Origin of the sequence: Burkholderia sp. AU45274 (assembly GCF_030482505.1) — a bacterium.
In the GTDB taxonomy this organism is placed as follows: domain Bacteria; phylum Pseudomonadota; class Gammaproteobacteria; order Burkholderiales; family Burkholderiaceae; genus Burkholderia.
The window spans coordinates 1-113,390 of record NZ_JAUJQE010000001.1; the positions used below are offsets into that span (position 1 = coordinate 1).

Genomic DNA, 113,390 nt, shown 5'->3' on the forward strand with positions numbered 1-113,390 from the left:
GAACCTGTCGAGCTCGCACCTGATGAACGACAACGCACCGGCGTGGAACGACGACGTGTTCGTGTCGTGGTCGCCGGCCAGCGGCGTCGTGCTGACGCAGTGAGGACGCCACGATGAGAACCTCCGCCTCCAATCCGTCCGCGCCGGTGCCGACCGGCGCCGCGAGCACCGGTGCTGGCCGCGCCCGCCCGGGCCGCTTTGCCGCGCTGTCGCGCTTCCTGCCGTCGGGCCGCAGCGTCGCGATCGGCGTGCCGTTCGTGTGGCTGGCCGTGTTCTTCGCGCTGCCGTTCGTGCTGGTGCTGAAGATCAGCTTCGCCGACCAGGTGATGGGCATTCCGCCGTACACGTCGCTCGTCGAGATCAAGGACGGCGTCGTGCACTTCGCGCTGCAGCTGTCGCACTACGCGTTCCTGCTGCAGGACGACCTGTACATCGCGACCTACCTCAGCTCGCTGAAGACGGCCGCCGTGTCGACGGTGCTGTGTTTGCTGATCGGCTATCCGATGGCGTACTACATCGCGCGCTCCGAACCGAACCGCCGCAACGTGCTGATGATGGCCGTGATGCTGCCGTTCTGGACGTCGTTCCTGATCCGCGTGTACGCATGGATCGGCATCCTGAAGGACGACGGCCTCTTGAACCACACGCTGATCGCGCTCGGCATCATCCATACGCCGCTGCGCCTCTATCACAGCGATGCGGGCGTCTACATCGGGATGGTCTATTCGTACCTGCCGTTCATGGTGATGCCGCTGTACGCGCACCTCGTGAAGATGGACCTCACGCTGCTCGAAGCCGCGTACGACCTCGGCGCGAAACCGTGGGTCGCGTTCACGCGGATCACGCTGCCGCTGTCGAAGAACGGGATCATCGCCGGCAGCCTGCTGGTGTTCATCCCGGCAGTCGGCGAGTACGTGATTCCGGAGCTGCTCGGCGGCGCCGACACGCTGATGATCGGCCGCGTGATGTGGGATGAATTCTTCAACAACATGGACTGGCCGATGGCGTCCGCGGTGACGGTCGCGATGGTGCTGCTGTTGCTGGTGCCGATGGCGCTGTTCCAGTACTACCAGGTCAAGGAACTGGAGGACGCGAAATGATCAAGCCGAGCAAACCGCTGTCGACGGGCGTCCTCGCCTTCGGCTTCCTGTTCCTGTACATCCCGATCATCAGCCTGGTCGTGTACTCGTTCAACGAGTCGAAGCTGGTGACGGTGTGGTCGGGCTTCTCGCTGAAGTGGTACGCGGCGCTGCTGGACGACGACGAGCTGCTGAGCGCCGCGTGGCTGTCGCTGAAGATCGGCCTGCTGACGGCCACCGCATCGGTCGTGATCGGCACGTGGGCGGGCTTCGTGCTCGCGCGCTTCGGCCGCTTCAAGGGCTTCACGCTGTACACGGGGATGATCAACGCGCCGCTGGTGATTCCGGAAGTGATCCAGGGCATCTCGCTGCTGTTGCTGTTCGTTGCGCTGGAGCAGATGTTCGGCTGGCCGAAGGGGCGCGGGATGGTGACGATCTGGATCGGCCACGTGATGCTGTGCGTGTCGTACGTGGCGATCATCGTGCAGTCGCGCGTGAAGGAGATGAACAAGTCGCTGGAAGAAGCGGCGCTCGATTTGGGCGCGACGCCGCTGAAGGTGTTCTTCGTGGTGACGCTGCCGCTGATCTCGCAGGCGCTGCTGTCGGGGTGGCTGCTGTCGTTCACGCTGTCGATCGACGACCTGGTGCTGTCGGCGTTCCTGTCCGGGCCGGGCTCGACGACGCTGCCGCTGGTGGTGTTCTCGCGCGTGCGGCTGGGGCTGAACCCGGAGATGAACGCGCTGGCGACGCTGTTCATCACGGCGGTGACGATCGGCGTGATCGTCGTGAACCGGATGATGATCGCGCGTGAGCGGCGCCGCATCGCCGACATGAAGGCGGCGTTCGCGGTGGCGTGAGGGCAGGGGTGGGGCAAGGGCATGAACGCGGCCGGCCACGTGATGCGTGACGACGGGTGACGGGTGAGCCAGCACGGCATGCCCGCCGCCGCGCTATAGTCGTACGATTCCCGCGCGGGGCGTTGCATGCCCGGCGGTGTCTCTCTTCGACCGAACCTGCCCCATGACAACGCAACCCGACGTTTCCATCCGGCTCACCGACACCGAACAGCCGGCCGCACACGACTTCATCAGCCGCAAGCTCGGCGAATTCAATCACGCGATGACGGGGCGCGCCGATGCGGCCACGCTCGACGTGTACGTCACCGATCCCGCGACCGGCGAGATCATCGGCGGCCTCACGGGGCGCACGTCGCTCGGCCTCTTCTTCATCGATCTGTTCTACCTGCCCGAATCGCTGCGCGGCGGCGGCTTCGGCAGCCGGCTGCTGCGCGAGGCCGAGGCGGAGGCGAAACGACGGGGATGCGCGCGTGCCGTGCTCTACACGATCTCGTTCCAGGCACCGGATTTCTACCGGAAGCAGGGCTACGAAGCGTTCGGCGAAGTGCCGTGCGAGCCGGAAGGGACGTCGCGCGTGTTCATGGTGAAGGTGCTTTGAGGCGGTTCAGCAGGCTCGTGTCGCGCGGCAAGTAAGGTGGCGCCGCGCGAGCGCCGGTATCCGGGCGAGGCGGCGTCACTGAATGCCGGCCCCGGGCCCGCGGGAGCCGCCCCGTGCGAACCGCCACGGGGCGCACCTTCCCCGCGTCAGCAATGCTCCAGCGCGTACGACAGGTCGGCGATCAGGTCGTCCGGATGCTCGAGCCCGACCGACACGCGAATCAACCCTTCCGACACCCCCGCCGCCGCACGTGCGCCGGCCGGCACGCCCGAATGCGTGGTCGACGCCGGATGGCAGATCAGCGACTCCGTGCCGCCGAGACTGACCGCCGATTTGAAGAGCGTCAGGTGGTTGATGAACCGGAACGCCTGCTCGCGGCCGCCGTCGAGGATGAACGCGAACGTCGAGCCCGGCCCGGTGCACTGGCGTTGATAGACGGCCTGGTAGGCCGGATCGTCGATGAGCTCGGGGTGCAGCACGCGCACCGGCCGATGCGGATTGTCGGCGAGCCAGCGGGCGACGGCGCTGCCGCTGCGGGCCGCCTGCTGCATGCGCAGCACGAGCGTTTCCATCGAGCGCGTGATCATCCACGACGAATGCGGGTCGAGCTGCGAGCCGAGCGTGCTGCGGACCGAGCGGATCTTCGTGATCAGCGCGCGAGCGCCCGTGACGCCGCCGGCGACGAGGTCGCTATGCCCGCCGATGTACTTCGTCAGCGAGTACACGCTCAGGTCGATGCCCTGCCGCGACGGCTTCTGGTACAGCGGGCCGAGCAACGTGTTGTCGCAGACCGACAGCGGGCGATAGCCGTGGCGCGCCTCGAACGCGTCGATCTCGCTGCGCAGCCCTTCGAGGTCGAACAGCGCGTTGGTCGGGTTCGCGGGCGTCTCGATGTAGCACATCCGCACGTGGCCCTTTTGCGCGGCCGCTTCGAGCGCGGCGCGGATCGCGTGGGCGGACAGCCCGTCGGCGATCACTTCCGAGCGAATGCCCCACTCGGGCAGGAACTTCGAGATCAGCGTTTCGGTGCCGCCGTAAAGCGGCACGGACTGGACGACGCAGTCGCCCGGCCGCAGGAAGGTCAGCAGGATCGCGGCGATGGCCGACATGCCGCTCGACGTCACGACGGCCGCTTCGGAATCGTCGAGCAGCGCGAGGCGATCCTCGACGATCTCCAGGTTCGGGTGATTGAAACGGCTGTAGACGAGGCCCGCGCCTTCGCCTTCCGGTGAAGGCTTGCGCCCGGCCACGACGTCGAAGAATTCGGCGCCGTCCTCGGCCGTGCGGAACGCGAACGTGGACGTGAGGAACACGGGCGGCTTCACCGATCCTTCCGACAGGAACGGATCATAGCCGTACGACATCATCTGGGTTTCGGGATGAAGTTCCCGGTCTGCAATCTTGCGCTTGTGGTAGTTGCGATAGGCCATGCGGTGCTCCGTGCAGGGGGGGTGAGGAACGGCCGTTGCAGCGGTGGCATGACGCGCGCGGCGCCGGATAGGCACCGGCCGTTGCGACCGCGTGTGGCGATACTACCCCGAAGGCGCTGCTTCGTGACGCACCCCTGACACAGTCGTCAGGGTGTCGCCTGTTCGACGATCATGTCGTACAACGCACGCGCGGCCGGCGACAATTGCGCGCGCTTGCGCGTGACGAGCACGAGCGTGCGCGATACCGCCGGCTCGACGAGCTCGATCGTGCGGATCATCGGATACGCGTTCTTCTGGATCGCGAGCTTCGGCACCACGGCCGCGCCGAGCCCTTCCGCGACGAGCCCGAGCGCCGTCGAGCTGCGCTGCACTTCGTAGAACGAATGCAGCGACACGCCGCTCGTCTTCAGCGCGCCGTCGAGCAGCCCGCGATTGCCGCTCACTTCACCGGCGAAGATCAGCGGATGCGGCTGCAGCGCGGCCCAGCGAATGCGCCGCCGCTTCGCGAGCGGATGATCGTCGCGGCACACCAGCACATAGGGGTCGCTCGTCAGCGGCACGTTGACCAGCTCCGGATGCTGGTCGCCGGCGATGCCGATGCCGAACTCGGCCTCGCGATGCAACACGGCCTGCAGCACCGACGCCGACGCATGATCGAGGATCTTCACGCGATCGTGCGGCCGGTGCGCGGAGAACGCGCGCAGGATGCGGGGCAGGTATTGCACGCCGACCGTCGGCACGCACGCGATGGTGACGTCGCCGCGCTGGCTCAGGCCGGTTTCGCGGATTTCGGTGAGCGCATCGGACAGTTCGTTCAGCAACCGGCGCGCTTGCGGCAGGAAACGCCGGCCGATTTCGGTGAGCGTGGTGTGGCGCGTGGTGCGCTCGACGAGCGCGACGCCGAGGAAGGTTTCGAGCTTGCGCAGCCGCTGCGTGATGGCTGTCTGCGTGACGTGCAGCGTGTCGGCCGCCTGCCGGAAGCTGCCGCCGTCGGCGATGGCGACGAAGGCCTGGACACCGAGCGTATCGATTTTCATTAGAGATTTGAATCAATCACGAAATTAAATTCATTTTACTGAACTCGGTGACGATCGCAGAATGCGGTGCATCGACGGCCACCGGCATCCCGTTCGCATTGAATGCAACGCCGTCCACGCCGACCACGCCGACCAGGAGAAACGACATGACGACCCCACTCGATCGATACGCGGCCCAGTACGTGCAATTCGAGGACGAACGCACGCGGCCGATCCGCGACCTGCTGGCCGCCGTGCCGAACACGCCGATCCATACCGCGATCGACATCGGCTGCGGGCCCGGCAATTCGACCGAGGCGCTGATCGCGCGTGCGCCGGACGCAACCGTCCACGGGATCGATGCATCGGCGGACATGATCGACGCCGCGCGCGCGCGCCTGCCGGACCTGCGTTTCGATGTCGTGGATATCTCCACCTGGGACGATCCGGGCGGCTACGACCTGATTCTCGCGAATGCGGTGCTGCAATGGGTGCCCGCGCACGACACGCTGTTTCCTGCACTTGTCGGCCGGCTCGCGCCCGGCGGCCATCTTGCGGTGCAGATGCCCGACAACCTCGACGAACCCGCGCACCGGCTGATGCGCGAGGTCGCCGCGGCCGGGCCGTGGGCGGACAAGCTGAAGGGTGCGGCACGTACCGAGCGGTTCGATGCGCGTGACTACCACGCGCTGCTGTCGCCGCTGTGCTCGCGGGTGGACGTATGGCGCACGACTTACTACCACCCGCTGCGCGGCGGTGCCGACGCGGTCGTGGAGTGGTTCAAGGGCAGTGCGCTGCGGCCGTTCCTCGCGGCGCTCGACGACGGCGAGCGCGCGGCGTTTCTCGCGCAGTATCGCGATGCGCTCGCCGGCCCGGGCGGCTATCCGGCGCTCGCCGACGGCACCGTGCTGCTGCCGTTCCCGCGCCTGTTCATCGTCGCGACGCGGGCGTAACGCGACACTGATTCGGCCATGACACGCGGGCGGCCGTGCGTCAGCGCACTGGCCGCACCGATTCCGGGTCGACCGTGCGGATTCGCGCGGTCTGCCCGTCGCGCAGGTCCTTGTACCAGAACAGCGCCACTTCGCCGTCGTTCTCGTCGTCCGCGTACAGCAGGCGATCGTGTCCGCCCAGCACGAAGCCCGAGCGGGCATACGTGCTGCACGCGGCGACGTTGTTCGACTGCGTTTCCAGCCGCATGAAGCCGAACCCGTGGCCGCGCGCCCACGATTCGGCGGTTGCCAGCAGCAACTGCCCGATGCCTTGCCGCCGGCACGGGCGGTCGACGGCCAGCTCCGCGATCTCCGCCATCCCGTTCCAGCTCTGGCCGATGGCCACGAACCCGGCGAGCCGGCCGCCGGCCGTCGCGCGAAAGAGCGCCGTCTTGCCGGACGCCTCGTCCGCCCAGCCAGCCGGATCGAAGCCGTAATTCTTGCGCCGCGTCGGCAGCGCGCGAAGATCCAGCAAGTCCTGATACGGCGCGTTCAATTCCCAGGCGATGTCGAACGAGAAGTCGCATCGGTCCAGCTCGTCGGCGGGCAGCCCGCTGGTCTGTTCGATGCTGATGTGCTCGGCTCGGTCCATGTGTCGGTGTCCTGTCTTCTGCGGGATGCGTGGTGGTGTCCGTGATGCGATTGTCGGCGCCATGATATGCGCCGCATGGAGTGTGTTCTGGCTTCGCTTTCATGCACCTGCACAATTCGCCGCGCGCGAGACCGGCACAGACCGGCTGCGTTCGAGGCGACGGAATGAGGTCGAGCGCCGAACCTGACGGACGCGCAAACGTGTGCGAGGTTCGCGCGCTCGCCGAGGCGCTCGTTCACTCGCCCGATTATGCTGGATTTCGGCGGTGGCCCTGTACTCGCATCGCGGCGATGACGGCCGTCGCGTGTCGTGTCTTCGATCCGCATGGCCGTCGATCGCATGTGGATGAAAGACGACAGGAACCCGAATAACTGTTTACGGTTGCGTGACAACTCGATATATTTCGCGAAATATATCGAAGGTCGTGGCGTCGTCAGGCGCCACGTCGACCACCCGCTCCACGAAAGCCGGAAGAGATTCTGACCTGCATCGCCGGAGCAACGCGTCGTCGCGGCATGCGCAACCGGTGCGCGCGCTTGTCGACGCTGCAACACGAGCGGCCGCCCCACGGCATGCCGCTTCCGCAAGCCCACACTGGCATCGAAACGAAACATCGTGCACGCGCATGAGGTAGTGCTGCGTGCGGCGATCCGGTGGCTTGCGCTCGTTCATCAGCCGGTTCTTCGTCAACACGCCGCGCGCCACGCTGCGACGCAGGCGCGCGCGTCAACAACAAAAAGGAAGTGAGCATGAAAAAGACCATCGTGGCCGCGGCCGCACTCGGGATGTTCGGCACCGCCGCGCACGCGCAAAGCAGCGTCACGCTCTACGGGTTGATCGATGCGGGTATCACGTATTCGAACAAGGTCGCGACGACGGGCGGGCACGACAAGCTCGTCAAGTACGGGGACGGCGTCGCGTCGGGCAGCCGCTGGGGCATCCGCGGCACCGAGGATCTCGGCGGCGGGTTGAAGGCGCTGTTCGTGCTGGAGAACGGCTTCAGCAGCGGCGACGGCTCGATCGGCCAGGGCGGTGCGATCTTCGGCCGGCAGGCATTCGTCGGCCTGTCGAAGAACGGCATCGGCTCGCTGACGTTCGGCCGCCAGTACTCGTTCTCGACCGACTACATCGGCGCGAACTATTCGATGGGCAGCCAGACGCCCGCCGGCAACTACGCATATCACATCAACGATCTCGACCAGCTGACGTCGAGCCGCATCAACAACGCGGTGAAGTTCCAGAGCGCGAACTTCGCGGGCCTCACGTTCGGTGCGATGTACGGCTTCTCGAACTCGACGCAGTTCGCGGGCACGCCGACCACGACCGGCGCGAACGGTTCGCAGGGTTCGTCGAGCGCGTACAGCTTCGGCGCGAACTACGCGCAAGGGCCGTTCGGCATCGGCGCCGCGTACACGAACATCCGTTTCCCGAACGGCGCGCAGCCCGCGTTCGGCGTGAGCATCGCGAACCTCAACACGCAAGGGTTGCGCGACCTCGAGACGGTCGGCGTCGGCGCGCGCTATGCGATCGCGGCGGCCCTCGTGTGGGCGAACTGGACGCACACGAAGTTCGTGCCGCTGTCGGGCGAGACGTCGAAGCTGAACAACTACGAAATCGGCGGCCGCTATGCGTTCACGCCGGCCCTGAGCGGCGGTCTCGGCTATACGTTCTCGAAGCTCGACGGCCGCTTCGACGGCAAGTGGCACCAGGTCAACGCCGCGCTCGACTATGCGCTGTCGAAGCGCACGGACGTGTACGTGAGCGCGGCCTACCAGAAGGCGTCGGGCAGCAACACGATCAACGGCCGCGTGGTGCCGGTGCAGGCCGAGATCGGCTCGTCGGGATCGTTCATCGGCAACGCGGGCGCGAACACGCAGTTCGTCACGCGGATCGGCCTGCGTCACAAGTTCTGATATCCGGCACGGCCGTTCGGCGCGTTCCACGACGCTCGGCTCGTCTAGCGCGTGCCGCGTGGCCGGAAAAGCATTCGGGCGCGACGGGGTACGTCGCGCCCGAATGCGTGTCGGCCCCGTGCGGGCGGCCGACACCGGCTGACCGTACCGTCAGATGTTGATCGTGACGGGGCCCGCGAGCGGCGTGTAGCCGTCGTCGAACAGGAACCACGCATCGTACTGCCCCGACGCCAGCGAACTGTTGGCCGTGGACGAGAACAGCAGCGAGCCGCAGTTCTTCGGCAGGTACGCCCACGACTTGTAGCTGCCCTTGGTCGGCTGCGCACCATGCGCGAAGATGCCCACCCAGTTCTTCGGGCTGTGGCTCCACGGCGGCGCGACGTAGTCGAACCGCAGCGTGCCGTACGTCGAGCCCTGCGCCGCGAGCGCCGCGACGAACTTCTTGCTGGTATTGCCGATCGCCGAATCCGTGAGCAGCGTGCCGGATTGCGTCTGCACGCAGCCGGCCACCCGGCGCAGGAAGTTCGGATCGTTCGCGTCGCGGATGCTGGCGTCATACCAGCCGCCGTCGCCGTACCACGTGACGGCCTGCGTCGCGCCGGCGGCGACGGTGTACGACTGCCGCGTGTTCATCCCGTAGGCGTTGTCGGTGAGCTGGAACGTCGTCGCGCTGGTCCCCGCCGAATTGTCGAGCGTGATCTGCACGTTGCCGTTCGCCACGTCGTAGCACAGGCTGATTTCGGCGGTCGATCCCGTGTTGCCGGACGAGCCGATGCTGCCGCGGAACGTCTGCAGGAAGCCGTTCGGGCCGTAGACCGAATAGTCGTAGCCGCCGCCGCTGTTCAGCGCGAGCGAATCCGACAGGTTCGTGCACGGGCTCGCGCCGGCCGCGATCGTGTAGTGGCGGGGGATCGTGCTCGTGCCGTCGACCCATGCCTGCAGGTGCACGCCCGCGGTGCCGGTGTTGGTCATCGTCAGCGCGAGCGCGCGGCCGGCGCGGTTGACCTTGCCTTGCACGAAGAACTCGTAGGGCAGGCGGCAGGCCGTGCTGCGGCCGGTGGCCTGCGCCGGCACCGCGGTGGTGGTCGGGTAGGGGATCGGGACGGCCGGGCCGTTCGGGTTCATGTTGCTCGCGGGCGGCTGGATCGCGGGAACCGCCTGGTCGGCGTTCGAGAAATCGAAGGCCGACGTCAGGTCGCCGCACACCGTGCGTCGCCACGGCGTGATGTTGGTTTCCTGCAGCCCGAAGCGCGCTTCCAGAAAGCGGATCACCGACGTGTGATCGAACACCTGCGAGTTGACTTTGCCGCCCTTCGACCACGGCGAGATCACGAACATCGGCACGCGCGGGCCGAGCCCGATCGGCACGTCGCCGCTGGCCGACCCGTCCGATGCGGCGCCGCTGCTCGCGACGAATTCGGCGGCCGTCGAGACCGTCGACTGCCCGGTGCCGGCAGCGGCGCTGGCCGGGACGGCCGGCGGCATGTGATCGAACAGTCCGTCGTTCTCGTCGTACATGACGAGCAGCACCGTGCTGGCCCATACCGCCGGATTCGACGTCAGCGCATTGAGGACGTTGCTCACGTACCATTCGCCGCCGCTCGCGGCCCACGACGGATGTTCGCAGTACGCGTAGGGGGCGGCGATCCACGACACCTGCGGCAGCGTGCCGTTGGCGACGTCGGCCCGCAGCTGGCTGAAGAGGTTCGTGTCGTATTCCTTGCCGCCGCCTGACGGGTCGATCTGCGTGCCGTTGAGCGCCGGCGCGAGCGGATCGCCGGCGCCGAGGTTCTGGTACTGCTTGAAGTTCAGGATGACGTTGTCGCCGTAATTGCCGTTCCACCAGAGATCGCTTTTCGAGCCGTTGTATTCGCCGTAGCCATGGCCGGCATCCAGGCCGTTGCCCTTGTCCTGGTAGAACTTCCACGTCACGCCCGCCGTGTTCAGGCGCTCCGGCATCGTGGTCCAGCCGGTGCCCGTCATCGTGTTGGTCGTGTACGGCGAATAGCCGGTGACGTTGCCGCAGCACCCGGTCCACAGATACAGGCGGTTCGGGTCCGTCGGGCCGAGCATCGAGCAGTGGTAAGCGTCGCACACCGTGAACGCGCTCGCCAGCGCGTAGTAGAACGGAATGTCGTTCTGCGTGAAGTAGTACATCGTGCCGCTGGTCTTTGCACCGGCCCAGTTGTCGTAGCGGCCGTTGTTCCAGGCGCTGTGCGTGCCGCTCCAGCTGTGGTCGAGGTCGCCGTAGTAGGTGTCGCCGTTCGCCGTGCCGAAGGGCGGGGACGGGTTGAACGGGAACACGTAAGACAGCATCCAGGGCTGTCGCCACACCGGATACCCGCTCGAAATCACGACCGGCCGCGGATCGCCGAAGCCGCGTGCACCGCCCAGCGTGCCGAGGTAGTGGTCGAACGAGCGGTTTTCCTGCATCAGGATCACGACGTGCTTCACGTCCTGGATCGTGCCGGTGACGGTGGCCGCGGGAATGGCCTGCGCGCGCGCGATGCTTTCGGGCAGCATGCCCGTGATCGCGGTGGCGCCGGCGAGCTTCAGCGCATCGGCAATGAATTGACGTCGGGTTGTGGGTTTGTTTTGCATGATCGCTCTCTGTCTTGGATGGCTGGCCCGGGGGCCGGCGTCGGTCAGTGGCACGCGCTCGCGCAGTGCAGGACGGGCGTGGACGCCGAGCCCGGTGCGGCCGCGCGCGCGGCCGCCATGCTGGCTGGCGTGCCCGAGTCGCCGTCACCGCAAGCGGCCAGCGTGCACAGGAGTGCGATCATGAAAACGCCGCGCCAGTGCGGAAAGCGGCTTTCCGACCGATGCGACTTGACGACAGGCTTTCGATCCGATTCGAGTCGGATTCCTGAATGATCGAGACTGTTGCTGCGTGCTCCGTATTTCATTACCCCTCCAGACATGAAAAATGGACAGCAGAGGATATCGCCCGAATCAGAACAACTTCATGACAGGCCACCCGCGCGTGCCTGCCACGTGCAACAGCTTCGAGTCGGGATTGGTGGCGACCGGATGCGTGACGTAGTCCAGCAGCGGCACGTCGTTGATCGAATCGCTGTAGAAGTAGGTGCGCTCGAAATCGGACGGCGCGTAGCCAAGTGATGCCAGCCATGCGGTGGTGCGCACGATCTTGCCTTCGCGGAAGCTGGGCACGCCCGTGCTGCGCCCGGTGAACGCGCCGCCCGGCGTGCCGTCGTCGGTATCGAGCTCGATGCCGAGCAGGTGCTCTATGCCGAATTCCGCCGCGATCGGCCGCGTGACGAAGACGTTGGTCGCCGTCACGATGCAGCAGAGATCGCCGTTCTCGCGATGGCGGTCGACCAGCTCGCGCGCCTGCGGCGTGATCGCCGGGCGGATCACTTCGTCCATGAACCGCGCATGCCAGCGTTCGAGCACCTTGCGAGGATAGCGGGTGAGCGGTGCGAGCGTCACGGCGAGATACGCGTCCATGTCGAGCGTGCCCGCCGCATAGTGACCGTAATGCTCGTCGATCAGCGCCACGTGCGCGTCGTCTTCCCGCCAGCCGACCCGCGTGATGAAGCGGCTCCAGGCCTGGTCGCTGTCGAGCGGCAGCAGCGTGTGGTCGAGGTCGAACAGCGCGAGATGCTTGTACATGGGTGGTTCCTTGGGTTGCGTGCTTACGCGCCGATGCGCTTCTCGATCGCGTCCTTCGCGTTCCTGCCGTCGATGGTCGTGACACCGTCGAGCCACTTCGACAGCACGCCGGGGTTCCTCTTCACCCATTCCTTCGCCACGGCGACCGGATCGGCGTGTTTCATGATCGGCACCATCAGCTGGTTCTCTTCGTCGGTCGTGAATGTCAGGTTGGTCAGCAGCCGGCCGACGTTCGGGCAGCGTTCGAGATAGCCGGGCGTGACGAGCGTATAGACCTTCGCGGAGCCGTAGTTCGGGCCGAATACGCTGTCGCCGCCGTCGAGATAGGCGATCTTGTAGTTGATGTTCATCGGATGCGGCTCCCACGCGAGGAACACGATCATCCGGTGCTCCTGCACCGCGCGCGTCACTTGCACGAGCATTCCGGCCTCGCTGGATTCGACCAGCTTGAAGCCACCGAGCCCGAACTCGTTCTTGTCGATCATCCGCTGCACCAGCGCGTTGCCGTTGTTGCCGGCGCCGATCCCGTAGATCTTGCCGTCGAGCTGGTCGCGGAACTTCGCGATATCGGCAAAACTCTTGAGGCCCTTGTCCGATGCGTATTGCGGCACGGCCAGCGTGTAGCGCGCGCCGATCAGGTTCGGCTGCGGCAGCTGGTGGACGGCGCCGGCATCGACGAACGGCTTCACCGTGGGCGTCATGCTCGGATCCCAGTAGCCGAGGAACGCGTCGATCTGCGCCTTCTTCACGCCGGCCAGCACGATCGGCGGCGACGCGATCGTCTTGGTCGCGTCGTAGCCGAGCCCGTCGAGCAGCATCATCGCGACACCGGTAGTGGCCGCGATGTCGCTCCAGCCGACATCGCCGAGCGTCACCTTCCTGCAGACGTCGCCTTCCGACGCGTGACCGGGGGCCGTCGCCAGCGCCGCCAGCAGTGTGGCGGCCAGCATCCATGCCTTCTTCATCATGTGGGTCTCCTAAGCAAGTGTTCCGAATCGTGCAGCCTGAATGGTCTGACGATTGATCGTGCCGATCGGATGAAACAAGCGAACCTGGGTCTGGCTTTGTAGTTTTGCGTACCGTATATTAGAAACCACAAAATCGCAAGAACGCACAAAAATACAACTCGCCGGTTGCCGAGGTTGGCCACGGGCGGGCGAGGGCAGGAAGAGTCGGGCGGCGGCCCAGGCGGGCCGTGCTTCATCAGGTAGGCCAGGCAAAGCAAGGAGACTTCACATGATCAGTCAGCTGGAAATCGTGTCCCGCCTGTTGCTGGCGGCATTGCTCGGCAGCATCGTCGGCATCGAGCGCGAGCGCCTGTCGTGGGCCGCCGGATTGCGCACGCACATGCTGGTGGCGGTGGGCGCCGCGCTCGTGATGGTCGTGTCGGCGTTCGGTTTCGCGGATATCCAGGACGCGAAGAACGTGTCGCTGGACCCGTCGCGCGTCGCCGCGCAGGTGGTGTCGGGCATCGGCTTCCTCGGTGCCGGGTCGATCATGCTGCGCGGCGAGATCATCCGCGGCCTGACGACCGCGGCGAGCCTGTGGGTCGTGGCGGCGGTCGGGCTCGCGGTGGGCGGCGGCATGTATGTCGCCGCGATCGCCGCGACGGCGATCGTGCTCGCGATCCTGGCCGGCCTGAAGCCGATCGAGAAGCGCTTCTTCGCCGCGCGGCAGCGCTGGGGCGTGCGCATCCTCGCGAGCCGCGGCGCGGTGAAGCTGACGTCGCTGCAGGCGATGCCCGGCCTCGACCCGGCGCGCATCGTCCAGTTCATCATCGAGCAGGACGACGCCGAGCCGGACGACGACCGCATCCACGTGGTGTTTTCAAAGATGACGAGCCGCGAGTTCCAGGCAGTCCGTCAATCCCTGCAGACCCTCGTCGGCATCAAAAAGATGGAGGAGAGCGCAGCGTAGTCCGCCGTTCGAATAACATTGGCGTTCATTCCGAGGACATTCCATGTGGCAAGAAGAGCGATACCAGAGGATCCGGCTTCTGTTATCGAAGATGCAGCGCGTGTCGACCGACCGGATCATGGCCGACCTGAACGTGTCGCGGGAAACCGTGCGGCGCGATCTCGTCGATCTCGAGGCGCTCGGTGAACTGAAGCGCGTACATGGCGGCGCGGTGCAGGTGGGTGACGAAGCGCCGATCGCCGAGCGCGCGCAGACGCACGTGAAGGCGAAGCTGGCGATCGCCCGCGCGGCGGCCAGGCTGGTCGCGGGCTCGCAGACGCTGTTCATCGATGCGGGCACGACCACGACGCTGCTGGCCGAGGAACTGGCGAAGCTGTCGGGCCTCACGATCGTCACGAACTCGATCGACGTCGCGCTGAAGATGCGGTCGAGCGACCCGGGGCAAGCGAGGAACGAAACGATCCTGCTCGGCGGGATGATCGGCAGCCGTGCGGCCGCGACCGTCGGCGACGGCACGGTTGCCGAGATCTTCCGCTACCGCGCCGATCTCGCGCTGCTGTCACCGGTGGGCGTCGATGCCGTGCGCGGTGCGACCAACTACGACCGGATGGAAACCGAAGTGGCGCGCGCGATGGTCAGCAACGCGGCGGAGGTCGCGATCCTGGCCGATTTCAGCAAGCTCGGCACGAACAGCCGGATCAGCTTCTGCGAGCCGGCGCGGATCGGCACACTGGTGACGGACCCGAAGGCGGAATCGGTCGACAGCTACAAGGGCCTCAAGAAGGTCATCAAGCACGTCGTGCTGGCGTAGCGCCACGCAGTGCGGGGCATGATCGGCCGCCGTTATGCCGCCCATGCGGCGCACCTTCTGTCGGCCGGCTTTTTAGCGGCGTAATATATCCGCCGATACAACGCAGGCCTGTCCACCGACGGGCCGTCATGGAGGCGGGCGATGGAGATGGCAGGGACGGCGGCGCCCTCGGCGCATCAGGCGGAGGCAGGCTCGATCGCGCTGACGGGCGCATTCGAGCGGCCGATGACGGTGACGCTCGACGACCTGCGCCGGCACGCGGGCGCGACGGCCGAGCCGTTCGACTTGCGCTGCTTCACGACGAACCGCTTCATCCGCTCGGTCGCGCCGTATCGCGGCGCGCGGCTGAAGGATCTGCTCGACGCGGCCGGGCTGCGCAACGACGCGCCGGGCGACTTCAAGCGCATGGTGTTCATCGCGCATGCGCACGACGGCTACGCGGTCACGTTCTCTTGGCACGAACTGTTCAACACGCCCGTCGGCGAACACGTGATCGTCGCGTTCGAATGCGGCGACGCGCCGCTGTCGATCGACGACGGCGCGCCGCTGCTGTTCTCGGGCGCCGACCGCCTGCCCGCCCCGCGCCACGTGAAGCGGCTGGCCGGCATCGTCGCGCGCGTGCTCGAGGTCTGAGCCGGCGCCTGCCGCACCGGCCATCGTGTATGCTTGCCCGCATCGTTCAAAGGGCAGGACAACATGAAGACACCGGCACACCCCAAGCCTGAGGTGCGGTTCAGGATGCGTATCCAGCAAGCCGACACGATCGCGCTCGGGCCGGGCAAGGTCGCGCTGCTCGAAGCCGTGCGCGAGCACGGTTCGATTTCGGCGGCAGCGCGCAGCCTGAAGATGTCGTACCGGCGTGCGTGGTTGCTGATGGACGAACTGAACCGCTCGCTGAAATCGCCGGCGACGGTGTCCGAACATGGCGGGCAAAGCGGCGGCGGCAGCGTGCTCACGCCGGTCGGCGAGGAAATCATCCGCCTCTATCGCGGGATCGAGGCGCGCGCTTACGCGGCTTGCGCCGACGACATCGCCGCGCTCACGAAAATGGTTCGGCGCTGAAGGTGCGCGGACGCTGACAACGGGCTTTCACGGGCTCCCTGAAGGGCCACCCATGCGGCGAAGCGAATCAGATCCTAGCCGTGCCGCAGGCAAAAGCGCGACGCGTCGCCCGTGGCGGCATCCGATGCCATCCCGTCGCGCGACTGCGCATCGAGCCGCCCGATCAGCTCGACGAAACTGGCGACGCTCGCCGTGCGCAGCGGGTAGTACGCGATGTGGTGGCGTTCGCAGATGCGCTTGAGCAGGTTCATCGAATCGTGGTCGATGCAGTCGACCGGGAACACGACCATCCGCGCGCCCGGTAGCGTCGCCGCCAGCAGGCCCTTGCGATCCTCGATGCCGCCGTCGTGCAGCGTCACCTCGCCGCCCGCCGTTTCGACGATCCGCTTGATTGCGCGATTCGAGCCGGGACGCCCGCCGACGTACACCAGACGCGTACCCTGAAGCATCGACAGCGGATCGGCCGCGCGTTCGGCCGGATCGTCCGCCGACGCCTGCACCGCCTGTTCGATCGCGCTCGCTTCGGCGCGCAGCGTCTTCACCATCGCCATCAATTCGTCGAGCCGCGCGCGCATCGCGCGGGCGCTCGCCTGTTCCGCGGCGATCCGCTGCTCGGCTGCCTCGCGGCGGCTCGTGTGCAGTGCGAGCCGTTCGTCGCGCGCGGCCAGTGCTTCGCGCAGTTCGTGGACTTCGTCGCGCAGGACGCTTTCCGCCGCCAGCGGCTGCGCGCTCTGGCGGGCGGCGAGGGCATCGCGTTCCTGCAGCGCCGCGTCGCGCTGCGCGCTCATTTCGTGCAGACGCACCTGCTGCCGTTCGATCTTCGCGTGCAGCGCCGCATTCTCTTCCTCCAGCGCGACCAGCCGCCGGATATCGGCACGATTGGCCGCGCCGACCAGGTGCGACAGCATGTGCAGGTCGCCGAACGCGGCCTGGCGCACGCCCATCGTCGTGCGCGGATGCGTCATCAGCGCCCAGTATGCAGGTGGAATATCGCCGCTCTTCAGCGCTTCCTTCCAGCGCGCGAGGAGTTCATCCGCATCCTTTGCGCTGTCGAACGCGCGGATCGCGCCGGCGTAGCGCTCGTCGAGCGCCTTGTGCAGCGCCTTCGCGCCGGCCGTGCCGTCGATGGCGAGTTCGACGGCCGCGTGATGGATTTCGAGGTCGGTCGCGCGCTGGCGATCGAGGTCGGTGAACTTCGGCACGAGCCTGCGCAGTTCGTGCGTGGTCAGGCAGGTGCCGATGATCGAGCAGTGCAGGTTCGCATCGAGTTCGGACAGGCGCGCGCGGCGCTTCAGCTCGGTCAGTTGCGCGCGCGACGGCGCGCAGCATGCGTCGATCCGCGTGCCGGTTGCCGCGGGCAGGGTACCGCCGGGCGTCGAAAGATCCGCCGTGCGGGCAAGGCGAAAAGGCGGAGCGTGCATGTTGACCTCTGTCCGGCCTGGTCGGGCCGGGGACGGATGCGCGAAAGATTTGCGAAATATACCACGGAATATAACGCTGGAAATTCCGGGGAAATCACGGAGCAAGGCCGAGCGGCGCGGTCAGCAGAGCGCGGTTGAATCGTCGGTGAGCGGCAGTGCGGCGGGGGCTGGGGCCGGTGCCGGTGCTTCGGGCGAAACGGGGAGCGATGGCGGCGCGTGACGTGCCATCACGTACTCGACGCACAACCCGACGAACAGCACGTCGACACGCTCCAGCGCGGCGACCGCGTCGCGCATCGCGGCCGGGTCGTTGCTGAACGAGTCGGAAAATACGTCGTCGCGCGTGCGTTCGAGGCGGCGCGCATGGCCGATCACCCGTTCGAGTTCGGGCAGGCGCGTGAAGCGGGCGGCGCGGGCGGCGTGTTCGAGCGTCGACAGCAGTTCCCGAAAGCCCGTCGCGGACAGCGCATCGTCCGGCCAACCTTCAGCATGCGCCGCCGAGAACATCCGGATGAAGCGCACGACGCTGCCGCGCAGGCGCCGGAACGCGTCGACGACATCCGTGACCTGCTGTGCGCGCGCGTCGCTCGACAGCGGCCTGAGCGCGTGGATCTTGCGCGCGAGCGGCTGTTCCCGTGCGGCGCGCTGCGGGGCGCGATCCGTCGGCGTGCGGGGCATGGCGAGTCTCCGGAAGTGCGGGTATCGATATATTCTACGGAATATATCGAGTGCGCAGAAAAAGACGGCACCGTGGAGGAGACACGGTGCCGTCAACGGCCGGAGCGGCCGACTGGTCAGTCGATATCGCTTACGGCCGTTCCGGACGCGGCCGTGACGCGGAGGGACCTGCCGCCGGGCAGGAGGATCGGCGAGTGGCAGGACCCCCCATCCGGCCCAAAGCAGCGAACGTGCCTAATGCTGCCGTGCCACCGCCACCGCCGCCGGCAACACGACAGCCCGCGCACCCGCCGTCTGATCCACGGTCGCCCGGCCACCGTCGTGAAAGAACGCCTGCTCGGCGGCATTGTTCATCACGAGGATGCTGATGCGGCGGTTGATCGGCTCGTCCGCCACATTCTTGTCGAGCGGCAGGGCATCCGCGAGCCCGCGCACCTGGAGCAGCTTGTCTTCCCGCAACCCGCCCGCGACCAGCGCACGCCGCGCCGCGTTCGCGCGATCGCTGGACAGCTCCCAGTTCGAATAGCCCGTGGAGCCGTCGGGATACGGCGTCGAATCGGTATGCCCCGCGATCGACACGCGGTTGTCGACATCGTCGAGCGCCGCCCCGATCTGGGTGAGGATCGCGGTGGCATAGTTTTCGGGTTGCGCACTACCCGACGCGAACATCGGGCGCTTCAGCGAATCGACGATCTCGATGCGCAAGCCCTCGTTGGTGATCGCGATCCGGATCTGGTCCTGGTACGCGCGCAACGACGGGCTTTGTGCAATCGCCGCGGTCAGCTTCGCCTTCAGGCGTTCGAGCTTTTGCGTATCGACGATGCCGGCGAGTGCCGCGGGCGAGCTGGCCGGCACCGGTTGCGCTTTCGCGTTGATCGCCGGCGTCGGGTCGGACATGTCGCGGCCGCCCCCTTGGACCACGCTCGGGCGCGGCGCCTGCGCGTCCTGCCCGCCGGACAGCAACGTCGACAGCGGCGTGTTGAAGTAGTCCTCGATGCCCTGCTTGTCGTACTTGGAGACCGAGCCGAGCAGCCACATCAGCAGGAAGAACGCCATCATCGCCGTGACGAAATCGGCGTACGCGATTTTCCAGGCGCCGCCGTGATGGGCGTCGTGGTCCTCGCCTTTCTTGCGGCGCACGACGACGAGCGATGCCGCGACGGACGGTTTCGACGGGTTGGAGCGACTGTCGGCCATGGCGCCTCCGTTACGCGGCCTTGGGCGATTTCGTCGCGCGGACGGCCTCGTCGAGCTCCTTGAAGCTCGGGCGATCGGCGGTGAACAGCACCTTGCGGCCGAATTCCACCGCCACCGGCGGCGCGTAGCCGCTCATCGACGCGAGCAGCACGGCCTTCACGCACTGGAACGGCTTGGCCGCGGCGCGGCCCTTCGCGTTGAGCAGATCCGCGAGCGGACCGACGAAGCCATACGCGAGCAGGATGCCGAGGAAGGTGCCGACGAGCGCGCCGGCGATCATCTTGCCGAGCACGGCGGGCGGCGCGCCGACCGAGCCCATCGTGTGCACGACCCCCATCACCGCGGCGACGATGCCGAACGCCGGCAGGCCGTCCGCCATCTTCTGGATCGCATTGGCCGCGACCGACGCCTCCGCATGGTGCGTATGCAGTTCCTCGTCCATCAGGTCCTGCATCTCCAGCACGTTCACGTTGCCGCCCGACATCATCCGCAGGTAGTCGACGATGAAGTCGAGCAGGTGATGGTCTTCGAGCACGTGCGAATACTTCTGGAACAGCGGGCTTTGCTCGGGCGCATCGACGTCGGCCTCGAGCGCCATCATGCCGTCCCGGCGCGCCTTCTGCAGCAGCTCGTACAGCAGCGCGATCAGTTCGACGTATTGCTGCTTCGTATAGCCGCCGCCCTTGAAACAGGTCGGCAGGGTCTTGAGTGTCTTCTTCAGCGTCGTGACCGGATTGCTGACGACGAACGCACCCAGCGCGGCGCCGAAAATGCATAGCAGCTCGAACGGTTGGAGAAGGGCCGGCACATGGCCACCCACACCGACAAAACTGCCGATCACCGACCCGATCACGACGATCCACCCGATGGCTACAAACATGATTACCTCGTCCGCGACTTGTGCTGCTGCATCCGTTGTTCAATAGCGAGCGGGGCGCCCGGCTGTCCCGCTCCATGCCCGCGATGGCGCCGGTTCGCTGCAAGACGACGTCGATCGGCGGGTGTTGATGCAATAACGGCGATCGTCTGGACAACTGAACCCGTGATTGCACGGATCCCGCGTGGCGCATGAGCTGCACACGTTTGCGCGTGCCGATGTGCGCAACTTTATTGATCGAAGTCAAAAAATGCGCGGCCGTCGCGTGAACGGCGGGACGGATGTGAGCGGGAAACGGGGCGGGAGTGATGCAGCCCTCTCCGAAAAAGGATGGCGCGGGATGCCGGGCAACGTGGCGTGCATCGCCGGTTGAACGGCAGGGTTTTCATCAGGACAACCGAGGCGCCGCACGATCCATCATGGCGAAAGCGCTATCGCAGCCAACCGCAGGAGGGCGCACCGTGACGTCCGATTCCATTCCCTCGACCGCCTTCGTGTTCGCCGGCGGCGGCAGCCTGGGTGCGATCGAGGTCGGCATGCTTCGCGAACTGGTCGCGAGCGGCGAACGGCCCGATTGCGTGATCGGCGCGTCGGCGGGCGCGATCAATGCCGCCTATTTCGCCGGCCGGCCGGACGCGGACGGCATCGCGATGCTTGAAGCGCTGTGGTGCAGGATCCGCCGCCAGGACGTGATGCCGTTCTCGATGCGCAGCCTCATCGCGATGCTGCTGCGCAACCGGCCGCATCTGGTCGAGGCCGACGCGCTGCGCCTGTTGCTGGAAAAGAACCTGCCGTATCGCCAGATCGAGCAGGCCGCGTTGCCGCTCCACATCGTCGCGACCGACGTGCTGAGCGGCCGCGAAGTCGTGCTGTCGGCCGGCCCGGTCGTGGATGCGGTGCTGGCCAGCGCGGCGATTCCCGGCGTGTTTCCGTCGGTCAGCATCGACGGCATGGAACTCGTCGACGGCGGCGTCGCGAACAATACGCCGATCTCGGTCGCGATCGCGCTCGGCGCCAAGCGGATCGTCGTGTTGCCGGCCGGGTTCGCCTGCGCGTTGCGCGTCCCGCCACGCAGCCCGATCGCGCATGCGACGCACGCGCTGACGCTCGTGATCGCGCGGCAACTGGTGCGCGATCTGGAGCTATACGGGGCGCGCGCGCACATTCATGTCGTGCCGCCGCTCTGTCCGCTCGAGGTGTCGTCCTATGACTACTCGCAGTGTGCGCAACTGATCGACAAGGCCGCGGCACGCACCCGCGCGTGGATCGAAGAGGGCGGCCTCGCGGCGTGTGTGATTCCAGGCCAGTTGCGCGAACACGATCATGCTGCGGTGCTTTCGCATTGATCGTTGCTCATGCACCGTGCAGCCGCAGGGCCGACGAACGCCGGTTGCCGGGCCGCCTGGGCCTCGGTCCATAAATCGGTAAAAAAGACGGCACCGTGCCGCGAGACACGGTGCCGCCAACGGCCTCGAAGGCTCCACTGGTCAGTCGATCGCGCGCATCGCGTGGCGCAGCTCCTGATAGCTGCGCAGCCCCGCGACACCGAGTTCGCGCCCGATTCCGCTGAGCCCGAACCCGCCCCAGCACACGTGCGGGTAGATGAGCTGCGGCGCGTTGATCCACACGAGCCCCGCGCGCACGCGCTGCTGGAATTGCTTCGCGATGGCCGCATCGCGCGTCACGACGGTCGCGACGAGCCCGTAGCGCGTGTCGTTCGCGAGCGCGATCGCTTCGTCGTCGGTGCGGAACGATTTCACGCACGCGACGGGGCCGAACACTTCGTCGGTCCACAGCGGGTTGTCGGCGGCCGGCTCGGCGATCACGACGGGCGCCATGAAGAAGCCGTTGCCGCCTGCATCCGTCACGCGGCCGCTGAAGGCGACGCGTGCGCCCGCGTCGATGCCGTGCTGGAGCATCGCTTCGACGCGCGTGCGCTGCGCGGCGGAGATCAGCGGCCCCATCGCGACCTGTTCCGCGGCCGGCGGCGCGACGACGAGCGCGCGCACGGCGGTTTCGAACGCGGCCATGAAGCTGCGGTACACGCTGTCGTGCACGAGGATGCGCGCGGTGGCCGAGCACATCTGGCCCGCGTTCGTGAAGGCGCCCGCGACCGCGAGCGACACGGCGACGTCGAGGTCGGCGTCGTCGCGCACGATCAGCGACGACTTACCGCCGAGTTCGAGCGTCACGCGCTTCATGTCGACGGCGGCGGCCTGCATGACCTTGCGGCCGGCCGCGGTGCTGCCGGTAAACGAGATCTTGTCGATCAGCGGATGCGCGGTCAGCGCCGCGCCGACGTCGGCGCCGCCGTTCACGACGTTGACCACGCCGGCCGGCACACCGGCTTCGGCGACGAGGTCGAGCAGCGCGTGTTCGGTCGGCGACGTGAGTTCGGACGGCTTCAGCACGACCGTGCAGCCGGCCGCGAGCGCGGGCGCGAGCTTCCACGCGGTCGTGACCATCGGGAAGTTCCACGGCATGACGAGCGCCGCGACGCCGACGGAATCGTAGAAGCGCTCGGCGGTGACGGCGTCGCTCGGCAGTGCGACCGGTTCGGCCGTGAACAGCGCCGGGTCCTCGCACAGCTTCGCGTAGTACGCGAACGTCGCGGCGACGTCGCCGACATCGGCGTCGGCCTCGAACGGCGGCTTGCCGCTCACCTGCATCTGCAGCGCGGCCAGGCGATCGCGGGACGCCTCGACGCGCTCGGCGATCTTGGCGAGAATCCGGCCGCGTTCGGCCGGCGGCGTGTCGCGCCAGCCGGCGAACGCGTCGCGCGCGGCACGCACCGCGGCGTCGACGTGCGCGGCTGTCGCGAATGCCTGCCAGCCGATCGCGGCACCCGTCGATGCGTCGAAGATCGGCGCGCCGGGCGCGTCGGCAGGCGTGTGCACGGGCTGGCCGGCGATATGCGCGGCAGGCAGCACGGACGTGGCGGTGGAACGGGAAAGCTCGGCGGTGGACATGAAGGTCATCCTGTCGGTCGGGTTAGCGGTAGGCGACGCCCGGCATCACGCAGAGCATCTCGAACGCGAGGTTCGCGCCGGTGAGCGCGGTGGTGCCGGTCGGATCGTACGGCGGCGCGACTTCGACGAGGTCCGCGCCGACGATGTTCAGGCCCTTCATCCCGCGCACGATTTCGAGGCCCTGCTGCACGGTGAGGCCGCCGATTTCCGGCGTGCCGGTGCCGGGCGCGAACGACGGATCGAGGCCGTCGATGTCGAAGCTCAGGTAGACCGGCGTGTCGCCGACGCGTTCGCGCACCTGCGCCATCAGCGGCGCGAGCGACTGGTTCCAGCACTCTTCAGCCTGCACGACGGTGAAGCCCTGCTGGCGGCACCAGTCGAAATCGTCCGCGTGGTAGCCGGTGCCGCGCAGGCCGATCTGCGTGACCTTGTCGCATTGCAGCAGCCCGTCTTCCACCGCGCGGCGGAACGGCGTGCCGTGCGCGATCTTCTCGCCGAACATCGTGTCGTTCACGTCCGCGTGTGCGTCGACGTGCACGACGGCGACCTTGCCGTACTTTTTATGCAGCGCGCGCAGGATCGGCCACGCGATCGTGTGGTCGCCGCCGAGCGTGATCGGCCGGCAGCCGTTCGCGACGATCTCGTCGTACGCCTCCTCGATGCGGCGCACCGAGTCCTTCAGGTCGTACGGGTTGGTCGCGACGTCGCCGATGTCGGCCACCTGCAGCGAATCGAACGGCGCCGCGCGCGTGGCCATGTTGTACGGGCGCAGCAGCACGGATTCGGTGCGGATCTGGCGCGGGCCGAAGCGCGAGCCCGAGCGGTTCGACGTGCCGAGATCGAGCGGCACGCCGACGAAGCACACGTCGAGGCCGTCGGTCGTCGCGGCTTGCGGCAGCCGCATCATCGTGGCGATGCCGCCAAAGCGCGGCATCTCGTTGCCGCCCATCGGTTGATTCAGTTCGCGGGGCATGGGCCGTCTCCTTTATTTGAGGTCAAGCGATCGGCCGATGGTAGAGGAGAACACGCGCGCGAAGATTTTGAAGTCGCAACGTTTACATCGACGGGCTTCGATGCAAGTGGCGCTACCGCATCGACGCAGCGCAACCGAACGCGGCCGCGCAGTGCGGCCGGGTGTGTCAGCGTGAGATGCCCGGCGATGCGGTGCCGTCGTGCGCGCCGGCGGAAGGGAGCGTGGTGGTGGCCGAACCCCACGCAGCGAGTTCGCGCTTCGTGCGCACGCCGAGCTTCGCGAATGCGCGCTTCACGTACGACTCGGCCGACGCGACCCGCACGCCGAGGATCTCGGCCGTCTCCGGCACGGTCTTGCCGGAGAGCAGGTGCTTGCAGGTTTCGTATTCGCGCTTCGACAGCTTCACGCCGTCGGCCGCGATCCGCGCATCGAACTGCGCGAGCGGATGGACGTCGGGTATCGGGTGCGCGACGCGCCGCACGGCCGTGGTCGACGCATGCAGTTCGAGCAGCGGGAACAGCACGTCGCTGATGCTGCGAAAGCGGTTCATCTCGGCGAGCGTGAATGGCGGCCGGTCGCGGCCGCGCTCCAGCGCGATCGAATGCTGCGAATAGCGCGTGCCGCGCGCGAGCACGCATTCGTGCCCGATACGCACGTCGTCGAACAGCCGCTGGCGGAATTCGCCGGGCGGGATCGCCGCGATGTCGCGCACCACCAGCATCGTGCCCGTCTTGCCGCGCAGCCCCGCGAACAGCGGGTCGCTGTCGAGAAAGCGCTCGTAGTAGAGCGTCATCACGTCGGAGATTTCGGTGGATTCGGTATCGATGCCGCTGCTGCCGATCCATTCGCATCGATAGCCTGTGGGCATCGAGCCGTCGACGCGTGAGCGCTCGACGTGTGCGACGTCGAGCGGCACGACTTCATTGAGCAGTTGCGTGAGGCGCGGCACGAAGTGCGGCGTGCCGACCGTCTCGATCAGCTCGCCCAGCGCCTTGAACGACACGTTGAAGCGGTCGTTGTCGCGGTGGAAGGGGTTCACGTTGAGCAGCATGCGGTTCCCCGGGTGAAAAGCGGCGCGATTGTAGCGTTCGCAACCGAAAACGTCATTAAGGGGAAACACCGTCGGTTGTCCTGCCGACCCGTTTGCCCCGGAAAACACCGCTTGTCCCCCCCGGAGGGGGGCATACCGGGGCAGTGTAAATGAGTAACTTTGTCTCTGCTTTTTTCAATCAAGAGACGAAAGATTCACATGACCAAACTGATCAAGGACATCCTGCCGCTCGGCGCAGGCATCGGCGAATTCACGAAGCTCGACTTCGGCATGGACGAAAGCGACTGGCGCGCGGCGGAAGGCAAGAGCGGCAACTACATCATCGGCTGGTGGGAAGGCAAAGCCGGCTCGGTGGAGTTTCCGGAAACCGCGGCCGACGAAGCCGTGTGGCTCGTCGAGGGCCGGATCGCGCTGACCGACGTCGAAGGCAACCGCAAGGAATTCACGCCGGGCCAGGGCTACCTGCTGCCGGCCGGCTTCGCGGGCCGCTGGGAGACGATCGAGGACGCGAAGAAGTTCTACGTGCTGCTCGAGAAGTCGTGATGTCCGAAGCCGCCGCCGAGCGCGTCGTCCGTGTGACGCGCGCCCGGCGGCGGTTTCGCTGTTCGCGTGTGATGGCTGGGATCATGGAAATGGAAGTCAAGACAAGAGAGACTGCACCGGAGGAGGCGCACGCGATGCGTGGCGCGCCGGTCGCACTGGGCGTCGAGGCGGCGCTCGCGAATACGAAGCTGTTCCCGTACTGGCTCGACAACCCGGCGGCGCCGGCCACCGAGCCGGAACTCGTCGGCGACGTGACGGCCGACCTGCTGATCGTCGGCGGCGGCTTCACGGGGCTGTGGGCGGCCGTGCAGGCGAAGGAGCAGATGCCGCACCTGAACGTGGTGCTGATCGAGGCCGGCAAGGTGGCGCACGGCGCGTCGGGCCGCGCAGGCGGGATCATCTCGACGTCGGTGATGCACGGGCTGCCGAACGCGGTGCGCGTGTTCCCGAACGACATCGCGCAGCTCGAGGCATTCGGCCATCACAACCTCGACGGTTTCGAGGACACGCTGAAGCGCTACGACATCGACGCCGATATCGAGTGGAACGGCGAGATGACGGTGGCGGTCGATCCCGAGCACATCGCGCACCTGAAGGGCGACTACGACCTGCATCGCGAGTACGGGCACAACGTCGTGCTGCTGAACCGCGAGGAAACGCTCGAACAACTGAATTCGCCGCTGTTCGCGGGTGCGCTGTGGTCGCGCAACCGCAGCGGCATCGTGCATCCGGCGAAACTCGCGTGGGGGCTGAAGCGCGCGGCGCTGACGCTCGGCGTGAAGCTGTACGAGCACACGCCGCTCGTGACCGTGACCGACGAAGGCAGCACGGTGTTCGTGACGACGCCGAAGGGCAGCGTACGCGCGCCGCGCGTGGTGTTCGGCAGCGGCACCGCGAAGGTCGGGATTCCCGACATCAACCGCCGCGTGATGCAGGTGCGCGACCACGTGCTCGCGACCGAGCCGCTCACCGACGAGCAGCTCGCGCGGATCGGCTGGAAGAATCGACAGGGCGTGTACGACACGCGCACGCAGCTCAACTATTTCCGGCTGACGAAGGACAACAACATCATCTTCGGCGGGCTGGTGAGCTATCACTTCGACGGCGACCCGGAACCGCACCAGGACGGCCAGCGCGAAACCTACTACCGGCTCGCGGAAGCGTTCTACCGCACGTTCCCGCAACTGTGCGACGTGCGCTTCTCGCACGCGTGGGGCGGCCCGATCGACTACTGCTCGCGCGGCTCGGTATTCGCGAAGCGCTACCTCGGCGACAAGGCCGTGTTCGTCGCCGGCTATACGGGCTTCGGCGTCGCGGCGAGCCGGTTCGGCGCGTTCATGGGGCTGAACATCCTGTTCGACCGCGACAGCCCCGAGCGCAAGCTCGACATCGCGAACCAGAGCCCGAGCTACATCCCGCCCGAGCCGATGCGCTGGGTCGCCGCGAAGATCACGTTCCATGCGTTCGACGGCGCGGATGCGGAGGGCGGCTGGAAGCGCGCATGGATCAGCGGCATCAAGGCGATGGGCTTCCCGATGTAAGCGATGACGCGGCGGCGCGGCACCACGCCGGGCCGCCGCCGTCGCGACACAAAAAAGACGATCCCCAGAGGACACGGTTCGCGCCGCGGACACGGAGAGAGACACCAGATGAATGTAGTCAACCTGCAGGATGAAGCGCGGCAGGAAAGCGCGCTGTTCGTCGTCGTGATGCTGCTGCTCGGCATGCTCGGGCCGACGGTCTTCCTCGGCCTGCCCGCGATCGTCGGGCAGGTCGAGCGTCATTGGGGCTTCGGCGAAGCGGCGCTAGGACTGTCGAGCTTCATCGAAGTGCTCGGCGAATCGACAGGCACGCTGCTCGTCGCGTTCGTGCTCGGCCGCCAGCCAGTGCGGTGGGTGCTCGCGGGCGCGGTGACGCTCGCGGCCGGCGCGAACCTCGGCACGCTCGCGACGCACGGGCTGGTGGCGTATTCGGCGTTGCAGTTCATCGCGGGCGTCGGCTCGGGCGGGCTGAACGGCATCGCGCTGCGCTACCTGTCGTATTCGCGCGCGCCGGAACGCAATCTCGGGATCATGCTGATGGGGCAGGTGACGTGGAGCATGGTGCTGCTCGCTTACATCTTCCCGATGCTGAGCGACACCTGGGGCGCGCACGGCGTGTTCGGGTTCGTCGCGTGCGTGCTCGGCGTGTTCGTGCTCGCGACGCCGCTGTTTCGCCGCGGCGAGACGCTGGCCGCACCGGCGCCGGAAGGCGTGGCCGGCCGCATCGACCGCAACGGCGCGATGCTGGTGCTGTGCGCGCAGCTTGCGCTGTACGGCGGCGTCGGCGTCGTGTGGACCTTCCTCGAGAAGATCGGCACCGCGGCGGGCCTGAGCGGCCAGTCGGTGTCGCTGGTGCTCGGCGCCGCGAACATCGCGAGCCTCGTGATCTGCGCGGCGATGCCGAAGCTCGGCGCGGGCGCGGGCCTGCGCCGCTGGGCACTCGTGAATCTCGGCGGCTGCGCGGTCGCGGCCGTGCTGCTCGCGCTGCCGGCCTCGGCTGCGACGTTCACGCTCGGCGCGATCGTCTTCATCGGCTGCTGGACCGGCGGCGCGCTGCTGATCTACGCGACGATTCCGCAGTACGACCTGGTCGGCAAGTCGGCCGCGTTGTCGCCGGGTTGCGTCGCGCTCGGCTATGGCGTCGGCTCGGTCGCGGGCGGCTCGCTGATCGAGCGCGCGGGCACGCAGTCGGCGCTGATCGCAGCGATCGTGCTGTGCGCGATGGCGTTCCTCTGCTACCGGCGGCTGCGGCCGGCCGTGTTCGGCATGGAACGCGCGCTCGCGGTGGCATCTGAATGACGGTGGCGACGCGCACCGCTGCCGATGGCGGCGCGCGTCCGGTTCGGTTCATCGGCGCAGGCGGCGAGCGTGACGTGCGAGGCGCGTCGTGCCAGCCGGCCGGGTAACGCGCACACGCGCAGCGGCTTGAAGCATGTTCTCGAATACTTCCGATCTCGATCTCCGGCTCATCCGGGTCTTTCTGGCCGTCGTCGACGCACGCGGCATCACGGCCGCCGAGGCGTCGCTCGGCGTGCGGCAGTCGACCATCAGCACGCAGCTGTCGGCGCTCGAAGCGCGCGTCGGCTTCAAGCTGTGCGATCGCGGGCGCGGCGGCTTTCGCCTGACGTCGAAGGGCGAGCGCTTCGCGGCCACCGCGCGCACGCTCGTCGCGGCCACCTCCGAATTCGTCGCACGGGTGCGCGACATCGACCGCAAGCTGGTCGGCACGCTGTCGATCGGCCTGATCGGCCAGGCGCCGCTCGTCGAGAACGCCCGCGTGGCCGATGCGATCGGCGCATTCCGCAAGCGCGACCAGGCCGTCACGTTCGCGATGAAGGTCGCGTCGCCGCAGGAGCTCGAGGAGAGCCTCGTCAACAACCAGCTCGATCTCGCGATCGGCTATTTCTGGCATCGCGTGCCGGGGCTGCTCTACACGCCGCTGTTCACCGAGCAGCAGGTGATCTACTGCGGGCGCGGGCATCCGCTGTTCCATGCATCGCGGCCCGTGACCGCCGACGACCTGCAGCTTCACGACTGGGTCTGGCGTACCTATCCGGTGCCGGAGGAACAGTATCCGCTGCCCGAGCGGCGCGTGACCGCGAGCGCGGACAGCATCGAGGCCGCGACGATCCTGATCCTGTCGGGCGGCCATCTCGGCTACCTGCCCGCGCATTATGCGGAGCCGTTCGAGCAGCGCGGGCTCGTGAAGGCGGTGGGCCGCACGACGTTCAGCTTCGACGTGCCGCTGCATCTCGCGATGAAGCGCAGCGCGAGCGACAAGCCGATCGTCGACGCGTTCTGCGAGGACCTGCTGCGCGCGTTCAACATCAAGGCGGCCGCGCTGGCCGCTTAGGGCCTGTTCGGGAAAATTCATTCGTGGGGCTGGCCACCAGAAGGGCCGATCGCCGCGTCACGCTCCTCGCGAATACGTCGAGTATTCGCTTCGTCGCAATCCTTGCGCTCGGCCCTTCTGGTGGCCAGCGCAAGCCCGTTATTAGCGTGAACAGGCCCTAAGCGTGCGGCGCGCGTTCAGCAGTCGACCAGCACCCAGTCGAACAGCTCGCGGCGCGTGCGCACGCCGAGCTTCGCGAACGCGCGCTTCACGTACGACTCGGCCGTCGACAGCTTCACGTCGAGCTGCTGCGCGGCCTCGGGCACCGAGCGCCCGCACAGCATCAGCCGGCAGATCTCGTGCTCGCGGCGCGACAGCTGCACGTCCTGCCGTTCCAGGCGCGCGTCGAAGCCCGCCTGCGACGCGGTGTTCACCGTCCCCGACGCCACGCGCCGCGCCGCGCAGGTGCGCGCATGCAGCTCGAACATCGGGAACAGCAGGTCGACCATCTGCCGGAAGTGGAACAGCTCATCCATCGTGAACGCGGGCCGGCCGACGGTGCGCGCCAGCCCGAGTGCGTATTGCAGGTGTGCGTTGCCGTGCACGAGCATGCATTCCTGCTCGATGCCGGGCTCATCGAAGATCCGGCGGCGGAATTCGCCGTGCGCAATCCCTTCCACGTGGCGCTGCACCAGCAGCGTGCCGGCCTTGCCGCGCAGCGGCGCGACCAGCGGATCGACCTGGCAGTAGTCCTGGTAATAGACATCCATCACGCGCAGCGTGTCGGCCGCGAAGCGCAGGCTGCCGCTGCCGATCCATTCGACGACGAAGCCCGACGTGCTGCCCGTATCCGCGCGCCAGCGTTCGAGGTGGACGGCGTCGGCGTCGATGCTGTCGTTGACGAACTCCGTGACCGCGCCGACGAAATCCGGCGTGCCGACCGCGCGCAACGTTGCGCCGAGCGTGTCGGGGCGCACACCGATCAGGTAGTGGCCGCGGGCGGCCGGGTCGGGCTGGAGAAGTCGCATGGTCGGGCGTGGGCGGTCAGGGGACAGCACGACGTTACGCGAACGCCGTGCACGCGTCAGCCGGGAATTCACCGAATCAACCCCACCAATTTCGTGCGTTGTCCCCAAAACGATGACAAGACCGTGCCCGCGGCGGCCGGAATTCGTCCAAGCCCCGGCAGCGGGGGGGCATACCGCCGTGAATCGTCTGCCTATAGTGAAAGCACTTCGAAAACCTGATCATCAGAAAGGACAGGCCATGCAGATGCAACCGACGCCCGCCGCCGTCAACGATTCAACGCCGGCGGATTTCGTTCTGACCAACGCGAAGGTCTACACCGTCGATCCGCACAAGCCGTGGGCACAGGCGGTCGCCGTGCGCGACGGCCGGATCGTCCACGTCGGCGACACGGCGGCCGTGCAGGCGTACGTCGGCGCGGACACGAAGGTTGTCGACGCGGCCGGCCGGCTCGTGCTGCCGGGCTTCGTCGAATCGCACTGGCACTTCGAGACGACCGCGTTCGCGTTCCAGGCGTTCGTGAACTACGAGGATCCGCAGAAGGTGCTCGCCGTGCTGCGTGAGTACGTCGAGTCGCATCCGGACGAGCCGGCGATCACCGGGATGGGCTGGGTGCAGGCGACGATTCCGCCGGCGCTGCTGCGCAAGGAGACGCTCGACGCGATCTGCGCGGATCGCCCCGTGTGCCTGCTGTCGACCGATTTCCATTCGATGTGGGTGAACTCGAAGGCGCTGGAGATCGCCGGCATCGACGCGTCGACGCCGCCCGTGCAGGAAGGCGCGAGCTGGTTCGAGAAGGACGCGGTGACGGGCGAGCCGACCGGCCTGATCGTCGACGGCGCCGCGTATTCGTTGCTGATGCAGCGGATCAGCGCGGCCGGCCTGCTGCCGACCGGCATCGACCTGTACCTGAAGTCGATCCCGCCGTGGCAGAAGAAGCTGTGCGCGGCCGGCGTGACGACCGTGTTCGACGCGGGCTTCTTCGACGCGAGCGGCGACCAGTCGCTGCTGTACGAGACGCTGCAGACGATGGAGCGCGCGGGCGACCTGAAGCTGCGCGTGGTGGGCAGCGTCGCGGTGATCGGCGAGATCGACGATCCGGTCGGCACGCTCGTCAAATACCGCGAGCAGTACGACTCACCGCTCGTGAAGGCGCGCGCGCTGAAGCTGTTTCTCGACGGCACGGAAGCGAACCACACCGCGTACCTGCTCGAACCGTACGCGGACCGCCCCGACACCTGCGGCGCGCCGACGATGCCGGCCGACACCTTCAACCATTACCTGGTCGAAGCCGATCGCGTGAGCGCGAACGTGATGGTCCACTGCGTCGGCGATGCGGCGGTGCGGATGGCGCTCGACGGCTTCGACGCGGTCAACCGCACGAACCCGCCGCGCGACCGCCGCCACGTGATCACGCATGCATTTCTCACGCATCCGGACGACATCCCGCGCTTCCGCCGCGCGGGCGTGATGGCGAACACGCAGCTGCAGTGGGGCGTGGTCGACGCGTACACCGAGCAACTGCGCGACCACTACGGCCATGAGCGCTGGAGCAACATGTACAAGTTCCGCACGTTCCTCGACGAAGGCGTGACGGTGTCGATCGGCATGGACGGCCTCGCGTGCCAGTGCCGCTGCCAGCACAAGCCGCTCGAGCACATCGAGTCGGGCCATACGCGTCAGCTCGCGGGCGAGCCCGATGCGCCGGTGTTCCCGGACATCGCCGAGCGCCTGAGCATTCCGCAACTGATCGCCGCGTACACGATCCACGGCGCGTACCAGCTCGGGATGGAGCACGAGGTCGGCTCGCTCACGCCCGGCAAGCGCGCGGATCTCGTCGTGCTGGAGAACGACCTGTTCGAGGTCGGCCAGTACGACATTGGCCGCATCGACGTCGCGCTGACGATGATGGACGGCCGCGTCACGCACGTGGGCGAGGACTTCGGCGCGCGCACGGGCGTGCAGGCATCCTGAGCGGTTTTCGGTTTTTGATTGGCGTGACGACGCGGCGAAGAAAGCTTTCAATTCGCTTCCTGGTCGGGTCGATCGGGGCATCCGTCCGGAACCGGGTGCCCCGATTGTGCGGCGTGTCCCCCTAACGGCAGGGCAGACCGGCCAATTTCCTCTGGCTACATTTTTCCGGACCGAAGCACACACCGTTCATCGCGAGCGGATCATGACATCGACGGAGGAAACCATGGCAGGGGAATGGAGCAAGCATCTGAAAACGGCATGCGCGGCGCTCGCGCTGGGCGGTGCGCTGTGGGCCGGCGTGCCGGCGGCGCACGCGGCGAACGTCGTCAACGTGTACAACTGGGGCAACTCGATCGGCAAGGCGACGATCGCGAACTTCGAGAAGGCGACCGGCATCAAGGTGGTCTACCAGGAGTTCGATTCGAACGAGACGCTGCAGGCGAAGCTGCTGTCGGGCACGTCGGGCTATGACGTCGTCGTGCCGTCCGACATCTTCTGGGCGCGGCAGCTGCAGGCCGGCATCTACCGCAAGATCGACAAGAGCCAGGTGCCGAACTACGGGCTGCTCGATCCGGAAATCATGAAGGTGCTCGCGAAGGACGATCCGGGCAACCAGTTCGGCATTCCGTGGACGTGGGGCACCGACGGGCTCGGGATGAACGTCGAGAAGGTGAAGGCCGCGCTCGGCAACGATGCGCCGCTCGACAGCTGGGCGCTGCTGTTCGACCCGAAGTACGCGCAGAAGCTGAAGCACTGCGGCATTTCGGTGCTCGATTCGCCGGTCGATGCGTTCGGGATGGCGTTCGTCTACCTGAAGAAGGATCCGAACACGACGAACCCGGCCGACTACCAGGCCGCATACGAGCTGCTGAAGACGGTGCGGCCGTACATCACGCAGTTCAATTCGAGCAGCTACATCAACGACCTCGCGGGCGGCGACATCTGCCTCGCGCTCGGCTGGTCGGGCGACGTGAATTCCGCGCGGATCGCGGCCGCGTCCGCGAAGAAGCCGTATCACATCAAGTACGTGATCCCGACCGAGGGCAGCGCGATGTGGTTCGACATGATGGCGGTGCCGAAGGATGCGCCGCATCCGGACGCCGCGCTGAAGTTCGTCAATTTCGTGCTGTCGGAGAAGGAGAGCGCGAACCTGACCAACGACACGTCGTACCCGTCGGCCGTGCCGTCGTCGAAGCATCTGGTGCGCGCCGACGTGACGAGCGATCCGGCCGTGTTCCCGCCCGCCGACGTGATCCGCAAGCTGAGCCTCAGCAAGCCGGTTCCGCCTGAGCTGATGCGTCTGCAGAACCGTCTCTGGACGAAGCTGAAGACCGAGTAAGCCGGCCGCCGCTTCTCCCCATTCCCGACCACCTTTCGCGCGCCCCGCCGCTCATCGCGGCGGGCGGGGGCGCGCGCGTCCCGACGATCACCCACACCATGAAAATCACACACATGACGGCGCTGTGCCTGCTGGCGTTCGACGCCGCCGCGGCATTCGCGCACACGCCGCAGGCGACCGACGCGAGCCGGATGAAGGCGCTGCAGGCGCAGGTCACCGCGCTGCAGCAGCAGGTGAACGAGCTGCGCGCGAGCATGCTGGCAGCGAAGCCGGCCGGCGCGGCAACGACCGCCACCGCCGCCTCGGGCGGCGCGAAGATCGGCTCGATCAACACGGCGGCTGCACCGGCCGCGGATGCGGCGCCGGCCTTCACGGACGACGACCTGCAGCAAATGCGCGAGCAGATCGCGAACGCGTCGCTGAAGGTCGACTCGCTGCAGGAAGCGGCGACCACCGGCCCGCTCGCGGGCCTGAGCATCACCGGCTACGTCGATCCCGTGTACCTGTTCAACCGCGCGCAGCGCACGTCCGGCTTCCAGTTCCTGAACCATGACCCGGGCGCGTACGACTACTTCAACAGCACGATCGGCGACGTCTACCTCGACATCAAGAAGACCTTCGGCGTCGGCCCGATGGCGCCGGCGGCGGAGGTCGTGATCCAGCCGAACCGCGGCTTCGGCAACGTGTTCAGCAACGCGCACGGCGGCATCGGCAACAACATCGTCACGCAGGCGGTGGTCACCGTGCCGCTCAGCACGACCCACACCTTCGAGATCGGGATGATGCCGAGCCTCGCCGGCTACGAGGTGCAGCCGTCGACGCAGATGCTGACGCTCACGCACGGGCTGCTGTACGACTTCAGCGAGCCGGGCAACCTGATCGGCGTCGGGCTGAAGGGCTCCAACGCGGCGATGACGCGCTTCTGGCAGGTCGTGATCGGCAACGAGGTGCTGCGCACCGCCGGCGCGATCGCGAATGCGGCGAACAACACGACGAAGACCAACTGGACGCCGACGATCACCGCGCGCTTCGACAACGCGACGTCGACCGCCTTCGACTTCGGCCTCTCCGGGATGCTCGGCCGGCAGTCGCTGTTCTCGCCGTGCGCGCAGCCGGGCGGCTACGGCTACCAGTGCAACGGCGCGTCGCCGACCGGCCTCTACAAGTACGTGGAAGCCGACGTGACCTATACGCACGACAAGACGCAGGTCAACGCGCAGGTGGACTACGGCGAGCTGCAGAAGGGCGCATGGAACGGCGGCACCGCGCGCTGGTACGGGATGTCGCTGCTCGGCCATACGAAGTGGACGACGTCGTGGGTCGGCCGCATGGGCGCGACGCTGCGCTTCGACTACCTGAACAACACGTCGAACGGCGGCGGCGGCACCAACATCCAGTACGGGCTCGCGGGCGGCAACCCGTCGGTGAACGGGTCGAGCGGCTTCGGCATCGATCCGGCGTGCTTCCAGGGTTCGTCGACGAACGGCACCGAGTGCAAGGGCGCGCAGCGTTATGCGATCACGGCCGACCTGTTGTTCTATCCGACACAGCAGATCACCGTGAAGCTCGAATACCGCCACGACGCGGCGAACCATCCGGTGTTCCTGAAGAGCAACGGCACGTACGCGCGCAGCAACGACCTGGCCGGGATGCAGTTCATCTACTCGTTCTGACCGGCCGCACGATGCCTCACGCGCCGGGCCGCGCGGGCCCGGCGCATTCAACCCAGGAGATTTGACCTTGAAGCTGCACACCTTAGTGACCGACATCACCGATCCGCGCGAGCGCGGCCGCCTGATCGGCGAGCGCTTCGCGCCGGAGATCCGCGAGACGGTCGCGCTGTATCTCGCGTTCTTCCCGAAGCTCGGCATCGCGCCGCAGCGCGCACGGGAGATCGGCGAAGCGAGTCTCGCCACGCTCGGCGCGTGGTGCCCGCGCCTTGCCGCCGAAGTCGAGGCGATCGCCGACGGCGTCGACCTGCCGCGCTGGCAGCTCGCGTGCCTGAATGCACGCACCGAGATTCTCGCCACCGCACCCGCATCGGCCGAAGGCGAGTGCTCGACGACCGTCCATGCGCCGGCCGGCCCGCACGCACCGCGCACGCTGCAGACGTGGGACTGGCACGACAGCCTCGCACCGCAGGGGCTGCTGATGCAGATCGCGACGCCGCACGGCCGCACCGTCAAGCTGTTCTCCGAATTCGGGATGCTGGCGAAGCTCGGCGTGAACAGCGCGGGGCTCGGGCTGCACTTCAACATCCTGCATCACGCGAGCGACAACGACAGCGCCGGCGTGCCGGTGCACGCGATCGCGCGGCGCCTGCTCGAAGACGCGACGACGGTGCAGGAGGCGATCGACATCGCGCGCACCGCACGCGTGAGCGCGTCGACGGTGTTGACCGTGTTTACGCGGCACGACGCGAACCCGCGTGCGGCGAGCATCGAGCTGAGCCCGTCAGGCGTGGGTGTGGTGGTGCCGCGTCCGGACGGCTGGCTGCTGCATACGAACCACTTCCTCGATTGCGCGCTGAGCGGCGGCGAATGCATGCCCGACAGCTCGACCACGCGCGAGCGTTTCGCGCACCTGAATGACGTCGTGAACGGGATGACGAGTGCCGATGTGCGCGAGCGCGCGGCGGCGATGTGCGGGGCGGCCGGCGACCAGGCCGTCGTGTGTTTCCATCCGGACCTGTCGATGCCCGACACCGAGCGCTGGGAAACGCTGCTGACCGTCGGCATCGACACCGATGCGTGCGCGCTCGACTACGTGGCGGGCAATCCGTACGACCTCGCGCGGGATGGGGCTCTGCGGTTCTGACGTGACGCACGACGCACGATGCACGACGCGCGGTCAGCGGTAGCGGTAAGACCGGGCGGCACGTGCGTGCCGCCCTCGTGACGTTTACGCGTCGATGCGCTCGACCTTGCCAACGAGCAGCCCGTACGACAGGCTGCCGGCGAGCGCCATCGCGGCGATGTAGGTGATCGCCCGCGAGAAGTCGGCGCCGTCCACGAGCAGCCCGATCACGATCGGTGTCGCGATCGCGGACAGGTTGCCGATCAGGTTGAACACGCCGCCCGTGAGGCCGAGCAGCCGCGCGGGCGCGAGCCCCGACACGAGCGACCACGTGATCGACGCGAAGCCGTTGCCGAAGAACGCGATCGTCATGAACGCGATGACCCAGCCGGTCGACGTCACGTAGTTCGCGCCGATGATGCAGGTCGAGATCAGCAGCCCCGAGATGATCGGCAGCTTGCGCGCGAAGCCCTGCGATGCGCCGCGGCGCATCAGCCAGTCCGACAGCACGCCCGAGCACAGCACGCCGACGAACGCGGCGAGGAACGGCAGCGACGCGAGGAAGCCCGATTTAATGAAGTCCATTCCGCGATACTTGACGAGGTAGGTCGGGAACCACGTGAGGAAGAACCACAGCGTCGAGTTCAGCGCGAACTGGCCGAGATAGATGCCCCACAGCTTGCGCCGGCCGAGCACGACGCCGAGGTCGCGCCACGTCGACGGCGCGCGTTCGGTGCGTGCCGCGACGCGGTCCTCGAGATCAACGAGCCCGCCGCCGTCGCGGATCAGCGCGATCTCGGCCGCGTTGACGCCACGAAACGCGTGCGGCTCGCGATACACCGCATACCAGATCGCGGCCCACACGATGCCCGCGAGGCCGGTTGCGACGAACACCATGTGCCAGCCGAGATGCACCTGCAGCCACGCGAGCACCGGCGTGAGGAACGCGAGGCCGACGAACTGGCCCGACGTGTAGCCGCCGATCGCGCTTGCGCGTTCGCGGGTCGGGAACCAGGTCGTCACCACGCGGTTGTTGATGGGATAGGCAGGCGCTTCGAGCGCACCGACCGCGAGGCGCAGCACGATCAACCCGACGAACGAGCCCGCGAAACCGAGCAGCAGCGTCGCGGCCGACCATAGCGCGAGCGCACCGGCATACAGCACGCGCGGCGATACCTTGTCGACGAGCCAGCCGCCCGGAACCTGCATCAGCGCGTAGGTCCAGCCGAACGCGGAGAACACGAGGCCCGCGCGCACCGGATCGATGTTCAGCTCCTTGAACAGCGCGGGCGCGGCGATCGACAGGTTGCTGCGGTCGAGATAGTTGATCACGACGGTGACGAACAGCAACGCGAGGATCAGCAGCCGCTTGCGGCTCGGTGGCGTGGTGGGTGCCGCGGCCGAACGAGCGGCGGGATCGGATGCGATGCCGGCGCGCGCGGGCGGTTGTTCCGGCGGGTGGGCGTGGGTGCGCGACGCGGAATGGGCCACGGTTGTCTCCTGTGTTCGGTGCCCGGCCGTCGCCCGCGAACGGGGCGGCCGAATCGAATGGCGTTGGGGCGAACGTTAGAGCCGTGGCGGGAAGCACGTCAACATTTGGACAGGCATCCCTATTAATGGGACGTGACGCGCTCAATATGTGGGAATGAGCGGTGATCACGCCGCCGCGTACATCAGTTGGCCGTCGCTTCCTTCGCGCTGACCCAGCCCTGCACCGCGCCCGCTTGCGGGTTGCGATACCGCACCTTCAGCCACTGGAAATCGGCGCTCGCGTCGATCAGCTCGACCGTGTCGCCCGCGACGACGTAGCGGCGCGTGGGCGCATTGTTCATCGTATCGTGCAGCGGCAGGCGCGCCGGGCGCACCTTGAACGTGACGGTGCCGCCGCCGTACGCGTCCGGGCGGCGCGATACGCGCTTGCCTTGCGCGTCGTAGGTCAGCAGCATCGACGACGGGCCGGAATCCGCATCGATCAGGTCGCGCAGGTCGTCGGGAATCGCTTCGCTGGACTGGTACAGATACAGCTTGCCGCGCGCATCGTAGCGGTACGCATCGGTGTACCAGATCGGGCCGCCGCGGCAGGAGCTGTACAGCGTGCGTTCCTTCGGCTTCGCGACCACGTTGACCAGGTCGTCGCAGTTGCCATGCCGCATATTGCTCGCCGGCATGCGCAGCGGCTCGAACTGCTGGCGCGCGGCGTCGTACAGGTAGATGCCGTAGTTGTCGTTGACCATGCCGAGCGTCGCGTGCATGGCGAGATCGCGGTGGCCGTCGAAGTTGTAGTCGTCCGACGAGAGGTGATAGTGACCTTCCTCGTCGGCGGCGATCACGTCGAGCGTTTGCGTCTTGCCGCTCGGCAGGAAGCGCACGATGATGTGCGCGCTGTCCGCGCGCTCGACGCGAGCCGTGACGGTGTCGTCGACCCTGAACGTGAGCAGCGGCTTGGCTGTTTGCGCGGCAGGCGCAAGCGATACGCACGCGGCGAGCAGCAGCGCGGTCGCGGCAAGACGGGGAAGCAGGGAGCGCGTCATGAGCAGGCGTAAGAGCGAAAGTCGAGGAAGAACCGGCTGGCGACTGCCTAGCCGCGCGTGCTGTCGTCCTGAAAGCCGTTCTTGCCGACGAAGATCTCCTTCAGCGCGGCGCGCAGCGTGACCGGGTCGTATTGGCCGGGCGCGAGATGGATCACGTAGCGCGTCTGGCCGTCGAGCCGCGCGGCGAGCGCGGGTTCGATCTCGACGTCGATCGTGTCGTCCGTCAGGCGCACCGACAGATCCTTGACGCGCGCGTTGACCTGGTCGCGCACCATCACTTCGATCAGCGCGTCGTCCGGAAAGCGCGACAGCGCGAAGCAATAGTCCTGCTCGGCGTCGTGACAGTAGATGTTGGCGAAGCTTTCGTCGTCGTCGAGATCGGACGTCGCCGCGCCGATGGTGGCGTGAAGTTCCATGAGTGTGGGTTCCTGCGTATGGGAGTCGGGGTTATCGGGTGGAGTGGTGTGCTGTTTCGATCGCGGCGGCCGCATCGGGCGCGACGCCGATATCGCACGACGCATCGGCATCGCGCGCCTTCAGCCACAGGCCGAATTCGCGCATGACTTCGACGACGGGCCGCAGCCGGTCGCCGTCGGCGGTCAGATCGTACTCGACCCGCACCGGCACTTCCGGATAGACGGTCCGCCGCACGAGCCCGGCGTCTTCGAGCGCGCGCAGGTCGAGCGTCAGCATGCGCTGGGAGATGCCCGGCATGTCGCGCCGCAGGTCGCTGAAGCGTCGCGGCCCGTCGAGCAGATACGACACCAGCAGCAGCCGCCAGCGGCCGCCGAGCAGGCGCATCGCTTCTTCAACGGAACATCCGGTCGCACTCGTTTTCATCGTGGCGAATCCTGGTCGGTAAATTTTTTGTGACTACGGCACAAACGACTGCCGTCTTCTCAGCCCTGCGCCGATGCGAGATATTAGCGCCCGCGTCGCGGCGAATCGATACATGGACAACCCACGAAGGACACGCATGAAGCTCTATCACGCTCCCGGAAGCTGTTCGCAGGCGATCTGCATCGTGCTGCGCGAAGGCGGCATCGACGCGGAAGTCATCAAGGTCGACGCGCGCAAGCATGTCATTGAAGACGGGCGCAATTACTACGATGTGGCCGAACTCGGCTACGTGCCGCTGCTCGAGCTCGACGACGGCACGCGGTTGCGCGAAGGGCCGGTGATCGCGCAGTATCTCGCGGATCTGTGTCCGCAGGCGGCGCTTGCGCCCGCCTACGGCACGCTCGCGCGCTATCGGCTGATGGAGTGGCTGAACTTTCTCACGGCGGAAATCCACAAGGGCTTCATCCCGCTGCTGTATGCGGTGCAGGCGGGGAAATACGTCGATCCGGCGAAAACGAAGCTCGACAGCCGCTTTGCCTGGATCGATCGCCAGCTCGACGGCAATACGTTCTTGATGGGCGACTCGTTCACGCTCGCCGATGCATACCTGTTCGCGCTGACCGGCTGGGGCAAGGCGGAATGGCTGCGGTCGGTGTACCACGCGGATATCGACCTGACCCGCTATGCGCATCTGCGTGCGTGGCACGAGCGGGTGCGGGCGCGGCCGGCGGTGCAGGCGGTGCTGGAGGCCGACGGGCTCGCGCGGTAGCAGGCGACGGCGGTCGCGGAGTCGGCACGTCGTTACGCTTCATCGACGCGCCGCCACACAGCAAAACCCCGCGCTATAATCCCCGCCATGAAATTCCTCCGGACGCTCATCCTGCTGCTGCTTTGCGCGGTGCTGCCCATCAGCGGGCTGGCAGCCAGCGGCCTGGCCGGGGAATGTCCGATGATGCAGCAGGGCATGTCGATGTCGATGGACATGGACGCCGGCATGTCCGCCGACATGCCGGGCTGCGATTCGATGCAGTCGTCGTCCGCCGGCAAGGCCCACGCGAAAGCGAAGGGCACGGCCTGCAAGCTGACGGCGCAATGCCAGTTCGGCAGTCTCTATCATCCGGCCGCGCGCGCCGAAGTCAGTCGTCCCGCGGCATTCGCCAGCACCGTCGCGTTCCACTACGCGCAAATCCTCCCGGTCCGCGATCCGAACGGATTGTGGCGCCCTCCACGCATCAGCTGATCCCGATCCGATAGGTTCGCCGCATTCGCGGTGAGGTTCGTCCTGTATCAGGACGTGGAATCCCTATGGGGTTCCGCCGTTGGGGTTCAACCATGTCATTCCATCCCGGCATGCCGCTTGCGCGGTGTGCACGTCGGCGCGCGCCCATGCTTTGGGCGGCGCTGCTGGTGGCGGGCGCCGTTCACGCGCAGCCATCGCCCGTCACGCTGGACGCCGCGCTGCAGTCCGCCACCGATCATTCCGCTTCGATGCAAGCCGCGCAAGCGTCGGTGCGCGCGAGCGCGGAGGCGGCCGTGAAGGCCGGCCAGCTGCCCGACCCGATGCTCAAGGCCGGCATCGACAACCTGCCGGTCAACGGCGGCCAGCGCTTCACCGTCGGCCAGGACTTCATGACGATGCGCCGCATCGGCATCGAGCAGGAGTGGGTGTCCGGCGACAAGCGGCGCCTGCGCTCGGCGCTCGCCAACGAGCAGGTCGGGCGCGAGCGCGCCGGCTATCTCGCGCAGCTCGCGAGCGTGCGCCAGCAAACCGCGACGGCCTGGCTGAACGCCGTCTACGTGAAGCAGGCGCTCGCGCTGCAGCAGGCGCTGCTCGATCACATGAACCATGAGCTTGAAGCGACGAAGGCGTCGTATCGCGGCGCGAAGGCGAGTGCGGCCGATGTCGTCCAGGCGCGGGCCATGCTCGCGCAGACGCAGGATCAACTGCTGAAAGCGCGGCAGGTCTACCAGACCGCGCTCATCGCGCTGTCGCGCTGGACCGCCGTGCCGGTCGACGACGTTGCGGGCGCGCCGCCCGCGCCGGAATCGTTCGTGTCGTCGCTGCCGCCGGACGAGTTGCGGCTGTCGCAGCCGGCGCTGATCACCGCCGCCGACGATATCGCGGTGGCCGAGGCCGATACGGCCGTCGCGAACAGCGAACGCAGCCCGAACTGGACGTGGGAAGTCGCGTACCAGCAGCGTGGCGGCGCGTATTCGAACATGGTGTCCGTCGGCGTGACGATTCCGCTGCCGCTCAATCGCAAGAACCGCCAGAACCGCGACGTCGCCGAAAAGGCCGCGCTCGCGACGAAGGCGCGCCTGATGTACGAGGACACGCTGCGCCAGGTGCAGGCCGATATCCGCACGCAGTCCGCGACGCTCGCGAGCGGTCGTGCGCGCATCGCGAATCTCGGCGACGCATTGCTGCCCGCCGCCGACCAGCGCGTGCAACTGGCGAACGCGGCCTACCGTGCCGGCACTGGCTCGCTCGCCGATACGTTCGCCGCGCGCCGCGCGCAACTGGATGCGCAATTGCAGGTGCTCGATCTCCGGCGCGAGGTGTCGCAGACCTGGGCGCAGCTCGAATACCAGGTCGTGCCGTCGACGCTGGCCGCCGCGCAATAAAGGAGAACGACATGACGAAGCAAACATGGGCCCGCGCGGCCGTGCTGGCGTTCGCCGGTGCCGCGCTGCTCGGCACGGGTTATTTCGTGGGCGCACGCCATGCGTCAAGCGCCGCGACTGATGCCGCCGCGTCGGCCTCGACCGGCAAGCCCGGTTCGACGAGCGGCCGAAAGGTGCTCTACTGGCACGACCCGATGGTGCCGAACCAGCATTTCGACAAACCGGGCAAGTCGCCCTTCATGGACATGCAACTGCAACCCGTCTACGCGGACGAAGGCGGCGGCGCGTCCGGCATCCGGATCGATCCGGGCCTGCAGCAGAACCTCGGCATCCGCTATGCGACCGTGCGCCGGCAACAGACGGCGGCCGGATTCGATGCGGTGGGCACCACGCAGTTCGACGAATCGCGCGCGGACGTCGTCCAGTCGCGCGTGACCGGCTACATCGACCGTCTCCATGCGCGCGCACCGATGCAGCGCATCGCGAAAGGCGCACCGGTCGCATCGCTGTTCGTGCCCGACTGGCTCGCGCCGCAGGAGGAATACCTCGCGCTCAAGCGCGGCGGGATGGACGCCAGCCTGCTCGATGCATCGCGTGCACGGATGCGGGCGCTGTCGATTCCCGACGGCATGATCGCGCGCCTCGATCGCACCGGCCGCGTGCAGACGCATGTCGTGCTGACCGCGCCGGAAACCGGCGTCGTCAGCGAGCTGAACGTGCGGGACGGCGCGATGGTCGCGCCCGGCCAGACGCTCGCGAAGATCGCCGGGCTGTCGACGCTGTGGCTCATCGTCGAGGTGCCGGAAGCGCTTGCGCTGACCGTGCAGCCGGGGATGGCGGTCGATGCGACCTTCGCGGGCGACCCAACACAGCATTTCACCGGACGCATCCGCGAAGTGCTGCCCGGCATCAGCACGAGCAGCCGCACGCTGCAGGCGCGCGTGGAGATCGACAACGCGGCGCTGAAGCTCACGCCCGGCATGCTGATGCGCGTGCGGGTCGCCGCGCGGCAGACCGTGTCGCGCCTGCTCGTGCCGTCCGAAGCGGTGATCGCGACCGGCAAGCGCTCGATCGTCATCGTGAAGAATCGCGACGGCCGGCTGCAGCCCGTGACGGTGACGGTGGGTAACGACGTCGGCAGCGACACCGAAGTGCTCGGCGGGCTGAACGAAGGCGACACGGTCGTCGCATCGGGGCAGTTCCTGATCGATTCCGAGGCGAGCCTGAAAAGCGTGTTGCCGCGGCTGGAAAGCGGCACCGGCGCGAGCGGGGCAGCGGCGATGCCCGCGTCGACGCCGAAAGCGGCGACACCGGTCTACGAAACCACCGGCAAGGTCGAACAGGTCACGGCCGACGACATCACGTTCTCGCATCAGCCCGTTCCGGCGCTCGGCTGGGGCGCGATGACGATGGCGTTCGGCAAGCCGTCGGCCACCGCGTTCCCGGACGTGAAGCCGGGTCAGACGGTGCGCTTCGCGTTCACGCAGGGCGACGACGGTTACCGGCTGACGAAGGTCGAACCGCAGGGAGGCGAATGATGATCGCGCACGTCATTCGCTGGTCCGTCCACAACCGCTTCCTCGTGCTGCTCGCCACCGTGTTGATTGCCGCATGGGGTGTTCATTCGCTGCGGCAGACGCCGCTCGATGCATTGCCCGACCTGTCGGACACGCAGGTGATCGTGAAGGCGTCATATCCGGGCAAGGCGCCGCAGATCGTCGAGGATCAGGTGACCTATCCATTGACGACCACGCTGCTCGGCGTGCCCGGCGCGAAAACCGTCCGCGCGTATTCGTCGTTCGGCGACGCGTTCGTCTACGTGCTGTTCGACGACCGCACCGATCCGTACTGGGCGCGTTCGCGTGTGCTCGAATACCTGAGCCAGGTGCAGAGCCGTCTGCCTGCCGGCGCGACGGTGTCGCTCGGGCCGGATGCGACCGGTGTCGGCTGGGTGGTCGAGTACGCGCTCGTCGATCGCACCGGCCGTCACGATCTCGGGCAACTGCGCGCGCTCAACGACTGGTTCCTGAAGTTCGAGCTGAAGGCGGTGCCCGATGTGTCGGAAGTCGCGAGCATCGGCGGCATGGTGCAGCAGTACCAGGCCGTGCTCGATCCCGACAAGCTGCGCGCATACGGCATCACGCAGGCGGAAGTCGCGAGCGCACTCGGCAGCGCGAACCAGGCGTCCGGCGGTTCGGTCGTCGAGCTGGCCGAGTCGGAGTACATGGTGCGCTCGACCGGCTACCTGCGCACGCTCGACGATTTCCGGCACGTGGTGCTGCGCACGAACGACGCCGGCACGCCGGTGCTGCTCGGCGACGTCGCGCGCATCCAGGTCGGCCCGGCGATGCGGCGCGGGATCGCGGAGCTGAACGGGCAGGGTGAGGTGACGGGCGGCGTCGTCGTGATGCGCTCGGGCAAGAACGCGCTGACCACGATCGATGCGGTCAAGGCGAAGCTCGCCGACCTGAAGCGTTCGCTGCCGCCCGGCGTCGAGATCGTCACGACCTACGATCGCTCGCAGCTGATCGCGCGCGCGGTGGGCAACCTGAAGCACAAGCTGATCGAGGAGTTCGTGATCGTCGGCATCGTCTGCGCGGTGTTCCTGTTCCACCTGCGCAGCGCGTTCGTCGCGATCCTGTCGCTGCCGCTCGGCGTGCTGGCCGCGTTCATCGTGATGCGCTACCAGGGCGTGAACGCGAACCTGATGTCGCTCGGCGGGATCGCGATCGCGATCGGCGCGATGATCGACGCGGCGATCGTGATGATCGAGAACGCGCACAAGCATCTCGAAGCGTACGACCACGCGCATCCCGGCGAGCCGATCACGGCCGCGCGACGCTGGGAACTCGTCGCGACGTCGGCCGCGGAGGTCGGGCCCGCGCTGTTCTTCTCGCTGCTGATCATCACGCTGTCGTTCATCCCGGTGTTTTCGCTGGAAGGGCAGGAGGGCAAGCTGTTCGCGCCGCTCGCGTTCACGAAGACCTACACGATCGCCGCCGCCGCCGGCCTGTCGGTGACGCTGGTGCCGGTGCTGATGGGCTATCTCGTGCGCGGCCGCATTCCGCACGAGCACGCGAACCCGATCAACCGCGTGCTGATTCGCGCGTACCGGCCGCTGCTCGAAGCGACGCTCAGGCGCCCGTGGGTCGGGATCGGCATCGCGGTCGTCGCGCTCGTGCTGACGGCCGTGCCGCTGTCGCGGCTCGGCGGCGAATTCATGCCGCCGCTCGACGAAGGCGACCTGCTGTACATGCCGACCGCGCTGCCCGGCATCTCCGCCGACAAGGCGAGCGAGCTGTTGCAGCAGACCGACCGGCTGATCAAGACCGTGCCCGAGGTCGACACGGTGTTCGGCAAATCGGGCCGCGCCGATACCGCGACCGATCCCGCGCCGCTCGAGATGTTCGAGACGACGATCCGCTTCAAGCCGCGCAGCGCCTGGCGGCCCGGCATGACGCCGGAGAAGCTCGTCGACGAACTCGATCGCACGGTGAAGGTGCCGGGGCTGTCGAACGTGTGGGTGCCGCCGATCCGCAACCGGCTCGACATGCTGTCCACCGGGATCAAGACGCCGGTCGGCGTGAAGATTGCCGGGCCCGACCTGGCCGGGATCGACGCGATCGCGAAGCAGGTCGAGGCCGCCGTGAAGCCCGTGCCGGGCGTGACGTCCGCGCTCGCGGAACGGCTGAACGGCGGCCGCTATATCGACGTCGACATCGACCGGCTCGCGGCCGCGCGCTACGGGCTGTCGGTGGCCGACATCCAGTCGGTCGTGTCGACGGCGGTCGGCGGCGACGATGTCGGCGAAGTGATCGCGGGGCGCGAGCGCTTTCCGATCAACCTCCGCTACCCGCGCGAGGTGCGCGATTCGGTCGAGAACCTGCGGCAGCTTCCGGTCGTCACCGCGCGCGGCGCGCAGATCCGCCTGGGCGACGTCGCACGCATCGCGATCGCCGATGGCCCGCCGATGATCCGCAGCGAGAACGCGCGACTGTCCGGCTACGTGTACGTCGATCTCCGCGGCGTCGACCTGAGCACCGCCGTCCGCACGATGCAGCAGGCCGTCGCGCGGCAGGTCGCGTTGCCGCCCGGCTATTCGATCGCGTGGTCGGGGCAGTTCGAGTATCTCGAACGCGCGGCGGCCAAGCTGCGCACCGTCGTGCCGGTGACGCTCGTGGTGATCTTCGTGCTGCTGTTCCTCACGTTCGGCTCGGCGGCCGATGCGCTGCTGCTGATGTCGACGGTGCCGTTCGCGCTGGTCGGCGGCTTCTGGCTCGTGTGGGCGCTCGGCCACGCGGTGTCGGTCGCGACGTCGGTGGGCTTCATCGCGCTCGCGGGCGTGGCCGCCGAATTCGGCGTCGTGATGCTGCTGTACCTGAAGGGCGCGCTGCAGCGCCGGCTCGACGCCGGCGAACCACTCAACGATGCGCTGCTGCTCGACGCGATCCGCGAAGGCGCGGTGCTGCGCGTGCGGCCCAAGGCGATGACGGTGGCCGTCGTGCTCGCCGGCCTCGTGCCGATCATGGTCGGGCACGGTGCCGGTTCCGAAGTCATGCAGCGCATCGCCGCGCCGATGGTCGGCGGCATGGTCACCGCGCCGCTGCTGTCGATGTTCGTCATTCCCGCCGCCTGGCTCCTGCTGCAGCGCCGTCGTGCGCGAAGCGCGGGCCATGCGTGGCATTCCGAAGCAGTTCTGCACGGCACGAACGTGCCATCCATCCCAACCGGAGAATCCCGATGAAGAAGTTGATTACCGTCACCGTTGCTGCTGCCGCCGTACTTGCTGTCGGCACGCTCGTCACCCCCGCCTTTGCAGCCGGCGACATGGCCGGCATGGACATGTCCGGCATGAAGATGTCGTCGGGCGGCATGGCCGAGTCGAATGCCGCGCTGACCGACGCCGAAGTGAAGAAGGTCGATGCCGCGACCGGCAAGATCACGCTGAAGCACGGCGCACTCGAGAACGTCGGGATGCCACCGATGACGATGGCGTTCAAGGCGAAGGACACGGCGATGCTCGAGCACGCCCATGCGGGCGACAAGGTCAAGGTGCGGATCGAGAAGGTCGACGGCACGCTGACGATCGTCAAGCTGGTGAAGGCGTCCTGACCTGAGCGCATGCCGGTGCGTCGCCCGTCCGTGAGGCGGGCGGCTGCACCGGTGCCGTGCGTGTCGGGCCGGAAGCCGCGAGTGCGGCCGGGTTTGACAGTGCGCGAAGGGCGGGGGAGCGGCCAAGCACGGGATCCGCACCATCATTTCAACAATTCTTGAAATATCGAAATGATGGCGCTATCCTTCGCGCCATGGACTCCAATCTCGTCGTGCGCGCCCTGGGCGCGCTTGCTCATGAAGCGCGCCTGGCCATCTTTCGCGCGCTGGTCGTGGCCGGGCCCGAAGGGCTGTCGGCTGGTGCGATCGCCCAGCAGATCGGGCTGTCGCCATCGAGCCTGTCGTTTCATCTGAAGGATCTGTCGCATGCCGACCTGGTCACCGCGCGCCAGGACGGCCGGTTCATCTATTACGCGGCGAATTTCGAATCGATGAGCGGGCTCATCGGGTTCCTGACCGAGAACTGCTGCGCCGGCGCGGCCTGCGGCGTGCCGACGGCGCCCGATTGCTGCGGAGGCGATGCATGACCGGCTCGGACGTTGCACAACCGCAAGCCGTGGCGGCCCCGCCCGCCATCGGCTTCTTCGAGCGCTACCTGAGCGTGTGGGTGGCGCTGTGCATCGTGCTCGGCATCGCGCTGGGCCAGGCGCTGCCCGGGCTCTTTCAGCACATCGGCCGCATGGAATACGCGCAGGTCAACCTGCCCGTCGGGCTGCTGATCTGGGTGATGATCGTGCCGATGCTGGTCAAGGTCGATTTCGGCGCGTTGCATGAGGTTCGGCAGCATGCGCGGGGGATCGGCGTCACGCTCGTCGTGAACTGGCTCGTCAAGCCGTTTTCGATGGCGCTGCTCGGCTGGCTGTTCGTCCGGCAGCTGTTCGCGCCGATGCTGCCCGCCGACCAGATCGACAGCTATATCGCCGGCCTGATCCTGCTGGCCGCCGCGCCGTGCACGGCGATGGTGTTCGTGTGGAGCCGGCTGACGGGCGGCGATCCGCTGTTCACGCTGTCGCAGGTCGCGCTGAACGACAGCATCATGGTGATCGCGTTCGCGCCGCTGGTGGGCCTGTTGCTGGGGATGTCCGCGATCACGGTGCCGTGGGCGACGCTGCTCACGTCGGTCGTGCTCTACATCGTCATCCCGGTGATGCTCGCGCAAGTGTGGCGCAGGCTGCTGCTCGCGAAGGGGCCGGCGGCGTTCGACCGCGCGATGGCGAAGATCGGCCCGTGGTCCATCGCCGCGCTGCTGGCCACGCTGGTGCTGCTGTTCGCGTTCCAGGGCGAGGCGATCCTGAAGCAGCCGCTGGTGATCGCGCTGCTCGCGGTGCCGATCCTGATCCAGGTGTTCTTCAACGCAGCGCTCGCCTATGGGCTCAATCGTCTCGTCGGCGAGAAACACAGCATCGCGTGTCCGTCGGCGTTGATCGGTGCGTCCAATTTCTTCGAGCTGGCCGTGGCCGCCGCGATCAGCCTGTTCGGCTTCCACTCGGGCGCCGCGCTCGCGACCGTCGTCGGCGTGCTCATCGAAGTGCCGGTGATGCTGCTCGTCGTGCGCGTCGTCAACCGTTCGAAGCGCTGGTACGAGTGCGCGTGAAACCATTCAGGAATCCGGAAATGACCGACATCACGATCTATCACAACCCCGATTGCGGCACGTCGCGCAACACGCTGGCGATGATTCGCAACGCCGGCGTCGAGCCGCGCGTCGTGCTTTACCTCGAAGCGCCGCCGAGCCAGGCGGAGCTGCGTGCGCTGATCGCGGCGATGGGCGTGCCCGTGCGCGACGTGCTGCGGCGCAAGGGGACACCGTATGAAGCGCTCGACCTCGACAATCCGAAGTGGAGCGACGATGACCTGATCGGCTTCATGGTCGCTCACCCGATCCTGATCAATCGCCCGATCGTCGTCACGCCGCTCGGCACGCGGCTGTGCCGTCCGTCCGAGCAGGTGCTCGACATCCTGCCCGATCCGCAGAAGGGGCCGTTTGCGAAGGAAGACGGCGAAATCGTGATCGATGCGGAGGGCAAGCGTGTCTGACCGACTGAACGATTTGCCGCAACTCGATGCCACGCTCTTTCGCGTGCCGGACGCGAGCCGGCTGCAGCCCGTGCGGCCGTCGACGCATCCGCCTCGAATCGTGTTGCTCTACGGGTCATTGCGCACGCGCTCGTTCAGCCGGTTGCTGGTCGAGGAGGCGGCGCGGTTGCTGCCGGCGATGGGCGCCGAAGCCAGGATCTTCAATCCGGCCGGCTTGCCGCTGCCTGACGATGCGCCCGACGACCACCCGAAGGTGGCCGAGTTGCGCGAGCTCGTGCAATGGTCGGAGGGCATGGTGTGGTGCTCCCCCGAGCGGCACGGCGCGATGACCGGCGTGATGAAAGCGCAGATCGACTGGATTCCGCTGTCGGTCGGCGCGGTGCGGCCGACGCAAGGCAAGACGCTGGCGGTCATGCAGGTCAGCGGCGGATCGCAGTCGTTCAACGCGGTCAACCAGATGCGCGTGCTCGGACGCTGGATGCGCATGCTGACCATCCCGAACCAGTCGTCCGTCGCGAAGGCGTTCATGGAATTCGGCGACGACGACCGGATGAAGCCGTCCGCGTATTTCGACCGGGTCGTCGACGTCATGGAGGAACTGGTCAAATTCACGCTGCTGACGCGCGACGTCGGTGCGTACCTGACGGACCGCTACAGCGAGCGCAAGGAAAGCGCCGAGCAACTGGCGCAGCGTGTGAACCAGACGCGCATCTGAATCGCTTGCGGGCCGGCGGCGCGACGATGCTTCGTTCGCGCCGGGCAGCGGGATCGTGCCCGGCGCGTCCGTTGAGTCCGTTGAGCAGGATCAGCGCGCCAGCGTCAGGAACAGATACCCCGCATACCCCGCGCCGTTCGCGAGCAACGCCCAGATCGCGAGCCCGCGCGTGCGCGCATTGACGCGCAGCCACGCCGCCGCCGCGAGCGTGATGATCACGCCGGTCAGCACTTCGGGGCGCGGCTCCCACGGCGTCAGCATGATGCCGATCGCCGGCAGCAGCGTGCCCTGGAACACCATCGCGCCGGTGATGTTGCCGAACGCGAGCGTGTCCTTCCTGCGGCGGATCCACAGCACGCTGTTGACCTTCTCCGGCAGTTCCGTCGCGATCGGCACGATGATCAGCGACAGCAGCAGCGCCGATACGCCCAGCACGTGCGACACGCCTTCCACGCCGTGAATGAAGCCCTTCGCCCCGCCGACCAGCAGCGCGACGCCGAGGAGCAGTTGCAGCGCGATCGTCGCGAGGTTGGTCGGCACACCGAGGCGCGACAGGAACATCGTGTGCGGCGCCTCGGTGCCGTGCCCGGCATCGACGAGCTGGCTCGACGCGCGGAACGTCATCACGACATACATCACGTAGATGCCGACCAGCATCGCCGCGAGCAGCGCGCGCACGGCCCCGTTGTGATGCGGGACGAACATCGCGGCGGTGGCCAGCGAGAACGCGGCGAGGAAGTAGTTCATGTCGCGCACGAAGCCGGTGCGTTCGGGCGCGATCGTGCCGCGCAGCCCGCGCGAGCGGATCACGGCGAGCGTCATCAGGAAGGTGGTGAGCGTCGCGAGCATCAGCGGCGCGCCGAGAATCGCGCCGACGCCGATCTCCTCGTTCACGGCCTGATTCGCCGTGCCGCCCGCGAGCGCGAGCAGCGGCACCATCGTTTCGGGCAGCGCGGTGCCGACGGCCGCGAACAGCGAACCGGTGACGCCTTCGGAAATCTTCAGGCGTTCGCCGAGATGTTCGAGCGCATTGGTGAAGACCTCGGCGGCGATGAGGATGACGACCAGCATGAACGCCAGTTCGACAAACATGAAAGTCATGCGGCACCTCCGCAGGCATGCGCGCGGACGGCGGCGAAACGCGGGGAGAGGGCGGTGGGGAACATGGGGACTCCGTGGTCGGACGCTGACAAACCATGGCGCATCCGCCGACGTCCGACCAGGAACGACGCGATGCGCCCATGGTCTCGCCAGGCCAATCAGGCTGAACGCGCCACGGCCGCAGGCCGAGTGTGTTGACGCGTTCGCTTTCCGGGGATGGAAAGCAGGCTACTCCCCAAAGACGAAGGGCAGTCTAGTCGAGCGGATTGCTTTCGACAAGCCTTCATCTCAAAAAATATACCCCTCTCCCCTATAGGGGCAGCCTTCCGGAGATATACTCCCCCTCCCTATGCAGGAGTCCGTCATCGATGAGTCATACCGTTCGTGAAAAACAGAAGCTGCTGAACCGCGTGCGCCGCATCAAGGGCCAGGTCGAGGCGATCGAGCGCGCGCTCGGTGACGAGCGCGGCTGCAACGAGGTGCTGCAATTGATCACGAGCTGTCGCGGCGCGATGAACGGGCTGCTGGCCGTCGTGCTGGAAGACCACATTCGCGAGCACATGGTCGATGCACATGGGCCGGACGAGCACGAAGGCAGCGCGACCGAGCAGCTGATCGACGTGGTGCACAGCTATTTCAAGTGATCGGGGTGGAGCATGAGCAATTTCACGAATGACGCGTTCGGCGCGGGGCACGACCATATCTTCCTTGGCGCCGCGCACAAGCAGAACGAGCGGCGGACATGGATGGTGATCGGCCTGTGCGCGGCGATGATGATGGTCGAGATCGTCGGCGGCACGCTGTTCGGGTCGCTGGCGCTCGTCGCCGACGGGCTGCACATGTCGACGCACGCAGGCGCGATGCTGATCGCCGCGCTGGCCTATACCTATGCGCGCAGGCATGCCGACGATCCGCGCTTCGTGTTCGGCACCGGCAAGCTGGGCGACCTGGCCGGGTTCACGAGCGCGATCGTGCTCGCGATGATCGCGATCCTGATCGGCTACGAGGCGGTTGCGCGGTTGCTGGCGCCGGTCCCGATCCATTTCGGCGAGGCGATTCCGATCGCGGTGCTCGGTCTTGCGGTCAACCTGGCGAGCGTGTGGCTGCTGAGCGGCGGGCATCACGGGCACGATCACGGCCACCATCACGGGCATGGACACGGCCACGGCCATGGGCACGCGCACGACGATCACGCGGACGAAGCCATGCGGGTGTTCTCGACAACCGGCGTGTTCGACGTATCGGTGTTCGAGGACGGTGTGCCGCCGGTGTTCCGGATCGCGCCTGCCACCGGCGGATCGAGCGTCGACGGGGTGTCTGCATCGATCACGACCGTCCGTCCCGACCAGTCGCGACAGCATTTCACGATGGTGGCGCGGAACGGCTTCCTGGAGTCGCGGGAGACGATTCCCGAGCCCCATGCGTTCGAGGCGATCGTGACGCTCAACGGCCACGAGCACGCGCTGACGTTCGTCGAACACGATCATCATGAAGGCGCGCACGCTGCCGCGGCCCGCGATCACAACATCCGGTCGGCCTACATTCACGTGATCGCCGATGCCGCGGTGTCGGTGCTGGCCATTATCGGGTTGCTGCTCGCGCGCGCCTTCGGCTGGGTCTGGATGGACCCCGTCGCGGGCATCGTCGGCGCGCTCGTCATCGCGAACTGGTCGTACGGGCTGATGCGCGATACGGGCGGCATCCTGCTCGACGTCAATGTCGATCGCAAGCTGGCGGAGCGCGTGCGTCACGCGATCGAGGCGTTCGGCGACAAGGTCAACGATCTTCACGTGTGGCGGGTCGGCCCCGGCCACATGAGCGCGATCGTGTCGGTCGAGACCGTCGATGCGGCGCGCGACGCGCGCTTCTACCATGCACTGGTCGAAGGCTTCGACGGCGTGTCGCACGTGACCGTCGAAGTGATGACGTCGGCAAAGGCAGCCTGACCGTGGCCGTGAAATCGCCGTGTATCGAGCTGTGCGCGTTCGATGGCCGCACCGGATTCTGCACGGGCTGCTTGAGGACGCGCGACGAGGCACGTGACTGGAAGAAACTGACCGATCATCGTCGGCACCAGATACTGAACGACCGCCATCGCCGCGATGCGAAGATCCGGCGCGAGACGGGGGAATAGCGCGGGCCGGCATGTGTGTCGTGTCACCGGACTGCAGTAGTATCACCGGCATCCCGTGTCGGGATTCCTGAACCGCGAGCGACCCATGCAGACCGAACCGTCGACCGGCGTTCTTCGCCAGATTCCTCGCAGTGTCTGGTTGCTGGGCTGCGTCAGCCTGCTGATGGACGTGTCGTCGGAAATCATCCACAGCCTGTTGCCGATGTTCCTGATGGCGGGGCTCGGCGCGAGCGCGACCGCGATCGGCGTCATCGAGGGGATCGCCGAGGCGACGTCGCCGGTCGTCAAGGTGTTCTCCGGCACGCTGAGCGACTACCTGCGCAATCGCAAATGGCTGGCGGTGGCCGGATACGGGCTCGGCGCGCTCAGCAAGCCGCTGTTCGCGATCGCGCCGACGATCGGCGTCGTCGTGACGGCACGGATCGTCGACCGGATCGGCAAGGGGATTCGTGGGGCGCCGCGCGATGCGCTGGTGGCCGACGTCACCCCCGTCCACCTGCGCGGCGCCGCCTACGGGCTGCGACAGTCGCTCGACACGGTGGGCGCGTTCCTCGGGCCGCTTCTTGCCGTCCTCATCATGCTGGGGTGGCACGACGATTTCCGCCTTGCATTCTGGCTGGCCGTGATTCCCGGCGTGCTGGCCGTGGCGCTGCTCGCGTTCGGCATCGACGAGCCGGCGCGTGCGCCGGGCGAGCCGCGCGTCAACCCGATCCGACGCGATGTCGTCGCGCAGCTCGGCGCGCGCTACTGGTGGGTCGTCGCCGTCGGCGCCGTGTTCGCGCTGGCCCGCTTCAGCGAAGCGTTCCTGGTGCTGCGCGCGATGGGCAGCGGCGTACCCGTCGCATTCGTGCCGCTCGTGATGGTGGCGATGAACGTCGTGTACGCATTGTCGGCCTACCCGTTCGGCAAGCTCGCCGACACGACGAGCCACAAGACGCTGATGGTGGCCGGGCTCGTCCTGCTGATCGCCGCCGATATCGTGCTCGCACACGGCGCGCATTGGGGAACCGTACTCGTCGGCGTCGCGTTGTGGGGGCTCCATATGGGGATGACGCAGGGGTTGCTCGCGACGATGATCGCGCATGCCGCGCCGTCCGCATTGAGAGGCACGGCGTTCGGTGTGTTCAACCTGCTCAGCGGCGTGGTGACGCTCGTGTCGAGCGTCGTCGCGGGCATCCTGTGGGACCGGGTGGGTGCAGCAGCCACGTTCTACGCCGGGGCCGTGTTCAGCGCGGTGACCATCGTGTTGCTCGTCTGCATTCGCGCGTCATTTGCGGCCGTTCAGGATCGCTAGCCGGAAGGCGGCGAACGGTCTAGCTATCCGTGCCCCGCGGAAAATAAAGCGCGAACGTCGTGCGTCCGTCGCGGCTCGCGACCTCGACCTTGCCGCGATGCAGCTCCATGATCGATTTCACGATCGCGAGCCCGAGCCCCGCGTTGCGCGCCGCGCCGTGCCGCGACGAATCGATCCGGTAGAAGCGCTCGAAGATCTTGTCGACCTGTTCGGGCGGAATCGCGGCGCCGCGATTCGTGACTTCGACGACCGCGTAGCGGCCTTGTGCCGACACAGCGAGCTCGATCGTCGATGCGGCTTCCGCATGTTCGAGTGCGTTCGATGCGAGATTGCTGACGGCGCGCCGAAATAGCGTCGCATCGGCGACGACCGGCGCTTCGCCGTGCACGTCGATCCGCACGCCGGCTTCGTCGGCCAGCGCCTGGAAATACGACGCGAGCCGGCGCAGTTCTCTGCCTGCATCGAGCTCGGTGGTCTTCAGGTGCTGCCGGGCGTTATCGGTGCGCGCGAGAAACAGCATGTTCTCGATCATCCGCTGCAACCGTTCGCATTCCTCGATGTTCGAATCGATCAACGCTTCGTATTCCTCGGTCGTGCGCGCGCGCGACAGCGTGACCTGCGACGCGCTGATCACGTTGGCGAGCGGCGTGCGCATGTCGTGCGCGAGATCGGACGAGAACTGCGACAGCCGCACGAACGCGCGTTCGAGGCGGTCGAGCATCCGGTTGACCGACGTCGCGAGTTCACGCAGCTCGACCGGGCCGCCGCGCGCGTCGAGCCGTGCGTTCAGGTTGTGGGCCTCGATGCGCGACGTCTGCCGGCCCAAGCTCTCGACCGGGCGCAGGCCGCGCGACGCAACCGCATAGCCGAGCGCGCCGACCAGCAGCGCGCCCACGGCCGCCGCGAGCCAGATGTCGACGCGATAGCTTTCGAGCAGCGACTGGCGATCGGTCGCCGTGCGCGCGAGCGCGACCTGGATCGCGTCGCCGGACGGCAGCGTTTCGCGTGCGTACACGCAACGCGACGTGCCGATGCCGGACGGCGAACAGGTGAACGGCCCGCCGGCTCGACTGGCCGGATGCGGGGCCGCGATCACCGACGCGAGCGTATTGCCGGCTTCGTCGGAATGCTCGACGAGCGCGCGGTTCTGCGCATCGTAGATGCCGAGATACACGCCCGGGTGCGACAGCAGCACCTCGTGAAACACGGCCGGATCGGCGCGCAGCGCGGCGATCGATCCGCTCGCGTGCGCCAGTTGCAGGAACTGGTTGAGCTTGCCGGAAATCTCGATGTCGTCGCGCCGCGTCAGCTCGGCGGACAGCGAGCGATACAGGTACGCGCCGGTCAGCGCGAACACGAGCGCGGCGACGACGGCGAACGCGAGCGTCAGGCGCCGCAGCAGCGAATACGAGCCAGGGCGGCGCGTCACGCGCGATCCTCGAGCACGTAGCCCATCCCGCGGATCGTGTGGATCAGCTTCTTCTCGTAGGCGTTGTCGATCTTCGCGCGCAGGCGCTTGATCGCCGCATCGACGACGTTCGTGTCGCTGTCGAAATTCATGTCCCAGATCTGCGACGTGATGAAGGTGCGCGTCAGCACTTCCCCCTCGCGTTCGGCGAGCAACTGCAGCAGCGCGAATTCCTGCGCGGTCAGGTCGATGCGGGTGTCGGCGCGCCGCACGCGGCGGCGGATCAGGTCGACTTCGAGATCGGCGACCTGCAGGATGTCGCGCACGTTGCGCGGCGCGCGCCGCAGCAGCGAGCGGATGCGCGCGAGGAACTCGGCATACGCGAACGGCTTGAGCAGATAGTCGTCGGCGCCCAGCTCGAGCCCGGCGACCTTGTCCTCGATCGCCTCGCGCGCCGTGAGCAGCAGCACGGGCGTCTGCTTCTGCGCGCGCAACCGCTTGAGCACCTCGAAGCCATCCATTTCCGGCAGCATCACGTCGAGCACGACGAGATCGAAATCCTCGTGCAGCGCGAGGAACAGCCCGTCCTTGCCGTTTTCCGCGACGTCGACCGTGTAGCTCGCCTCCATCAGCCCCTTGCGGAGGTACGACGCCATCTTGGGTTCGTCTTCGACTATCAGTATTCGCATGGTGAGGCAGGCTGTCCGTGGTTCATCCGTGGTTCATCCGTGATTCCAGCCGGTCAGTGTAACGCGTGAGCTTACGGCGCCGTGCGTGCGCGAAGGGTGACCGCCGGATGACGGAATTGTCATGAAATGCCGGTCATGTTTCGGCCATGTCGTCGTCACCGCGGCGGCGATAAGCTGCGGCCGTCGTGTCCCCGGAGCGCGCCGTCGCGGCGCTGCGCCGGCCCATCCGGTCGTTGCCTGCGTGATTTCGCATCCATGTCGTACTGGCGCAAATTCCTCGTCGTCGTGCTGCTGGCGCTGAGCCTGCCGATCCAGTCGTTCGCGGCTGTGTCGATGGCGTGCGCGGGGGCGGTCGCGGCAATGACGCACGCGGAGGACGGGGCAAGCGCCGATGACGCGGTCGCGCCGCGTGCGATGCCGAGCGCGCTTGCTGGCCAGCATAAAGACGAGCACGCGCACGGCGATCATGCGCGACATGCACAGCCATGTTCCGCATGCGGGTCCTGCTGCCTCGGCGCTGGCATCGCGGATCTTCCCGCGATGTCCGATGCGTCGGGTATCGGTATCGCGCTCGCTTCCTTCGCTCCGACGCCGGTCGTCGTGTCGTTCCTGACCGGCGGCATCGACAGGCCGCCACGCGGGCATCTCGTCTAGACCCCGCCTGCGGCTTCGACCTGCCGCGCTCTGCAATCCGTTCCGGCATCCGCATCACGACCGCCGGACGACTCATGACGAGACCCATTCATGCGATTCATTACTGCGGCGCTGTTGAGCGTGGCGGCCCTCGTGCCGTCGCTCGCGCCAGCGCAAACCCCACTGCCTGATCCAGCGGATGCCACCGTGGCCGTGCCGGATATCACCGTGACATCCGTATTCGACGGCTACCGGCCGTATCGGGACTATGAGGGCCCCGGCTGGAAGCAACTGAACCGCGACGTGATGGAACGGCCCGCGAAGGGCCGTGCGACGGGCGACGCGGCCGGAAGCGGCGCCGCGCATTCGAAGCACGGAGGCAGTGCGCAATGACGATGCTTGCGATATCGCCGAGGATCGCCGCGGCGGCGGCCGTGCTGGCCTTCCTTGCCGGCTGCACGACGTTTTCGAAGGACGGTGGCTTCGACGCGGTGTCGTCCGCCGCGTCGGAACGCATCGGGAAAGACGCGGTCGTGGTCAGGACCGACGCCGACCGCGAAGCCGTCGACAAGCGCACGAAGGAGCTGCTTGCGAAGCCGCTGTCGATGGACGACGCGGTGCAGGTCGCGCTGCTGAACAACCGTGGCCTGCAGGCGTCATATGCGGAACTGGGATTGTCGGAAGCCGATCTCGTCCAGGCCGGCCGGTTGCCGAATCCGCGATTCGCGTTCAGCCGCACCCGTGCCGGCGACGGCGAGCTGACGCTCGGCCGCACGTTCTCGGCGAACGTGTTCGCGCTGCTGACGATGCCGCTCGCGACGAACATCGAACGCCGCCGCTTCGAGCAGACCAAGCTCGAAACGGCCGACGCGATGCTGAAGGTCGCAGCCGACGCACGCCGTGCGTACGTCGAGGCCGTCGCGGCCGAGCAGGCCGCGAACTATGCGCAACAGGTGCGCGATGCCGCGAGCGCGGCCGCCGAACTCGCGCAGCGCATGCGGCAGGCCGGCAACTTCAGCCGCCTCGATTACGCGCGCGAGCAGGCGTTCCATGCCGATGCGGTTGCGCAGCACGCGAAGGCGCGCCAGCAGGCCGTCGCCGCGCGCGAGAAGCTTACGCGCGCGATGGGCCTGTGGGGCGAACGCACACGGTACGCATTGCCCGAGCGCTTGCCCGACCTGCCGAAAGCGCGGCCGAACCTGCCCGATCTCGAGCGGTTCGCGATGAGCAACCGCCTCGACATCCAGGCCGCGAAGCTGCAGACGCAGGGCGTCGCGTCGTCGCTCGGCCTGAGCAAGGCGACGCGCTTCGTCAATGCGGTCGACCTCGGCTACGTGAACAACTACGAGACCGGCAAGGGGCACGAGCACGGCTACGAGATCAGCGTCGAGATTCCGCTGTTCGACTGGGGCGGCGCGAAGGTCGCGCGCGCCGAGGCCGTGTACATGCAATCGGCGAACCGGCTCGCTAAAGCGGCCATCGACGCGCGCTCCGACGTGCGCGAATCGTATGCGGCGTACGTGACGAGCTACGACGTCGCGACCCACTATCGCGACGAAGTCGTGCCGTTGCGCAAGACGATCTCCGACGAACTCCTGCTGCGCTACAACGGGATGCTCGCGAGTGTGTTCGAGTTGCTGACCGATGCGCGCGAGCAGGTCGGCGCGGTCAACGGCTACATCGATGCGCTGAAGGATTACTGGCTCGCCGAAACCGATCTGCAGATGGCCGTCGGAGGCCGGCTGCCGACCGACGGTGCCACGCCGCGCGCGACGCAATCCGTCGAACCCGCATCCCCTTCACACGCCGACGCTGCGCCGCAGCCGGCTTCTTCATCCGCGGCGCAACCGGCGCCCGCGACACAACCGCATCCGGAAGGTCATTGACATGGTGTCCCGTCGACAATTTCTCAGCGGCTCGGGCGCCGCGCTGCTGGGCGCCGCGATGGTCAGCAAGGCCGGCGCCGCGTCGCTGCCCGAAGCGCCCACGATGGCGAAAACGGCCACACAGCCGCCGCTCGTGCCGCCGAACGGCCGCCCGTACACGCCCGTCGCGACGCTGAACGGCTGGACGCTGCCGTGGCGGATGAAGAACGGCTGGAAGGAATTCCACCTGACGGCCGAGCCCGTCGTGCGCGAGATGGCGCCCGGCATGAACGCGAACCTGTGGGGCTACAACGGCCAGTCGCCGGGCCCGACGATCGAGGCCGTCGAAGGCGACAAGGTACGCATCTTCGTGACCAACCGGTTGCCCGAGCACACGACGATCCACTGGCACGGGCTGAGGCTGCCGAACGGGATGGACGGCGTCGGCGGCCTCACGCAGCCGCATATCCCGCCCGGCAAGACCTTCGTCTACGAGTTCCAGCTCGAAGCGCACGGCACGTTCATGTACCACCCGCACGCCGACGAGATGGTGCAGATGGCGATGGGGATGATGGGCATGTTCATCGTGCACCCGAAGGATCGCGGCACGATGCCGGTCGATCGCGATTTCGTGTTCCTGCTCGCCGCGTACGACATCGATCCGGGCAGCTACACGCCGCGCGTGAACGAGATGACCGACTTCAACATGTGGACCTTCAACTCGCGCGTGTTCCCGGGCATCGATCCGCTGCCGGTGCGCGCGGGCGACCGCGTGCGGATTCGCTTCGGCAACCTGACGATGACGAACCATCCGATCCACCTGCACGGCTACAGCTTCGAAGTCGCGGGCACCGATGGCGGCTGGATTCCGCCGGCCGCGCGCTGGCCGGAAGTGACGGCCGATGTCGCGGTGGGCCAGATGCGCGCGATCGAGTTCACCGCCGATCGCCCGGGCGACTGGGCATTCCATTGCCACAAGTCGCATCACACGATGAATGCGATGGGCCACCAGGTGCCGAACCTGATCGGTGTGCCGCAGAAGGATCTCGCGCAGCGCATCGGCAAGCTCGTGCCCGACTACATGGCGATGGGCAGCACCGGCGGCGCGATGGGCGGCATGGAGATGCCGCTGCCCGACAACACGCTGCCGATGATGACGGGCACGGGCCCGTTCGGGCCGCTGGAGATGGGCGGCATGTTCACGGTCTGCAAGGTGCGGCAGGGGCTCGGCCGCCACGACTATCGCGATCCGGGCTGGTTCAAACATCCGAAGGGCACCGTCGCATACGAGTACACCGGCGAACTGCCGGACGGTTGAGCAGCAGCATGCGGCGGCTGCGTGCATGCGGCCGCCGGTTTCGTTTCATTCACTGGGAGTCGACACGATGAAGAAGGGACTGGTTTCGATGGCAATGGGGTGTGCACTGGTGTTTTCCGGCGCATCGTACGCGGCCGGCGACATGGCCGGCATGGACATGAGCGGCGGTGCGAAGCAGGAGGCCGCGGCGGCGCAGCGCATGTCGCACGGCGAAATCCGCAAGGTCGACACGGCCGCCGGCAAGCTGACGATCAAGCACGGCCCGCTCGAAAACCTCGGGATGGACGCGATGACGATGGTGTTCAAGGTGAAGGACCCGGCGATGCTGTCGCAGGTGAAAGCGGGCGACAAGATCGACTTCGTCGCGGAAGACGTGGACGGCGCGCTGACCGTCGTCGAACTGAAGAAGCCGTGACGCGGAGCGTGCACATGAAGATCACGACCCTCACGCGGCTGGCCGCGATCGTCGCGACCGGTGCGATGCTCGCCGCCGCACCGATCGCGGCATCCGCGCACGGCAAGCTGGAAAGCGCGGCACCGGCGACAGGCAGCACGGTCGACACCGCGCCCGACACGGTGCGGCTCACCTTCAATGAAGACCTCGAACCGGCGTTCAGCTCGGTGAAGGTATCGGATGCGAACGGCAACGCCGTCACGCAGGACAAGGCGAAGGTCGATGCGGCGAACCCGCGCGTGATGACCGTCGCGATGCCGAAGCTCGCGCCCGGCGCGTACACGGTGCAGTGGGTGGCGATGACGGCCGACGCGCATCGCACGAAAGGCACCTATACGTTCAGGGTGAAGGGGTGAACGACGGTTTCATCGGTCTCCTGCGGCTGGTATCGGTGGCGATCCAGAACGCCGGGTTCGCCGTCGTCGTCGGCGCGCTGCTCGGCCGCCACTGGCTCGCGCGCGGCGCGTCGGCGTGGCAGCACGGCATCGTGCGGCGGCTCGTCGCGACGCTGCGCATCGCGTCCGTCATCTCGCTGCTCGCAAGCGTCACCGCGTTCTGGGCGCACTGCGCGCTGATGAGCGAGGTGTCGTTGCTCGAAACGGGGCCGGCCGTCTGCGCGATGCTCGCGGGCACCGGGTTCGGTCATGCGTGGCTGGCCGGCGCGGTGTTCATGCTCGTTGTCGTGGTGCTGTCGTTCGTCCGGCACGCGAACGCGTCGCGCTGGCCGTTTGCGATGTGGGCCGCGCTGGCCTGCGTCGCGCTCGCACGCAGCAACGGCGGACATCCGGTGGATGCCGGATTGTTCAGCGTGCCGGTGTGGATCGACTGGCTGCATCTGCTGGCGATCAGCGCATGGGTCGGGCTCGTGCTCGTGACGGCATTCAGCGTGATGCCGAGGCTTGCCACGATGCCCGCAAGCGAACGCACGACCGGCGCATCGTTCGTGCAGTCGCTGTCCGATGCATCGACTTACGCGTTGATCGTGCTGTTCGCGACCGGTGCGTACAACGGCTGGCGCGGCGTCGATACGCCCGCCAATCTGCTCGCATCGACGTACGGGCAGATCCTGCTGCTGAAGCTCGCGCTCGTGCTGATCGCGGCGGCGCTCGGCGGACACAACCGCTTCTTCGGGATGCCAACGTTGCTGGCTGCGTTGAAGGATCCGGCCGCCTCGATGCCGGCTGGTTCGCTGAAACGATTCGGCACAGTGCTGCGGATCGAGGCGGTCGTACTCGGCGGCGTGCTGATGGTCGCGGCCGTGCTCGTGTCGAGCGCGTTGCCGGGCACGGTGTAGCGAGACAGCGCGGAGCCGCGCAGCAAGACCACGCGGGGCAATCGTCACGGGCATGGTGGATTTTCATCAGACGATTGCCCCGCTTTTTCAGGCGTAAACGCACGCTCGACGGCGATCGCGGCGTGATAACGACAATTACATCCGCCTGTCTTCTTATTACCAAAAACTGTCATTGAGCGCCGCTAAGCTTTCGCCACCCTCACAACCGGGATTCCCCGTCATGCGCTCGACAATCCGCCTCTTCACCCCGCTATTGCTGCTCCCGACGCTCGCTGCGCCGGTTTTCGCCGCCACGGCCGCGCCCGTCAGCCCGAACTGCGGCGGCAGCACGACGCCGATCGCCGATATCCAGGGGCCGGGCGCGCCGTCGCCGCTCGCCGGCCAGAACGTGTCGATCGAAGCGGTCGTCACCGCCGATTTCGGCGGCACGGACGGCTTCGGCGGCTTCTTCGTCCAGCAGGCCGACGCGCAGCGCCGCAACCAGCCGGGCGTGTCGGAAGGGCTGTTCGTCTACGCGCCGAAGGTGCGGGCGAAAGCGGGCGACCTCGTGCATGTGACGGGCAAGGTCGAGGAGAAATACGGCCAGACGCAGCTCACGCAGTCGGGTGCGATCGCGGTGTGCGCGAACAACCAGACCGTTACGCCCGTGACGCTCACGCTGCCGGTCGACAGCCCGAACGCGTTCGCCGCGTATGAAGGGATGCGGGTGCGCCTGCCGCAGACGCTGAACGTCACTGACAACTACGAGCTCGGCCGCTACGGCAGCGTGATGCTCAGCAACGGCCGCCTGCGCACGCCGACGAGCGTCGTGCCGCCCGCGCAGGCGCAGACGCAGATCGAGGCGAACGCACGCAACCGCCTGATCCTCGACGACGGCTCGAACAAGCAGAACCCCGCGACCGTGCCGTACCCGGCGCCGGGCCTGTCGGCCGCGAACACGCTGCGCGCGGGCTACACGGTGCGCGACGTCGAAGGCGTGCTCGAAGTGCGTTACGGCGCATGGCGCGTGCAGCCGCTGCCGGGCGCCGCCGTGCCGGCATTCGAAGCCCGCACGAACCCGCGCACCAACGCACCGGCGCGCGATCCGAAATCGAACCTGCGCGTGGCGTCGTTCAACGTCCTGAACTACTTCAACGGCAACGGTCTCGGCGGCGGCTTCGACGATCCGAACAATCGCGGCGCGAAGAACTTCCAGGAATTCCAGCGCCAGGAAGCGAAGATCGTCAGCGCGCTGAAGGCGATCGACGCCGACGTGATCGGCCTGATGGAAATCCAGAACAACGGCTACGGCGAACTGAGCGCGGTGCGCCAGCTCGCGGCGAAGCTCGGCAACCAGTGGCGCGTCGTCGATCCGGGCGTGTCGCGCCTCGGCGGCGATGCGATCACGGTCGCGATGATCTACGACAGCCGCAAGGTCGAACCGGTCGGCCGCGCGGCCACGCTCGCGATCGACGACAAGAACCGCCAGCCGCTTGCGCAGTCGTTCCGGCTGATCAACGGCAACAAGCAGTCGCTGACGGTGGCCGTGAACCACCTGAAGTCGAAGAACTGCCCGGACGCCGCGAACGACGATCTCGACCAGGGCGACGGCCAGGGCTGCTGGAACCCGACGCGCACGCGCGCGGCGGCGAAGGTGGCCGACTGGCTCGCCGGCAACCCGACGGGCGTCGCCGGCCAGGGCGTGCTGCTGATCGGCGACTTCAACAGCTACACGTACGAAGACCCGATCCGCACGCTCGAATCGCGCGGCTACCGCAACCTCGTCGCACGCTGGATCGGCGCGAATGCGTACAGCTACGTGTACAACGGCGAAGCCGGCTACCTCGATCACGCGCTCGCGACGCTGCCGCTCGCATCGCACGTGAAGGCCGTGCACGAATGGCACATCAACGCGGACGAGCCGCTTGCGCTGCAGTACACGCTCGCGTACAAGTCGGCCGAGCAGCAGAAGACGTTCTACGCGCCGGATGCATATCGCTCGTCGGATCACGATCCGGTGCTGATCGATATCGCGCTGCCGGGCGGCGGGAAGTAATGGCGGATTGAATGCGGATGAAGCGCGGCGTGCGGCGAGGCTGCATGTCGCGCTTCATCCCTGCTGGAAGGCCAGCAATAGAAAGGGTAAATAATTCCGCTGAATTTTATAGAATTGGAGAAATCGGTATTTTATGGATGACGCGGTGCGGATAAGCGCATCGATTGAAGAATGGCTGAAGTGACTTGAATCATCGAATGGCGGCGCATGCATGCCGTCACGCCGAATTAATCGATCCCGGATAATTAAAATGAAAGAATGATTCCGGCGATCTGAAGGCTTTCGAAGCGCAACACCAACGCCGGTAAAGGATTGCCGGTTGTGCGATAAAAGCGGCAGATTCGGCGGATTATTGTCGATAGAGCGCGCAATGCGCGAATAATCCCATTTTCTTTCAATTGCCAGACACTGTCCGCCGTTAGCATCATTGCGGGTTTTTTAATATCCGAATGATCTTTGACAACGCGGCGCAGCACCGCCTATTTTTGTGTTGTCGTAAATTTGGGTCATATAAAAGTTGTCCAAACTGCAGGGGGCGTCCGAGCACCATTCTCGCCAGCAGTTTGCTGTGTCTGTATCAAGTTCAGTCTCTTGGAAGTCCAATCCCCAACCGCCGACTGCCGACCGTGCAACGCGAGTGGCGGGTTCGCCTGCGCGTTCCGCAGGCGTTGGCGGCCTGTGTGAAACGGTATCCGAATCAAAGGACAGAGATGAAACCAGACAGGAGCTGTACCGGCAGCCGCCGTGGCCGTCACGGCCGGTTGGCCGGGCTAGGTGCATTGACCGTCATGACACTGGCGCTCGCGGCATGCGGCGGCGACGATTCGTCGTCCGTCGGTGCGTCGAGCCTCGCGCAGGCCACCGCCAGCCAGCAGGCGAGCGCGCAACAGGCGGCCGGGCAGACGCCAGCCAACCAGCCGTACGTCGACCCGGTCGCGTATTCGATGAACGCGACCGACGGCCTGGCCCCCGGGCAGGTGTCCGAGAAAGCCGCCGTCATGCATTACCAGTGGAAAAACGGCGGCACGACCGTCAACTACACGACGACCACCGGTCACCTGACCGCGCAGGACGCGAGCGGCAACCCGGAAGCGTCGATGTCGTATGTCGCGTACACCGCGCCGAGCACGAACGGCAAGCCGCGCCCCGTCACGTTCGTCTATAACGGCGGCCCAGGCTCGTCGTCGATCTGGCTGCGGCTCGGCTCGTTCGCACCGACCCGCGTGGCCACGCCCGATCCGCTGTTCGGCAGCAACTGGCCGAACTATCCGCTCGTCGACAACGCCGAAAGCCTGATCGACACCACCGACCTCGTGTTCATCGACCCGCCCGGCACCGGGCTGTCGGAAGCCGTGTTGCCGAACACCAACCAGAAGTACTGGGGTTCGGATGCGGACGTGAACATCATGCGCGACTTCATCCAGCGCTACCTGAACGTCAACAGCCGCGGCACGTCGCCGATCTACCTGTACGGCGAATCGTACGGCACGCCGCGTACCGACATGCTCGCGCTGGCGCTCGAATCGGCCGGCGTGCACCTGACGGGCATCGTGCTGCAGTCGGCGATCCTGAACTACTTCGCGGATGCGGTGGAAGCCGTCGCGATCACGCAGTCGACGGAGGGGCTGCTGCTCGAAACCGATACCGTGGCCGGCTACCTGCCGGGTTATGCGGCGGTCGCGGCGTACTTCAACCAGGTGTCGCCGGCACCGGTGAACCCCGGTCTGTACGCACTGCAGACGGAACTGTTCACGACGCTGATCTACAACCAGCTGCAGAAGTACTCGCAGTCGTGGGTGTTGAGCCAGCTCGGCATTCCGGATGCGCTCGGCACGCCGGTGTTCCCGAGCGATGCGACGCTAAAGCTGTGGTCGATCCCGTCGAGCCTCACGCAACAGGCGCTGCGCGGCTACTTCAACGCGAATCCGTTCGGCACGAGCCTGCTGCCCGGGACGACGATCGGCCGGTATGACGGACGCGTGTCGTTGCCGAATTCCGATCCGCGCCTGCAGAACGACGGCGACCCGTCCGACATCCTGATCTCGCAGCCGTTCACGAACGCGCTCGCGACGCAGATGCCGGATTACCTCGGCTACACCGCACCGAACGCAACGTACCTGCCGCTGAACGACAACATCATCGGCGTCTGGGACTTCACGCACGACGGCCAGCCGATGCCCGACACGATCCCCGATCTGCTCGGTGCGCTGCAGCTCAACCCGAAGCTTCGCGTGCTCGCGGAGAATGGCTTCCACGATCTCGCGACGCCGTTCTTCAACACCGAGAAGCAACTCGCGCGGCTGCAGACGGTGAAGGGCCTGAATCCGAAGCTGCAGGTGAACTTCTTCCAGGGCGGCCACATGACCTACCTGGACGACGTCGCCCGTCCGCAGATGAAGCGGGACCTGAAGACGTTCTACAAGGGGGCGCGGATTCCGACGGCGCTGACGCTGCACATGCTGCCGCCGCCGTGGCCGGATGAAAACCCGCCGAGCGTGCCGACCGGCAGCGTCCCGGGCGCGACCGCCGGGACGACGCTGGCAGCGGCCCCGTGAGCGAGCCTGAGCGACGGACTCCTTGTCAAAGGAACCCTCTATTCATCCATTGAATGCGAGCGATCATGTCTCTAATCAAATTGATGCGGCGTATGTCTCCGTTGATCGTCCTCGGTGCCGTGATGAGCAGTGCCTACGCGTTGCCGCCCCAGGCGGTGGCGCCGGTGAAGCTGCCGCACGGCGGGCGCGGTGTCGACGGTCCGTTCTTTCCCGCCACGAAAGCGGCGCCGGTGTTGCCGTCGACCGGCGCGACGCTGCAGCAGCAGGCGCAGCAGCGTGTCGATGCGCGGCTCGGCGCCAATACGGTGCTGAGCAACGGCGCGGCCGTGACGAAGGCGCAGGCGCAGAGCAGCGGTCTCGGCTTCGTGTCGAAGCACTTCGACGAGATCGATGCGAAGCACACCGGCCGCGTGACGATGAGCGATGTGCGGCAGTTCATCCAGCAGCGGCAGGTGCAGGCGCAGCAGGAACAGCAGGACGAGTGACGTAGCAGGCAGGGTGGTGGCCGGTGCGGACGCCTGCGCACCGGCCGCCGGACGATGAACGATAGCGTGAACGACAGGCGCTAGAGCGCCTGGCGCGCGTAGCGCTTCGCGGTGGCCGACGGCAGTTCGCCGAACATCGCGCGATAGTCCTGCGCAAAACTGCTCAGGTGCCAGAAGCCCCACTTGGTGGCCGCGGTCGTCACCGAGTCGCCGAGCCGAAGCTCGCGGCGCACGTGGTTCAGCCGCACGGCCCGCAAGTAAGCGATCGGGTTCAGGTTCAACGTATCCTGGAACGCGTATTGCGCGGTGCGCCGGCTCACACCGAGTTCCACGCACAGCTCGGCGATCGACAGCGGGCAGGTCGATGCGTCCTGCAGCCGCTCCCGCACCGCACTGACCAGCGACCAGTACTTCGTCGGGCGCACGATCTGTGCGCCGGCCTCCGGCGTCGCGGCCGTCATCACTTCCGAGATCGCGTACAGCACGGTGCGTTCGAGCAGTTCGATCCTGTCCTGCGTCGTCACGTCGTCGATGCGGGTGGTTTTTACGGCGGCGGCCAGTGTCTGGCGCAGCAGGTCGCGCAGATGATCGGCCACACCGGTTGCCATCGGGATCACCGGCGCATGGGTTTGGGCACGCAGCGACGCGGCCACCGTGCGCAGCGCCTGCGTCGACAGTTTCTCCGGCTCGATTTCGACGTTCACGAGCAGATGGCGGTCGGGCGAGTAGAACTCGAAGGCCGGCTGGCTCGAGAACACGTGCAGGCTGTCGCGCCCGCTCTTCTCGCCGCACAGGCGCGCATGCCCTTCCAGCTCCAGCGGCACGGCCACGGCGATCCGCTCCGTCGGCACCGCGCCTTGCTGCAGGATGACCTTGTCGAGATCCTCGACCAGCAGCTTGATGCCGCCCAGCGACACGATCGACGACGAGCCGTGAAACCGCCCACCGGAGATCTGCGTGTAGTTCATGTTCCAGCCGTCGAACGCGCGCGCCTGTTCCTCCACGTCGGTGAACGCGCAGAACGCGACCGTTCGCGCGAACAGCGGATCGCCGGAGAAATCGCTCGGGTGGGCAGACGGCGTCATCGAGGGCGGAGACGGGAACGGGCGGGCCGGATCGATTCATTGTAGCCGCTCGTCGCGCCGGTCAAAAAGCACCGGACGGGCATCGCCTCGTCAAAACCCTGACTTGCCGAAATCCGATAGTGGAAAACCTTTCGGTACCTTACCGTTGGCACCCATACGACGCTGGAGAGACGTGATGGAACTTCCCCGTGGCGGATTCTGGAGAAACTGGGTCGGCAATCAGTCGTGCGTGGCCGCGCACCTGGCGTCGCCCACCAGCGAGGCCGAGATCGCGGCACTGGTGCATGCCGCGACGCGGCAAGGCAAGCACGTGCGGTGCGCGGGGTCGGGGCACTCGTTCACGCCCGTGGTGGCCACCAGCGGCCTGCTGCTGTCGCTGCAGGACTACCAGGGCATCGTGGAGGTCGACGAAGCGCGCAAGCGCGTGACCGTGAAGGCCGGCACCAAAATCAATGCAGTGACGCGCCACCTGAAGGCACTCGGCCTGTCGCTCGTCAACCAGGGCGACATCGATTCGCAGGCGATTGCCGGCGCGCTGGCCACCGGCACGCACGGCACGGGGACGACGCTGGGCAACCTGTCGTCGCAGGTCGTCGGAATGCGCATCGTGCGCCCGGACGGCTCGATCATGAAGGTCAGCGACCGGCAGGACCTCGACCTGCTGCATGCAACGCAGGTGAACATCGGGATGTTCGGCGTGGTGTCGGAGATCACGCTGCAGGTGACCGATGCGTTCTGGCTGCACGACCGCGTGTGGCGCGAGGACTTCGACGCGCTGATGGAGCAGTACGACGACCTGGCCGCGAAGCACCGGCATTTCGGTTTCTTCTGGTGCCCGACGTCGGCCAGCCGCGAGCTCTACTGCCTGCCCGACACCACGAAGGTGTCGAATTCGAAGAAGGACTACGACGTGTGCGAGATCAAGGTGATGGATGTCACCGACGCGCGCACGTTCCATGAAGGCGAGCACGAGAAGATTGCCTACAGCTCGGAGGTGTATGCGATCCACTACGTGCCGAACTTCCACGAGCTCGAGTACGCGGTGCCCGCGCAACACGGCAAGGAAGCGCTGCGCCGCGTGCGCGAGCTGATCCTCACGAAACACCGCGACTGCATTTTCCCGGTCGAGTACCGCTTCACGAAGGGCGACCCCGCGTGGATCAGCCCGTTCAACCACCAGGACAGCGTCACGATTTCATGCTCGGGCGGCCCGAACGGCGTCGACTACTGGCCGTTCCTGAAGGACGTCGACACGATCCTGCGCGACTACGGCTCGCGGCCGCACTGGGGCAAGCTGCATTTCACGAACCGCGAGGACGTCGATCGCTGGTTCCCCAAGGCCGAGGCGTTCCGCGCGCTGCGCCGCAGCGTCGACCCCGAAGGCCTCTTCCTCAACGATCACCTGCGGACGCTGTTCAGTTGAGCAGACCGAACGAACCAGAATGGAGCACGACACATGAATGTCAAGATTGACGGCCGCCTGGCCGGCAAGGTCGCGATCGTGAGCGGCGGTGCCGGCGGCTGCGGCGGCGCGGCGTCCGAACTGTTCGCCGCCCAGGGCGCGAAGGTCGCGATCATCGACCGCGACGGCGACGCCGCCGACACGCTCGCGTCCCGGCTGCGCGATGCGGGCCTGCAGGCGATCGGCCTCGGCGCCGACGTGTCGAAACAGGCGGAAGTCCAGCGGGCCGTGAGTGCCGCGCGGGAGCAGTACGGCAACGCGGACATCCTGTTCAATCACGCCGGCACGCTGATCGTCAAACCGTTCCTCGACATCGAGGAATCGGAATGGGACTGGTTGATGGGCGTGAACGTGAAGAGCATGTTCCTGATGACGCAAGCGGTGCTGCCGCAGATGCTGGAGAAGGGGCGGGGCAGCATCGTCTGCACGTCGTCGATTTCGGCGGTGTGCGCGACGCCGGGCGAAGTGCTGTATGACGCGACCAAGGGCGCGTGCCACATGTTCGCGCGGGCGATCGCGGTCGAGTATCGCGACCGCGGCATTCGCTGCAACGCGCTCGCGCCGGGGTTCATCCGCACGCCGCACGGGATGCGCGAACTGAAGGACCTGCAGGCGATGGGCGTCGACGCGACCGAGGCGGCGATCGCGGTGCAGCAAGGCCGCCTGTGCGAGCCGTCGGAAGTCGCGGCCGCCGCACTGTTCCTCGCGTCCGACGAGTCGAGTTTCGTCAACGGCACGCACCTGTTCGTCGACAACTGTTTCTCCGCCGTCTGATCGCGGATGCTCGCCAGATTCGACCGCTGCAAGGCGGTTGAATCTCGTCGTGACGCGTAGACATGAAAAAAACCGACTCGCGGCACGAAGCCGGCGAGTCGGTTTTTTTCAACCTGTTTCGAATCCGCTTCAGACAGACGGATCGACGTTCGCCTCGAGTTCGCGGATGCGCTCGAGATTGCGCGTGTCCTTCAGCACCGGCGGCCCCGCGAACGTGTTTCGCACGCCGAAGCCATACCAGATCACCATCAGCACCACCACGAAACCGACGAGCACGTACAGCACCTTCTCGTTCGGCGGCTGGATGCCGACATACGCGAGCACGCACGCGCCGACCAGCGCGAGCAGCGCAGACGGCTTCGACCAGATTCCCAGTTGAAACGGGCCCTTGTCGGTCCACGAGCGTCCTTCGGCCAGCATCCCGGAGCCGATCGGCATCGCATACGAGATGAACAGGAACACCGCGCTGCCGGCGCTCAGCACCGAGAACGCGTCGCCGTACAGCGTGACGACGATCGCGAGCACCGCGCACGTCCAGATCGCGGGGCCGGGCGTACGGTGCGTCGGGCTCACGCTGCGCAGCAGCTTCGACGCCGGCAGGCCGCCGTCGCGTGCAAAGGCGTACACCATTCGCGACGTCGACATGATCGCCGCGAGCCCGCACACGTAGTTGATGAAGAACATCGCGAGTTCGAGGGTGACGCGCAACGCCTTCGGAATCGGCGCGAGAATCGCCTCGAAAAAGCCGGTGCCCTGCTTCATGCTGGCGGTCAGGTCGGGCATCACCAGCACGAACGCGCACACCATCACGTAGCCGAACACCGCGGACCAGAACACCGACCCGATGATGCCGCGCGGCACGTTTTTGGCCGCATCGTGCGTCTCTTCCGACGTGTGCGCGGAAGCGTCGAAGCCGGTGATCGTGTAGGTCACGAGCAGCAGGCCGGACAGGAACGCGAGCGGCGTGGCCTGCTTCGGCCATGCGCCGCCATCGACGCCGGTGAAATTGGTGAACGTCACCAACCGATGCGCGTCGAACGCGACCGGTGAGTAATAGAGCAGCGACACCACGAGCGCGATCGTCACCACGAAGATGAGATAGCCCGACAGGTCGGTGATCTTGCTCGCGATCCTGATGCCGCGCGCATTCAGGATCGCCTGCGAGATCGTGATGAACGCGATGAACGCCGTCTGGTGCCACCAGGTCAGGCTGTCCGGGCTGACGCCGAACATCGGCGCGATCAGCGTCTTGAAGAACGGATCGTAGGTGCCGAAATTGATCGCGGCGATCACGAAGATCAGGCCGATCAGGTTGAGCCACGCGGTCATCCACCCCCATTTCTTCCCGCCGAGGATCGCGCCCCAGTGATAGAGGCCGCCGGCCGTCGGAAACGCGGACGCGATCTGCGACATCGACACCGCGACGATCAGCGCGAACAGCGAGCCCAATGGCCAGCCGAGGCCGATCGACGCGCCGCCGGTGGCCGAAAACGCGAGCTGGAACGCGGTAATGCCGCCCGACAGGATGCAGATCACCGAGAACGACACCGCGAAGTTCGAGAAACCGCTCATACGTCTCGACAGTTCCTGCGCATAGCCCATCTTGTGCAGCAGGCTTACGTCACTGTCGGTGCCTGAATCAGGCTGGCGTTTTGCATCCATGGTCGCTCCGTCACGAATGTCCTGCGTGGCAGGACCGTCATCGCCGCCCGGACCAGGCAAGCTGGCCCGCTCCTGGGATTCGTCGGCGGCTCGCGATGCCGTGTCGAGCGGCCATCGCTTTCCAGTCCGATGCGTGAACGGTATGAAATCAAATTTCCCGGCTCTATCAGATTTCGGCAATGGAGTGAAAATCCCGAGGGATGCACCGGAACAGGGCGTGTCGGGCCGTTTCGTCGCCGGGAGGGCCGGGAGCGTGACGGAGGCGCGGCGGCGGTGGCGGCGGTGGCGGCGTTGACGGGCGATCGCCGGATCGCCGCCAGGCAAGCGGCCCCGGACGCACGCCGGAACCGGCGACGGCCTATTCCGTTTGCGGCTTGCCGTGTCGCGGTCCGAAGCGGGCGCGATAGTCGCGCGGGGAGACGCCGACCTGCTTCGCGAACGCGCGCTGCAACGCGTCGATGCTGCCGAATCCCGACCGCTCGGCGATGCGTTCGAGCGGCCAGTCGGCCCGCTCCAGCAGCGCCTTCGCGCGCTCGACGCGTGCGGCCAGCACGAACTGCGCGGGCGATCGTCCGGTCTCCTTGAGAAAATTGCGCGCAAACGTGCGTTCGCTCATGTGCATCCGCGCGGCCAGCGCGGCGACGCCGAGATCGCCGGCCGGATCGTCGGCGATGTCGGCGAGCAGCGCGCGCATGCGCGGCGTCGCGTTGGCCAGCGAGCCGAGCCCGACGCTGAACTGCGCCTGTCCGCCGGGCCGGTGCATGAACAGCACGAGTTCGCGTGCGACCGCGAGCGCGGTCGGCGCGCCGCAATCCGCCTCGACGAGTGCGAGACACAGATCGATGCCCGCCGTCACGCCGGCCGACGTATGGAACGGCGGATCGCTGACGTAGATCGCGTCCGGTTCGATCCGCGCGTCGGGACGGAGCGCCTGCAGCATCGCGCACCGGTTCCAGTGCGTGGTCGCGCGCCGGCCGTCCAGCCATCCGCCCGCCGCCAGCACGAACGCGCCCGTGCAGATGCTCGCGATGCGCCGCGTGCCCGCGATCCGCGTGCGCAGCCACGGCAGCACGCCGGCTTCCGACGCGGCGTGGCGCAGCGCCGCTTCATCGCCGCCGGCGACGATGAGCGTGTCGATCCGCTCGGGCAGCGCCGCGAGCGCGGCCGTGCCGGCGAGGCGCAGGCCCGCGTGCGTGACGATGTCGCCGCCGTGTTGCGACGCGAGCGTGAGCCGGTACGGCGCGGCATGGTCGGGAAGATGACGGTTCGCGACCGCGAACACTTCCATCGGGCCCGTGATGTCGAGCGACTGGACGCCTTCGAAGCCGACGACGACGATGTCGCGTGCCGAACAGGTTGACTGGGACATGGCGGAAAGTGCGGTGGAGTTGTCCTTGTGACCGCGAGCATGATCCTTGTAATTTTCCGGACATGCAATCGACGGCTGCGGGTGAACGATGCGGGGACGGAAGACAGGCGGGGCGGTGCTGCTCGTGTGCGCGATGCTGGGCGCAAGTGCAGCGGGATGGCAGGTGCCGGTGAAGGCGGAGGACGCACGGCCGGTCGCCCAAGCGCTGACGATCGGCGCGCCGAAGGCGGGCCGCGCGCGGCCGCTCGTGGCGATCGTCGCGGACAACGCCGGAACGGAGACGACCGATTTCATCGTGCCGTACACGCTGCTGAAGACGTCCGGGGCGGCCGATGTCGTCGCCGTATCGGCCGATGAAGGCGAGGTCGAGCTGATGCCCGCGCTGCGCATGCTGGCCGATACGACGTTCGACCGGTTCGATGCCGCGACGCCTGCGGGGGCCGACGTGGTGATCGTGCCCGCGCTGCATCGCGCGGACAGCCCGGCGGTGCTGGCATGGTTACGCAAGCAGGCCGCCGCCGGCGCAACGATGGTGGCGATCTGCGAGGGCGCGGAAGTGCTCGCGAACGCCGGCGTGCTGCGGCATCGTACGGCGACGTCCCACTGGTATTCGCGTGAAGGCCTGCGTCGCCGCTTTGCCGATACGACGTGGGTCGACGATCGCCGCTATGTGATGGACGGCAACGTCATGACGACGACCGGCGTGTCGGCGTCGATTCCCGCTTCGCTGGCGTTGGTGAATGCGCTGGCCGGGCCGGCAGCGGCGCGCGAGACGGCGCGGCGCGTGGGCGCACAGTCATGGAGCGACGTTCACGACGGTAGCCGGTTCGCGTTGACGGCGCGTGCGGTGGCGGTCGCGCTGACGAACCGCGTCGCGTTCTGGCGGCACGAGACGTTCGATCTGCCGGTCGAAACCGGGTTCGACGAGCTTCCGGTTGCGTTGACCGCCGACGCGTGGGCGCGGACCTGGCGCAGTGACGTCGTCGCGACGGCAGACGCGCGCGTGGTCGAGTCGAGGCACGGGCTGCGGTTGCTGGCGCAGCCGGCGAATGCGCGGCACGCGCGCATGACGGTGCCGGCTGACCGGCGTGGGGAAGCGGTGCTGCCCGGTGTGCTCGGCGACATCGCGGCACGCTATGGCGATGCGACGTCAGGCTGGGTCGCGCTGCAACTGGAGTATCCGAGGTAGCAGCGTGTCGTGCTGGCATTGCGTGCCGCACTTGTGACGGAATTCGCCGGCACCGGGGCTGGCCCGGTCGAAGTTTGAGTGAGCGGCGGGTACGCAACACGCCGCCGACCGTGGAAGTTACGCGTGATCCGCCGCAAACAGCGCTTCCCAGCCGAGAAACGCGCCAAGCGGAATGATGTCCCAGTCGATCAGCCCGGCCTTCGCCAGCGGAAACTCGCGCAGCGCTTCGCGGGCGCTTTCGATCGACTCGCACTCCGCGATGATCGCGACGCCGGGGCGATCCTGACGGAAATAGATATCGCGGACGATCCCGCGCTTGAGCAGTTGCCACGCGTAGCGCACTTCGTCGAGCAGGTGCGGCTGATACGCGTCCGGGCGGGCGCCGGGCAGCGGGACGTCAAGGCACAGCAGTTTCATGTCGATCTCCTGGGAATGGGATGCTGCTTACGCGCTGGCCGCGAACCGCGACGCCAGTTCGGCGACGCGCTGCCCGAGGTGCGCGGCGGTGTCGAGGTCGCTCGCGATCGGCGACAGTTCCGGCGACACGTCGTCGGACTGCGCCATCGCGCCGAGCCAGCCGCCGATCCGGTTGCGCTCGTTCGTCGCGGTGCCGGCGAACAGGTCGAGCCCGACCCAGATCATCCCGTGCTGCGCGGCGAACAGCGTCATCGTCATCAGCGAGTTCAACTTGTCGCCGTGCTGCGCGCCGGAATTGGTGAAGCCGGCCGCGACCTTGTTGCGCCAGGTTTGCGGAATCCACGCGGGGCGCGTCGAGTCCTCCATGAACTTCTTGAGCCGCGAGCTGATCGAGCCGTTGTACGTCGGCGAGCCGAAGATGATCGCGTCGCTCGCGGCGAGCGTCTCCCACGGAATCGCGCCGTCGGCGACCGCGACGAGCCGCACTTCCGCGCCCGGCACGCGCCGCACGCCTTCCGCGACGGCTTGCGCCTGTCGTTCGGTGTGACCGTGACCGCTGTCGAAAACGATGGTGGCAAGCATGGACATTCCTTTGCAGTCCGTTGAACAATGGGCTGATTGTGGGCGGCACGGGTCGCAACCGGAAGTCGGGCCCGGGTTGAGTCGCTCTCAACTTCAGGTTGATAATCGGCGGCAGGCGAAGGTGTACCGTGCAACGTGTCGATCGAAGGAGGCTGCTTTGGATGTGTCACAACGCACGCGTGCGATCCTGTCGTTCGTGCATGCGGCCGACGGCGGCAGCTTCGCGGCGGCCGGGCGCATGCTCGGCATCACGTCGGCCGCCGTCAGCAAGAACGTCGCGGGCCTCGAGCAGGCGCTCGGCGTGCGGCTGATGAACCGCACCACGCGCACGCTGAAGCTCACCGACGAAGGCAGCGTGTTCCTGCGCGAGGCGCGCGTCGCACTGGACGCGCTCGATTCGGCGGTCGACAGCATCGTCGCGCAGCGGCTCGGGCCGCAAGGACGCGTACGCATCTCGACCAGCGCCGCGTTCGGGCGCGAGCATCTGCAACCGGTGCTGCCCGGGTTGCTGGCGCGTTACCCCGGCTTGTCGGTGGAGGCCGATTTCGACGACCGGATCGTCGACGTCGTACGCGACGGCTACGACATCGTCATCCGCGGCGGCAACATCCACGATTCCGCGCTGGTGTCTCGGCCGGTCTTTCGCCTGAATACGGTGCTGGTTGCATCACCCGCTTATCTGGAGCGTCACGGCATTCCGCGCGCGCCGGACGATCTCGTTGCGCACCGGCTGATCGCACGCCGGTTTCTCGGTGGCGGAGTCGCGACGTGGAGCTTCAGGATGCGCGGCGGGAGCATCGTGGCGGTCGATCCGGGCGAGACGGCGCTGCTGACATTCTCCGCGCCGGAGGCCGTGCTGCAGGCCGCCCGTGACGGGCTGGGCATCGCGCAGGTCGGGGTGCACCTCGCGTGGGCGCATCTGCGCTCCGGCGCGCTGAAGGTGCTGCTGCACCGCCATCACTTGCCCGGCAGCTACGAAATGGCGATGCAGTATCCGCATCGCGCATTGAAGGCGTCGCGCGTACAGGCGACGGTCGACTATCTGCTCGACGCGTTTGCCGCGAACGAGAGCCTGCATGTGCCGTTGAAGGCGCTGGATGCGTACGGCGCGTGAGGGCGCCGCGTTCCATGCGAGCGATCCGGCGTTCGTCGCGCTGGTGGCGCGCTTGCGCGCGAGCAGCAGCGAGTTCGCGCAATGGTGGGATGCGCATGACGTGCGCAGCGGCGTGTCGGGCCGGAAGGTGTTCGCGCATGCGCAACGGGGCGCGCAGCGTTATGAATGCGCGACGTTCCAGGCGAACGACGATCCCGCGCTGAAGCTGGCGATTTACACGTCGGTGAGAGGGGATGAGGGGGAATGACGTTGCGTTGATCGCCACCGCCATCCGGCCGCGCATCGAAGCATCGGCTTCGTGCGCGAACGCGGGTGGCGGAGCGTGACGGGGTGGTGTTCCCGCTCAGGCCGAAGCCGTGGCCGTGCGCCGGGCGGACAAGCGATTCCACAGCATGCCGGAGCGATTGCCGCTGCGGCAGTACGCGAGCACCGGCTTCTGCAGCGTGTCGACCAGTGCACCGAAGGCATCGATCTCCGCATCGCCGATGCCGTCGCGCTCGACCGGCAGGTAGCGTGCTTCGAGGCCCAGTTCGCGGGCTGCCGCGGCGATTTCGTCGAACGCCGGATGGGCGTCGCCTTCGCCGTCCGGCCGGTTGCAGATGACCGAGCGGAAGCCGGCATTGCGGATCGCCTTCAGGTCGGCCGGCGTGATCTGCCGCGACGCGGAGAAGCCGTTCGCCGCCGTCGCGCGACACTGTTCGATCGCCTGGCGGAAGCAGGCGATCGCGAAATCGACGTCCTGCTCCGTCGTAAAGCGGCCGAAGCTTACGCGCACGGTGCGGCCGGCCGTTTCCGCATCGAGGCCGATCGCGGTCAGCACGTGGGACGGTGCGCCGCTGGTCGAGTTGCATGCGGACGTCGACGACACGGCGAGCGCTTCACCGAGCATGAACGGGAAGAAGCCCGGCGCATTCACCGTCAGGCTCAGCGTGTGCGGGATGCGGCGCGCGGCGGCCGCGTTCTGCGTGACATCGCCGAGGGCGACCAGCGCGTCCGTCAGGCGCGCGCCGAGCGCCGCGATCCGTGCGGCTTCGCCGTCGAGCTTTTCAGCGGCCAGTTCGCATGCAACGCCCATGCCGACGATCTGATGCGTCGCGAGCGTGCCCGAACGCAAGCCGCGCTCGTGCCCGCCGCCGTGAATCTGCGGGGCGATTTGATCCGCGATGTCGCGGCGCACGAACAGCGCGCCGATCCCCTTCGGGCCGTACACCTTGTGCGCGGACATCGACAGCATGTCGATGCCGAGCGCGCGCACGTCGATCGGCGTCTTGCCGAGCGCCTGCGCGGCGTCGACGTGGAGCAGCGCGCCCGCGTCATGCACGATGCGCGAGATTGCGCCAATATCGGTCAGCGTGCCGAGTTCGTTGTTCACGAGCATCAGCGACACGAGGCCCGTATCGGGGCCGATGGCGGCCGCGACCGCGTCGGCGGTGATCTCGCCGTCGCGCGTGGGCGTGAGGAACGTGACCGACGCGCCGTGCTTCGCCAGGTTCGCCATCGTGTCGAGAATGGCCTTGTGCTCGATGCGGCTCGTGATCAGGTGGCGCTTGCCGGTCGCGTTTTCCGCATAGCCCTTCAGCGCGAGGTTGTTCGATTCGGTGGCGCCCGAGGTCCAGACGATCTCGTCGGCGTCCGCGCCGATCAGCGCGGCGACTTGCGCGCGGGCCTGCTCGACCTTGTCTTTCGCGAGCCGGCCGGCGGCATGCGAGCTCGATGCCGGGTTGCCGAAGATGCCGTCGAAGCCGAGGCAGGCCGTCATCGCTTCGATCACGCGCGGATCGGCGGGCGTCGTGGCGGCGTAGTCGAGGTAGTGCAGCGTGGTGGTGTCGCTCATGTCCTTCTCATGCTCGTTTCTTTCGGAATGGAAGAAATGATACGGGGGACAGAAGGGAAAAAGGATCCAAAGTTGGCTGGCGATTCAGCTTGATATGGAATAACGTTTTATCAGAAGTGGGATTGCGGGAATTTATTTTTATGACGACGGGCGGGTGAGACTTGCGTGTCCGCGGCCCATTTTGCGAGGGATGGTCGAGATGCAGTATGAACTGACGACGTTGTCGTGTTTGCTGCTGGAGCAGGATGCCGTTTCCGCCGGTGCGCACCGATGGGTAACGGATCCGGGGGCCGCGGGGCGTCTGCTTGGCGCATGGCGTTCGGAAATCGGCGAGTTGGGGCAGATCGTCGTGTTGCGCGGCTTCGACGATATCGACGAACTGCAGCAGGAGCGTCGACGTGCGTTGATGAGCGGCGGGCCGTTCAATATCGACGGGGACCACGTGGGTCTCAGCATGGAAACCTACGAACTGTTTCCGTTCCTGCCCGCGATCGAGCCGTCGACACTGGGCAGGTTCTACGAATTTCGCCGCTATTGGCTAAAGCCGGCCGGGATCGCGCCGACGATCGCCGCGTGGGAGCAGGCCGTCGGCCCCGCCGAAGCCTATACGTCGCATCTCGTCGCGAATATGTACGCGATCGACGGCCCGCCTCGCATTGCCCATATCTGGGGGTTCTCGAGCCTGGAGGAGCGCATGGCATTGCGCGCGCGCCACTATGCCGAGGGGCTTTGGCCGCCCAAGGGCGGACCGCAGCAGATCGAGCGGGCTACGTCGACGATTTGCCTGCCGGAGGCGTGGTCTCCGCTTTGTTGAATCTTTGGTGAAGCGTCGAAGAGGTCGCGGAATGCCGGCCCGGCCTGAGCGCCGGATTGCGGCGCCGGCACGCCGACACGCAACGCGATCGGCCGTGCCGCGAGCAGCATTCAGGGCTGCGCAGCGGACGCAGCGTGCGGAGCATGCACGGCATCCATGCCCTTGAGCAGTTCAGCCATGCGCCGTTCGATGTCGTCATATTGGCGTGCGATCTGCATTGCGTCGGGATCGTGAAGGCCGACGTCGCGCGTCGAAGAGAACGCCGTTCCGTGCACGGATTCGTACTGGATATCGATAGCGATATCGTTCATGGCCAGCAGCTTGAGCAGGATGGGCACGCATGGAGGGGGCGCCTTATCCGACAAGGCCAGAAGCGGGACGATCTCGCCGGCTTTCAGCGGATCGTCGGGGCGCGGCCAGCCGGTCCTGAAGCATCGCGTGGCGCCGACGCCTGCATCGGACTGGACGCGTGACCAGATACTGGGGCCGAGGCCGGTGTATTTTCGGGTTCCGATCGTCACGGTCATATTCTTGATGATGGCCGGCCCCAGCCCTGCATTTGAAAGATAAATGCCTCGCCTGTTTTCGGCGTCGTCGAAGTGCTGTGTTGCCACGACATAGGGTCGGTATATGAGTTCGTTACTTTTCATCGCGTCGTGAGCGGACCACGCCGAGACGATGGAAATGCCGGCGGAAACGATCGATACGATCGTCGCGTACCGTGCCGCATCCGGATTGATCGAAAACTTCATGGGACGTAAAAACCGTTGTGAATGGGGTTTGAGAGAAGTTCCGGGGGCGGGAATCGATCAGGTCGCCGTATCTTGTTCGTTCTGAATCGCCAATCGATATGCATCCCGCACCCATGCCTGGAGTGCGGGCTCGTATCTGGCCGGGATCGTGATCGTGAGGGTGGTGAGGCGCGTACAGTTTCCCGGTAGCTCCAGATACCGCTGCCACACCTTCCGTACGAGCTGCGACATCGCGGAACACGTCATGCCGACTTCCGCCGCCACGGCCCGCTGTGATCGGCCCTTGACGAAAATCTCGTGTAGAGCCCACTGGTTCAAGGGCTTGATTCGTGTATTTTGCACGCGCAACAGGCGGAACTGTTCGGCAGTCATGCGTCGGGTCTTTTGCATTCAAACTCGCCCGGAAGTGTGAAGGGAGGAAATCAAGGTCGCGCCGCATGAAGTCTTGTGACCATCGAAGGCAGCGTCTCGACCTTCGACCTTGAATGCCGTGTCGCCCTCGGCAATCTCGCAAGCGCCATGAATCGGACACGAGCATGGGTCGCCGATGCGGGCGACCGCGCGCCCCATCACCGTGCTTTTTCGGGCGCCGGATTCGACCCGGCCGCCGTGGGTGTGCGTATCTTCTACCCGGATAATTCCCCGCATGGGATTTCGTCCTCCAAATGGTTTGAGGTCTGACGCGGCGATCACGCTCGGATGAAGCAATCTGCCGCCCCCGTGTGCATCACCATGAATAGCCTTGCATGCCGTAATTGGTATCGTGTCGGCGTCCCCACCACGGCAGATAGGCGTTGTTGCCGCCGCGTGCGCGGAACCAGTCCTTGTCGGGATCGATCGGCGTGAGCGTCGACGGTGGTCGGACAACGACCGCGACCGGGTGATCCGGATCGGTCGTGCCGGCGACGAGTGCGTTGCCGCCGAAGTGATTGATCCGGCCGATGGCGAGCGCGACGTCGGTCAATGCGCTGCCGGTGCCCATGTCGCCGAGTAGGGCGGCTGTATTGAACGTCTGCTTCTGGTGGTCGTATTCCGGAAGCGTTTCGGTCAAGGTTTGTCCGAGCACCGCAAGACGTGCCGACGATGCGTCGCTGCCTTTGCCTGCGTCGTGAACGATGTAGTTGAGGTCGGCGGCCGCGATGCCGGCGTTGCGCGCCGCTTGGTCAATGGTCGCCTTCCATGCCTGCACGGCGCGGGTCGTGCCGACCTTCTTCGGAAAATCAAGCGTGTTACCGGTCGCGGCCTTGCCGATCCAGGCGAGGGGCTCACGCTCGGTGTTGAAGGTTGGGCCGGCGAGGAACAGCACGACAAGGTTCTCGTTGATCTGTGCATCCGTGGGCGGGAAGTTGGGTGCGTCCCAGTTCACTACCCAGACGCTCTTGTCGGGGTTCGCCTGCAAGTAGTCCAACGCGTTGTTCAGCGATGTGAAGCCGGCGTTCGCACCGCCTTGCGTGATTTGTACGTCGGGGAGCGCACTGCGACTCCACATCGTCGGGAAATGCGGGTTGCCGATAAAGAAGGTTTTTCGGATCGGCTCTGCCAGGTATTCGCGCGCGATAGCCGGATCAAGGCGCTCAGGAACTGCACCCTCGATGCGAATCCCGGAAAGTTCGCGCCAATCCTTCTTATCATCCGGTTTTACTGTGTAGAAATACTTGGCGTTCATCGCGTAACGACTACTCAGCAAGCGGGGAAATTTTTCCATGTACTTGTGGTAGAAGCCCTTGAATGTCTCCGTGCCACGATTTCCATAAGCGATTCCGGCTACCGATTGCAACGTAGTGAAAGACTTCGGATCTGTGCGCACCATGTCGTCATTCTTGTTCGGCGAGGCAAGCCCTTGCGTCCACAGCAGTTGCCATTCGGTCGGGTAGTCCATGCGTTGCAACGGATTCAGCCAGATCAAGCCCACGACCTGTGCGACGAACGGCTTCGCCGCTTCTGCGACGGCCGGCACCGCATTCGCTACCGGCCCCGGGACAGGTGCGGAATGCGCCGACCGGATCATGGTCGTCGTGAACAGAAAAATCACGAGTGCTGCCAAACTGGGTACAACTACAAATCGTTTCATCGAATCTCCTGCTGCTCGACGTGGCAGATACGTTCACATGTAACGCGCGGCCGCGCCGGTGCGCATCACCATGAATAGCCCTGCATGCCGTAATTGGTATCGTGCCGACGCCCCCACCACGGCAGGTAGGCGTTGTTTCCGCCGCGTGCGCGGAACCAGTCCTTGTCGGGATCGATCGGCGTGAGCTTCGACGGCGGCCGGACAACGACCGCGACGGGATGCTCGGGATCGGTCGTGCCGGCGACCAATGCGTTGCCGCCGAAGTGATTGATCCGGCCGATGGCGAGCGCGACGTCGGTCAATGCGCTGCCGGTTCCCATGTCGCCGAGTAGGGCGGTTGTGTTGAATGTCTGCTTGCGGTGGTCGTATTCGGGAAGGGTTTCGGTCAAGGTCTGTCCGAGCACCGCAAGACGTGCCGATGATGCGTCACTGCCTTTACCTGCGTCGTGAACGATGTAGTCGAGGTCGGCGGCCGCGATGCCGGCGTTGCGCGCCGCTTGGTCAATGGTCGCCTTCCACGCCTGCACGGCGCGGGTCGTGCCGACCTTCTTCGGAAAATCAAGCGTGTTACCGGTCGCGGCCTTGCTGATCCAGGCGAGTGGTTCACGCTCGGTGTTGAAGGTCGGGCCGGCGAGGAACAGCACGACGAGGTTCTCGTTGATCTGCGCGTCCGTGGGCGGGAAGTTGGGCGCGTCCCAGTTGATCGCCCATACGGTCTTGTCGGGGTTTTCCTGCAAGTAGTCCAGTGCCTTGTTCAGCGATGTAAAGCCTGCGTTCGCGCCGCCTTGGGTGATTTGCACGTCGGGGGGCGTGTCGCGGCTCCACATTTCTCGGAAATGCGGGTTGCCGATCGAGAATGACTTTCGAATTGAGTCGCGCAAGTAGCTTTGCGATTCAGCCGAATCAAGTCGATTCGGAATCGAAAGCTCAACATGAATTCCCGCCAATTCGCGCCACTCTCCTTTGTCGTTTGGTCCTACCGTGTAGAAATATTTTGGATTGGCGAAATAGCGTGAACGAATTATTAGAGGAAACTCGAACATGTACTTGCGATAGAAGCCTCTAAATGTTTCCTTGCCTCTGTTTCCGTATGCGATACCAGCTACCGATTGCAAGGTGGTAAACGACTTCGGATCAGTGCGAACCATATCGTCATTCTTGTTTGGAACGGCAAGTCCTTGCGTCCACAACAATTGCCATTGGGTGGGGTAGTCCATGCGTTGCAATGGATTCAACCACATCAGGCCAACAACCTGTGCGACGAAGGGCTTCGCCGGTTCTTCGGCTGCCGGAGCTGCATTCTCTGCAGGCTGCTGGACAGGCCCGGCTTGTGCTGGGCGCATCAGTGCGGTGATGAATAGAAACACCATGAGTGCAGCGAGGCCGGGTACTACAATGAATCGTTTCATCCAATCTCCTATCTCCAAATGTGCCGGGTTGGGTTGTTCTACGTGCGCCATCAGCGAGGCCATGAGTACGGTTGCGATCAGCCAAGTCGAAACGGCGACGGCGACGCGTCGCGACCGTGTGACGATTAGAATTTTCAAATCACTCCCCCGACCTTCAGATAGAAATCGCCTTCACGTTCGTCCACAATCGCGTCGGGCATATTTCCTTCGCCTCTCACTATATGTACCCATTCCTGCACAGGCAGATTGTCAATTTCGCCGCGCGAGAAATATTCATAGTATTTTTTGTTCGAACTATCTTCTGGAATACCTTTGCCTATCCGCCAATCCGCCTCAATTCGCAAGTCATAGAGTTGCTCTGGCGTCAGATAGCAAACCCCGATCGCCACATCGTACGCAAGCGCCTTTTCCGCATGCTTCGGATTGGTCATCGTCGTGGAGTGATTCGTCGGGCTGTTGGTCGAACCACGATCGAGCCAGTCGACAATCTGCTTGTCGCGCCATTCCTTGTAGCCCTCGGGCATTTCGCTCTTGCCGTCCTCACCGATCACGTGGCCGTCCCCATCGAGCCATTCCGTATTCAGCGTTCGCCGGGCCTCCATCCGCATCAACGCGCGGTCCTCATAGCGCTGTCCGGCTTCGCTCTCTGCCGTCCCTTGTGCGACGCTGTCATTGTTCTTCGGGTTGTACTGATCGTAGGGATCGTCCGCGCGCTTGTCTGCCTCGCTCTTGCTTGCGTCGCGCCATGCGGCTGGAGGATCGTTGCCTTCGTTGAAGTCGCTTGTCGCATTGCCGTCCTTCGTTTCGATGGGCTTGCCGAACCGCAACGCCTTCGGTGGGAACGGTTCGTCGAGTGCCGGCGCGTCCGCCACCACGGTCCAACCCTCCGGCGGATTGGCGTTCACGCGGAACATATTCAATGCCGAGCTGATCTGGGTCACGAAAAACATGATCGGCGCGGATGCAAGCGTGGCCGCTATCCCGAACACGGACTCGTTTCCCTTGAGTGCACCGATGAGGTTGAATTTGGCAGGCGGTGAAGGCGGATACCAGAATCCCGACGTCGTTCCCTCTTTGCCATGCCGCCAGTCATCCTCCCGATACCGATAGCGTTTCTGCACGCCGACGTGGAAGCCGGAGGCAAAGACGCGCTGCGTCAGCACGCCGGGGACGCTGATATCGTTCAGCTCGTTCTCGTCGATGCCGCGCCAGCCGATGCCTTGAACCGTGACGGCCGAAATCACCTGGTCGTGCGGACAGCAATACGCGGTGACGCGACCATACGTCGATCCGTTCAGGCCGTGGCGTACCCGATCCTCGTGCGCCGCATAAGACCGCTTGCTGGTCGGCGATACCCGTTCGTTCGCCATGTCTTCATCGATCTTGTCTGCGGGAAGTTCATAGGCCTTCCGCGTGCCGATGATCGACAGGAACTTGCCGAACGTTTTCGTGCGGGCGGTGTAGGTCTGCCGCCCGCGACGACCGCTGCCGTCCCTGGTCGCGCGTTGCGACCAGGTATCCATGAACGTATCGGATGGATTCGGGCCGTCTGCGCGCGCAAGACTGTACGGTGCATTCGCCAGCACGTAGGCGTCGGCCACGCAATGCCCGCTACGTCCCCACGGATCTTCGACATCGGGTAGTGCATCGCCGAAGAAGGCTGCGGTAAGGCCCACGATGTTGCCCTGGCTATGGCACACGACGGTAATCGGCACGTCGGCCTGCATGCGGCGAATCGACTCGATCAACCTCGCAAGGCGCAACGCCGCGAGCACGCCATATGCGCGGGGTGGCGCGCGATACAGCGGTCGATGGGTCGGGTTGATCCCCTGGACGGTCACCCACCCGGCCGCGCGGTCGTCGAGGCCGCCGTGCCAGAGATCGGGCAGGCTCGCGCAACCGTTCGTGAACGGGCCGCCGCCCCAGTAGTCCTTCTCGTTCAGGAAGATCTTGTCGCCATACTCTTTCAGCTCAGCGGCGGTCGCCCGATAGCCCCATCGGAAATGAATGACGGGAGAGAAGGACGGGTCGGATTTGATGTAGTTGCCGGACCAGAGCTTCGGATTCAAAAAACCGTCCGGCGTCACGCTTTCCGTGTACTTCGCAGGCACCAGTTGCCCGGCCTCGATACCGCGATACTTGAGTTGATCGTCCAGCCGTCCGAGCCGGCGGTTCAAGCCATCGCACAGCCCCTGCTCGGCGGCTTCGAACCATTCGCCTTCGGAGTTCACCCCATGCACGAAGATGACGATACCGGGCAACGGCATTTGCTTGAGGCAGATCAGGCGGGTGTCTTTCGTCCACATCGAGACCCCGTCGCTCCGGCCGACGACGATCTGAGGTGGCTCAGGACGCGACGCAGCCGCGTCGGGCACATCGGTCTTCGCGGCGTGCTGATTGGTGCGGGTGTCCTCTTCCGGTCGAGGATCGAGAGATGAGTCGTTCATCCGGACTCCTGCGCTTTAGTTAAACATTCTTCTTGGTGAACTTCACCGCCAGCCTCTCGAACCGGTCGGTATCGACGGCCGGCAGTTCCCCTGCCGTGTCGGTCGTCAAACTCGACAGCGTTCCCGATGCCTTGCGTACCTGTCCGTCGAACCCCGGTGCGGCGTTACCGTCCGTTGGACGAATCAGCTTCGGGACGCGCCCGAGCGGACGTTGATCGAATGTCGGCAAGTCGACGCTCATGCTTGCGGGGCCATCCCAGGCATGACCGTCCGATTTCACGGTGAACTTGCCAGGGCATCCCAGTTCGATATCGCCGCCATGCAGCCTGAGATACGCGCCGCCGGACGTGACGAATACGACTTCGTCGCTTGCCGTGCCGGCAAGCTTGCCGTCGGCCGCAGTCAACCGGATGTTTTTGCCGGACTCGATTTGCGTGTCGCCGTTCTGCGATTGAAGCGCGACTTTCCCCTGGTGCGCGATCGCCGATACGCCGTTGCCGTGCGCGAACATCGCGACGCCGTGTCCTGCATGCAGATTGATTCGCTCGCCGCTCGTGATCTGCATGTGTTGCTGCGCGATCTGATCGATGTTCTCGCCCGCATACGTGACGTGCGTTTTCGGCGTGACGTTCAGCGACCCCGCTTGCGCGCCGAACGCCATGAATGCGGAGGCTTCACTTGCCGCGCCCGCTTCCGATCCGCCGGGTTTCCAGTGACGGAATGCGTTGGCGAGATTGTCCTGGCCGGCCGTGTCGGCGGATTGCCCACCATGCTGGCCGGCATAATCACCGAGCGACTTGAACAACTCCGTGCATTGGTCGAGCAAGTGAATCAGCTCATCGCGGTCGAGCTGACCGCCGGTCGCGTGCGACCGCGCATAGGTCGTCAACAGCATGCCTTGGGCGGCGCGCAACGCCGCAGCGGCGTCGGTGCGCAGTTCCGCGCCTTCACCCCGGTCGCTCCCGTGTCCGTCCTTGCGCGGCTGCGTCAGGTAGCCGAGATTCAACTGGGTATGCGCATGTTCGCTTGCCAACTGCGCTGAGATTTGTGACGGCGTGTCGTCCAGTCGAAGCTGGTTGTGCCGGCGGCCCCTGATTTCCCGCGTCTTGATCCCGGACACGTAGCGGTTGCCCGGAAGCCCGCCGGTATGGCTGAAAGTCGCGGGCGGATTCGCGCCGTTGCTCAACACGCCGATGATCACCAGACGGTCGGGATCGCCCGACAGGTTCCCCAGCAAGACCTCCATGCCGACACGCGGCAGGAACAGCGCGCCAAAGCATTCGCCCGCGAGACTTGCCGCGACGCGAATCGGCGCGCTGTCACCGGCCAGGCCGTTCGTGCCGGCGCCTTGCGCGTGCGCATGGTCCGCCGGGTCCAGCCCATGAATCTGCACACGCACGCGGCCGGCCTTGTCGCAAAACACCTCTTCGCCCTGCGTGCCGACGATCGTCCCGGTCAGCAGGTGAACCGGCGGCACGTCGATCGCCGGATCGTAGGCCGGCTTCAGCGGCACGCCCCGTTGCACGCACGTGAAATTGTTCTCGTAGCGCGTGTCCGTTGATCCCGATGCATCGGGCGGCGGGGCGGTTGGCGTCAGATTGCGGCTTGCCGCGAACAGCCCGCTCGCGCGACCCGACAAGCCTGTCGGCAGGTTGTTCCAGATGACGTGTCGAATCGACGTGACGACGAACCGACGGCGATCGATCGACTTCATATCCAGTTCGGGATCGCCCGCCAGCGTGAACCCGTGTCCCACCAGCATGTCGCGCACGGTGCCGATGCCGTCGAAGTGCGCGGCTTCGAACTGATGGGCCAGCATCCGGTCTTGCGCGATGCGCGCGTGATCGTTCCACGAGTCGCCGACGTGCGGGATGTCGATCGCGACGTCGGTCAGCAGGCGCGCAAGGTCGTTCCCCGACTCGCCCTGGCCGATGCCGGTGACGGCCTCGAAGTCGTCCATGCGAGCGGTCTTGTAATCCCACGACGGGCGGCGGACCTTGCCGGGCGACAGGCTCTGGTCGTACGCAAAGAGGGTGACGGTGTCACGTTGCTCGGCGCCGGCGTCGCGCGGGTGAAGGCGTACGATACCGGCCGGCGCGTCTGGCAGACGATGCGGATCGTCGCAGAACACGAGCGTGTGAATCGGCCGCTCATCGGTCACGCTGCGCCTTCCGTCGACTGGCGCGGCCGTCGCGAAGACCGTGATGCCTTCCCGGCGTAGCAGCCGCCGGATGAAGCGGGCGTCGGATTCGTTGACTTGCCGCGTCAGCTCGCGTGCCGGATACCGATCGGCCTGCAACGTCGACAGGTCGAAATCGAACGCTCGCGCGAGTGCGGGGCTACGCTGTTTCCACTCGTTCATCAGCGTCGCCAGAATCTCCGGCACGCTGCGCGAGCGGAACAGGCGAGCGTTCGTGCGACGATCCATCAGCGACAGGGCATCGCATACATGCAGCTGATACACGGTGAGTTCGCCGTCGGATTGACCGGTTCGCACTTCGTGCACGATCGCGTTGATGGCCCGGATGTTGCCCCGATCGGTCGTCAGCCGGACCGATACGGGCAAACCAAGAAACAGCGAAGGCGGCAGGTGATCGTAGGTCGACACGCAGGTCAGTTGCCCTTCGATGCCCGACATCAGCCCTTCGCGGATATTGGCGTGATGGAGCGCCAGCAGATGGCCGACCGCGCGTTGCGCCCGCCCGAAATGGAGATCGACCGGCCGCTTGTTCCCGACGGCCAGACCGGACGCAAAATCCCGGAATGCTTTTGTTATCGACATCACTACGATCTCATGATTTATGTTCTTGATTCGTATTGGTTCGAACGGGTCTCTCAGTGCAATAAACGAATGTGCTCGGAAATGTGTGGGGGAGAATATCAATCTCGCAGTGAATATGAAATGAATTTTTATTTTTATATAACGTTTTAGTGTTGGTGAAACGGTATTTGACGTTTTTGATGATTGTTTTATTTAACGGAGGTCTTGCTTCGACGCGTGTTGGTCGTGACTGGAGGCGGGTGTGGTAATCGGTTGGGAGCATTTCTTGTTGTTCTAATCGAAGCCGGATTATTCAAATATAGTATTTGTCTTATATCGAATGAATCGCGCCGTGTTGCGGCATCCGAAAAGATGCGACTAGGATCGCGCTCGTATGGCCCGGGTGCGGTGGTGTGTTCCAGCGTTGGGTCGTTCGCTGCCTGCCGTCCGTGGGCGGCTTTTTTTTGCATGGCTCGCTATAGGTCGCCTGCATGGAGCCGGAAAGTCATTCGCGAGCCGAAACAGGAGGCGTGATGAGTTCGAAAGAGAAGGAAGCGTTGCTGTTCGCCGACGATACGCAGTACGACGACCCGCGCATGCGGGTGGCTGTCAACAGCGATACGGAAATGCACGTCAGTTTGGGCCGACACGGGTGTGCCCAACTGCAAGCCGATGGTGTGGTCGCATTCGAGCCGACCCTTCCCGTAACTGACATTCGCGCGAACATTCTGGAACTCGCGTCATTCGCCATCACGTTCGAGGACGGCAAGCGCGTCACCCGCGGGACGTATGCGGACGGGACGAGCTTCGTCGTGTCGATTGATCTGAGCACGGGCGCGTTGAGTGCGTCCGGACACGAGGTCATCACGATCGTGGCGACCGGTGGCGACCGATCCCATGCGGTCCTGACGTATTTGCCAAAGGTCAACCAGATTCGCAAGAAAACGCATTAGGCCCGCGGCCGGATGGCGTGACGAGTGATCCCGCCATCGTTCGCTTCTTTCGGGCGCGGCCGTTTCCATAGCTGAAAAGCTCGCCTGCCAAGGGATTTGGCCCCGATTGCGCTTCGAGCGATACAGGGTGAATCGCACCCTCTACCGGCTTGACGAGACCTCTGCCCAGCCTGTCGGATGGTGTTGCATGGCCCGCGTGAGCGGGCCAAGCGTAGGCGTTCGCGATGTCTATGAGGGATTCCCCCGCCACGTACGAGCGAGCGCCACGTCTATCTTGCGCGCACCCTCTCCACGCCCTTCCGCCGCCCCTTTCTGCCCACACCGCCCGATTATTTGCGTTTCGCGAATGGCGCGTTCGCCGGTTGTTCCATACCCGATTGGCGGCCGTGCACCTATCGTGGTGACGTCGGCTGATTGAACCCAACGCGTCGCACCCGAACGCCGGCCGGCACTTCCTCGCGATTCGCGTCGCACACAAAAGACATCGGACCGGGCTCATGCGCAGGCGCTGCGGCGCGCGCAGGCGAACCTGTGTCCACGGAGACGGACATGAAAGCAAACGAGTGGGATACCTCATACGAATGGAAGGCGGTCACGCTGCTGGCGCTCGGCTTCGGGCTGGTCGGCCTCGATCGCTGGCTGATTGCACCGCTGTTCCCTTCGATCATGAAGGACCTCAACCTGAACGCGCAGGACGTCGGCAACTGCATCGGCGTGCTCGGCCTGTCGTGGGGCATCTTCGCGGCGCTGATGGGCGGCATCTCCGACAAGATCGGCCGCCGCAAGGTGCTGATTCCGGCCATCATCGCGTTCTCGCTGCTGTCGGGTTTCTCGGGGCTCGCGGGCGGCCTGCTCGGGCTGATGGCGATTCGCGGCCTGATGGGCGTCGCGGAGGGTTCGTTCTGCCCGACGAGTTTTGCCGCGACGGCCGACGCATCGCATCCGCGGCGGCGCGGGCTGAACCTCGGCCTGCAGCAAAGCGGCTTCGCGCTGTTCGGGCTCGCGCTGTCGCCGATCATCGCGACGCAGCTGCTCGGCTTCGTGTCGTGGCGCTGGGTCTTTGCGCTCGTCGCCGTGCCCGGCCTGATCCTCGGCGCGATCATGTTCTTCGTGATCCGCGAGCCGAAGGTCACGAAGGCCGTCGCGTCGGAGCATGCGCCGGCGTCGCTCGGCCATGTGCTCAAGAGCCGCAACATCCTCGTGGCGATGGCCGCCTTGTGCTGCGCGATGACCGGCGTATTCGTGCTCGGCGCGCTGTTGCCGCTGTACCTGACCGACTACCTGGCGCTCGGCACGCAGAAGATGGGCCTCGTCGTGTCGGCGATCGGTTTCGGCGGTTTTCTCGGGCAATTCGGGTTGCCGGGCCTGTCCGACCTGGTTGGCCGCCGCCTCGCGAGCATCGTCGGCTTCGCGGGAACGGCCGTGATGCTCTATATCTTCCGCGGCCTCGGCCCGCAGCCGCTCGCACTGTTCGGCGTGCTGTTCGTTGCGTCGTTCTTCACGCTCGGGCTGGTGTCGCTGCTGTCCGGCCCGGTGGCGACGGAGGCCGCGCCCATCGGGCTCGTGTCGACGTCGATCGGCGTGGTGGTCGGGGTCGGCGAGATCTTCGGCGGCGGCATCGCGCCGGCGATGGGCGGCTATGTCGCCGCACACTTTGGCATCCAGAACATTCTGTGGCTGCCGATGGGCGCGGTCATGCTGGGCATCGTGGTCAGCCTGCTGCTGAAGGAAACCGCGCCGGCCGTGCTGCAACGTCGCATGGCGGCCGTGCAACCGGAACTGGCGGCGGGCGAGCAATCGCGGTAAGGCCATGGGCGGGCTGGGCGGTGCGTGCGGGCCGGCGTCATCGACGATTGACATCGATTGGGTGACAGAGTGACGCCTCCCGCATGACACAGCCCGTGATCCGCACGGGTAGACTGCCGGTTTCGCTGTCGAAAAAAGGCGCGGTATGGACCGGTTCCTGAGCATCGAGGCATTCGTCCGGGTGGCGGAGGCGAGCAGCTTCGCCGAGGCGGCGCGGCAGCTTGGCGTGACCAGCTCGGTCGTGACGAACCGCATCCAGCAGCTCGAGAAGTTCGTCAACGCGCCGCTGTTCCATCGCAGCACGCGCCACGTGCGCCTGTCCGAAGTGGGCGAGGCGTTTTATCGCGAATGCGCGGAGGTGGTGGGGCGCGTCAACGAGCTGACCGACCAGATGCGCGAGCTGCGCGCGACCCCGACCGGACGGCTGCGCATCCAGATGCTGCCCGGTTTCGCGCTCGATCACTTCGGCGCGCCGCTGGTGGAGTTCAACCGGCGCTACCCGGGCATCCAGCTCGACGTCATCGTCAATGACCGTGTCGTGGACCCTGTCGAAGAAGGGTTCGACATCGCGTTCCAGATCTTTCCGCCGATCTCCGAGTCGCTGATCGAACGGCGGCTGTTCACCGTCAAGCGCCTCTTCTGCGCGTCGCCTGCGTACCTCGACGCGCATGGTGCGCCACAACATCCGCGCGATTTGCTGCAGCACACCACCGCGCTCTATTCGGGCTATCCGTCGCGCAATCGCTGGACGATGACGCGCGGCGACGAGGTCGTCGAAATGGAGCTGCCGGGCATGATCCGCTCGAACTCCGTGCACCTGTTGCGCGAGTACGCGCTGTCCGGTGGCGGCGTCGTGTGCCTGCCGACGCTCGTGGCGAGCGAGGCGCTCGTCGCGGGCCGGCTGGTGCCGATCCTGACCGACTTTCAGCTCGCGCCGCTGAGCTTTGCCGCGGTTTATCCCGCAACGCAGCGACAGGCGTTGAAAGTGAAGGCGCTGGTCGAGTTCCTCGCGGAAACCATCGGCGACGAATCGCCGTGGGATCGCCCCCTTCTGGAGCGTGGCTGGGTGCGTTGAAGCGCGCGGATTATTCGCGAAACGCAAATGCCGTAGTCGCCGTCCCGTGCCTTGTTGCGGTGGTCCCTTGCCCCTAGAGTGGAATCCAACAAGCGGTTCAACTCAGGAGACAGAAATGACCGACACGGCATTCCACACCGTCTTTGGCTCGCTCGACAGTTACAAGAAAGGCGAGATCGAAATCACGAGCGGCAGCGCTCAACACTACGCGTTCTCGAATGTCTTCGAGGTCGCATCGAAGTCGGCCCCTTACGAAAAGGTCGTCGCCGGCAAGAACCTCGAATACGTGATCGAAGTGCTGCGGACCGACGGTCAGTCGCCGTGGTTCGCGTGCGCGCACGACGAGTTCGTGATCCAGATGGATGGCGAAGTCCGGATCGAATTCATCAAGCTAGATACGCCGCCGCAATCGGGCCGCGGCACCGTGAACGCCGGCACGCAACCGGCCGGCCGCAAGATGGGCTACGTCGTATTGCGCCAGGGCCATCAGGCGCTGCTGCCGGCCGGCTGTGCATACCGCTTCACCGCCGGCAAGCCGGGCGTCGCACTCGTGCAGACCATCCTGGGCGAGCTGTCCGTGGAGAAGTGGGCCGACATCTGCCTGCACTGATTCGTCCGACCTCATTCGACACTTCCAGGAGACACGTTATGGCCACTCTCGACACCCTCGATACCTCCGCAGGCTTCGCCGCCGATCTGGTGCAAGCCACCGAAGCCGATGCCGTCACCGGCTACCGCCGCTTCCAGCTCGGCGCATTCGAATTCCAGCGCGACGAATATTTCGTGAAGATCAGCTGGCCCGCGAAAGGCCAGACCCGCACGCACGCGATGCCGGCGGACGCGTTCCTGCGCGCGATGATGCGCGACGTGGCATGGGGCTTCTTCTACGGCTGGGTGAACTTCGATCACGTGTTCGGCACGCGCAACCACTACGGCAAGGTGGACATGTATGCGGGCACCTTCAACGGCATCCTGAAGGACGCCGGCGTGGACTACACCGAGACCTTCGACACGCCCACGATCATGGCGACCTTCAAGGCGATGCTGCACGACTGGACGAACGAAGGCTTCGATCCGTTCGCGGCGCCCGAGGAGACCGGCACCGCGTTCGGGCGCAAGCACGGCGAGAACGGCTCGGCGATCGAGCGCACGCGGATCGCGACGCGCCGCATGCCGGGCCTCGAAGGCGATTCGCCGCTGCGCGACGACCTGCCGGTCAACCGCGCGTTCCTCGACGTCGCGCAGGACGAGCCGGAAGTGCACGTCGAGCCGGGCTTCGAAGGCGAGCTGCACGCATTCAACCTGTTCAAGTACCTGTCGCGTTCGGACGTGACGTGGAATCCGTCGGTCACGTCGGTGTGCGGGCGCAGCCTGTTCTGCCCGACCACCGAGGAATTCATCCTGCCGGTGTTCCATGGCAACGACCGCGTCGAATGGTTCCTGCAACTGTCCGACGAAATCGTGTGGGACATCGGCGACAAGAACACCGGCGCGCCGCGCGCCCGCGTGACGATGCGCGCCGGCGACATCTGCGCGATGCCCGCCGACATCCGGCATCAGGGCTACTCCACGAAGCGGTCGATGCTGCTGGTCTGGGAAAACGCGACACCGAACCTGCCGCAGCGCTACGAGAGCGGCGAGCTCGCGCCGTATCCGATCGCGTTCTGAGCGGCGCGTCGGTTTCCGCTTGCGCTTCACGCCATACACCGAGGACGATTCATGCAAACCCAACTCTTCATCGACGGGCGCTTCGTTGACGCCGTCGACCGCGGCACGATCGACGTGCTGAACCCGCACGACGGCTCCGTCATCACGAAGATCGCGGCCGCTACCGCGGCGGACGTCGACCTGGCCGTCGAAGCCGCGACGCGCGCGTTCCCCAAATGGTCGGCGCTGCCGGCTGCCGAACGTGGCCGCTTGCTGCTGCGCCTCGCCGACGCGATCGAGGCCAACGCGGAGGAGCTGGCGCAACTCGAATCGCTGGACACCGGCCACCCGATCCGCGATTCGCGTGCGCTCGACGTGCCGCGCACGGCCGCGTGCTTCCGCTACTTCGGCGGCATGGCCGACAAGCTGCAAGGCTCGGTGATTCCTGTCGAGACCGGCTTCCTGAACTACGTGCAGCGCGCGCCGATCGGTGTCGTCGGCCAGATCGTGCCGTGGAATTTTCCGCTGATGTTCACGAGCTGGAAGATGGGCCCGGCGCTCGCGGCCGGCAACACGGTGGTGCTCAAGCCTTCGGAAATCACGCCGCTGTCGACGCTGCGCATCGTCGAGCTGATGGCCGAGGTCGGGTTTCCGGCGGGTGTCGTCAACATCGTCCCCGGCTATGGGCATACGGCGGGCCAGCGGCTCGCCGAACATCCGGGCGTCGGCAAGATCGCGTTCACCGGATCGACGGCCACCGGCCGCCGGATCGTCGAAGCGTCGCAGGGCAATCTGAAGCGCGTGCAGCTCGAACTGGGCGGCAAGGGCGCCAACATCGTGTTCGACGATGCCGATCTCGACGCGGCCATCAACGGCGCCGCGTGGGCGATCTTCCACAACCAGGGGCAGGCGTGCATCGCCGGCTCGCGTCTCGTGCTGCACGAACGCATCGCCGATGCGTTTCTCGAGCGCTTCGTGGCGCTCGCATCGTCGATCCGGATCGGCAACCCGCTCGATGCGAACACCGAGATGGGGCCGCTGACGTCGAAGCAGCACCTCGATCGCGTGCTGGCGTTCGTCGATGTCGCGCGCGAGCAGGGCGGCCGTGTGCTCACCGGCGGCAGCGCGCCGCAGGACCCCGCGCTCGCCAACGGCTACTACGTGCGCCCGACGGTCATCGAGGCGAAAAGCGCGACCGATCGTATCGCACAGGAAGAAGTGTTCGGCCCGTTCGTCACGGTGCTGCGCTTCGGCAGCGACGACGAAGCACTGGCCATTGCGAACGCAACCGAATACGGGCTGGGCAGCGGCCTGTGGACGAAGGATCTCTCGCGTGCACACAAGATGGCGTCGCAGATCAACGCGGGCATGTGCTGGATCAACTGCTACAAGCGCGTCAATCCGGGCAGCCCGTTCGGCGGCGTCGGCCAGTCGGGCTACGGCCGCGAGATGGGCTTCGAGGCGATGCACGACTACACCGAGGCGCGGTCGGTGTGGGTCAACGTCGACGGCAACGTGCCGCCGCACTTCAAGCGCTGAGGTTCGCCATGGATCGCTTCGTCTATCAGGGCACCCCGTCCCGCGTGGTATTCGAATGGGGCGCGCTCGACAGGCTGCCGGACGAGCTGTCGACGCTCGGCGCCCGCCGCGCGCTGATTCTGTCCACGCCCGAGCAGCGGCCGCTCGCCGAGCGCGTGGCGGCGATCCTGGGCGAGCGTGCGGCCGGCATCTGCGCGCAGGCGGTCATGCACGTGCCGATCGAGGTCGCGCATGCGGCGCGCGAGATGGCTGGCGAACTGGACGCGGACTGCTGCGTCGCGATTGGCGGCGGGTCGACGATCGGGCTGGGCAAGGCGATTGCGCTCGAATCGGTGCTGCCGATCCTGGCCGTGCCGACGACGTACGCCGGCTCGGAGATGACGCCGATCTTCGGGCTCACGGAAGGCCGGCTGAAGCGCACCGGGCGCGACGCGCGCGTGTTGCCGCGGACGGTGCTCTACGACCCGTCGCTGACGTTGTCGCTGCCGCCGGACATTTCCGCGGCATCGGGCATCAATGCGATGGCGCATGCCGTCGAGGCGCTGTACGCGGAAGACGCGAATCCGGTGATCAGCCTGATGGCGGAAGAATCGATCCGCGCGCTCGGCGAAGCGCTGCCCGTGGTCGTGCGCGATCCGGCGAACCGCGACGCGCGCAGCCGCGCGCTGTACGGCGCGTGGCTCGCGGGTACCTGCCTGGGCGCGGTCGGCATGGCGCTGCATCACAAGCTGTGCCACACGCTCGGCGGCACCTTCAACCTGCCGCACGCGCAGACGCATGCGGCGATGCTGCCGCATACCGCGCACTACAACCACGCCGCCGCGCCCGATGCGCTGCGCCGCGTGGCGCGCGCGCTGGGCGGGAACGACGCGGCCGAAGCCGGCCCGCTGCTGTTCGCGCTGAACGTACGGCTCGGCATCGCGCCGGCGCTGGCTGACCTCGGGATGCCGGAGGCCGGCCTCGACGAAGCGGCCGACCTCGCATGCCGCAACCCGTATGTGAATCCGCGGCCGATCGAACGCGACGCGATTCGCGCGCTGCTTCAGCGCGCATGGGAAGGGCGCGCGCCGCAATGAACGGCCGGATGCGCCAACGGAGACAACCATGAGCCTTGACCACCATGACGGTGACACCACGCTGGCCGAGCCGGCCGTCGCCCGCTTCGACGGCATGCCGGGCCCGCGCTTGCATGCGCTGATGCAGCGCCGCGTGCGGCATCTGCATGCGTTCGTCCTCGATCGGAGCTGACCGCCATGGCAAGATTTTTTGCGGTGTTTGCGACGGACCAGCCGGGCATGCGCGACGTGCGCGATCGCGTGCGGCCGATTCACCGGACTTACCTGCGCTCGGCCGACCAGCACGGCGTCGTGGTGCGGCTCGGCGGCCCGACGCTCGACCCGCACGGCGACGCGATGAACGGCACGCTGCTCGTCGTGGAGGCGGACGACATTCAGGCGGTGATGCAGTTCATCGGCAACGATCCGTATGTGAAGGAAGGGTTGTTCTCGCATGTGGAGGTGCGGCCGTGGGACTGGAGCCTCGGCAATCCCGAGCAGAGAGTGTGAATCATGGACGCACGACAACTCTGCCGCGTTTCCGATGTGCCCGACGGCGGCGCGCGGGTCGTCGACGAAGCATGCATCGGGCGCCCTGTGATCGTCGTGAGACGCGGTGAGCAGGTGTGGGCTTATGTGAATCGTTGCCCGCACTTTTCGGTGCCGCTCGATTTCGTGCCGGGTAGCGTTTCGTGCTATCGGTCGCAGGTGCTGATGTGCGCCCATCACAGCGCGCTGTTCCGGTTCGACGATGGCTTGTGTATCGACGGGCCGTGCTCGGGTTCGGCGCTGGAGGCTGTGGCGGTGGAGGTGGATGCTGCCGCGTGGGTCGTCTATCGAGGCGCTTGATTCCGGTGATTTGATGAAGGGCGAGCAGGGCCGTTCAATGCGACGGCCACCGTGTTTGTCGATCAGTAAAGCTAATCATATTTCAGGTGTCTGGTAATCAATACCTGAACGACATCGATTCCTTGTGCAGCAACGAGCGAGCACCCGCCACATAGCAGGTGGTGGCCTCGCTTTTTCATAAAAAGACGGAGACGGAATGAAACTCAGGTTTGGAGCAGTGGCGATTCTCGCCGTGGCGCAGGGCGCATGGGCGCAGAGCAGCGTGACGATGTTCGGGCTGATCGACGCGGGCGTCTCTTATGTCAGCAACGAAGGTGGCGGAAAGAACGTCAAATTTGACGACGGCATATTCGCGCCCAACCTCTTCGGCTTTCGCGGCACGGAAGACCTCGGGGGCGGATATCGCGCGATCTTCGCGCTCGTGAATCAGTTCTCGATGGCGAACGGCGCGATCGTCGGCACGGGGATTTTCGGGCGCAATGCGTACGTGGGCCTCGAAAGCAACCGGTTCGGCAGTATCACGCTCGGCAATCAGTATGACTTCATGGTGGATTCGCTGTTTTCGAAGAACAACGCGATTTCACGGGATATCTCGGGGTTGTACGGCTTTCGCAATGGCCCGTTTCAACGTCTCGCGCTTCCGGACAATCCGACCGGTGCATTCGATTGGGATCGCACGGCGGGTAGCAAACCGATCGCGAATTCCGTCAAGTACAGTTCGCCGACGGTGTCGGGATTTTCCGGTGGTGCGATGTATGCGTTTGGTGGGGTAGCCGGGTCGGTTGGCGCGGACAATGCGGTCAGCGCCGGGGTGAACTACGAGATGGGGCCGTTCGGCGTGGGTGCGGCGTACACAAACGAGAAATACGGCCCCGCGCCCGGCGTGCCGTCCACCAGCGTGCGCAACTGGGGCGTCGGAATGCATTACGACTTCGGTGTCGTGACGGCGAATGCGCTGATGACCACCGTGCGCAATTCATTCAACGATGCCGGCGTGTGGATGGCCGAAGCCGGTGGGCTGTGGCACGTCAGGCCGGATGTCGTGCTCGGTGCGAAGTACATGTACATGAAGGGCAATGAAGCAGTGAACAACAACCACGCGCATCAGGTCAGCGTGGCGCTTCAGTACCTGTTCTCGAAGCGGACGATGGTGTATGTGTCGGCGGATTATCAGCGCGCGAACAACGGCGCGAAAGCGCAGGTCAATGGCGTGCTGGATCCGAACGGGGCGTCGAGTTCCGCGAGTCAGACGGTGGCGCGGGTGGGGGTGCATACGGTGTTTTGACGGGGCGTGGCACCCGTTCCTCAAGCGCGCAGGGCGACCCATGGTCGCCCTGCGTCGATATTCTCCATCACCGATATTTCCCGCAGGGTTTGCAGCAAGACGATATTTTCCTGGTAAGTGAGCGGTAAGTCGACTGGTCCTACAGTAGCCCCCGTTTCGATCGTCGACTCCAGGAAATTGATTGTGAAAACAGCCTTCCGCCGCGAACGTCCGTTACTGCTGCTTGCCGCTTCATTCGCATTTGCGTCTGCTTCCGCCTGGGCGGACGACGGCATGATCCCGCCCGATCCCGATAATTCGGGGCTGACCATTCTCAACAACGCGACGAATGTGACGCATTGGGGACTGGGTGCCGGCGTCGGCTTCGAGCCATCGACCTACAAGGGCGACAGCACCCGCGTGCTGCCGTTTCCGCTGGTCTATTTCGACAACAAATGGGTACAGGTCATCGGTACCACCGCCGATCTGAAAATCGGGAGCTGGAGCGGCGTCAGTGTTGCGCTTCGCGGCCAGTTCTCGCTGTTCGACGGATACAAGGGTTCGGACGCACCGATCCTGAACGGCATGGAAAATCGCAAGGGCGCACTCTGGTACGGGCCTGCACTGTCATGGGGCACCGGGTTCGGTACGTTATCGGGCACTTTCCTGTTCGGCGGAAACAAGGGCGAGCGCGCGAAAATCGGCTTCGAGAAGGCATTTGCGTTCGGCCAATTCTCGATCACGCCGCATGTCGGCGCGGAATGGCTGAGCAACAAATACGTCGACTACTATTACGGCGTGCGACCATCGGAGGCGCGCGCCGGGCGTGCCGCCTACAGTGCGGGTTCGACGGTGAACGTGTCGGCCGGCACGCGTATCGACTACCAGCCGACGAAGCAGCAGACGATATTTCTGGACGTCGGCGTGTCGCGTCTCGGCGACGCCATCACCGACAGTCCGATCGTTGGAAGGCGGTTCGTTCCCGAGGCAAGAGTGGGCTACATGTACCGGTTCAAGTGAGAGCGGCGATGCCGAGAGTTGCGATTGTCGAGGATCATGAGCGCCTTGCCGACATGTTGAGCCAGGCGTTGGCCGCAGCGGGGATTGAATCCGACCGGTTCGGCAATATCCGTGAAGCGGCCTACGGTGTCGACCGGGCCGACTACGCACTGCTGATCGTCGACCGCGGATTGCCCGACGGCGATGGCCTGGCGTTCTTGCGGACGCTGCGCGCGGCGGGGCGCATGATGCCTTGCCTGATGCTGACCGCACGCGATGCGTTGCACGACCGCATCGATGGACTCGAAAGCGGGGCCGACGACTATGTGACCAAGCCGTTCGAAATGAGCGAACTCGTTGCCCGCGTACGTACGCTGATGCGGCGCCCGGCGCTGCTGACGACGCTCGTCGCATCGTTCGCGGATGTGACGGTCGACCCGCCACAGCGCGCGATGTGCTGTGGTGACAGGACGATACCGCTTGCGCCGGCCGAGTTGCAGGTCATGCTGTGCCTGATGGAAGCCGCGGGCCGGACGGTACGGCATTCGATACTCGAGCATGCCGCGTGGGGGCTCGGGGAGGCGGTCACGCCGAACGCGCTCGAGGTGACCGTGCATCGCTTGCGCAAGAAACTGGCGGCGATCGGCGCAACGATGCGGCTGACCAATATTCGCGGTGCCGGTTTCGCGCTGCGGGACGCATGACGCTGCGCCGCGTCTTGCTCGTTGCCGCTTCAGCTTCAGGGTAAGAAAGCGACCATGTTCCATCATTGGATTCGACGCCTGTCGACGCGTCTGTGGATAACCAACGTCGTTGCGTTCGCCATCAGCCTGGCGCTGCTGGCTGCGCTCGCCGTGTATGCCCTCGATCGCTATCCGGCATTCCTGGGGCGGCGACAGCAGATGGAGATCGTCGGTCACGTCGTGACCGGATTGAGCTTCGATGACGCCGGGCGTCCGGTAGCCGTGCAACTGGACGGCCGTCCGGCGCTGATGTTCCGGCTCTTGCCGACCGAGGTGAAGTATCGCGTGCTCGATTCGACGGGGCGGCTGTTGCTGGCGTCGACGCCTTCGAACGGGGGCCGGCCGTGGCTGACGGAAGACCTCGCGAAGGCGGCCGGCAAGGTGGTGCCCGCCACGATCGACGGCAACGTATACGCCGTCGCCACACGACGTATGTCGAAAGGAGGCGTCGATTATTACGTGCAGGTTGCGCAAAGCAGGCAGCTTATGGACGCGCTTGTCGTGTCGAAGATCGAGCCGATCCCGAAGACCGTCGGCTATGTGCTGCTCATCGCGACCATCATTTTCGGGCTGACGCTTCCACTGACGATCAGCCACGTGTTGAAGCCGTTGCGAGAGGTGTCGCGTGCCGCGAGCGGAATCGAGCCGCACAACCTGAAGACGCGACTGTCGTCGGACGGGATTCCGAGCGAGATCAAGCCGTTGATCGATGCGTTCAACGATGCGTTGACGCGACTCGAGAATGGCTTCGCCGTTCAGCAGCGGTTCCTGGCCGACGCCGCGCATGAGTTGCAGACACCGCTCACGCTGGTCAGAGGCCAGATCGAACTGCAGCCCGACATCCGGCACAAGGCGCTTTTGCTTCGCGAGATCGACCTGATGGCTCGGCAGGTCAAGCAGTTGCTGCACCTGGCGGAAGTCAGCGAAGCGCAGAACTTCAGCTTCGACGACGTGAACAGCGTCGAAGTCGCGCGAGACGCCGTTGGCTTGCTGGCCGGCAAGGCCGATGCGAAGCAGGTGAAGCTCCATATCGAAGCGCGCGACTCCGCGGCGCCCGTCCGGGCTGACGGCGGGGCGCTCTTCATCCTGCTCAAGAACATTCTCGAGAACGCGATCAACGCGTCGCCCACGGCGGGCGTGGTCGTGCTGACCGTACTCGATGCGGCGATTCACGTCGACGACGAGGGGCCGGGCATTCAGCGGGAGCATGTCCCGCTGCTCTTCGACCGCTATTGGCGGGCGCCGGAATCAAGGTATGACGGTGCCGGTCTCGGGTTGGCGATCTGCAAGGAGATTGCGGTGGCACATCAATGGAAACTGACGGTCGATGTGCTGGCCACGGGGACGCGGTTCAGCGTGTGGTTTTAGTCTGAGCGGTTGTCGTGCCGGGCGGGGTTCACGCAGTACAAGGGCCGGATCGGGGGGCTGCGCGGTCGCAGGAGGGCTTTTCCGAGGTCCCTTGTTCGATGTTTGTTTTTCGGTATAATGAATCCACGTTCGGAATGTCGAACGTAAGAAGTCAAGCATCCAGAGTCGGATTCTCCGACGCCAACCTGCCCTCCCGGGCAAGGTGGACGCCTCTGAGGCGATGCGGCCGATTTACGGCAACGAAGCGGGAGCAGCATGGCTGGCACCGGTTCGATAACCACTCATCCGGAGCAACCATGCGTCAAGATACCTCTGCCTTCCGCCCCGCAGTCTGTGAAGACTGGTCACACTACCTCCCTGGTTTCACGCTGACGCATACGGTTCATCTCGTGTCGAGACGGAATCCGGGCATCGTCTCGACCGCGGCTGCCGTGCTCGAAGGTGAAACCGCCACGGTCGACCGTTGGGCCATCACCCGCTGTGGTGACGTTCTCGAGCAAAAGATCGTTCTCGGGGAAATGACGGAAGGGCAGGCGGTGCGGCTGCGCGAGCGACTGGCCGCGCTCGAGGGCGTGCTGCGCACGAGGGTGGAGCATCACTTCGTGCGAGCCGGGTCGGCGACGGGCAACTGAATGTCACTGCCCCCGCCCGTCGCGCTGCTGCTCGCGTGCAGGGGATTGTTGTAGTCTGGGCAATACGATAGTGTGGCGCACCGGCCTGCTGCCGAACTGACAATGATCCTATGATGTGTCGCGCAGGCGTCCGGTGAACTCGAACGGTTGGTCCGTTACCGATCGTTTGATCCTGCCGATCTCATCGTCGTTCGATCCGCCAGAAAATCAGGAGTGTGTCGTGTTTCACCGGAGATCCATGTTGGGCTGTCGGAATATCGCGTGCGTCGTCGCCGTGGCGATCATGCTGGCCCCGGTCGCGGCGCGCGCAGCGGCCGACACTGTCAACGAAACGGCGAGCGTCGCGCCGGCCGTTTCGGCCAACACGTCGCTCACGCGGCCGATCGTCGGCGACGATCCGGTTGCGATTCGGGAAGCACTGGAGAAGCTGCACGTCAAAAGCGCGTCCCCGTCCCTGAGCGATCGCGTCCGCAGCCTGATCCCCGTCGTGGCCGACAAGCACGGCCAGAACGCCGACCTGGCCGCGGTCAACCTGGATCGTGAGGTCACTTTCCTGGTGCCGGTGTCGTACGGGCTGCGATATCAGTCGCAGAAGCATCTGTTGACGGTGAACGTCGACCTGGTCGACGCCGACGGCGAAGGCCGGACAGGCATCCTGCTCAGAAAGGCCATTACCGGGCCGCGAGGGCGAGGGCTCGTGATCGCACCCGAGGCGAAGGCAAAAGGCTATATCCAACAGATCGACATCATCGAACTCGATCCCGGAAAAGGCAGGAAGTCCACCGTGCGCGGCAGCGTGAAGCTGTCACCCGCTGCGTACGCGCAAGCGCAGGGCGGGTTCGTGTTGGCTCTTTCCGGGCGCCTGGTCCGGCCTTACCTGACCGAACACATCGAGCACGCCGAGCCGAACAACGACGAGCCGACCGACATCACGACGAGGACGTCGAGATTGCACTTGGATGTCGAATCCATTTCGCTCGTGAGTCGGGCGAGTGGTGCGGTGTTGTTGAAGAAGCTGAGTTTCTCGAAATAGCGGGTTGCTTGCGCGAGGTTTTGCGCCGTTGAAGGGGTGCCGCAACGGAACATTTCGGGCGCGCGGGGTTGAGCGTGCGCACGCTGCAGCAACGTTTTTGCAGCGATGTGGGCATGACGCCGTAGCGGGTGATCTGTCGATACCGGTTGCATGAGTCCATCGGCTGGCTCGCCGATGGCGAGTGGTTGATCTCGCGGAACTGGCTCATGCCCGCTCGGGTATCTTGATCAGGCTCGCTTGACGCGCGATATCCGCAAGCTGGCGGGGAAGATTCGGGTGGAGACGTGGGCTCAGCGGCCAAGCGGGCAGAACATCTGTGGGAATCATCGTAACCTATTGATTTATAAAGATTGGCCGTTTGTGGTGCAAAAAACAGACCTCTACGGCCAATGCTCAACTACCTGCCACTCTCGGACAAGCTGCTCGTCAGGCTATCGACTCGTCTACCGTGTTCGAGGAGTCTGTCGGACGAAATCCGAGGCTTTGAAATGTGCCGGAGGTATGTACTGGAAAACCCAGGGACCTTAGTGGCAATCCGGATTAGAAGCATTTACACATCATGGTAGATGACGGATTCATTTATTTTTGTCCAACCAATCAACGACTTGCCGTTGGCGAAAACGCTTCTCGCTTAGAGCTGCCTGCCACGAAATGAGATGGCAATGACGCCGAGCACGACTTTGCGCGTATTTGGATTAGAAGCGGTTAAGCTCGACTGACGGGCATTCCTGGTGATGAGGGGCAATCTCGAGGCTCCTCAGCATCCTACTTGGCTACGCACGAATCGGTCATCGAACCGGACATCTTCGGCGGCTCGGGGACGACGGGCACCGTGTTCCGCGTCCCGAGGCCCAGTGCCGCAGCCTCCGTGTCCCCGTAGGCGTGCTCATGCCGAATGATTCCGAGCGATTTTTGCGTTCGCGACAGATGTTCCGTCGGGTCATTCTGTTCGGTCGTGTCTACAAACTGCCAGGCAACCCCGGCGATTCCGAACACGCGGCGAGGCGTGGCGTAGGGTATAGACCCTTGTGTTAGCCTGTTGGCCTGCTATTGGCACGGGCGACTTCCCAATCACATCGGGCGTCATCGGCCTATACTGAATTGTTGATAGAATCTCACGCCTGAAGCGTGCATCAGGGTTCTGGGGCCGATGGCTTGCAGCTCCCCTCAAGTTCGCGCAATCTATCACGACGATGACGCTCGCTATGTGAGCGTTTGGCTGGCCTGCTTCTCGGCCGCCGGCATAGCTCATACGATGCCCATAAAACTGGCGTTTCAAGACGAGAAGCTCCGAGCAGTGTGCGAGAACACGGTTTCGGCAAAGCGGAAGTACGGGGAGGTGGCCGGACCGTCGATTCACGCTCGGCTAGCGGACTTGCGTGCAGCGAAGTCGCCGATTGAGTTTGTTGAACTTGGCTTCGGAAGCTTTGACCAGGCAGCACACGACAGGATTGTCATCTCCATCGCGGGCGGATACCGTATGCTCGCGGTGGCAAACAATCGGCCCCCTCCTGGCGCACCGGGAGCATTGGAGTGGGCGCAGGTGACGCGCATGAAAATCGTATCAATCGAGCGTACCAATGAGAACTGAAGCCGAATTCGCACCGATGTGGGCGGTTCCGCCTGGTCGCACAATCAGCGATTTGATGCAGTCGCGAGGCATAGCCTCGACGCGCATGGCTCGCTCGGTCGATATGTCTGCGGACGACTTTGATAGCCTCCTGCAAGGAAAATGTGCTCTCACGGCGACCATCGCGAAGCGTCTTGAGGCTAAGCTTGGCGGCTCGGCTGGCTTCTGGTTAAGCCGCGAAGAACAGTATCGGGAACAGCTGGCCGAGTTGGTAGGTAGTGTCGACCCAGACAGCAATGAATATCAGGCTTGGCTAAAGAGCCTCCCCCTCAGGCAGATGCAAGAACTCGGCTGGGTCGAGCCGACCAGGGACAAGCGAGAAAAACTTCGCCGATGCCTTGAATTCTTTGATGTGCCGAATTTGGACGCTTGGCGCCGCACGTATTCTGATACGAAGGGTGCAGCCGCGTTTCGTACGAGTGACACGTTCGAGGAGGACGAGGTCGCGACTGCAGTGTGGCTTCGGCGCGGTGAACTGGAAGCAGGAAAGATTGAGTGCAAGAAGTGGAATCCGGCACTCTTCGAATCTCAGCTACCGAAGATTCGAGAACTGACCAATATTCCCAATCCATCTGAATTTTTGCCGAAGCTTCAGCGGCTTTGTGCTGAGGCTGGAGTTGCCGTTGCCATTGTAAAGGCCCCGAAGGGTTGTCGCGCGAGCGGCGCTACTTTCTTTGGCGGCCCAGACAAAGCTGTACTGTTATTGTCGGTCCGATACCTCAGCGATGACCAGTTCTGGTTCTCGTTCTTCCATGAAGCGGGGCACCTGGTCCTACATTGGGACGCCGACTTGATGATTCTCGAAACCTCGGATGGTCCAATGTCTCCCCAGGAAGAGGAGGCCAATAAGTTTGCAACGGAGCAACTTATTCCTCCTCACCTGCAGGCACGCCTGGCTGAGGCGTCGAAGTCGCTCAAGGGCATCATGAGACTCGCTCGTGATGCCGGGGTATCGTACGGCATCGTCGTTGGACAGATGCAGTTCCGTGGCTTAGTCAGTCAGAAAATCTATAACAACTTGAAAAATCGTTACAAGTGGAATGCCATTTAGCCGCGGAACGGCTCGTACTTTGCAGGACTTTTTTGCCAATTACAAAGCGAGTCCTCAATCACTTGCATGTCGACACCCAGAGCTTTCCCGAGTTCGATTGCGAGTTCATCCAACTTCTTCTTCGAATAGGTCTTGTTGTCGACGGCTCCGCTGAAGATTAGGCGCGCACCGCGTTCCGGGCCTGTCGCATGAACGATGTATGCTGACGGAGGTTCGATTGCGACAAGCCCGACTTTGGCAATCATCGTCAGGTAATCAAACTTGGCAGTTCGACCGAACTGCTGAACTGCCTTCATCTTTTTGTACAGGTAATCGAATAGCTTCTTGGGGTCGTCTCCGGCCTCAGCTTTTGCATTTGCAAAGAACGTCGTATGTGACCGCTTCGGGCCAATCCATGCAGCGTAGCTCTTGAGGACGATGTCGAGCTCCCCTCGACTTTCATACTTGCGGTGGTTTCCGAACGGAAAGTCCTCCTTCTGAGCCTCAATGTCATCGAGATGTTGATGGAGCCACAGCGTAAACTGATTTGGATTCCTTGAGAATTTATCCCAAGTCCAAGTGAATTTGTCGTTGTAGGCGCCGTAGACCATTCGCAAAAGCCCATAGCCTTTCTTCAGGTGCTTGCCACAGACCACGAACAGAAAGACCAGCCAAAACGCCTCGTCTATGTTGCCATTGCGCATATGCTGAATCGCAGCACGCAGCGGGTCGAACATCTCCGCGTTCTTTGGGTCGAGGCGCTTTGGAGAAATCGGCCGAGCCGCGATTGCCTGTATGTAGTCGATGCGTGCGACGCTATCGACAATTTGAGCGACCAAGGCTTCGCGTTCTTCGACGGTTGATATGCCAGGTAGGACCTGCCCATCTAAACGATACGCAGCAAGGATTGCATCGAGCTTTTGAGTGAGAACTGGATTCTTCATGTGTAGGCCGTCTACGGTGTTGATTCAGTCAACTACCGTTTATTGGAGTCGACGCTTGCTGGTTGTTGAGCATCGAGCGCCGCGCCATCAAACAACATCGGCGTAGAAGGTGTTGGCACTTGTCGCTGACGCTTTGCTATGTGAACGTCGAAGACATCGGTTGTCATTTGCTCTTTGATGCCGACTAGCTTTTCCCGGTCCGCTTGGCGAGCCCCTTTGCGAGAGTAGCGATACACCTGCAATAACCGCACAAGGTCGGCCCAATAGGAAGGAAGGTCGTCGAGCGCTGGTTGCTTCCCTTGGCGGACAGTGCGCTCAGCTCGTAGTACCTCCTCTACCATCGGCCAAGGGTCACCTGCCGGCATTGGAGGCATTGAAACGCGCTCTTGGTAGCCTTCGTCGAGGTAGTCGAATACTGACTGTGTGTCTGTTACGTAGAGGTGAAGACTGCCGACTGCGTGTTTGTATTGACCTACTTCGACTCCCAAGGAGCGGGCGATTAGTTCTTGCAGCATGGTGAATGCGAAGATGTCGTGGGGCAACCCCATGAAGGCATCGTTCGAACGCATCATGACCATTGCATGTAGTTGATGGTCTCTGACGGTGAACTGGAGAGTACACGTGCAGGGAAGGTCTTTGCGCCTCTTCTCGAGATTTTTGGCAAGGTCTTCCCCATGAAAGAGCTGAATGACAGCCCGGCGAGAAGGGGAGCTTGCCTGGAGTGTCCGGATGACGTTTTGTACTTGGTTGGGTGCGTTGTCGGAGCCGAATAAGCGTGGACCGTAGGCACCGAAAATCGTCTCGTCGTCGTCGGAAAAATCCGAGTACGTCTTGATGTAATACTGGATGAAGTCCAGTTTATCGGAACCTGAGAGATACCAAAGGAATTCGCCTAAGCAACTGAAAACAGTATTCTTTCTTTCGCTTTGGCTTAGTCTGGACCTTGGGTTTTTCAAGAGTAGAAGCGCGCCGTTTATTTCGGTTATGGCGCCTTTTGTTGGAACGATGTCACTTGCGCCGCGCTTTCTCAGAAGGCGACGATAAACCTTGTTCAGCAGGTCATCGATTGTGTCTGCGGTCAGGTACATAGCCAGAGCGGCACGCCAGGCGTGGTCTATCGCCAACGAAGCCGCAAAAGTTGAGACGACGCGAAACTTTGAGCTCAGTCAAACAATCTCAACTGAGCGTTTGCTCTTGCAAGCGATTCATGAAGTTCGAGTTTCAATTGGCGACCGCGCGCAACGAGCGTGCGTCGGTTAGCCTGCATGGCACCTCGGCTCAACGCTAGGTCTCTCACTTCGACAGTGACGTCATAATGCGGTAGTGATGCCTTTGCTTGGAACCAACCGCGCTTCAGCCCCAAGGAATTCGCGAAGTCGTGCAGTTCATCCAGCGAATCGGCAACCAAATGGCACCACTGGCGGCCACGCCACGCTATCCGAGCGTTATCCACATAGACCGCCACCGTCTCTCCCCCGCAAAAAACTTTTACTTCTACTCCGTAGGATGATACCCGAAACCGGTTCGAAGGTCATAAAGCTCATCGGTATGCCTTCAAATAGAACAACACCTTGGCGGCGCTCGCTCGCGATGGCGTCAGACGACCGCTGAACGATGCCACAGTTGATAGGAGCAAGCCATGTCATGGCTTCGGGTTTCCAGCCGTCATAACGCGGCCCTATTGGTCGACCGAATCCGTTCCGAGCGCTCGCTCAGCTGTAGCTGCAGTTGGCCGCTTTGCCAGCAGCCCCTCACTCCGAACGAGATAGAACACATGACGTACGCCGAGGCGATTCGCCCAATCCGCAACCGGCTCCGGAAATTTTCCTACGGCAGCGTTTTGGCCGAACTGTCTCGGTTCATCAAGGCCGAATCGACATCAGATGATGGGAAGCCACACGCGCCATGGCTCGCCGAGCGCGTAGCAGTCTGGGTGTTGCGCGATGAGCCGCGTATGTATGGTTTTGTGGAAATCTCTCGGCAAGAGTTACGACGGTGTATCGACCAAGCCTGGAAGCTTGCTGATTTGGCGTTCACTGGATTCGGGCCCGGTCGCTCGTTTCACCTCGCACTTCGGTCGTGGATTCTCCCGCAGATTCCACACCAACGAGAGCAAGAGCTGGGACCCTTCGCGCGTCAGATTGACCTCATCAATCAACTGCAACCGAACTCGCATCTCTACCGTCTGTTCGAAGACAACTTGGGCATGCCGCCGATGGACTTTCTCGGCATCGCGACCCTCTTTCGCAAACATTCACTCGAAGATATTTCGACAGTCATTGCCCCGAGATACCGAGCTGGTCTGCGGGACATTTTTGGCCGAGTACCGGTCGAGCGGTTCTATCAAACCATGCTGATCCCTCGCGAGGTGACTGCGGAACAGTTCGACGAGGTCAGCACGGACGAATGGTTCCAACCGAACCTGCTCTACAGGTCCCCCTTCACACGGCTTAGCAATGATGCTTGGTATTTTTGGGGGCGCTGTTGCCTTGACCGTAACTTGGGATACGCGTTGAGTGACATCGTTGGTCGCAGCGAGAATCCCGGGATTCGACAGAGCTTCGAAAAGTTGTTCGAAGAGTACGTCGGGTGCAGCCTAAATCTGACTGGCCTCGAGATTCTGAGCGAAGAGCAAGTTCGGACCCGTTTTTCGGTCGGCGGCAAGTGTTGCGATTTCGCCGTTTTAGATGGGGTTGATGTTGTGTTGCTCGAGGTCAAGAACAAGGCCTTGACTCACACACTTCCCGCCGCTGGAACAGCACGAGATTACGCATCAAAGCTTAGTGCGACAGTGAAAAAAGCGGATGGACAACTGAGGAATGTCGAGACTTTCGTACATAAGACCTACCCCAACGCAGCCGTGCACAAGGTCGTCATCACCTACGGTGACCTCTTTGCGGCTGAGACGGACCAGCTATTCACGGCAAGTGCAGACCACTTTGCATCGGGAAACCCGGTCTACATTCTCAGCGTCGACCACGTCGATAGGCTTATCGAGGCTGTCCGCCTGAAAAAGTGCGGATTCGCGATGTTTTTTGAAGACTATACGAGGCGTCGAAGCATCCCGGAAAAGCGTCTTTTGCTGCTGTCCGACCTTTTGAACGAGGCCCCTTACCGAGGCCCAGAGCTGCCGCCTCACCTTTTCGATGTCTACGCCCCCTTCTACGAGAAGTTGATGGAGCGAGCGAGACCGAAGCAGATGGCGACAGCCTCCTGAAGCTGGCGCCACCGATACGACTTCCGTTTTCTCGACGACGCGCGCGGGCCGATACACATCGTTGAACCTATCGTAGGCAAAGCCGAACATGTCGCGATTCCCGGCTCGTATTCGGGCATACTTTCTTCGTTTCCCAAGATTGGACTCGATGAGAGCGGCGGCCTGCGGTGTAGGCGAAAAAGTGACGCCGGCAAGACTACCCGACATGCAGGGACCTTATGCAACGGATGAAGACGCCGAATATTCGAACCTTCGACATGAAACTCGTCGATGACCTGTTCGAAATGAATGGCGGGTATGTACTCGATTTCTCCGACCGAACCATGGGCATCTTCTTCCTGGAAGAGCTCAATATCGACATTGACGACCCCGCCTACCTTGATAACGGCACCTCCAAAGCGAAGCGGTTGAGGTGCTTTCTGAACAAGGTCGACTTGGCCACAGCCATTACGACGCTCAAGGCGCTGTGGAAATATCGTGAATCCGTTCGGCAGGCGCAGGGTCGGGATGACTGGGTCATCAATGCTGAAGGGCAGTTCCTATCCCTGGTTAACCGTCTCGAAGGCAGGCCCGAGGGTACCGCTGGTGCGAACCAGCCGCCCAAGCCGGCGCTCGATGGCCGCCGGATTCTGGCACTCAAGACCAAGCTTCTCGAGTTGTCAGCACTGCCTCCGCATCCGCGCGGCTACGCGTTTGAAGCGTGGCTCAAGGAAGCGTTCGACTGCTTCGGCCTCGAAGCGCGGGAGCCTTTTCGCCATCGCGGCGAACAGATTGACGGCAGCTTTGTGTTGCAAGGCGAGACTTATCTTGTCGAGGCGAAGTGGCAGTCCGAGCAGACTGGCGCGGCCGATTTGCACGCGTTCCACGGAAAAGTGGACCAGAAGGCAGCCTGGGCTCGAGGCCTGTTCGTGAGCAACAGTGGATTCACTGCTGACGGTCTGGCTGCGTTTGGTCGAGGCAAGCGCGTCATCTGCATGGATGGCCTCGACCTTTTTGATGCGCTAGACAGGCAGATTCCCTTGAACCATGTGCTCGAACGGAAGGTTCGACGTGCCGCAGAATCGGGGCTTCCCTTCGAACGCGTTCGGGACCTTTTTACCTGAGCGCAACCAGGAATGAGCTGCATGACGCCCGTGCGTTTGCGGACGACTAGCTGAGCGGAGTCATTGAATGGAAATCATCGTTGAGACGTATGTGCCCTCTGGCGAACCCTCGTCGGCGGGCTTGCGCGCGAGGCCGCTTCCTGGGCAGGGGGTAGACCCAAAGCTCAAAGTCGCGTGCAGTCGGTCCATGCGGCGACAATATCCAGCTGGCTCGTTGTTCCGGCTTACGGTGAAACTGACTGACCGCGAAGGCACACAATTTCTGTACGCTCACCATGCGGCGCCGTTCGAGCATGTGAGCCGCGAAGAAGCAAATCGATTCATATCGACCATGTTCGGCGCCTGACAAGTTGAAGCAACTGCGAAAGGATTCATTCTCGTGCAGCTTTGTCGGAATTTCCGTTCGAAAGCAGGCAATTAGGTCGCACAGGATTAGAAGTGTTTTTGATGTAAAAACAACGGCTTGGCGACAAAAATTGCCCTCGAATCGGTGAGAAGCGTTTACGTGTAAATGCTTCTAATCCGGATTGCCACTTAGGCCCCGGATAGGTCCACCCTCACTCCACCGTCACCGACTTCGCCAGATTCCTTGGCTTATCGATATCCGTCCCTCTTGCCAGCGCAGCGTGATACGCGAGCAGTTGCATCGGCACCGTATGCAGGATCGGCGAAAGCGGCCCGTAGTATTCGTTCAGCCGAATCACCTCGATCCCTTCGCTCGGCACCAACCCACAGTCCACATCCGCGAACACAAAAAGCCGTCCATTCCGCGCACTGACCTCATGCATGTTCGAGCGTAGCTTCTCAAGCAGCATATCGTTCGGCGCCACCGCAATCACCGGCATTTCGTTACTCACCAACGCCAGCGGCCCATGCTTAAGCTCCCCCGCCGGATAAGCCTCCGCATGAATATACGAAATCTCCTTCATCTTCAGCGCGCCTTCGAGCGCGATCGGATAATGCATCCCGCGCCCGAGAAACAGCATGTTGTCGCGTCGTGCGAGCAGTTCCGACCAGGC

The 113,390-nt window shown here is 65.2% G+C and carries 111 protein-coding genes and 2 riboswitches (1 of these 113 running past the window's edge); of the genes, 70 read left to right on the forward strand and 41 right to left on the reverse strand.

What is annotated here, in order from left to right; genetic code table 11:
- The first annotated feature begins 113 nt into the window (after positions 1-113).
- The 3 genes from QZM35_RS00005 to QZM35_RS00015 all read left to right on the forward strand — a co-directional run bounded on the left by QZM35_RS00005 (position 114) and on the right by QZM35_RS00015 (position 2,534).
- Entirely contained in the window at positions 114-1,100 is a 987-nt protein-coding gene (locus tag QZM35_RS00005; RefSeq protein ID WP_301775109.1) for an ABC transporter permease subunit, read from the forward strand.
- Positions 1,097-1,936: an ABC transporter permease subunit gene (locus QZM35_RS00010; RefSeq protein WP_174976311.1), complete on the forward strand. Its 840-nt coding sequence runs from the start codon at positions 1,097-1,099 to the stop codon at positions 1,934-1,936. Before QZM35_RS00005 ends, QZM35_RS00010 begins: the two co-directional genes overlap by 4 nt.
- 163 nt (positions 1,937-2,099) lie before the next feature.
- On the forward strand, positions 2,100-2,534 hold the full coding sequence (locus QZM35_RS00015; RefSeq protein ID WP_089432047.1) for a GNAT family N-acetyltransferase: 435 nt from the start codon (positions 2,100-2,102) through the stop codon (positions 2,532-2,534).
- Between the two features lie 146 nt (positions 2,535-2,680).
- On the opposite strand, the gene QZM35_RS00020 is transcribed toward QZM35_RS00015, so the two are convergent.
- The 3 genes from QZM35_RS00020 to QZM35_RS00030 form a co-directional block, all read right to left on the reverse strand.
- Complete coding sequence (locus QZM35_RS00020) at positions 2,681-3,964, reverse strand: cystathionine gamma-synthase family protein (RefSeq protein ID WP_089428459.1); 1,284 nt, start codon at positions 3,962-3,964, stop codon at positions 2,681-2,683.
- A gap of 146 nt (positions 3,965-4,110) precedes the next feature.
- Entirely contained in the window at positions 4,111-5,001 is an 891-nt protein-coding gene (locus QZM35_RS00025) for a LysR family transcriptional regulator (protein WP_301775119.1), read from the reverse strand.
- Positions 5,002-5,017: 16 nt separating this feature from the next.
- Positions 5,018-5,149 (reverse strand): hypothetical protein, encoded by a 132-nt coding sequence (locus QZM35_RS00030; protein ID WP_301775122.1) that lies wholly within the window; start codon positions 5,147-5,149, stop codon positions 5,018-5,020.
- Between QZM35_RS00030 and tam the strand changes: the two genes are divergently transcribed.
- The gene (gene tam, locus QZM35_RS00035; protein WP_301775124.1) at positions 5,148-5,933 is read left to right on the forward strand and encodes a trans-aconitate 2-methyltransferase; all 786 of its coding nucleotides are present in this window, start codon (positions 5,148-5,150) and stop codon (positions 5,931-5,933) included. The genes QZM35_RS00030 and tam overlap by 2 nt on opposite strands.
- Positions 5,934-5,973: 40 nt before the next feature.
- Here the strand turns inward: tam and QZM35_RS00040 are convergent, their stop codons facing one another.
- Positions 5,974-6,564 (reverse strand): GNAT family N-acetyltransferase, encoded by a 591-nt coding sequence (locus tag QZM35_RS00040; protein ID WP_089428456.1) that lies wholly within the window; start codon positions 6,562-6,564, stop codon positions 5,974-5,976.
- 749 nt (positions 6,565-7,313) lie between these two features.
- On the opposite strand from QZM35_RS00040, the gene QZM35_RS00045 reads away from it, so the two are divergent.
- Positions 7,314-8,477, forward strand: a complete 1,164-nt coding sequence (locus QZM35_RS00045; protein WP_089428455.1) for a porin — start codon at positions 7,314-7,316, stop codon at positions 8,475-8,477.
- Positions 8,478-8,627: 150 nt separating this feature from the next.
- Here the strand turns inward: QZM35_RS00045 and QZM35_RS00050 are convergent, their stop codons facing one another.
- The 4 genes from QZM35_RS00050 to QZM35_RS00065 form a co-directional block, all read right to left on the reverse strand.
- Positions 8,628-11,078, reverse strand: a complete 2,451-nt coding sequence (locus QZM35_RS00050) for a phosphocholine-specific phospholipase C (protein WP_301775128.1) — start codon at positions 11,076-11,078, stop codon at positions 8,628-8,630.
- A 44-nt stretch (positions 11,079-11,122) separates the two neighbouring features.
- Positions 11,123-11,260, reverse strand: coding sequence for a hypothetical protein (locus QZM35_RS00055; protein WP_241022396.1), 138 nt, complete (start codon positions 11,258-11,260; stop codon positions 11,123-11,125).
- A 169-nt stretch (positions 11,261-11,429) separates the two neighbouring features.
- The gene (locus tag QZM35_RS00060; protein ID WP_089428452.1) at positions 11,430-12,110 is read right to left on the reverse strand and encodes an HAD family phosphatase; all 681 of its coding nucleotides are present in this window, start codon (positions 12,108-12,110) and stop codon (positions 11,430-11,432) included.
- Positions 12,111-12,133: 23 nt separating this feature from the next.
- Positions 12,134-13,075, reverse strand: a complete 942-nt coding sequence (locus QZM35_RS00065; protein WP_301775796.1) for a choline ABC transporter substrate-binding protein — start codon at positions 13,073-13,075, stop codon at positions 12,134-12,136.
- Between the two features lie 271 nt (positions 13,076-13,346).
- On the opposite strand from QZM35_RS00065, the gene QZM35_RS00070 reads away from it, so the two are divergent.
- The 4 genes from QZM35_RS00070 to QZM35_RS00085 all read left to right on the forward strand — a co-directional run bounded on the left by QZM35_RS00070 (position 13,347) and on the right by QZM35_RS00085 (position 15,900).
- Complete coding sequence (locus QZM35_RS00070; protein WP_089428450.1) at positions 13,347-14,027, forward strand: MgtC/SapB family protein; 681 nt, start codon at positions 13,347-13,349, stop codon at positions 14,025-14,027.
- 43 nt (positions 14,028-14,070) lie between these two features.
- On the forward strand, positions 14,071-14,838 hold the full coding sequence (locus QZM35_RS00075) for a DeoR/GlpR family DNA-binding transcription regulator (RefSeq protein WP_174975143.1): 768 nt from the start codon (positions 14,071-14,073) through the stop codon (positions 14,836-14,838).
- 141 nt (positions 14,839-14,979) lie between these two features.
- Positions 14,980-15,471 (forward strand): molybdopterin-dependent oxidoreductase, encoded by a 492-nt coding sequence (locus QZM35_RS00080; RefSeq protein ID WP_301775135.1) that lies wholly within the window; start codon positions 14,980-14,982, stop codon positions 15,469-15,471.
- A 105-nt stretch (positions 15,472-15,576) separates the two neighbouring features.
- Positions 15,577-15,900 (forward strand): winged helix-turn-helix domain-containing protein, encoded by a 324-nt coding sequence (locus tag QZM35_RS00085; protein WP_034188511.1) that lies wholly within the window; start codon positions 15,577-15,579, stop codon positions 15,898-15,900.
- 74 nt (positions 15,901-15,974) lie between these two features.
- Here QZM35_RS00085 and QZM35_RS00090 read toward each other — a convergent pair whose 3' ends face one another.
- The 4 genes from QZM35_RS00090 to motA form a co-directional block, all read right to left on the reverse strand.
- Positions 15,975-17,321: a DUF2325 domain-containing protein gene (locus tag QZM35_RS00090; RefSeq protein ID WP_089428447.1), complete on the reverse strand. Its 1,347-nt coding sequence runs from the start codon at positions 17,319-17,321 to the stop codon at positions 15,975-15,977.
- 120 nt (positions 17,322-17,441) lie between these two features.
- Entirely contained in the window at positions 17,442-17,999 is a 558-nt protein-coding gene (locus tag QZM35_RS00095; protein ID WP_301775138.1) for a hypothetical protein, read from the reverse strand.
- Between the two features lie 234 nt (positions 18,000-18,233).
- Positions 18,234-19,196 (reverse strand): flagellar motor protein MotB, encoded by a 963-nt coding sequence (gene motB / locus QZM35_RS00100; protein ID WP_301775140.1) that lies wholly within the window; start codon positions 19,194-19,196, stop codon positions 18,234-18,236.
- Positions 19,197-19,206: 10 nt separating this feature from the next.
- The gene (gene motA / locus QZM35_RS00105; protein ID WP_089428444.1) at positions 19,207-20,076 is read right to left on the reverse strand and encodes a flagellar motor stator protein MotA; all 870 of its coding nucleotides are present in this window, start codon (positions 20,074-20,076) and stop codon (positions 19,207-19,209) included.
- A 181-nt stretch (positions 20,077-20,257) separates the two neighbouring features.
- Between motA and QZM35_RS00110 the strand changes: the two genes are divergently transcribed.
- Both QZM35_RS00110 and QZM35_RS00115 read left to right on the forward strand, forming a co-directional pair.
- Complete coding sequence (locus QZM35_RS00110; RefSeq protein ID WP_301775143.1) at positions 20,258-20,446, forward strand: hypothetical protein; 189 nt, start codon at positions 20,258-20,260, stop codon at positions 20,444-20,446.
- Between the two features lie 88 nt (positions 20,447-20,534).
- Positions 20,535-21,419, forward strand: coding sequence for a patatin-like phospholipase family protein (locus QZM35_RS00115; RefSeq protein WP_301775145.1), 885 nt, complete (start codon positions 20,535-20,537; stop codon positions 21,417-21,419).
- Positions 21,420-21,560: 141 nt separating this feature from the next.
- Here the strand turns inward: QZM35_RS00115 and QZM35_RS00120 are convergent, their stop codons facing one another.
- The 3 genes from QZM35_RS00120 to QZM35_RS00130 all read right to left on the reverse strand — a co-directional run bounded on the left by QZM35_RS00120 (position 21,561) and on the right by QZM35_RS00130 (position 25,066).
- Complete coding sequence (locus QZM35_RS00120; protein ID WP_301775147.1) at positions 21,561-23,042, reverse strand: aldehyde dehydrogenase family protein; 1,482 nt, start codon at positions 23,040-23,042, stop codon at positions 21,561-21,563.
- 22 nt (positions 23,043-23,064) lie between these two features.
- Positions 23,065-24,015, reverse strand: coding sequence for an agmatinase (gene speB / locus QZM35_RS00125; RefSeq protein ID WP_089428442.1), 951 nt, complete (start codon positions 24,013-24,015; stop codon positions 23,065-23,067).
- Positions 24,016-24,181: 166 nt separating this feature from the next.
- On the reverse strand, positions 24,182-25,066 hold the full coding sequence (locus QZM35_RS00130; RefSeq protein WP_089428441.1) for a helix-turn-helix transcriptional regulator: 885 nt from the start codon (positions 25,064-25,066) through the stop codon (positions 24,182-24,184).
- Between the two features lie 198 nt (positions 25,067-25,264).
- On the opposite strand from QZM35_RS00130, the gene QZM35_RS00135 reads away from it, so the two are divergent.
- The 4 genes from QZM35_RS00135 (at position 25,265) to QZM35_RS00150 (ending at position 29,503) form a co-directional block, all read left to right on the forward strand.
- Positions 25,265-25,609 (forward strand): cupin domain-containing protein, encoded by a 345-nt coding sequence (locus tag QZM35_RS00135; RefSeq protein WP_089428440.1) that lies wholly within the window; start codon positions 25,265-25,267, stop codon positions 25,607-25,609.
- A gap of 83 nt (positions 25,610-25,692) precedes the next feature.
- Entirely contained in the window at positions 25,693-27,150 is a 1,458-nt protein-coding gene (locus QZM35_RS00140; protein WP_089428439.1) for an FAD-binding oxidoreductase, read from the forward strand.
- A gap of 108 nt (positions 27,151-27,258) precedes the next feature.
- On the forward strand, positions 27,259-28,449 hold the full coding sequence (locus QZM35_RS00145; RefSeq protein WP_301775149.1) for an MFS transporter: 1,191 nt from the start codon (positions 27,259-27,261) through the stop codon (positions 28,447-28,449).
- A gap of 133 nt (positions 28,450-28,582) precedes the next feature.
- Entirely contained in the window at positions 28,583-29,503 is a 921-nt protein-coding gene (locus tag QZM35_RS00150; protein WP_039353976.1) for a LysR family transcriptional regulator, read from the forward strand.
- Positions 29,504-29,679: 176 nt separating this feature from the next.
- Here QZM35_RS00150 and QZM35_RS00155 read toward each other — a convergent pair whose 3' ends face one another.
- A complete protein-coding gene (locus QZM35_RS00155) occupies positions 29,680-30,510 on the reverse strand; it encodes a helix-turn-helix transcriptional regulator (RefSeq protein ID WP_175239266.1) in 831 nt (276 codons plus the stop codon).
- A gap of 238 nt (positions 30,511-30,748) precedes the next feature.
- Between QZM35_RS00155 and QZM35_RS00160 the strand changes: the two genes are divergently transcribed.
- The 4 genes from QZM35_RS00160 (at position 30,749) to QZM35_RS00175 (ending at position 36,638) form a co-directional block, all read left to right on the forward strand.
- Complete coding sequence (locus QZM35_RS00160) at positions 30,749-32,482, forward strand: amidohydrolase (protein WP_301775150.1); 1,734 nt, start codon at positions 30,749-30,751, stop codon at positions 32,480-32,482.
- 223 nt (positions 32,483-32,705) lie between these two features.
- A complete protein-coding gene (locus QZM35_RS00165) occupies positions 32,706-33,821 on the forward strand; it encodes a polyamine ABC transporter substrate-binding protein (protein WP_301775151.1) in 1,116 nt (371 codons plus the stop codon).
- A 113-nt stretch (positions 33,822-33,934) separates the two neighbouring features.
- Positions 33,935-35,494, forward strand: a complete 1,560-nt coding sequence (locus QZM35_RS00170) for a DUF3138 family protein (RefSeq protein ID WP_301775797.1) — start codon at positions 33,935-33,937, stop codon at positions 35,492-35,494.
- A 67-nt stretch (positions 35,495-35,561) separates the two neighbouring features.
- Positions 35,562-36,638, forward strand: coding sequence for a C45 family peptidase (locus tag QZM35_RS00175; RefSeq protein WP_301775152.1), 1,077 nt, complete (start codon positions 35,562-35,564; stop codon positions 36,636-36,638).
- A gap of 84 nt (positions 36,639-36,722) precedes the next feature.
- On the opposite strand, the gene QZM35_RS00180 is transcribed toward QZM35_RS00175, so the two are convergent.
- From QZM35_RS00180 to QZM35_RS00195, 4 genes are all read right to left on the reverse strand, one after another.
- Positions 36,723-38,108 carry an MFS transporter gene (locus QZM35_RS00180; protein WP_301775153.1) on the reverse strand — a complete coding sequence of 462 codons (1,386 nt, stop codon included), beginning with the start codon at positions 38,106-38,108 and terminating at the stop codon, positions 36,723-36,725.
- A gap of 182 nt (positions 38,109-38,290) precedes the next feature.
- Entirely contained in the window at positions 38,291-39,148 is an 858-nt protein-coding gene (locus QZM35_RS00185) for a hypothetical protein (protein ID WP_301775154.1), read from the reverse strand.
- Positions 39,149-39,195: 47 nt separating this feature from the next.
- On the reverse strand, positions 39,196-39,564 hold the full coding sequence (locus QZM35_RS00190; RefSeq protein ID WP_089428430.1) for a hypothetical protein: 369 nt from the start codon (positions 39,562-39,564) through the stop codon (positions 39,196-39,198).
- A gap of 31 nt (positions 39,565-39,595) precedes the next feature.
- Positions 39,596-39,988 (reverse strand): helix-turn-helix domain-containing protein, encoded by a 393-nt coding sequence (locus tag QZM35_RS00195; RefSeq protein WP_089428429.1) that lies wholly within the window; start codon positions 39,986-39,988, stop codon positions 39,596-39,598.
- A 136-nt stretch (positions 39,989-40,124) separates the two neighbouring features.
- Here QZM35_RS00195 and QZM35_RS00200 point away from each other — a divergent pair, with 136 nt between their 5' ends.
- From QZM35_RS00200 to arsH, 10 genes are all read left to right on the forward strand, one after another.
- Entirely contained in the window at positions 40,125-40,757 is a 633-nt protein-coding gene (locus tag QZM35_RS00200) for a glutathione binding-like protein (RefSeq protein WP_301775155.1), read from the forward strand.
- Positions 40,758-40,844: 87 nt separating this feature from the next.
- Positions 40,845-41,228, forward strand: a complete 384-nt coding sequence (locus tag QZM35_RS00205; RefSeq protein WP_089474048.1) for a hypothetical protein — start codon at positions 40,845-40,847, stop codon at positions 41,226-41,228.
- Between the two features lie 92 nt (positions 41,229-41,320).
- Positions 41,321-42,613 carry a TolC family protein gene (locus QZM35_RS00210; protein WP_301775156.1) on the forward strand — a complete coding sequence of 431 codons (1,293 nt, stop codon included), beginning with the start codon at positions 41,321-41,323 and terminating at the stop codon, positions 42,611-42,613.
- 11 nt (positions 42,614-42,624) lie between these two features.
- Positions 42,625-44,151, forward strand: a complete 1,527-nt coding sequence (locus tag QZM35_RS00215) for an efflux RND transporter periplasmic adaptor subunit (protein WP_301775157.1) — start codon at positions 42,625-42,627, stop codon at positions 44,149-44,151.
- On the forward strand, positions 44,151-47,357 hold the full coding sequence (locus QZM35_RS00220) for an efflux RND transporter permease subunit (protein ID WP_301775158.1): 3,207 nt from the start codon (positions 44,151-44,153) through the stop codon (positions 47,355-47,357). The genes QZM35_RS00215 and QZM35_RS00220 overlap by 1 nt, the downstream gene beginning before the upstream one ends.
- Complete coding sequence (locus QZM35_RS00225) at positions 47,354-47,725, forward strand: copper-binding protein (protein WP_301775159.1); 372 nt, start codon at positions 47,354-47,356, stop codon at positions 47,723-47,725. The genes QZM35_RS00220 and QZM35_RS00225 overlap by 4 nt, the downstream gene beginning before the upstream one ends.
- A 194-nt stretch (positions 47,726-47,919) precedes the next feature.
- A complete protein-coding gene (locus QZM35_RS00230) occupies positions 47,920-48,252 on the forward strand; it encodes a helix-turn-helix transcriptional regulator (protein WP_089428423.1) in 333 nt (110 codons plus the stop codon).
- Positions 48,249-49,319, forward strand: coding sequence for an ACR3 family arsenite efflux transporter (gene arsB, locus QZM35_RS00235; RefSeq protein ID WP_301775160.1), 1,071 nt, complete (start codon positions 48,249-48,251; stop codon positions 49,317-49,319). Before QZM35_RS00230 ends, arsB begins: the two co-directional genes overlap by 4 nt.
- A gap of 20 nt (positions 49,320-49,339) precedes the next feature.
- The gene (gene arsC / locus QZM35_RS00240) at positions 49,340-49,762 is read left to right on the forward strand and encodes an arsenate reductase (glutaredoxin) (protein WP_089432072.1); all 423 of its coding nucleotides are present in this window, start codon (positions 49,340-49,342) and stop codon (positions 49,760-49,762) included.
- Complete coding sequence (gene arsH / locus QZM35_RS00245) at positions 49,755-50,477, forward strand: arsenical resistance protein ArsH (protein ID WP_301775161.1); 723 nt, start codon at positions 49,755-49,757, stop codon at positions 50,475-50,477. The genes arsC and arsH overlap by 8 nt, the downstream gene beginning before the upstream one ends.
- A gap of 90 nt (positions 50,478-50,567) precedes the next feature.
- Here arsH and QZM35_RS00250 read toward each other — a convergent pair whose 3' ends face one another.
- On the reverse strand, positions 50,568-51,578 hold the full coding sequence (locus QZM35_RS00250) for a sodium:calcium antiporter (RefSeq protein WP_089428419.1): 1,011 nt from the start codon (positions 51,576-51,578) through the stop codon (positions 50,568-50,570).
- A 74-nt stretch (positions 51,579-51,652) separates the two neighbouring features.
- Positions 51,653-51,827: riboswitch (yybP-ykoY riboswitch) on the reverse strand.
- 119 nt (positions 51,828-51,946) lie between these two features.
- Here QZM35_RS00250 and QZM35_RS00255 point away from each other — a divergent pair.
- From QZM35_RS00255 to QZM35_RS00270, 4 genes are all read left to right on the forward strand, one after another.
- The gene (locus QZM35_RS00255) at positions 51,947-52,222 is read left to right on the forward strand and encodes a metal/formaldehyde-sensitive transcriptional repressor (RefSeq protein WP_089428418.1); all 276 of its coding nucleotides are present in this window, start codon (positions 51,947-51,949) and stop codon (positions 52,220-52,222) included.
- A gap of 12 nt (positions 52,223-52,234) precedes the next feature.
- Positions 52,235-53,524 carry a CDF family Co(II)/Ni(II) efflux transporter DmeF gene (gene dmeF / locus QZM35_RS00260; RefSeq protein ID WP_301775162.1) on the forward strand — a complete coding sequence of 430 codons (1,290 nt, stop codon included), beginning with the start codon at positions 52,235-52,237 and terminating at the stop codon, positions 53,522-53,524.
- A gap of 2 nt (positions 53,525-53,526) precedes the next feature.
- Entirely contained in the window at positions 53,527-53,712 is a 186-nt protein-coding gene (locus tag QZM35_RS00265) for a DUF1289 domain-containing protein (RefSeq protein ID WP_301775163.1), read from the forward strand.
- An 85-nt stretch (positions 53,713-53,797) separates the two neighbouring features.
- Complete coding sequence (locus tag QZM35_RS00270; protein WP_301775164.1) at positions 53,798-55,006, forward strand: MFS transporter; 1,209 nt, start codon at positions 53,798-53,800, stop codon at positions 55,004-55,006.
- A 19-nt stretch (positions 55,007-55,025) separates the two neighbouring features.
- Here QZM35_RS00270 and QZM35_RS00275 read toward each other — a convergent pair whose 3' ends face one another.
- Complete coding sequence (locus QZM35_RS00275) at positions 55,026-56,435, reverse strand: heavy metal sensor histidine kinase (RefSeq protein ID WP_301775165.1); 1,410 nt, start codon at positions 56,433-56,435, stop codon at positions 55,026-55,028.
- Positions 56,432-57,103, reverse strand: a complete 672-nt coding sequence (locus QZM35_RS00280) for a heavy metal response regulator transcription factor (protein WP_174975099.1) — start codon at positions 57,101-57,103, stop codon at positions 56,432-56,434. Before QZM35_RS00280 ends, QZM35_RS00275 begins: the two co-directional genes overlap by 4 nt.
- A 126-nt stretch (positions 57,104-57,229) precedes the next feature.
- Here QZM35_RS00280 and QZM35_RS00285 point away from each other — a divergent pair, with 126 nt between their 5' ends.
- From QZM35_RS00285 to QZM35_RS00320, 8 genes are all read left to right on the forward strand, one after another.
- Positions 57,230-57,757, forward strand: a complete 528-nt coding sequence (locus QZM35_RS00285) for a hypothetical protein (RefSeq protein WP_301775166.1) — start codon at positions 57,230-57,232, stop codon at positions 57,755-57,757.
- 90 nt (positions 57,758-57,847) lie between these two features.
- Positions 57,848-58,129 (forward strand): hypothetical protein, encoded by a 282-nt coding sequence (locus QZM35_RS00290; protein WP_301775167.1) that lies wholly within the window; start codon positions 57,848-57,850, stop codon positions 58,127-58,129.
- Positions 58,126-59,622, forward strand: a complete 1,497-nt coding sequence (locus QZM35_RS00295; RefSeq protein ID WP_089432081.1) for a TolC family protein — start codon at positions 58,126-58,128, stop codon at positions 59,620-59,622. Before QZM35_RS00290 ends, QZM35_RS00295 begins: the two co-directional genes overlap by 4 nt.
- A 1-nt stretch (position 59,623) precedes the next feature.
- Positions 59,624-60,919 (forward strand): multicopper oxidase family protein, encoded by a 1,296-nt coding sequence (locus QZM35_RS00300; RefSeq protein ID WP_089474068.1) that lies wholly within the window; start codon positions 59,624-59,626, stop codon positions 60,917-60,919.
- Positions 60,920-60,986: 67 nt separating this feature from the next.
- The gene (locus QZM35_RS00305) at positions 60,987-61,334 is read left to right on the forward strand and encodes a copper-binding protein (protein ID WP_089428409.1); all 348 of its coding nucleotides are present in this window, start codon (positions 60,987-60,989) and stop codon (positions 61,332-61,334) included.
- 14 nt (positions 61,335-61,348) lie between these two features.
- Complete coding sequence (gene copC / locus QZM35_RS00310; protein ID WP_089428408.1) at positions 61,349-61,729, forward strand: copper homeostasis periplasmic binding protein CopC; 381 nt, start codon at positions 61,349-61,351, stop codon at positions 61,727-61,729.
- Positions 61,726-62,667 (forward strand): CopD family protein, encoded by a 942-nt coding sequence (locus QZM35_RS00315; protein ID WP_301775168.1) that lies wholly within the window; start codon positions 61,726-61,728, stop codon positions 62,665-62,667. Before copC ends, QZM35_RS00315 begins: the two co-directional genes overlap by 4 nt.
- Before the next feature lie 220 nt (positions 62,668-62,887).
- Positions 62,888-64,702 carry an ExeM/NucH family extracellular endonuclease gene (locus tag QZM35_RS00320; RefSeq protein ID WP_089428406.1) on the forward strand — a complete coding sequence of 605 codons (1,815 nt, stop codon included), beginning with the start codon at positions 62,888-62,890 and terminating at the stop codon, positions 64,700-64,702.
- Between the two features lie 245 nt (positions 64,703-64,947).
- On the opposite strand, the gene QZM35_RS00325 is transcribed toward QZM35_RS00320, so the two are convergent.
- Entirely contained in the window at positions 64,948-65,178 is a 231-nt protein-coding gene (locus QZM35_RS00325; RefSeq protein WP_254600269.1) for a hypothetical protein, read from the reverse strand.
- Positions 65,179-65,412: 234 nt separating this feature from the next.
- Between QZM35_RS00325 and QZM35_RS00330 the strand changes: the two genes are divergently transcribed.
- Positions 65,413-67,257, forward strand: a complete 1,845-nt coding sequence (locus QZM35_RS00330; RefSeq protein ID WP_089428405.1) for a peptidase S10 — start codon at positions 65,413-65,415, stop codon at positions 67,255-67,257.
- Positions 67,258-67,310: 53 nt separating this feature from the next.
- Entirely contained in the window at positions 67,311-67,742 is a 432-nt protein-coding gene (locus tag QZM35_RS00335) for a 2-oxoglutarate dehydrogenase (RefSeq protein ID WP_301775169.1), read from the forward strand.
- A gap of 80 nt (positions 67,743-67,822) precedes the next feature.
- Here the strand turns inward: QZM35_RS00335 and QZM35_RS00340 are convergent, their stop codons facing one another.
- Positions 67,823-68,827, reverse strand: coding sequence for a helix-turn-helix domain-containing protein (locus QZM35_RS00340; protein WP_089428404.1), 1,005 nt, complete (start codon positions 68,825-68,827; stop codon positions 67,823-67,825).
- A 175-nt stretch (positions 68,828-69,002) separates the two neighbouring features.
- On the opposite strand from QZM35_RS00340, the gene QZM35_RS00345 reads away from it, so the two are divergent.
- Together QZM35_RS00345 and QZM35_RS00350 are read left to right on the forward strand one after the other, a co-directional pair.
- Positions 69,003-70,250, forward strand: a complete 1,248-nt coding sequence (locus tag QZM35_RS00345; protein ID WP_301775170.1) for a D-arabinono-1,4-lactone oxidase — start codon at positions 69,003-69,005, stop codon at positions 70,248-70,250.
- Positions 70,251-70,283: 33 nt separating this feature from the next.
- Entirely contained in the window at positions 70,284-71,063 is a 780-nt protein-coding gene (locus tag QZM35_RS00350) for an SDR family NAD(P)-dependent oxidoreductase (protein ID WP_301775171.1), read from the forward strand.
- 129 nt (positions 71,064-71,192) lie between these two features.
- Here QZM35_RS00350 and QZM35_RS00355 read toward each other — a convergent pair whose 3' ends face one another.
- Positions 71,193-72,725 (reverse strand): amino acid permease, encoded by a 1,533-nt coding sequence (locus tag QZM35_RS00355; protein ID WP_301775172.1) that lies wholly within the window; start codon positions 72,723-72,725, stop codon positions 71,193-71,195.
- Between the two features lie 358 nt (positions 72,726-73,083).
- The gene (locus QZM35_RS00360) at positions 73,084-74,094 is read right to left on the reverse strand and encodes a GlxA family transcriptional regulator (protein ID WP_301775173.1); all 1,011 of its coding nucleotides are present in this window, start codon (positions 74,092-74,094) and stop codon (positions 73,084-73,086) included.
- Positions 74,095-74,182: 88 nt separating this feature from the next.
- Here QZM35_RS00360 and QZM35_RS00365 point away from each other — a divergent pair, with 88 nt between their 5' ends.
- Entirely contained in the window at positions 74,183-75,283 is a 1,101-nt protein-coding gene (locus QZM35_RS00365; protein WP_089432090.1) for a DJ-1/PfpI family protein, read from the forward strand.
- Positions 75,284-75,400: 117 nt separating this feature from the next.
- Here QZM35_RS00365 and QZM35_RS00370 read toward each other — a convergent pair whose 3' ends face one another.
- Positions 75,401-75,700: a superoxide dismutase gene (locus QZM35_RS00370; RefSeq protein ID WP_301775174.1), complete on the reverse strand. Its 300-nt coding sequence runs from the start codon at positions 75,698-75,700 to the stop codon at positions 75,401-75,403.
- Between the two features lie 27 nt (positions 75,701-75,727).
- Entirely contained in the window at positions 75,728-76,282 is a 555-nt protein-coding gene (locus QZM35_RS00375) for a flavodoxin family protein (protein WP_301775175.1), read from the reverse strand.
- A gap of 157 nt (positions 76,283-76,439) precedes the next feature.
- On the opposite strand from QZM35_RS00375, the gene QZM35_RS00380 reads away from it, so the two are divergent.
- Together QZM35_RS00380 and QZM35_RS00385 are read left to right on the forward strand one after the other, a co-directional pair.
- The gene (locus QZM35_RS00380; protein ID WP_301775176.1) at positions 76,440-77,396 is read left to right on the forward strand and encodes a LysR family transcriptional regulator; all 957 of its coding nucleotides are present in this window, start codon (positions 76,440-76,442) and stop codon (positions 77,394-77,396) included.
- Positions 77,380-77,643 (forward strand): hypothetical protein, encoded by a 264-nt coding sequence (locus tag QZM35_RS00385; protein ID WP_256976846.1) that lies wholly within the window; start codon positions 77,380-77,382, stop codon positions 77,641-77,643. The genes QZM35_RS00380 and QZM35_RS00385 overlap by 17 nt, the downstream gene beginning before the upstream one ends.
- A 96-nt stretch (positions 77,644-77,739) precedes the next feature.
- Here the strand turns inward: QZM35_RS00385 and QZM35_RS00390 are convergent, their stop codons facing one another.
- Complete coding sequence (locus QZM35_RS00390) at positions 77,740-79,230, reverse strand: aminotransferase class V-fold PLP-dependent enzyme (RefSeq protein WP_089432092.1); 1,491 nt, start codon at positions 79,228-79,230, stop codon at positions 77,740-77,742.
- 199 nt (positions 79,231-79,429) lie between these two features.
- On the opposite strand from QZM35_RS00390, the gene QZM35_RS00395 reads away from it, so the two are divergent.
- Positions 79,430-80,044: an NIPSNAP family protein gene (locus QZM35_RS00395; protein WP_089433247.1), complete on the forward strand. Its 615-nt coding sequence runs from the start codon at positions 79,430-79,432 to the stop codon at positions 80,042-80,044.
- Between the two features lie 110 nt (positions 80,045-80,154).
- On the opposite strand, the gene QZM35_RS00400 is transcribed toward QZM35_RS00395, so the two are convergent.
- The 7 genes from QZM35_RS00400 to QZM35_RS00430 all read right to left on the reverse strand — a co-directional run bounded on the left by QZM35_RS00400 (position 80,155) and on the right by QZM35_RS00430 (position 89,505).
- Positions 80,155-80,796 carry a hypothetical protein gene (locus QZM35_RS00400; protein WP_089432093.1) on the reverse strand — a complete coding sequence of 214 codons (642 nt, stop codon included), beginning with the start codon at positions 80,794-80,796 and terminating at the stop codon, positions 80,155-80,157.
- A gap of 57 nt (positions 80,797-80,853) precedes the next feature.
- A complete protein-coding gene (locus QZM35_RS00405; protein ID WP_174975079.1) occupies positions 80,854-81,186 on the reverse strand; it encodes a TrfB-related DNA-binding protein in 333 nt (110 codons plus the stop codon).
- Complete coding sequence (locus tag QZM35_RS00410) at positions 81,187-81,444, reverse strand: PAAR domain-containing protein (protein ID WP_089432094.1); 258 nt, start codon at positions 81,442-81,444, stop codon at positions 81,187-81,189.
- Positions 81,445-81,523: 79 nt separating this feature from the next.
- Positions 81,524-82,867 carry a virulence factor gene (locus QZM35_RS00415; protein WP_301775177.1) on the reverse strand — a complete coding sequence of 448 codons (1,344 nt, stop codon included), beginning with the start codon at positions 82,865-82,867 and terminating at the stop codon, positions 81,524-81,526.
- Between the two features lie 65 nt (positions 82,868-82,932).
- Positions 82,933-84,276 (reverse strand): virulence factor, encoded by a 1,344-nt coding sequence (locus tag QZM35_RS00420; RefSeq protein ID WP_301775178.1) that lies wholly within the window; start codon positions 84,274-84,276, stop codon positions 82,933-82,935.
- A 134-nt stretch (positions 84,277-84,410) separates the two neighbouring features.
- Positions 84,411-86,723: a hypothetical protein gene (locus QZM35_RS00425; RefSeq protein WP_301775179.1), complete on the reverse strand. Its 2,313-nt coding sequence runs from the start codon at positions 86,721-86,723 to the stop codon at positions 84,411-84,413.
- A gap of 19 nt (positions 86,724-86,742) precedes the next feature.
- Positions 86,743-89,505: a type VI secretion system Vgr family protein gene (locus QZM35_RS00430; protein ID WP_301775798.1), complete on the reverse strand. Its 2,763-nt coding sequence runs from the start codon at positions 89,503-89,505 to the stop codon at positions 86,743-86,745.
- 512 nt (positions 89,506-90,017) lie between these two features.
- On the opposite strand from QZM35_RS00430, the gene QZM35_RS00435 reads away from it, so the two are divergent.
- From QZM35_RS00435 to QZM35_RS00520, 18 genes are all read left to right on the forward strand, one after another.
- Entirely contained in the window at positions 90,018-90,437 is a 420-nt protein-coding gene (locus QZM35_RS00435; protein WP_301775180.1) for a hypothetical protein, read from the forward strand.
- A gap of 549 nt (positions 90,438-90,986) precedes the next feature.
- Positions 90,987-92,243: an MFS transporter gene (locus tag QZM35_RS00440; protein WP_089432098.1), complete on the forward strand. Its 1,257-nt coding sequence runs from the start codon at positions 90,987-90,989 to the stop codon at positions 92,241-92,243.
- Positions 92,244-92,388: 145 nt separating this feature from the next.
- Positions 92,389-93,318, forward strand: a complete 930-nt coding sequence (locus tag QZM35_RS00445; RefSeq protein WP_089428388.1) for a LysR family transcriptional regulator — start codon at positions 92,389-92,391, stop codon at positions 93,316-93,318.
- A gap of 115 nt (positions 93,319-93,433) precedes the next feature.
- Positions 93,434-93,928 carry a hydroxyquinol 1,2-dioxygenase gene (locus tag QZM35_RS00450; RefSeq protein WP_089428387.1) on the forward strand — a complete coding sequence of 165 codons (495 nt, stop codon included), beginning with the start codon at positions 93,434-93,436 and terminating at the stop codon, positions 93,926-93,928.
- A 38-nt stretch (positions 93,929-93,966) separates the two neighbouring features.
- Positions 93,967-94,986, forward strand: coding sequence for a hydroxyquinol 1,2-dioxygenase (locus QZM35_RS00455; RefSeq protein WP_089428386.1), 1,020 nt, complete (start codon positions 93,967-93,969; stop codon positions 94,984-94,986).
- Between the two features lie 51 nt (positions 94,987-95,037).
- Positions 95,038-96,504, forward strand: coding sequence for an aldehyde dehydrogenase family protein (locus QZM35_RS00460; protein WP_089428385.1), 1,467 nt, complete (start codon positions 95,038-95,040; stop codon positions 96,502-96,504).
- 8 nt (positions 96,505-96,512) lie between these two features.
- Positions 96,513-97,580: a maleylacetate reductase gene (locus QZM35_RS00465; RefSeq protein WP_174975072.1), complete on the forward strand. Its 1,068-nt coding sequence runs from the start codon at positions 96,513-96,515 to the stop codon at positions 97,578-97,580.
- 28 nt (positions 97,581-97,608) lie between these two features.
- Positions 97,609-97,752, forward strand: a complete 144-nt coding sequence (locus QZM35_RS00470) for a hypothetical protein (RefSeq protein ID WP_301775181.1) — start codon at positions 97,609-97,611, stop codon at positions 97,750-97,752.
- 5 nt (positions 97,753-97,757) lie between these two features.
- On the forward strand, positions 97,758-98,069 hold the full coding sequence (locus QZM35_RS00475) for a YciI family protein (RefSeq protein ID WP_046549162.1): 312 nt from the start codon (positions 97,758-97,760) through the stop codon (positions 98,067-98,069).
- A 3-nt stretch (positions 98,070-98,072) separates the two neighbouring features.
- Entirely contained in the window at positions 98,073-98,408 is a 336-nt protein-coding gene (locus tag QZM35_RS00480) for a Rieske 2Fe-2S domain-containing protein (RefSeq protein ID WP_174975070.1), read from the forward strand.
- Positions 98,409-98,604: 196 nt separating this feature from the next.
- Positions 98,605-99,693 carry a porin gene (locus QZM35_RS00485; RefSeq protein WP_301775182.1) on the forward strand — a complete coding sequence of 363 codons (1,089 nt, stop codon included), beginning with the start codon at positions 98,605-98,607 and terminating at the stop codon, positions 99,691-99,693.
- Positions 99,694-99,876: 183 nt separating this feature from the next.
- Entirely contained in the window at positions 99,877-100,692 is an 816-nt protein-coding gene (locus tag QZM35_RS00490) for a MipA/OmpV family protein (protein ID WP_301775183.1), read from the forward strand.
- Positions 100,693-100,700: 8 nt separating this feature from the next.
- Positions 100,701-101,375, forward strand: a complete 675-nt coding sequence (locus QZM35_RS00495) for a response regulator transcription factor (protein WP_301775184.1) — start codon at positions 100,701-100,703, stop codon at positions 101,373-101,375.
- A 54-nt stretch (positions 101,376-101,429) separates the two neighbouring features.
- Positions 101,430-102,782: a cell wall metabolism sensor histidine kinase WalK gene (locus QZM35_RS00500; RefSeq protein ID WP_301775799.1), complete on the forward strand. Its 1,353-nt coding sequence runs from the start codon at positions 101,430-101,432 to the stop codon at positions 102,780-102,782.
- Between the two features lie 150 nt (positions 102,783-102,932).
- Positions 102,933-103,036: riboswitch (SAM-I-IV-variant riboswitch) on the forward strand.
- 42 nt (positions 103,037-103,078) lie between these two features.
- Positions 103,079-103,414 (forward strand): hypothetical protein, encoded by a 336-nt coding sequence (locus QZM35_RS00505; RefSeq protein WP_301775185.1) that lies wholly within the window; start codon positions 103,079-103,081, stop codon positions 103,412-103,414.
- Between the two features lie 220 nt (positions 103,415-103,634).
- A complete protein-coding gene (locus tag QZM35_RS00510; RefSeq protein WP_301775800.1) occupies positions 103,635-104,447 on the forward strand; it encodes a hypothetical protein in 813 nt (270 codons plus the stop codon).
- Between the two features lie 1,150 nt (positions 104,448-105,597).
- Positions 105,598-106,038: a hypothetical protein gene (locus QZM35_RS00515; protein WP_174959085.1), complete on the forward strand. Its 441-nt coding sequence runs from the start codon at positions 105,598-105,600 to the stop codon at positions 106,036-106,038.
- Positions 106,028-107,128: an ImmA/IrrE family metallo-endopeptidase gene (locus QZM35_RS00520; protein ID WP_301775186.1), complete on the forward strand. Its 1,101-nt coding sequence runs from the start codon at positions 106,028-106,030 to the stop codon at positions 107,126-107,128. Before QZM35_RS00515 ends, QZM35_RS00520 begins: the two co-directional genes overlap by 11 nt.
- Here QZM35_RS00520 and QZM35_RS00525 read toward each other — a convergent pair.
- From QZM35_RS00525 to QZM35_RS00535, 3 genes are all read right to left on the reverse strand, one after another.
- Complete coding sequence (locus tag QZM35_RS00525) at positions 107,125-108,051, reverse strand: hypothetical protein (protein ID WP_174959091.1); 927 nt, start codon at positions 108,049-108,051, stop codon at positions 107,125-107,127. The two genes, QZM35_RS00520 and QZM35_RS00525, sit on opposite strands and share 4 nt — an antisense overlap.
- A 32-nt stretch (positions 108,052-108,083) precedes the next feature.
- The gene (locus QZM35_RS00530) at positions 108,084-109,139 is read right to left on the reverse strand and encodes a thymidylate synthase (protein ID WP_301775187.1); all 1,056 of its coding nucleotides are present in this window, start codon (positions 109,137-109,139) and stop codon (positions 108,084-108,086) included.
- A gap of 74 nt (positions 109,140-109,213) precedes the next feature.
- Positions 109,214-109,516 (reverse strand): DUF4031 domain-containing protein, encoded by a 303-nt coding sequence (locus tag QZM35_RS00535; RefSeq protein ID WP_301775188.1) that lies wholly within the window; start codon positions 109,514-109,516, stop codon positions 109,214-109,216.
- A 309-nt stretch (positions 109,517-109,825) separates the two neighbouring features.
- Here QZM35_RS00535 and QZM35_RS00540 point away from each other — a divergent pair, with 309 nt between their 5' ends.
- From QZM35_RS00540 to QZM35_RS00550, 3 genes are all read left to right on the forward strand, one after another.
- Entirely contained in the window at positions 109,826-111,268 is a 1,443-nt protein-coding gene (locus tag QZM35_RS00540) for a hypothetical protein (RefSeq protein WP_301775189.1), read from the forward strand.
- Positions 111,269-111,525: 257 nt separating this feature from the next.
- Positions 111,526-112,371, forward strand: a complete 846-nt coding sequence (locus tag QZM35_RS00545) for a restriction endonuclease (RefSeq protein ID WP_301775190.1) — start codon at positions 111,526-111,528, stop codon at positions 112,369-112,371.
- 67 nt (positions 112,372-112,438) lie between these two features.
- Complete coding sequence (locus tag QZM35_RS00550) at positions 112,439-112,717, forward strand: hypothetical protein (protein ID WP_174959106.1); 279 nt, start codon at positions 112,439-112,441, stop codon at positions 112,715-112,717.
- A gap of 211 nt (positions 112,718-112,928) precedes the next feature.
- Here QZM35_RS00550 and glmS read toward each other — a convergent pair whose 3' ends face one another.
- Positions 112,929-113,390 carry the 3' portion of a glutamine--fructose-6-phosphate transaminase (isomerizing) gene (gene glmS, locus QZM35_RS00555; protein WP_301775191.1) on the reverse strand. The gene runs 1,368 nt beyond the window's last position, so only the last 462 of its 1,830 coding nucleotides appear in the window; its start codon lies beyond the right edge, outside the window — the gene reads right to left on this strand; it ends in the stop codon at positions 112,929-112,931.

Coding starts and splice junctions, on each gene's coding strand:
- QZM35_RS00005 (WP_301775109.1), top strand. CDS start 114: ATGAGAACCTCCGCCTCCAATCCGTCCGCGCCGGTGCCGACCGGCGCC.
- QZM35_RS00010 (WP_174976311.1), top strand. CDS start 1,097: ATGATCAAGCCGAGCAAACCGCTGTCGACGGGCGTCCTCGCCTTCGGC.
- QZM35_RS00015 (WP_089432047.1), top strand. CDS start 2,100: ATGACAACGCAACCCGACGTTTCCATCCGGCTCACCGACACCGAACAG.
- QZM35_RS00020 (WP_089428459.1), bottom strand. CDS start 3,964: ATGGCCTATCGCAACTACCACAAGCGCAAGATTGCAGACCGGGAACTT.
- QZM35_RS00025 (WP_301775119.1), bottom strand. CDS start 5,001: ATGAAAATCGATACGCTCGGTGTCCAGGCCTTCGTCGCCATCGCCGAC.
- tam (WP_301775124.1), top strand. CDS start 5,148: ATGACGACCCCACTCGATCGATACGCGGCCCAGTACGTGCAATTCGAG.
- QZM35_RS00030 (WP_301775122.1), bottom strand. CDS start 5,149: ATGTCGTTTCTCCTGGTCGGCGTGGTCGGCGTGGACGGCGTTGCATTC.
- QZM35_RS00040 (WP_089428456.1), bottom strand. CDS start 6,564: ATGGACCGAGCCGAGCACATCAGCATCGAACAGACCAGCGGGCTGCCC.
- QZM35_RS00045 (WP_089428455.1), top strand. CDS start 7,314: ATGAAAAAGACCATCGTGGCCGCGGCCGCACTCGGGATGTTCGGCACC.
- QZM35_RS00050 (WP_301775128.1), bottom strand. CDS start 11,078: ATGCAAAACAAACCCACAACCCGACGTCAATTCATTGCCGATGCGCTG.
- QZM35_RS00055 (WP_241022396.1), bottom strand. CDS start 11,260: ATGATCGCACTCCTGTGCACGCTGGCCGCTTGCGGTGACGGCGACTCG.
- QZM35_RS00060 (WP_089428452.1), bottom strand. CDS start 12,110: ATGTACAAGCATCTCGCGCTGTTCGACCTCGACCACACGCTGCTGCCG.
- QZM35_RS00065 (WP_301775796.1), bottom strand. CDS start 13,075: ATGAAGAAGGCATGGATGCTGGCCGCCACACTGCTGGCGGCGCTGGCG.
- QZM35_RS00070 (WP_089428450.1), top strand. CDS start 13,347: ATGATCAGTCAGCTGGAAATCGTGTCCCGCCTGTTGCTGGCGGCATTG.
- QZM35_RS00075 (WP_174975143.1), top strand. CDS start 14,071: ATGTGGCAAGAAGAGCGATACCAGAGGATCCGGCTTCTGTTATCGAAG.
- QZM35_RS00080 (WP_301775135.1), top strand. CDS start 14,980: ATGGAGATGGCAGGGACGGCGGCGCCCTCGGCGCATCAGGCGGAGGCA.
- QZM35_RS00085 (WP_034188511.1), top strand. CDS start 15,577: ATGCGTATCCAGCAAGCCGACACGATCGCGCTCGGGCCGGGCAAGGTC.
- QZM35_RS00090 (WP_089428447.1), bottom strand. CDS start 17,321: ATGCACGCTCCGCCTTTTCGCCTTGCCCGCACGGCGGATCTTTCGACG.
- QZM35_RS00095 (WP_301775138.1), bottom strand. CDS start 17,999: ATGCCCCGCACGCCGACGGATCGCGCCCCGCAGCGCGCCGCACGGGAA.
- motB (WP_301775140.1), bottom strand. CDS start 19,196: ATGGCCGACAGTCGCTCCAACCCGTCGAAACCGTCCGTCGCGGCATCG.
- motA (WP_089428444.1), bottom strand. CDS start 20,076: ATGTTTGTAGCCATCGGGTGGATCGTCGTGATCGGGTCGGTGATCGGC.
- QZM35_RS00120 (WP_301775147.1), bottom strand. CDS start 23,042: ATGTCCACCGCCGAGCTTTCCCGTTCCACCGCCACGTCCGTGCTGCCT.
- speB (WP_089428442.1), bottom strand. CDS start 24,015: ATGCCCCGCGAACTGAATCAACCGATGGGCGGCAACGAGATGCCGCGC.
- QZM35_RS00130 (WP_089428441.1), bottom strand. CDS start 25,066: ATGCTGCTCAACGTGAACCCCTTCCACCGCGACAACGACCGCTTCAAC.
- QZM35_RS00135 (WP_089428440.1), top strand. CDS start 25,265: ATGACCAAACTGATCAAGGACATCCTGCCGCTCGGCGCAGGCATCGGC.
- QZM35_RS00140 (WP_089428439.1), top strand. CDS start 25,693: ATGGAAATGGAAGTCAAGACAAGAGAGACTGCACCGGAGGAGGCGCAC.
- QZM35_RS00145 (WP_301775149.1), top strand. CDS start 27,259: ATGAATGTAGTCAACCTGCAGGATGAAGCGCGGCAGGAAAGCGCGCTG.
- QZM35_RS00150 (WP_039353976.1), top strand. CDS start 28,583: ATGTTCTCGAATACTTCCGATCTCGATCTCCGGCTCATCCGGGTCTTT.
- QZM35_RS00155 (WP_175239266.1), bottom strand. CDS start 30,510: ATGCGACTTCTCCAGCCCGACCCGGCCGCCCGCGGCCACTACCTGATC.
- QZM35_RS00160 (WP_301775150.1), top strand. CDS start 30,749: ATGCAGATGCAACCGACGCCCGCCGCCGTCAACGATTCAACGCCGGCG.
- QZM35_RS00165 (WP_301775151.1), top strand. CDS start 32,706: ATGGCAGGGGAATGGAGCAAGCATCTGAAAACGGCATGCGCGGCGCTC.
- QZM35_RS00170 (WP_301775797.1), top strand. CDS start 33,935: ATGACGGCGCTGTGCCTGCTGGCGTTCGACGCCGCCGCGGCATTCGCG.
- QZM35_RS00185 (WP_301775154.1), bottom strand. CDS start 39,148: ATGACGCGCTCCCTGCTTCCCCGTCTTGCCGCGACCGCGCTGCTGCTC.
- QZM35_RS00190 (WP_089428430.1), bottom strand. CDS start 39,564: ATGGAACTTCACGCCACCATCGGCGCGGCGACGTCCGATCTCGACGAC.
- QZM35_RS00195 (WP_089428429.1), bottom strand. CDS start 39,988: ATGAAAACGAGTGCGACCGGATGTTCCGTTGAAGAAGCGATGCGCCTG.
- QZM35_RS00200 (WP_301775155.1), top strand. CDS start 40,125: ATGAAGCTCTATCACGCTCCCGGAAGCTGTTCGCAGGCGATCTGCATC.
- QZM35_RS00205 (WP_089474048.1), top strand. CDS start 40,845: ATGAAATTCCTCCGGACGCTCATCCTGCTGCTGCTTTGCGCGGTGCTG.
- QZM35_RS00210 (WP_301775156.1), top strand. CDS start 41,321: ATGTCATTCCATCCCGGCATGCCGCTTGCGCGGTGTGCACGTCGGCGC.
- QZM35_RS00215 (WP_301775157.1), top strand. CDS start 42,625: ATGACGAAGCAAACATGGGCCCGCGCGGCCGTGCTGGCGTTCGCCGGT.
- QZM35_RS00220 (WP_301775158.1), top strand. CDS start 44,151: ATGATCGCGCACGTCATTCGCTGGTCCGTCCACAACCGCTTCCTCGTG.
- QZM35_RS00225 (WP_301775159.1), top strand. CDS start 47,354: ATGAAGAAGTTGATTACCGTCACCGTTGCTGCTGCCGCCGTACTTGCT.
- QZM35_RS00230 (WP_089428423.1), top strand. CDS start 47,920: ATGGACTCCAATCTCGTCGTGCGCGCCCTGGGCGCGCTTGCTCATGAA.
- arsB (WP_301775160.1), top strand. CDS start 48,249: ATGACCGGCTCGGACGTTGCACAACCGCAAGCCGTGGCGGCCCCGCCC.
- arsC (WP_089432072.1), top strand. CDS start 49,340: ATGACCGACATCACGATCTATCACAACCCCGATTGCGGCACGTCGCGC.
- QZM35_RS00250 (WP_089428419.1), bottom strand. CDS start 51,578: ATGACTTTCATGTTTGTCGAACTGGCGTTCATGCTGGTCGTCATCCTC.
- QZM35_RS00255 (WP_089428418.1), top strand. CDS start 51,947: ATGAGTCATACCGTTCGTGAAAAACAGAAGCTGCTGAACCGCGTGCGC.
- dmeF (WP_301775162.1), top strand. CDS start 52,235: ATGAGCAATTTCACGAATGACGCGTTCGGCGCGGGGCACGACCATATC.
- QZM35_RS00270 (WP_301775164.1), top strand. CDS start 53,798: ATGCAGACCGAACCGTCGACCGGCGTTCTTCGCCAGATTCCTCGCAGT.
- QZM35_RS00280 (WP_174975099.1), bottom strand. CDS start 57,103: ATGCGAATACTGATAGTCGAAGACGAACCCAAGATGGCGTCGTACCTC.
- QZM35_RS00285 (WP_301775166.1), top strand. CDS start 57,230: ATGCCGGTCATGTTTCGGCCATGTCGTCGTCACCGCGGCGGCGATAAG.
- QZM35_RS00290 (WP_301775167.1), top strand. CDS start 57,848: ATGCGATTCATTACTGCGGCGCTGTTGAGCGTGGCGGCCCTCGTGCCG.
- QZM35_RS00295 (WP_089432081.1), top strand. CDS start 58,126: ATGACGATGCTTGCGATATCGCCGAGGATCGCCGCGGCGGCGGCCGTG.
- QZM35_RS00300 (WP_089474068.1), top strand. CDS start 59,624: ATGGTGTCCCGTCGACAATTTCTCAGCGGCTCGGGCGCCGCGCTGCTG.
- QZM35_RS00305 (WP_089428409.1), top strand. CDS start 60,987: ATGAAGAAGGGACTGGTTTCGATGGCAATGGGGTGTGCACTGGTGTTT.
- copC (WP_089428408.1), top strand. CDS start 61,349: ATGAAGATCACGACCCTCACGCGGCTGGCCGCGATCGTCGCGACCGGT.
- QZM35_RS00320 (WP_089428406.1), top strand. CDS start 62,888: ATGCGCTCGACAATCCGCCTCTTCACCCCGCTATTGCTGCTCCCGACG.
- QZM35_RS00330 (WP_089428405.1), top strand. CDS start 65,413: ATGAAACCAGACAGGAGCTGTACCGGCAGCCGCCGTGGCCGTCACGGC.
- QZM35_RS00335 (WP_301775169.1), top strand. CDS start 67,311: ATGCGAGCGATCATGTCTCTAATCAAATTGATGCGGCGTATGTCTCCG.
- QZM35_RS00340 (WP_089428404.1), bottom strand. CDS start 68,827: ATGACGCCGTCTGCCCACCCGAGCGATTTCTCCGGCGATCCGCTGTTC.
- QZM35_RS00345 (WP_301775170.1), top strand. CDS start 69,003: ATGGAACTTCCCCGTGGCGGATTCTGGAGAAACTGGGTCGGCAATCAG.
- QZM35_RS00350 (WP_301775171.1), top strand. CDS start 70,284: ATGAATGTCAAGATTGACGGCCGCCTGGCCGGCAAGGTCGCGATCGTG.
- QZM35_RS00355 (WP_301775172.1), bottom strand. CDS start 72,725: ATGGATGCAAAACGCCAGCCTGATTCAGGCACCGACAGTGACGTAAGC.
- QZM35_RS00360 (WP_301775173.1), bottom strand. CDS start 74,094: ATGTCCCAGTCAACCTGTTCGGCACGCGACATCGTCGTCGTCGGCTTC.
- QZM35_RS00365 (WP_089432090.1), top strand. CDS start 74,183: ATGCGGGGACGGAAGACAGGCGGGGCGGTGCTGCTCGTGTGCGCGATG.
- QZM35_RS00370 (WP_301775174.1), bottom strand. CDS start 75,700: ATGAAACTGCTGTGCCTTGACGTCCCGCTGCCCGGCGCCCGCCCGGAC.
- QZM35_RS00375 (WP_301775175.1), bottom strand. CDS start 76,282: ATGCTTGCCACCATCGTTTTCGACAGCGGTCACGGTCACACCGAACGA.
- QZM35_RS00385 (WP_256976846.1), top strand. CDS start 77,380: ATGCGTACGGCGCGTGAGGGCGCCGCGTTCCATGCGAGCGATCCGGCG.
- QZM35_RS00390 (WP_089432092.1), bottom strand. CDS start 79,230: ATGAGCGACACCACCACGCTGCACTACCTCGACTACGCCGCCACGACG.
- QZM35_RS00395 (WP_089433247.1), top strand. CDS start 79,430: ATGCAGTATGAACTGACGACGTTGTCGTGTTTGCTGCTGGAGCAGGAT.
- QZM35_RS00400 (WP_089432093.1), bottom strand. CDS start 80,796: ATGAAGTTTTCGATCAATCCGGATGCGGCACGGTACGCGACGATCGTA.
- QZM35_RS00405 (WP_174975079.1), bottom strand. CDS start 81,186: ATGCAAAAGACCCGACGCATGACTGCCGAACAGTTCCGCCTGTTGCGC.
- QZM35_RS00410 (WP_089432094.1), bottom strand. CDS start 81,444: ATGCGGGGAATTATCCGGGTAGAAGATACGCACACCCACGGCGGCCGG.
- QZM35_RS00415 (WP_301775177.1), bottom strand. CDS start 82,867: ATGAAACGATTTGTAGTTGTACCCAGTTTGGCAGCACTCGTGATTTTT.
- QZM35_RS00420 (WP_301775178.1), bottom strand. CDS start 84,276: ATGAAACGATTCATTGTAGTACCCGGCCTCGCTGCACTCATGGTGTTT.
- QZM35_RS00425 (WP_301775179.1), bottom strand. CDS start 86,723: ATGAACGACTCATCTCTCGATCCTCGACCGGAAGAGGACACCCGCACC.
- QZM35_RS00430 (WP_301775798.1), bottom strand. CDS start 89,505: ATGTCGATAACAAAAGCATTCCGGGATTTTGCGTCCGGTCTGGCCGTC.
- QZM35_RS00435 (WP_301775180.1), top strand. CDS start 90,018: ATGAGTTCGAAAGAGAAGGAAGCGTTGCTGTTCGCCGACGATACGCAG.
- QZM35_RS00440 (WP_089432098.1), top strand. CDS start 90,987: ATGAAAGCAAACGAGTGGGATACCTCATACGAATGGAAGGCGGTCACG.
- QZM35_RS00445 (WP_089428388.1), top strand. CDS start 92,389: ATGGACCGGTTCCTGAGCATCGAGGCATTCGTCCGGGTGGCGGAGGCG.
- QZM35_RS00450 (WP_089428387.1), top strand. CDS start 93,434: ATGACCGACACGGCATTCCACACCGTCTTTGGCTCGCTCGACAGTTAC.
- QZM35_RS00455 (WP_089428386.1), top strand. CDS start 93,967: ATGGCCACTCTCGACACCCTCGATACCTCCGCAGGCTTCGCCGCCGAT.
- QZM35_RS00460 (WP_089428385.1), top strand. CDS start 95,038: ATGCAAACCCAACTCTTCATCGACGGGCGCTTCGTTGACGCCGTCGAC.
- QZM35_RS00465 (WP_174975072.1), top strand. CDS start 96,513: ATGGATCGCTTCGTCTATCAGGGCACCCCGTCCCGCGTGGTATTCGAA.
- QZM35_RS00470 (WP_301775181.1), top strand. CDS start 97,609: ATGAGCCTTGACCACCATGACGGTGACACCACGCTGGCCGAGCCGGCC.
- QZM35_RS00475 (WP_046549162.1), top strand. CDS start 97,758: ATGGCAAGATTTTTTGCGGTGTTTGCGACGGACCAGCCGGGCATGCGC.
- QZM35_RS00480 (WP_174975070.1), top strand. CDS start 98,073: ATGGACGCACGACAACTCTGCCGCGTTTCCGATGTGCCCGACGGCGGC.
- QZM35_RS00485 (WP_301775182.1), top strand. CDS start 98,605: ATGAAACTCAGGTTTGGAGCAGTGGCGATTCTCGCCGTGGCGCAGGGC.
- QZM35_RS00495 (WP_301775184.1), top strand. CDS start 100,701: ATGCCGAGAGTTGCGATTGTCGAGGATCATGAGCGCCTTGCCGACATG.
- QZM35_RS00500 (WP_301775799.1), top strand. CDS start 101,430: ATGTTCCATCATTGGATTCGACGCCTGTCGACGCGTCTGTGGATAACC.
- QZM35_RS00505 (WP_301775185.1), top strand. CDS start 103,079: ATGCGTCAAGATACCTCTGCCTTCCGCCCCGCAGTCTGTGAAGACTGG.
- QZM35_RS00515 (WP_174959085.1), top strand. CDS start 105,598: ATGGCTTGCAGCTCCCCTCAAGTTCGCGCAATCTATCACGACGATGAC.
- QZM35_RS00520 (WP_301775186.1), top strand. CDS start 106,028: ATGAGAACTGAAGCCGAATTCGCACCGATGTGGGCGGTTCCGCCTGGT.
- QZM35_RS00525 (WP_174959091.1), bottom strand. CDS start 108,051: ATGAAGAATCCAGTTCTCACTCAAAAGCTCGATGCAATCCTTGCTGCG.
- QZM35_RS00530 (WP_301775187.1), bottom strand. CDS start 109,139: ATGTACCTGACCGCAGACACAATCGATGACCTGCTGAACAAGGTTTAT.
- QZM35_RS00540 (WP_301775189.1), top strand. CDS start 109,826: ATGACGTACGCCGAGGCGATTCGCCCAATCCGCAACCGGCTCCGGAAA.
- QZM35_RS00545 (WP_301775190.1), top strand. CDS start 111,526: ATGAAACTCGTCGATGACCTGTTCGAAATGAATGGCGGGTATGTACTC.
- QZM35_RS00550 (WP_174959106.1), top strand. CDS start 112,439: ATGGAAATCATCGTTGAGACGTATGTGCCCTCTGGCGAACCCTCGTCG.